Consider the following 111,966-nt stretch of genomic DNA (forward strand, 5'->3'; position numbering starts at 1 on the left):
ATGACGCTCGCGCGCTCGCTCGACGGCGTGATTTCCGGCGAACACGGGATCGGCATCACGAAGCTCGAATTCCTGACCGACGACGAGATCGCCGAATTCCGCGCGTACAAGCAGCGCGTCGACCCGAACGGCCGCTTCAACAAGGGCAAGCTGCTCGACGGCGCCGACCTGCGCAACGCGTACACGCCGAGCTTCGGGCTGATGGGCTACGAATCGCTGATCATGCAGCAGTCCGACATCGGCGCGATCGCCGATTCGGTGAAGGACTGCCTGCGCTGCGGCAAGTGCAAGCCGGTGTGCGCGACCCACGTGCCGCGCGCGAACCTGCTGTACAGCCCGCGCAACAAGATCCTCGCGACGTCGCTCTTAGTCGAGGCGTTCCTGTACGAAGAACAGACGCGCCGCGGCGTGTCGATCAAGCACTGGGACGAGTTCAACGACGTGGCCGACCACTGCACGGTGTGCCACAAGTGCGCGACGCCGTGCCCGGTGAAGATCGATTTCGGCGACGTCACGATGAACATGCGCAACCTGTTGCGCAAGATGGGCAAGAAGAAGTTCAACGCCGGCAACGCGGCGGGCATGTTCTTCCTGAACGCGACCAATCCGCAGACGATCAATGTCGCGCGCGGCGTGATGATGGGCGTCGGCTACAAGGTGCAGCGCTTCGCGAACGACATGCTGAAGAAGGTCGTGACGAAGCAGACGCAGCACCCGCCCGCGACGACCGGCAAGCCGCCGGTGGTCGAGCAGGTGATCCACTTCGTCAACAAGAAGATGCCGGGCAACCTGCCGAAGAAGACGGCGCGCGCGCTGCTGGACATCGAGGACAACAAGATCGTGCCGATCATCCGCAACCCGAAGTCGACGACCGTCGATTCGGAGGCGGTGTTCTACTTCCCGGGCTGCGGCTCCGAGCGCCTGTTCTCGCAGGTCGGGCTGGCCACGCAGGCGATGCTGTGGGAAGCGGGCGTGCAGACGGTGCTGCCGCCGGGCTACCTGTGCTGCGGCTATCCGCAGCGCGGTTCGGGCCAGTACGACAAGGCCGAGAAGATCGTCACGGACAACCGCGTGCTGTTCCACCGCGTCGCGAACACGCTGAACTACCTCGACATCAAGACGGTCGTCGTGTCGTGCGGCACCTGCTACGACCAGCTCGCGGGTTACGAATTCGACAAGATCTTCCCGGGCTGCCGGATCATCGACATCCACGAGTTCCTGCTCGAGAAGGGGATGAAGCTCGACGGCGTGACGGGTACGCGCTACATGTATCACGACCCGTGCCACACGCCGATCAAGACGATCGACCCGGTGAAGCTCGTCAACGAGCTGATGGGCGCCGAGAAGGACGGCTACAAGATCGAGAAGAACGATCGCTGCTGCGGCGAATCGGGCACGCTGGCGGTCACGCGGCCGGACATCTCGACGCAGGTCCGCTTCCGCAAGGAGGAAGAGATCCGCAAGGGCGCCGCGAAGCTGCGCGCGATTCCGGTGGTCGCGGGCGACGCGCCGGCGCCGGCCGCCGCGGCCGCGAACGGCCCGGACGTGAAGATCCTGACGAGCTGCCCGTCGTGCCTGCAGGGCCTGTCGCGCTACAGCGAGGACGCGAACCTCGAAGCCGACTACATCGTGGTCGAAATCGCGCGTCAGGTGCTCGGCGAGAACTGGATGGCCGATTATGTCGCACGCGCGAACCATGGCGGGATCGAGCGCGTGCTGGTCTAATGCGGGCATGACGAGCGCCCGACCGGGCCGGGAATGAGCGGGCGCCGGCGCGGCATGCCGGCGCCCGTCCACATGGGAGCGACGATGGAATGCGTGTTTTGCCGTGAAGACGGCGGCGAGGTGCTCTGGCAGGACGATGCGCTGCGCGTCGTGCTTGCCACCGGCGAGCACGAGTATCCGGGCTTCTGCCGGGTCATCTGGGGCGCGCACGTGGCCGAGTTCTCCGATCTCGGCGAGCCCGAGCGGGCACATTTGATGCGCGTGGTCTACGCGGTCGAGCGGGCCGTGCGCCGCGTGATGCAGCCGAACAAGGTGAATCTCGCGAGCCTCGGCAACATGGTGCCGCACGTGCACTGGCACGTGATTCCGCGCTTTTCCAACGACGCCCATTTTCCGCAGCCCGTGTGGGCGCCGCGCCAGCGCAGCGTGTCCGAGGCGCTGCTGCGTTCGCGCGCGGCGCAGGCCTCGCTGCTGCACAATGCGGTGCGCGAGGAAATTCAACGCATGACCGATTCGAGGCAAGCATGAGCGGTTTGACTTCCACGACGCCGATTCCGTCCGGCGTCGTCGTGCACGCGGTGTCGCGCGTGCTCGAATTGCAGTACCCGAACGGCGAGAGTTACCGGATTCCGTTCGAGCTGATGCGCGTCTATTCGCCGTCGGCCGAGGTGCGCGGCCACGGGCCCGGCCAGGAAACGTTGCAGACCGGCAAGCGCGAAGTGACGATCACCGCGCTCGAGGGTGTCGGCAACTACGCGCTGCAGCCGACGTTCTCCGACGGCCATTCGACCGGGATCTACTCGTGGGACCTGCTGTACGAGCTGGCGACGCAGCAGGACGCGCTGTGGCGTGACTATTTCGACAAACTGAAGGCGGCGGGCGTCGAGCGCGACGCGCCGATGCAGGCGGCCGGCGCGCCGCACGGCCACTGCCACTGAAATCGACGGCGCCCGCTCGGCGCCGTCTTGCCATTTACTGAGGATCAACGCGATGAGCAAAACCCACTTCGGCTTCGAGAGCGTCGAGGAAAACGAAAAAGCGAAGAAAGTGGCGGGCGTGTTTCATTCGGTCGCGAGCAACTACGATCTGATGAACGACCTGATGTCGGCGGGCATGCACCGCGCGTGGAAGGCGTTCACGATCGCGCAGGCGAACGTGCGCCCCGGCTTCAAGGTGCTCGACATCGCGGCCGGCACCGGCGACCTGACGAAGTCGTTCGCGAAGGCGGCCGGGCCGACGGGCGAGGTCTGGCATACCGACATCAACGAATCGATGCTGCGCGTGGGCCGCGACCGGCTGCTCGACAAGGGCGTCGTGACGCCGTCGCTGCTGTGCGACGCCGAGAAAATTCCCTTCCCGGACAACTACTTCGACGTGGTCACGGTCGCGTTCGGGCTGCGCAACATGACGCACAAGGATGCCGCGCTGGCCGAGATGCGCCGCGTGACGAAGCCCGGCGGTCGCGTGATGGTGCTGGAATTCTCGAAAGTCTGGGATCCGCTGAAAAAAGCGTACGATCTGTATTCTTTCAAAGTATTACCGTGGCTTGGCGACAAGTTCGCGAAAGATGCCGAAAGTTATCGGTATCTTGCTGAATCTATCCGGATGCACCCCGATCAGGACACGCTGAAGACGATGATGGAGCAAGCGGGCCTCGACGCCGTCAAATATTACAATTTGTCAGGTGGCGTGGTAGCTTTACACCTAGGGACCAAGTACTAAGGGGTTCTTTCCCTACATTCGTCTTACATTCGGAGAAGCTGATGTCTGAATCGCGTTCGTTGTTCAACCGTAGCAAACCGTCGAAGCCGTGGGCTCGACGGGTCGGCACGCTGCTGATGGTCGGCCTGCTCACGGCCGGCACGTTCGCATCGCTCGACGCTGAAGCCAAGCGCATGGGCGGCGGGCGCAGCATCGGCCGCCAGAATTCCACCGTCACGCAGCGCCAGGCCACGCCGCCTGCGCAACAGCCGATGCAGCAGGCCGCACCGTCGCAGGCGCAGCGCACGAACCCGGCTGCCCCCACGCCGGCCGCGCAGCCCAACCGCTCGCGCTGGCTCGGGCCGATCGCCGGCCTCGCGGCCGGTCTCGGTATCGCGGCGCTGCTGTCGCACTTCGGTCTCGGCGGCGCATTCGCGAGCATGATGGCGAACGTCATCGTGATTGCGTTGCTCGCGATGGTCGGCATCTGGCTGATCCGCAAGTTCATGAACCGCCGTCGCCCGCAGGAGCCGGCGTATTCGGTTGGTGGCGCCGCATCATCGTCGGGCGGCTACTCGCAAAGCCCGTCGTTCCAGCAAGGCAATGCCGGCAGCAACTACGCGGGCAGCGGCAGCAGCTATGCGAACGAAGCGCAGGGCGTGTTCGGCGGCGGTGCGGCGGCCGCCGGCGCGGCTGCGGCGGCAGCGGCGCCCCTGCAGGTGCCGGCCGGCTTCGACACCGAAGCGTTCCTGCGCAGCGCGAAAGTCTATTTCGTGCGCCTGCAGGCCGCGTGGGACCAGGGCAACTTGGCCGACATCCGCGAGTTCACGACGCCCGAAATGTTCGCCGAGATCAAGATCGACCTCGATTCGCGCGGCAACGACGCGAACCAGACCGACGTCGTACAGCTCGACGCGGAACTGGTCGCGATCGAGGATCGCGGCATCGAGCAGTCGGCGAGCGTGCGCTTCCACGGCCTGATCCGCGAATCGGCGAATACGTCGGCGGCGCCGTTCGACGAGGTGTGGAACCTGTCGAAGTCGGGCAGCCAGGGCTGGCTGCTCGCGGGTATCCAGCAGATCAACACGCACTGAGCGTGGCCGGCGGCCCGCGCCGCCGGGCACCCGGGCGACGGCCGCCGCACTGCGACCGCTTGCCGCCCGGGTGTACGGTCAGGCACGGTCCGCCATCGATCCGACGTTACAATAGAAACCCGCGTGGGCGCCCGGCCTGCGCGGGTTTTTTCTTTCCCAGCCCGATGACCTTTGCCGCCAAGCCTTTTGCTGCTGCCGTCAATCACCTGCTCGCGCGCGAATCGTGGGCACGCGACCGCCTGATTCCCTATGCGGGCAAGACCGCCCGGATCGACGTGCCTCCCGTCACGCTCACGCTGCTGGTGCAGCCCGACGGTTATCTGTCGGCCGTCGACGCGCACGATGCGCAACAGGTCGACGTGTCGATCGCGCTTGCCGGCGACACGGTCGCCGCGTTCCTGCAGGGCGGCCAGGCGGCCGTGATGAAGCACGTGAAGATCGAAGGCGACGCGGAATTCGCGACGCAGATCGCGAAGCTGGCCGAGCACCTGCGCTGGGAGCCGGAAGAAGATCTCGCGAAGCTGGTCGGCGACGCGGCGGCGTACCGGATCGCGACGGTCGTGCGCGACGCCGGCGCGCGCGCACGCCGCACCGGCCGCAACGTGCTCGATTCCGTCGCCGAATACTGGCTCGACGAGAACCCGCAAGTCGTCCGGCGCACGTCGCTCGGCGGCTTCGACGCCGAGCTGGCGCGCGCACGCGATGCGCTCGCGCGGGTCGAAAAGCGGGTCGAGCGACTCGAACAAAAAATCGGCGCGCGCACGGGCTCCGGCCCGCGCGGCGCGCACTGAGGGCCGCAGGGCATGCGCATTTTCCGTTTCATCAAGATTGTCTACACCGTCATCCGCTTTGGCCTCGACGAAGTGATGCTGTCCCGGATCGACGACCGGCGGGTGAAGCTGCTGCTGCGGATCACGACGATCGGTCGCCGCTTCTCCGATCCGCCGGCCGTGCGGTTGCGTCACGCGCTCGAAAGCCTGGGCCCGATCTTCGTGAAGTTCGGCCAGGTGCTGTCGACGCGCCGCGACCTGCTGTCGGTCGATTTCGCGAACGAACTCGCGAAGCTGCAGGACCAGGTGCCGCCGTTCGATTCGGCCGTCGCGATCGCGATCATCGAGAAGTCGCTCGGCGCGCCGGTCGACGAGCTGTTCGACGAATTCGAGCGTGAGCCGATCGCGAGCGCGTCGATCGCGCAGGTGCACTTCGCGAAGCTGAAGCAGGGCGTGCACGCGGGCAAGGCCGTCGCCGTCAAGGTGCTGCGGCCGAACATGCTGCCGGTGATCGATTCCGACCTCGCGCTGATGCGCGACATCGCGACGTGGACGGAACGCATGTGGGCCGACGGCCGGCGCCTGAAGCCACGCGAGGTCGTCGCCGAATTCGACAAGTACCTGCACGACGAGCTCGACCTGATGCGCGAGGCCGCCAACGGCAGCCAGCTGCGCCGCAACTTCGCGGGCCTCGACCTGCTGCTCGTGCCCGAGATGTTCTGGGATTTCTCGACGTCGCAGGTGCTCGTGATGGAGCGCATGACCGGCGTGCCGATCAGCCAGGTCGAGACGCTGCGCTCGGCCGGCGTCGACATCAAGAAGCTCGCGCGCGAAGGCGTCGAGATCTTCTTCACGCAGGTGTTCCGCGACGGCTTCTTCCACGCGGACATGCACCCCGGCAACATCCAGGTGAGCCTCGACCCGAACACGTTCGGCCGCTATATCGCGCTCGATTTCGGGATCGTCGGCGCGCTGTCCGATTTCGACAAGAACTACCTCGCGCAGAACTTCCTCGCGTTCTTCAAGCGCGACTACCACCGTGTCGCGACGCTCCACCTCGAATCGGGCTGGGTGCCGCCGGAGACGCGCGTCGAGGAGCTCGAAAGCGCGATCCGCGCGGTGTGCGAGCCGTATTTCGACCGCGCGCTGAAGGACATCTCGCTCGGCCAGGTGCTGATGCGCCTGTTCTCGACGTCGCGCCGCTTCAACGTCGAGATCCAGCCGCAGCTCGTGCTGCTGCAGAAGACGATGCTGAACGTCGAAGGGCTCGGCCGCTCGCTCGATCCCGAACTCGACCTGTGGAAGACCGCGAAGCCGTATCTCGAGCGCTGGATGACCGAGCAGATCGGCCTGCGCGGCTGGTACGAGCGGTTCAAGGTCGAGGCGCCGCAGTGGAGCAAGACGCTGCCGCAACTGCCGCGCCTCATCCACCATGCGCTGGCCGCGCGCCACGATGCGCCGCGCGCCGCGAGCGAGGAACTGATGCGTCAGGTCCTCGTCGAGCAGAAGCGGACGAACCGGCTGCTGCAGGCGTTGCTGATCTTCGGCCTGGCCGTCGGCGTCGGGGCGCTCGTCGCGCGCGTGCTGCTCGCGCTCGCGTACGGCGCTTGATCGAAAGGAGCACGGCGATGTCCGATCCGAAGCAACCGGCCGCACCGTCGGCCACCGATTTCGCGACACGCGACCCGGGCAGCGCGTCGTTCTGGAACGAGCGCTTCGAGCGCGGCGTGACGCCGTGGGAATTCGGCGGCGTGCCGGACGGCTTTCGCGTGTTCGCGCAGCGGCTGGCGCCGCGCGCGGTGCTGATTCCCGGCTGCGGCAGCGCGCAGGAGGCCGGCTGGCTCGCGCAGGCCGGCTGGCCGGTGCGTGCGATCGATTTCGCCGTGCAGGCGGTCGCTGCGGCGAAGGCGCAGCTCGGCGCGCATGCGGACGTCGTCGAGCAGGCCGATTTTTTCCAGTACCGGCCGCCGTTCGACGTGCAGTGGGTGTACGAGCGTGCGTTCCTGTGCGCGTTGCCGCCGAGCCTGCGTGCCGATTATGCGGCGCGGATGGCCGAGCTGCTGCCCGCGGGCGGATTGCTGGCCGGCTATTTCTTCGTGGTGGCGAAACCGAAGGGGCCGCCGTTCGGGATCGAGCGCGCGGAACTCGATGCGCTGCTCGCGCCGCACTTCGAGCTGGTCGAGGATTTGCCCGTGACCGATTCGCTGGCCGTGTTCGACGGGCACGAGCGCTGGCTCACGTGGCGTCGCCGCTGAGGCATGGGCGTCGCGGCCATTGCCGGAGCGCGCCAGGGTTTCGGCTATAATTCAAGGTTTTGCAAGCCGTTTCCAGTTTCTGCGGGAAAAATATCATGCCGATCTACGCCTATCGATGCGAAGCGTGCGGTTTCGCGAAGGACGTGCTCCAGAAGATGAGCGACGCGCCGCTGTCGCAATGCCCTGAATGCGGGAAGGATGCTTTTCGCAAACAGGTGACCGCCGCCGGTTTCCAGCTGAAGGGCTCGGGGTGGTATGTCACCGATTTTCGCGGCGGCTCGGGCGGTACCAGCGCGCCGGCGACGGCGTCGGGCGACGCGGCGCCGGCCGCACCGGCGGCTGAAGCCGCACCCGCCGCGGCCGCGCCGGCTGCGGCGAGCAGTTCGGGCAGTACCTCGACGACGAGCGCCGCGCCGGCTCCGGCCGCAGCGCCCGCCGCCGGTAGTTGACCGTCGCGGCCCGGCCGGGTCGCGACCAACCCGCGCCGCCGGCGCGGTTCATTGACGGCAGATGATGAAAAAGACGACCCTGAAAACGGTGTTCCTGACCGGCCTGCTGGTTCTCGTCCCGCTCGCGATCACGCTGTGGGTGCTCGGCCTCATCATCGGCACGATGGACCAGACGCTGCTCCTGCTGCCCGAATCGTGGCAGCCCGAGCGGATGCTCGGCTTCCATCTGCCGGGGATCGGCGCGGTGCTGACGCTCGCGTTCATCTTCGTCGTCGGGCTGGCCACGCAGAACTTCATCGGCCAGAAGCTCGTCACGTGGTGGAACGCGGTCGTGCGTCACATCCCGGTCGTCGGGCCGATCTACACGAGCGTCAAGCAGGTGTCCGACACGCTGCTGTCGAGCAGCGGCAATGCGTTCCGCAAGGCGCTGCTGATCGAATACCCGCGCCGCGGCTCGTATACGATCGCGTTTCTGACCGGCACGCCCGGCGGCGACGTGGTCAACCATCTGACGGAAGAGTACGTGAGCGTGTACGTGCCCACGACGCCGAACCCGACGTCGGGCTTCTTCCTGATGCTGCCGAAGAGCGAAGTCATCGAACTCGACATGTCGGTCGATGCCGCGCTCAAGTACATCGTCTCGATGGGCGTCGTGGCGCCTTCGGCGCCGGCTCCGGCGCCCGCCCGCCGTCCCGTCGAGCCGCCGCTGTAAGTAAAGAATCATCGCCCGGGCCGCGCGTTGCGGCGCCCGTTGATCAAACCGAACGAAAGCAAACATCATGTCGATGCGTACTGAATACTGCGGTCTCGTGACCGAACACCTGCTGGGCCAAACCGTGTCGCTGTGCGGCTGGGTGCAGCGCCGCCGCGATCACGGCGGTGTGATCTTCATCGACCTGCGCGATCGTGAAGGCCTCGTGCAAGTGGTGTGCGACCCGGATCGCGCCGAGATGTTCGCGACCGCCGAAGGCGTGCGCAACGAGTTCTGCGTGCAGATCAAGGGCCTCGTGCGCAACCGTCCGGAAGGCACGGTCAACGCCGGCCTGAAGAGCGGCAAGATCGAAGTGCTGTGCCACGAACTGAACGTGCTGAACGCGTCGGTCACGCCGCCGTTCCAGCTCGACGACGACAACCTGTCGGAAACGACGCGTCTCACGCACCGCGTGCTCGACCTGCGCCGCCCGCAGATGCAGCACAACCTGCGCCTGCGCTACCGCGTCGCGATCGAGGCGCGCAAGTACCTCGACGAGCAGGGCTTCATCGACATCGAGACGCCGATGCTGACGAAGAGCACGCCGGAAGGCGCGCGCGACTACCTCGTGCCGTCGCGCGTGAACGCGGGCCAGTTCTTCGCGCTGCCGCAGTCGCCGCAGCTGTTCAAGCAGCTGCTGATGGTCGCGAACTTCGACCGTTACTACCAGATCACCAAGTGCTTCCGCGACGAAGACCTCCGCGCGGACCGTCAGCCGGAATTCACGCAGATCGACTGCGAGACGTCGTTCCTCGGCGAGCAGGAAATCCGTGACCTGTTCGAAGACATGATCCGTCACATCTTCAAGACGACGATCGACGTCGAGCTCGACGCGAAATTCCCGGTGATGCCGTACTCGGAAGCGATGGCGCGTTTCGGTTCGGACAAGCCGGACCTGCGCGTGCAGCTCGAATTCACCGAATTGACCGACGCGATGAAGGATGTCGACTTCAAGGTGTTCAGCACGCCGGCCAACGCGAAGGACGGCCGGGTTGCGGCGCTGCGCGTGCCGAAGGGCGGCGAGCTGTCGCGCGGCGACATCGACGGCTACACGGAATTCGTGCGCATCTACGGCGCGAAGGGCCTCGCGTGGATCAAGGTCAACGAGAAGGCGAAGGGCCGCGACGGCCTGCAGAGCCCGATCGTCAAGAACCTGCACGATGCATCGATCGCGGCGATCCTCGAGCGCACCGGCGCCGAAGACGGCGACATCATCTTCTTCGCGGCCGATCGCGCGAAGGTCGTCAACGACAGCCTCGGCGCGCTGCGCCTGAAGATCGGCCATTCGGAATTCGGCAAGGCGAACGGTCTCGTCCAGGCCGGCTGGAAGCCGCTGTGGGTCGTCGACTTCCCGATGTTCGAATACGACGACGAAGATGCGCGCTACGTCGCCGCGCACCATCCGTTCACGAGCCCGAAGGACGAGCACCTCGAGTACCTCGAGACCGACCCGGGCCGCTGCCTCGCGAAGGCGTACGACATGGTGCTGAACGGCTGGGAAATCGGCGGCGGCTCGGTGCGTATCCACCGCGAGGAAGTCCAGAGCAAGGTGTTCCGCGCGCTGAAGATCGGCGCGGAAGAAGCGCAGGCGAAGTTCGGCTTCCTGCTGGACGCGCTGCAGTACGGCGCGCCGCCGCACGGCGGTATCGCGTTCGGTCTCGACCGCATCGTCACGATGATGGCCGGCGCCGATTCGATCCGCGACGTGATCGCGTTCCCGAAGACGCAGCGTGCGCAGGATCTGCTCACGCAGGCGCCGAGCCCGGTCGACGAGCGTCAGCTGCGCGAGCTGCACATCCGTCTGCGTCAGCCGGAGCAGCCGAAGGCGTAACGCGCTTCTCGCCCCGGTCGTGTGCGTGGTCACGCGCACACGACGCCCATGAAAAAGGCGCAGTGATGCGCCTTTTTCATTTTTTGCGGTACAGTCGCAGCACTTGCCGCACGTTCGGGCGCAGGCCCGGCGCCCGGCCCTGTGCCGCATGAAACAAAGATGACGAAGCCGCCGAAAATCCCCGAATCCGTTCTCGTCGTGATCTACACGCCCGACCTCGATGTGCTCGTGATCAAGCGTGCCGACCAGCCCGATTTCTGGCAATCGGTCACCGGCTCGAAGGACGCGCTCGACGAGCCGCTCGCGCTCACCGCCGCGCGCGAGGTGGCCGAGGAAACCGGCATCGCGGTCGGCACGCCGGACGTGCCGGCCAGCGCGCTCGTCGACTGGCACCACCGGATCGAATACACGATCTATCCGCAATACCTGCATCGCTATGCGCCGGGCGTCACGCGCAACGTCGAGCACTGGTTCGGCCTGTGCGTGCCGCATCGCGTCGACGTGACGCTGTCGCCGCGCGAGCATGTCGACCATGCGTGGCTGCCGTTCCGCGAGGCGGCCGCTCGCTGCTTCTCGCCGTCGAACGCCGAGGCGATCCTGCAATTGCCCGCGCGCGTGGCCCTCGCGCGTGCGCCGCACGGCTCGTCCGCATGAATGCGGAGACCCGCAAGCGCTTCGCGCAATTGCGGCAGATGTTCCTGCAGGAGCGCGGCTCCGCGTCGCGGCTCGCGTTTACGGCCGGCAACACGGTGCGGCTGTGCGAAACCGGCGGCGAATTCTTCCACGCGCTGATCGAGCGGATCGACGCCGCCCGCGAGCAGGTGATGCTCGAAACCTACATCTTCTGCGACGACGCGGCCGGCCGCCCGGTGTCGGACGCGCTGATCCGCGCGGCGCAGCGCGGCGTGCGCGTGCGGGTGATCACCGACGGCATCGGCACCGCACGCCTGCCGCTGTTCGACACGTGGGCCGAGTCCGGTGTCGAGCACTGCATCTACAACCGTTTCCTGTTCGGCCGCTTCGGCTTCTCGCGCACGCACCGCAAGCTCGCGGTGATCGATCATGCGGTCGCGTTCTGCGGCGGCATCAACATCGTCGACGACTACACGCAGGGCAGCGCGACGCTGCCGTTCCCACGCTGGGATTTCGCGGTCGAGATGGCCGGGCCCGCGGTGTCCGACGTGCGCGCCGCGTTCGAGCTGCAGTGGCACCGGATCCAGTTCGGCCACAAACCGTACGCGCAGTACGCGGCCGGGCTGCACGGCGGCGAAGCGTTCCCGGACATGTTCCGGCGCTGGATGCGCAGCCACCGGTGGATCAAGGCCGGCGCGCTGCGGGTCGTGACGGAGCCGAGCGTCGCGTTCGTCGCGCGCGACAACGTCGTGAACCGCCGCGCGATCGAGAAGGCCTATCTCGCGGCGATCGGCCAGGCGCGCCAGCGGATCCTGCTCGCGAATCCGTATTTCATGCCGGGCCGCAAGCTGCGTCGCGCGCTGACGGGCGCGGCGCGGCGGGGCGTCGAGGTGCAGGTGCTGATCGGCCGCAAGGAATTCGCGGCGCTCGATACGGCCGTACCGTTCCTCTATCACACGCTGCTGCGCGCGGGCGTGCGCGTCGCCGAATACGACAAGACGATCCTGCACGGCAAGGTCGCCGTGATCGACGACAACTGGGCGACGGTCGGCTCGTCGAATCTGGACGCGCTGAGCCTGATGCTGAACAATGAAGCGAACGTCGTGCTGGTGCGCTACGATGCAGTGACGAACCAGGTGCGCGACGCGATCGCCACCGCGTTCGCAGAAGGCCGGGAGATCGATGCCGCGCACTACGCGGCGCGCCCGCGCGTCGAGCGGCTGCTGAACTGGCTCGCATACACGACCTACCGTGTCGTGATGAAGGCGCTGACGGTCGGCGGTTACGACTGACGCCGACTAAGTATTCGCTTCAAAAAATCTGTCCGCACGTTCGTGCGGAAAAGCCGCTCCGGTCCCGCCGGAATCGCGCAAAATAGCGGCTCGGTTAGACACCGGTTTCTAATAATTTCCTTGTTTCGCGAGCGGCCGCACTCAATAATAGTACGGCCGTTCGATTTTATTCGAACCCCCGAACGGTTACAGAAATAGCTATGCGAAAAGGCGAACAGACGCGTGCCGCGATACTTGAAGCTGCTTTGGACCTCGCCAGCCGTGACGGGCTGGAGGGGCTGACGATCGGCCTGCTGGCCGAGCGCATGCAGATGAGCAAGAGCGGCGTGTTCGCGCACTTCGGATCGCGCGAAGACCTGCAGGTCGAGGTCGTCCGCGAGTACCACCATCGTTTCGAAAACGAGGTGTTCTTTCCGAGCCTGCGCGAGTCGCGCGGTCTGCCGCGTCTTCGGGCGATGCTGGCGCGCTGGATCGAGAAGCGCATCCAGGAGGTGACGACCGGGTGCATCTACATCAGCGGCGCAGTGGAGTACGACGACCGGCCGGACAGCCCCGTGCGCGAGCAGTTGATCGCGAGCGTGACCGCCTGGCGTGCCGCGTTGCTGCGCGCCATTTCGCAGGCGATGGAAGAAGGGCATCTGCGCACGGACACGGATCCGGAACTGATGCTCTTCGAGTTGTACAGCTTCACGCTCGGCCTGCATCACGACGCACGCTTCCTGCATTCGCCGGACGCCGTGCGCCTCACGTGGGCCGCGCTGGAAAAGACGATTGTTTCGTATCAGAGCGAGAGCCGTTAGCGGCGCGTGACCCGCCCGCCAGGAGCTCGAGCCGTTTTGCCCACCTTTGGAGAGAGTCATGGGACAGTACGCCGCGCCGCTGCGCGACATGCAATTCGTGTTGCACGAGCTTCTGAACGTCGAAGCCGAAGTCAAGCAAATGCCCAAGCATGCGGACCTCGACGCCGACACGATCAACCAGGTCCTCGAGGAAGCGGGCAAGTTCTGCTCCGAGGTACTGTTCCCGCTGAACCAGGTCGGTGACCGCGAAGGCTGCACGTATGAAGGCGACGGCGTCGTGAAGACCCCGACCGGCTTCAAGGAAGCGTATCAGCAATACGTCGAGGCCGGCTGGCCGGCGCTCGGCTGCGATCCGGACTACGGCGGCCAGGGCCTGCCCGCGTTCGTGAACAACGCACTCTACGAAATGCTGAACTCGGCGAACCAGGCCTGGACGATGTATCCGGGCCTGTCGCACGGCGCGTACGAATGCCTGCACGCGCACGGCGCGCCGGAACTGCAGCAGCAATATCTGCCGAAGCTCGTGTCGGGCGAATGGACGGGCACGATGTGCCTGACCGAGCCGCACTGCGGCACCGACCTCGGCATCCTGCGCACCAAGGCCGAACCGAACGGCGACGGCTCGTACTCGATCAGCGGCACGAAGATCTTCATCTCGAGCGGCGAGCACGACATGTCGAAGAACATCATCCACCTCGTGCTCGCGCGCCTGCCGGACGCGCCGCAAGGCACGAAGGGGATCTCGCTGTTCATCGTGCCGAAGTTCATTCCGGACGCCGCGGGCGAGCCGGGCGAGCGCAACGGCATCAAGTGCGGCTCGATCGAACACAAGATGGGCATCCACGGCAACTCGACGTGCGTGATGAACCTCGACGGCGCGAAGGGCTGGATGGTCGGCGAGCCGAACAAGGGCTTGAACGCGATGTTCGTGATGATGAACGCCGCGCGCCTCGGCGTCGGCATGCAGGGCCTCGGCCTCACGGAAGTCGCGTACCAGAACTCGCTGACGTACGCGAAGGAGCGCCTGCAGATGCGCTCGCTGACGGGCCCGAAGGCACCGGACAAGCCGGCCGACCCGATCATCGTGCACCCGGACGTGCGCCGCATGCTGCTCACGCAGAAGGCCTACGCGGAAGGCGCGCGCGCATTCACGTACTGGTCCGCGCTGCAGATCGACAAGGAGCTGTCGCACGCCGACGAAGCGGTGCGCAAGGAAGCGGCCGACCTCGTCGCGCTGCTCACGCCGATCATCAAGGCGTTCCTGACCGACAACGCGTTCGAGTCGACCAACCACGCGATGCAGATCTACGGCGGCCACGGCTTCATCTCCGAGTGGGGCATGGAGCAATACGTGCGCGACGCGCGGATCAACATGATCTACGAAGGCACCAACTCGATCCAGTCGCTCGACCTGCTGGGCCGCAAGGTGCTCGGCGACATGGGCGCGAAGCTGAAGAAGTTCGGCAAGCTCGTCACCGAATTCGCGGAAGCCGAAGGCGTGAAGCCGGAGATGGCCGAGTTCATCAACCCGCTCGCCGACATCGGTGAAAAGGTGCAGAAGCTGACGATGGAAATCGGCATGAAGGCGATGCAGAACCCCGACGAAGTCGGCGCGGCCGCCGTGCCGTACCTGCGCACCGTCGGCCACCTGGTGTTCTCGTACTTCTGGGCGCGCATGGCGCGTCTCGCACTCGACAAGGAAGCGTCGGGCGATCCGTTCTACAAGTCGAAGCTCGCCACCGCCCGCTTCTACTTCGCGCGTCTGCTGCCTGAAACGGCATCGACGATCCGCGCCGCGCGCGCCGGTTCGAAGACGCTGATGGAAGTCGACGAATCGCTGTTCTGACGCGATTCAGGGCGGTGCGCGCCGCGCGCCGCCCGGACGCAACGGTTCCTGGTACTCACTTCGCCGTGCAGCCCTCACATTCCGCGCTGCACGACACTATCCGGAGACATCCCGTGAGCAATTTCCTGATTCGCAAGGTCGCCGTGCTGGGCGCCGGCGTGATGGGCGCGCAGATCGCCGCGCATCTCATCAACGCGCGCGTGCCGGTGCTGCTGTTCGACCTGCCGGCCAAGGAAGGCCCGAAAAACGCGATCGCGCTGAAGGCGATCGAGAACCTGAAGAAGCTGTCGCCCGCGCCGTTCGGCGTGAAGGACGATGCGAAGTACCTCGAAGCGGCGAACTACGAAGACGACATCGCGAAGCTGGCCGAATGCGACGTCGTGATCGAGGCGATCGCCGAGCGGATGGACTGGAAGCACGACCTGTACAAGAAGGTCGCGCCGCACATCGCTTCGCACGCGATCTTCGCGACCAACACGTCGGGCCTGTCGATCACGAAGCTGTCCGAAGGTTTCTCGGACGAGCTGAAGTCGCGCTTCTGCGGCGTGCACTTCCGTGCACTTCTTCAACCCGCCGCGCTATATGCACCTCGTCGAGCTGATTCCGACCGCGCATACGCGCCCGGAGATCCTCGACCAGCTCGAAACCTTCCTGACGAGCGTCGTCGGCAAGGGCGTCGTGCGCGCGAAGGACACGCCAAACTTCATCGCGAACCGCGTCGGCATCTTCTCGATCCTCGCGGTGATCACCGAGGCCGCGAAGTTCGGCCTGCGCTTCGACGAAGTCGACGACCTGACGGGCAGCCGCCTCGGCCGCGCGAAGTCGGCGACGTTCCGCACCGCGGACGTGGTCGGCCTCGACACGATGGCGCACGTGATCAAGACGATGCAGGACAACCTCGCCGACGATCCGTTCTTCCCGGTCTACCAGACGCCTGCCGTGCTCGCCGAGCTGGTGAAGCAGGGCGCGCTCGGCCAGAAGACGGGCGGCGGCTTCTACAAGAAGGAAGGCAAGGCGATCAAGGTGCTCGACGCGAAGACGGGCACCTACGTCGATTCGGGCGCGAAGGCGGACGAAACGGTCGGCCGCATCCTGAAGCGTCCGCCGGCGGAACGCCTGAAGCTGCTGCGCGAGACGGATCATCCGCACGCGCAGTTCCTGTGGTCGATCTTCCGCGACGTGTTCCATTACATCGGCGTGCATCTCGAGTCGATCGCCGACAACGCGCGCGACGTCGACCTCGCGATCCGCTGGGGCTTCGGCTGGAACGAAGGTCCGTTCGAAGGCTGGCAGGCCGCCGGCTGGAAGCAGGTCGCCGAGTGGGTGCAGGAAGACATCGCGGCCGGCAAGGCGCTCGCGAACGTGCCGCTGCCGTCGTGGGTGCTCGAAGGCCCGGTCGCCGAGGAGGGCGGCGTGCACACGGCCGAAGGCTCGTGGGCGCCGGCCGCGAAGCGCTTCGTGCCGCGCTCGGACCTCGCGGTCTACGGCAAGCAGGTATTCCGTGCGCCGCTGCTCGGCGAAGCGGGTGCCGATCCGAAGACGTACGGCAAGACGCTGTTCGAGACCGACGCGGTGCGCGCATGGGTCGACGACCGCGCCGGTGAAGACGACGTCGTGATCGTGTCGTTCAAGTCGAAGATGAACACGATCGGACCGAGCGTGATCGACGGCCTCGTGCAGGCGATCGAACTCGCGGAGAAGGACTACAAGGGCGTGGTGATCTGGCAGCCGACGTCGCTGAAGCTCGGCACGCCGGGCGGCCCGTTCTCGGCCGGCGCGAACCTCGAGGAGGCGATGCCCGCGTTCATGATGGGCGGCGCGAAGGGCATCGAGCCGTTCGTGAAGAAGTTCCAGGAAGGCATGCTGCGCGTGAAGTACGCGAACGTGCCGGTCGTCGCGGCCGTGTCGGGCATCGCGCTCGGCGGCGGGTGCGAGCTGATGCTGCACAGCGCGAAGCGCGTCGTGCACGTCGAGAGCTACATCGGTCTCGTCGAAGTGGGCGTCGGCCTCGTGCCGGCGGGCGGCGGCCTGAAGGAAGCGGCGCTGCGCGCGGCGGACGCCGCGACGGCCGCGAACGCGACCACCGACATCCTGAAGTTCGTCACGAAGTCGTTCGAGAACGCGGCGATGGCGAAGGTGTCGGCGTCCGCGCACGACGCCCGTGCGATGGGCTACGTGAAGCCGTCCGACACGATCGTCTTCAACGTGTTCGAACTGCTCGACACCGCGAAGAAGGAAGCGCGTGCGCTGGCCGACACCGGCTACCGCGCACCGCTGCGTGCGAAGGACGTGCCGGTTGCAGGCCGTTCGGCGATCGCGACGATCAAGGCATCGCTCGTCAACATGCGTGACGGCCGCTTCATCAGCGACCACGACTACCTGATCGCGAGCCGCATCGCCGAAGCCGTGTGCGGCGGCGACGTCGAAGCCGGCAGCCTGGTCGACGAAGAATGGCTGCTCGCGCTGGAGCGTCGCGCATTCGTCGAGCTGCTCGGCACGCAGAAGACGCAGGAACGGATCATGGGCATGTTGCAGACCGGCAAGCCGGTGCGTAACTGAGCGAGCGGATAACTTTGTATGGGGCCCGGGCCGGCGCTGAAGCGCCCGCTCGGGTCGACAGGAGTCTGAAATGAGCAAACAACTGCAAGACGCATACATCGTCGCCGCCAGCCGCACGCCGATCGGCAAGGCCCCGCGCGGTGTCTTCAAGAACACGCGGCCGGACGAGCTGCTGGTCCACGCGATCAAGTCGGCGGTCGCGCAGGTGCCCGGCCTCGACACGAAGGTGATCGAGGACGCGATCATCGGCTGCGCGATTCCGGAAGCGGAGCAGGGCCTGAACGTCGCGCGCATGGGCGCGCTGCTCGCCGGCCTGCCGCAGACGGTCGGCGGCGTGACGGTCAACCGCTTCTGCGCGTCGGGCATCACCGCGCTGGCGATGGCGGCCGACCGCATCCGCGTCGGCGAATCGGACGCGATCTTCGCGGGCGGCTGCGAATCGATGAGCATGGTGCCGATGATGGGCAACAAGCCGTCGATGTCGCCGCACATCTTCGATCGCAATGAAGATTTCGGCATTGCATACGGGATGGGCCTGACCGCCGAGCGCGTCGCCGAGCAGTGGAAGGTGAGCCGCGAAGACCAGGACGCGTTCTCGGTCGAGTCGCACCGCAAGGCGCTCGCCGCGCAGCAGGCCGGCGAGTTCAACGACGAGATTGCCGCCTACACGATCAGCGAGCGTTTCCCGAACCTCGCGACGGGCGAAATCGACGTGAAGACGCGCGAGATCAAGCTCGACGAAGGTCCGCGCGCGGATACGTCGCTCGAAGGCCTCGCGAAGCTGCGCACGGTATTCGCGAACAAGGGCTCGGTCACGGCCGGCAACAGTTCGCAGACGTCGGACGGCGCGGGCGCGCTGCTCGTCGTGTCGGAGAAGGTGCTCAAGGAATTCAACCTGACGCCGCTCGCGCGCTTCGTGAGCTTCGCGGTGCGCGGCGTGCCGCCGGAAATCATGGGCATCGGTCCGAAGGAAGCGATTCCGGCCGCGCTGAAGGCCGCCGGCCTGAAGCAGGACGATCTCGACTGGATCGAGCTGAACGAAGCGTTCGCCGCGCAATCGCTGGCGGTGATGCGCGACCTCGGCCTCGATCCGTCGAAGGTCAACCCGATGGGCGGCGCGATCGCGCTGGGCCACCCGCTCGGCGCGACCGGCGCGATCCGCGCGGCGACCGTCGTGCACGGCCTGCGCCGCCGCAACCTGAAGTACGGGATGGTCACGATGTGCGTCGGCACCGGCATGGGTGCGGCGGGCATCATCGAACGCCTGTAAGCGGGACGCGACGACAAGCGATGACGGTGCGCGGGCCACGAGCTCGCGCACCGTTTTTTCATTCCGGTAGAGACAGTCAAAGGAGACGGTTGTGGCCGACATTCAAGTGGAACGCGCCGACGGCGTGATGACGATCACGATCGCGCGCCCGGCGAAGAAGAATGCGCTGACGGCGGCGATGTACCAGACGATGGCCGATGCGCTCGCCGATGCGCAGGAAGACAAGGCGGTTCGCGTGATCCTGCTGCGCGGCAGCGACGGCAATTTCAGCGCGGGGAACGATCTCGAGGATTTCCTGAAGTCGCCGCCGAAGGACGACACCGCGTCGGTCTTCCAGTTCCTGGCGCGGATCAGTAGCGCGAGCAAGCCGGTCGTGGCGGCGGTGCCGGGCATCGCGGTCGGCGTCGGCGTGACGATGCTGCTGCACTGCGATCTGGTCTACGCGGCCGATACCGCGACGTTCTCGCTGCCGTTCGTGCAGCTCGGGCTGTGTCCGGAGGCCGCATCCAGCGCGCTGCTGCCGCGTCTGGCCGGCCATCAGGTCGCGGCCGAGAAGCTGCTGCTGGGCGAGCCGTTCGACGCGCTGGAAGCGCACCGGATCGGCATCGTCAACCGCGTGCTGCCAGCGGCCGAACTCGACGCGTTCGCGGCGAAGCAGGCGGCGAAGCTGGCGGCATTGCCGGCGGCATCGCTGCGTGTGACGAAGGCGCTGCTGAAGGAGACGGGCGGCGTGGCGACGCCCGCGCGGATGGCCGAGGAAGCGCGCCACTTCGGCGCGATGCTGCGCGCGCCGGAAGCGCGCGAGGCGATGACGGCGTTCTTCGAGAAGCGTAAGCCGGATTTCCGTCAGTTCGACTGACGGAGCGGGCCGCGCCGGCGGCGGAGCGCCGGCGCGATCCGTTGATTGCGGTCAGGCCGTGCCGTAGTCGACGTGGCCGGTTTCGCGGCAGAAGCTGACGAGCCGCAGGCCAGCCGCCTTCGCGATCTCGATCGCGAGCGACGACGGCGCGGAGATGGTCGCGACCAGCGGGATGCCGACCCGCGCGGCCTTGCGTACGAGCTCGTAGCTCGCGCGGCTCGACAGGAACACGAAACCGTCGGTGGTATCGGCGCGCGACAACACGAGCGAGCCGATCAGCTTGTCGAGCGCATTGTGGCGGCCGACATCCTCGAATGCCGCGCGGATCGCGCCTGTTGCGTCGCACCACGCGGCCGCGTGCAGGCCGCCGGTCAGTTTCGTGAGCGCCTGATGCGCCGGCAGCGCATGCGCGGCGCGCGCCAGCGCGTCGGGCGCGAGGCGCGCGAGAAAGCCGGTATCGGGCACGCGTTCGGGCGCAAGGTCGAGCAGGTCGATGCTCTCGATGCCGCAGACGCCGCAGCCCGTGCGCCCCGCGAGTGCGCGGCGCCGGTCCTTCAGCGCGGCGAACGCCTGCTGGACCACGTCCAGATGGACTTCCGCATGCGGCAGCGGCGCGTCGGCGTGCAGGATCACCTCGATGTCCTTGATGTCGCTGCCGCGCGCGACGATCCCTTCCGAGATCGCGAAGCCGACCGCGAACGCTTCGAGGTCGCATGGCGTACACATCATCACCGCGTGCGAGATGCCGTTGAAGACGAGTGCGACCGGCCATTCCTGGCCGACGAAGTCGTGCGCGGTGTCGACCGCGCCGCCGCGCGTGCGGCTGACGGGCAGCTCGATCGCGCCGCGCGGTTCGTCGTGAAGTTCGTCTGATTGGGTCGGATTCACGAGCACTCCCGTTGATTCGAAGCACGGCCGGCGACGATCGTGCCGCCGCCCGCGCGCAGAGGTTCTAAAATACCCCAGGCAAGCCGGCCGCGCCGGCATCCGCCACGTCAGGTAACGACCATGGGACTCAGCGACGCTCCGTTGCTCTTCAACTTCGAACACGATTCGTCGGAAAACTTCACGTACATCCCGATGATCGTGCGTTTCAATCTCGACCGCTTCGGCCTGCGGATTTCGCTCGACCAGTGGCAACTGCTGCCGCTCGAGGACCGCAAGCTGCTCGCGCGCTTTCCGGCCGACGACGACACCGCGATCGAGCCCAATTTCGATCATGCGCTGTTCGAAATGCTGCGCACGCACGCCGATCTGGAGCCGTCATGGTTCCAGCCGGACGAGCAGCCGGCCTGGCGTGCGGTCGACACGGTGCCGGAGTCGCTCGTGCAGCAGAGCGCGCTGGCCGGGCTGCCGGCGCCCGCGCTCGCGCAGTGGCAGCGGCTCGCGCCGTTCCAGCGCTACGTGCTGGTCAAGCTGTCGCGCAAGCCGACGCTGAATCACGATTTCCTGCCCGCGATGCGGGAGTTCGGGCTGACGGCCACGCACTGACGGCCATCTGCCGCGCGGCGGCGCGGCGCGTGCCCGTCAGAGCGGCGGCAGTTGCCGCGGCTTGCGGTCCGGGCCGGTCGCGACGTACGTGAGCGTCGCTTCGGTGACCTTCACGACTTCGCCCATCAGGCGCATGCGCTGCGCGTATACCTCGACGTCGACCGTGATCGACGTGTTGCCGGTGCGCATGATGGTGGCGTAGAAGCTCAGCAGATCGCCGACGAATACCGGCTGCTTGAACACGAACGAGTTGACCGCGACCGTCGCGACGCGGCCGTTCGCGCGCTGGCTCGCGGGGATCGAGCCGGCGATGTCGACCTGCGACATGATCCAGCCGCCGAACACGTCGCCGTGGACGTTCGCGTCGTGCGGTTGCGGGACGACGCGCAGCGCGGGCTGCTTCTGCGGAAGTTCGAGGGTCGAATCGGTCATGGCGGGGGCTTTCATCCTGTAATAAATGGACCGCCGCGCGCAGGCGGGCCGGCGAGGGCGCCGGCAGCGGCGCGAAGCGGCTTCTGCGACAATACAACGTTCACAAATTGTACGAGAAAGCGCGCGAGCCGGCCGTCGGAAGACGGATCCGGCACCGCCGCGCAATCCTTCCCCCATGCGCCGATTTCCCGCTTCCGGCGAGCCCGCGCCGGCTTCGACCGGGCCACGCAACGACTGGCAGACCATCCGGTCGCTGCTGCCGTACCTGACCACCTACAAATGGCGCGTCGCGCTGGCGCTCGGCTGCCTGATCGGGGCGAAGGTCGCGAACCTCGGCGTGCCGGTCGTGATGAAGCGCATCGTCGACCACCTGTCCTACGTGCAGCAGCTCACCGCGCTCGGCCGTGCCGAACAGTCGGCCGGCATCGTGCTCGCGGGCGGCGTCGGGCTGCTGGTCGTCGCGTATGCGCTCGTGCGGCTGTCGACGTCGCTGTTCACCGAGCTGCGCGAAATCCTGTTCTCGAAGGTCACCGAGAGCGCGGTGCGCCAGCTCGCGCTGCAGGTGTTCCGGCATCTGCACGGGCTGTCGCTGCGGTTTCATCTCGAACGCCAGACGGGCGGCATGTCGCGCGACATCGAGCGCGGCACGCGCGGCATCCAGCAGCTGATTTCGTATTCGCTGTACAGCATCCTGCCGACGCTCGTCGAGGTCGGGCTCGTGCTCGGCTTCTTCGTCGTCAAGTACGAGGCCTACTACGCGTACGTGACGTTCGCGGCGCTCGTCACGTACATCGTGTTCACCGTGAAGGTCACCAACTGGCGCACGCATTTCCGTCGCACGATGAACGAGCTCGATTCGCGCGCGAACTCGCGGGCGATCGATTCGCTGATCAACTACGAGACGGTCAAGTACTTCGGCAACGAGGAGTGGGAAGCGCAGCGCTACGACGAGAACCTGAAGCGCTACCGGAAGGCCGCGATCCGCTCGCAGAACTCGCTGTCGGTGCTGAACTTCGGCCAGCAGGCGATCATCGGCACGGGGCTGGTGTTCATCCTGTGGCGCGCGACGCAGGGCGTGCTCGCGGGCAAGCTGACGCTCGGCGATCTCGTGCTGATCAACACGTTCATGCTGCAGCTGTACATTCCGCTGAATTTCCTCGGCGTCGTCTATCGCGAGCTGAAGCAGAGCCTGACCGACATGGACCGGATGTTCGGGCTGCTGTCCGCGCCGAAGGAGGTGGCCGACCGGCCCGATGCGCCGCCGCTCGCGGTGACCGGCGCGCAGGTGCGCTTCGAGCACGTGAACTTCGCGTACGAGCCGTCGCGGCCGATCCTGCACGACGTGACGTTTACGATCGAGGCCGGCACGACGACCGCGGTGGTCGGCCACAGCGGGTCGGGGAAATCGACGCTGTCGCGGCTGCTGTTCCGTTTTTACGATCTCGACCGGCAGGCGGGCGGCGCGATCCGGATCGACGGCCAGGACATCCGCGACGTCACGCAGGAATCGCTGCGCGCATCGATCGGGATCGTGCCGCAGGACACCGTGCTGTTCAACGACTCGATCTACTACAACATCGCGTACGGGCGACCGACCGCGACCCGCGACGAGGTGGTCGCGGCCGCGCGCGCCGCGCACATCCACGACTTCATCGAAAGTCTGCCGAAGGGCTATGACACGCCGGTCGGCGAGCGCGGGCTGAAGCTGTCGGGCGGCGAGAAACAGCGCGTCGCGATCGCGCGCACGCTGCTGAAGGACCCGCCGGTGCTGTTGTTCGACGAAGCGACGTCGGCGCTCGATTCGCGCTCGGAACGCGCGATCCAGCACGAACTCGACCAGATCGCGCGGCATCGCACGACGCTCGTGATCGCGCACCGGCTGTCGACGGTCGTGCACGCGCAGCAGATCCTCGTGATGGACCACGGGCGGATCGTCGAACGCGGCACGCACGACGAACTCGTGCGCGCCGACGGGTTGTATGCGCAAATGTGGGCGCTGCAGCAGCAGCGCGCGGCGGCTGGCGGGGAAGAGGCCGAGGCCGCGTGAGCGCGCAGGCGCCGCGCGACACGGCGGGCGGCGGGAATGGATGGTGGGCGTCCGTCCGGTAGCGGGCGGTGTAGCGGCGTCCCGGTCGGGTGACCGGGCGGATGCCCGCGGGCACGTGATCCGGGCTCGGCCGGGCATTCATTGGCCCGTCAGGCCATCGGCGCCGCGCCGGCTACCCGACGACCGGCGCCCGGCCACGAGACGATCAGCCCGCGGCGGCGCGCAGCCGCGCGTCGAGCTCGCCGAGCTGCGCGGGCGTGCCGACGTTCTCCCAGATGCCTTCGTACAGTTCGCCGCTCGCGTGGCCGGCTTCGATCGCCGCGCGATAGTACGGCGTCAGCGCGCGCCGCGTGCCGGGCGCGAGGTCGCGGAACATCCGCGTGTCGTACAGGCCGATGTTGCCGAACGTGAAGCGCGCGGCGCCGTCGAGCGCCAGACGGCCATCGTCGCCGAGCGCGAAGTCGCCGGCCGGGTGGAACGGCGGGTTCGGCACCATCACGAGGTGCATCGCCGGCGTGTCGAGCGCGGCCATCCGGGCCGCGCGCGGCGCGAGCGTCCGGTAGTCGAACGCGCAATACACGTCGCCGCTGACCGCCGCGAACACGGCCGGCTGCCCGTCGCGCTCCAGCAGCGGCAGCGCCTGCGCGATGCCGCCGGCGGTTTCCAGTGCGTCGCCCTCGGCCGAATAGGCGATCCGCACGCCCCAGCGCGAACCGTCGCCGAGCGCGGCCTCGAGCTGCTCGCCGAGCCATGCGTGGTTGATCACGATGGTCTCGATGCCCGCCCGCGCGAGCGCCTCGATCTGCCACACGATCAGCGGCTTGCCGCCGGCTTCGAGCAGCGGCTTCGGGCGGGTGTCGGTCAGCGGGCGCATCCGTTCGCCGCGTCCGGCGGCGAAGATCATCGCCGTGGTCAGGGTAGTGCTCATGTTCGACTGGGTGTGGGGACGGTCAGAATGTATAGCCGACGTCGGCCGGCGCATTGCCCTCGAGCTCGTCGAGCAGCTTCGCGAACGGCACGAGCGGGCGATAGCGCAGCGCGACCTTGCGCGCATAGGTCAGGAAGCGCGGCAGGTCGTTCAGGTAATGCGGCTTGCCGTCGCGATAGTTGATGCGCGCGAACAGGCCGAGGATCTTGATATGGCGCTGCAGCCCCATCCATTCGAGCTGGCGGTAGAACTCGCCGAAATCCGGATCGACCGGCAGGCCGGCCTTTTTCGCCTTTTCCCAGTAGTACGCGAAGCAGTCGAGCTCGAACTCCTCGTCCCAGCTGATGAACGCGTCGCGCAGCAGCGACACGACGTCGTACGTCAGCGGCCCGTACACGGCGTCCTGGAAGTCGAGCACGCCCGGATTCGGCTCGCAGACCATCAGGTTGCGCGGCATGAAGTCGCGCAGCATGAAGCCTTGCGGCTGCGCGTGCGCGCTCGCGACCAGCAGCGCGAAGGTGCGCTCGAGCGTGCCGCGCATCGCGTCGGTGACCGGCTTGCCGAGGTGGCGGCCGACGAACCATTCGGGCAGCAGCTCCATTTCGCGGCGCAGGAACGCTTCGTCGAACGGCGGCAGCACGTCGGGCTTCGACGTGAGCTGGAAGCGGATCAGCGCATCGAGCGCGGCGCGCATCAGCGGACGTGCGGCGGCCGGGTCGGCCGGGTCGAGCACCGAGATGTACGACGTGCGGCCGAGGTCGGTCACGAGCATGAAGCCTGCGTCGAAATCGTGAGCCAGCACGTCGGGCACGTGGTCGCCGGCCGCGGCGAGCAGCTGCGCGACCTGGACGAACTCGCGGCATTTCTCGGGCGGCGGCGCATCGACGGCGATCAGCGTGCCGCCGGCACTGGTGGCCGACGCGACCCGGAAATAGCGGCGGAAACTGGCGTCCGACGACGCGGGCGCGAGGGTCGACAGATCGAGGGCGTAGCGCCCGGCGAGCGGGTGCAGCCACGCGGTGAGCGCTTCGAGGCGGGCGTCGGGCTGGGATGCGGCGGATGGGGGCGTCATGAAACTCGGCGGAGGGGGGAACGTCTTGCCATATAATACCCCACGACTTTTTTGACGCGCCCCCGCGTCAGCTTCCGCCGTGCAGGCCCGCCGCCTGTCGCGCCGTCCGCCCGATCGCCTCCCCGGTTTGCGAAGAGCCGCAGTCGCGGCTCGACGGCGCGGCCCGCCGCGCGCGAAGGTGCCGTGCAGGCGCGGTTGACAAGGGGCGATTCGCCAAACGATAGATGCCGCCCAAACCGCTATTCCCGAATGTTTTCCCCGGTGACGGGGCGCCGCGCAAACGGCGGCTCGCGCTCGCGCTCCTGGCCGTGCCCGGCCTCGTGCCGGCCGTGTCGTACGCGCAGCTGTCGGGCGCGGCTGCGCAGCCGCAGCCGCTCGACTCGCCGTGGGATCTGCGTCTCGCACCCCAGCTCGAGGATCATCCGCTGAAGGACGGCGCGAAGCCGGCCGCCTTCGTGATCGCCGACCACACGAGCGGCACCGCCGAGCAGGATCTCGCCGCGAAGGGCTCCGCCGAGCTGCGGCGCGGCGACGCCGTCGTGAAGGCCGACGCGATCCACTACGATCAGGATACCGACATGGCCGATGCGTACGGCCAGGTCAAGGTGGTCAATGGCGGGATGTCGTTCGCGGGCCCCGAGGCGCACATGAAGATCGAGGCGAGCCAGGGCTTCATGACCGCGCCGAAGTATCACTTCAACGTGACGGGCGGGTCGGGTAGCGCGGAGCGCGTCGACATGGTCGACAACGAGCGCTCGGTGTTCGTCAACGGCACGTATACGGCGTGCCAGTGCTCGACGAACCCCGCGTGGTACATCAAGGGCAGCCGCTTCGACTTCGATACGGGCGCCGACGAGGGCACCGCGCGCAACGGCGTGCTGTTCTTCCAGGGCGTGCCGATCTTCGCGAGCCCGTGGATGACGTTCCCGTTGTCGGGCGAGCGGCGCAGCGGCCTGCTGCCGCCGACGTTCTCGATGAACTCGAACAACGGCTTCGAGCTGTCGCTGCCGTACTACTTCAACATCGCGCCGAACCGCGACCTGACGCTCACGCCGCGCATCATCTCGCGGCGCGGCGTGATGACCGAGGCGACGTTCCGCTACCTGTCGCCGTCGTATTCGGGCACGTTTACGGCCAATTACCTGCCGGATGACCGGCTCGCGCACCGCAACCGCTATGCGATCTACTGGCAGCACCAGCAGAATTTCGGCGGCGGTTTCGGCGGCTACGTCTACTTCAACAAGGTCTCGGACAACACGTATCCGGAAGACCTCGGGTCGACGAACCAGTTCGTCAACGGGACGCAGACGCTGTACCAGCAGGAAGCCGGCCTCACGTACAACAACGGCCCGTGGTCGGTGCTCGCGCGCTACCAGCACTGGCAGACGCTGCCGCCGTCGATCGCGCCGTACAGCCGCGAGCCGCAGTTGAACGTGAAGTACACGAAGTACAACGTCGGCGGTTTCGACTTCGGCGCGGAAGCCGACTATTCGCGGTTCCGCATCACGACCGCCGATGCGACCCAGGGCGACCGGATCGTCTTCAACCCGTACATCTCGTACGGCGTGTACGGCCCCGGCTACTTCGTCGTGCCGAAGGTCCAGTATCACTTCGCGTCGTACGACCTGGGCTACCTGTCGTCGACCACGCCGAACAACCCGAAGCGCTTCACCGAGTCGATCCCGACCGTGAGCGTCGATTCGGGCCTGATCTTCGACCGTTCGGTGCGCCTGTTCGGCCAGGACTTCATCCAGACCCTCGAGCCGCGCCTGTACTACGTGTACACGCCGTATCGCGACCAGTCGAACGCACCGCTGTTCGACACCGCGGAATCGGACTTCGGCCTCGCGGAGATCTACCAGCCGAACACGTTCGTCGGTAACGACCGGATCGCCGATGCGAACCGGATCACGGCCGGCCTGACGTCGCGCTTCATCGATCCGCGCACCGGCGACGAGCGCGCGCGCTTCGTGATCGCGCAGCAGTACTACTTCGCCGATCAGCGCGTCACGCTGACGCCGGGGCAGAGCGCCGTGCTGGCGCGCCACTCGGACCTGATCGTCGGCGCCGCGCTGAAGCTCGGCTCGGGCTTCATGTCGGAAACGGCGTTCCAGTACAACCAGAACAACAACCAGCTCGTGAAGTCGAGCGTCGGTTTCGGCTACAGCCCGGGCGAGCGCCGCGTGATCAACGTCGGCTACCGCTATACGCGCGCGAACACCACGCTCGACAACCAGCCGATCAACCAGTTCCTGGTGTCCGCGCAATGGCCGCTCACGCGCCGCCTGTATGCGATCGGCCGTTTCAACTACGACCTCGCCGGAGATCGCGTGGTCGACGGTCTGGTCGGCTTACAATACGACGCGGACTGCTGGGCGCTCGGGGTCGGGGTCCAGCGATTTGCGAACGGCATCAATACGTCGGGACAGCAGAACTCGTCGACGCGATTCATGATGCAGCTGACGCTCAAGGGCCTGTCGACCGTCGACAACGGCCTCGTGTCCGCGTTCCGCGCCGGGGTGCCGGGCTACACGCCGTTGCCGCCGCCGCCGCCGCCGATGTCCCGCTTCAGCAACTACGAGTAACGCCGGCATGTCTGCACCGGTCAGCACGATTTCAATGGAGTTTCAGTGGCAATGAAGAAAACCCTTCGTTTCGCGGCAGTCGTGTCCAGCCTTGCCGCGTCCGCCGCGCTGCTCGCCGCCGCGCCGGCCGCGGCGCAGGCGCTCGGTTCGCAAGGTGCGCAGCTCGCCGACGAAGTCGTCGCGGTCGTCAACAACGACGTGATCACGGGCCGTGAACTCGACCAGCGTGTCGGCTTGATCGCGCGCCGGCTGCAGCAGCAGAACGCGCCGGTGCCGCCGGCCGACCAGTTGCGCGGGCAGGTGCTGAACCAGATGGTGCTCGAACGTATCCAGGTGCAGAAGGCCAAGGATGACGGGATCCGTGTCGACGACGCGACCGTGCAGGCCACGCTGCAGCGTCTCGCGCAGGCGAACGGGATGACGCTCGACCAGTACCGCGCGCGTCTCGAGGCGCAAGGCGTGCCCTGGAGCATCTTCACGAACGACGCGCGCACCGAGCTGACGCTGTCGAAGCTGCGCGAGCGCGAGGTCGACGGCAAGATCACGGTGTCGGACGCCGAGGTCGCGAACTACATCGCGAGCCAGCGCGGGCCGAACGCGTCGCAGCAGCAGGACCTGCGCTTCCAGCACATCTTCATCAAGGCGCCCACCAACGCGCCGCAGGCCGACATCGAAGCCGCGCAGAAGAAGGCGGAAGCGCTGCTGCAGCAGGCGAAGTCGGGCGCCGATTTCGAGCGGCTCGCGAAGAACAACTCCGAAGCGAACGACGCGAAGAAGGGCGGCGATCTCGGCTTCAAGTCGCCGAGCGCGCTGCCGGCCGACGTCGTCGAGGCCGCGTCGAAGCTGCGCCCGGGCCAGGTCAACCCGACGCTGATCCGCGTGCCGGACGGCTTCGAGATCGTGCGCCTCGTCGATCGCCGCCAGAGCCAGGGCGCGAGCGCCGCGGCGCCGAAGATCGTCCAGACGCACGTGCGCCACATCCTGCTGCGCGTCGGCGAAGGCAAGTCGGAAGGCCAGGCGCGTCAGCAACTCGTTGACATCCGCAACCAGGTCGAGGCCGGCGGCGATTTCGCGAAGTTCGCGCGCACCTACTCGCAGGACGGGTCGGCGTCGCAGGGCGGCGATCTCGGCTGGATCAGCCCGGGCGAGACCGTGCCGGAATTCGAGCGTGCGATGAACAACCTGCAGGACGGCCAGATCAGCCAGCCGATTCGTACCGAGTACGGCTACCACCTGATCCAGGTGCTGAACCGCCGCGAAGCGGAAGGGTCGGTGCAGCAGCAGATGGACATCGCCCGCCAGGCGATCGGCCAGCGCAAGGCCGAACAGGCCTACGCCGACTGGCTGCGCGAGCTGCGCGATTCTTCGTACGTGCAGTACAAGATCGGCGGCGTCGGCCCGGCGAACTGAGCGAGCATCGAATGACCACGCCCGCGCTGCAGATCGCGATCACGACCGGCGAACCCGCGGGAGTCGGCCCGGAGCTGACCGTGCAGGCGCTGCGTGACGCCGCGCAGCGCTGGCCCGACGCGCATTTCACCGTGCTCGGCGATGCGGCGTTGCTCGACGCGCGGGCCGCGGCGGTGGGCATCGACCCGGCCACGCTGGCCGGCGGCGCGCAGGTGTCGGTCGCGCATCGCGCGCTGGCCGTGCCCGCGCAGGCCGGCAAGCTGGACGCGGCGAACGGCCGCTACGTGCTCGGTCTGCTCGACGCGGCGATCGACGGCGCGCTGGCGGGCCGGTACGACGCGATCGTCACCGCGCCGCTGCAGAAAAGCACGATCAACGATGCGGGCGTGCCGTTCACCGGCCATACCGAATACCTGGCCGAGCGCACGCATACGCCGCGCGTCGTGATGATGCTGGCCGGCACCGGCCAGCGGCCGCTACGTGTCGCGCTCGCGACCACCCACTTGCCGCTGAAGGACGTATCGGCCGCGCTGACGATCGACGGGCTCGTCGAGACGCTCGCGATCATCGATCGTGACCTCCGGCGCGACTTCGGTCTCGCCACGCCGCGCATCCTCGTGACGGGCCTGAACCCGCACGCGGGCGAGAACGGTTATCTCGGCCGCGAGGAGATCGACGTGATCTCGCCGGCGCTGGCCCGTGCGCATGCGCAACACATCGATGCGCGCGGCCCGTATCCGGCCGACACGCTGTTCCAGCCGCGCCATCTGGCCGATGCCGATTGCGTGCTGGCGATGTTCCATGACCAGGGCCTGCCCGTGCTGAAGTACGCGACGTTCGGCGAGGGCATCAACGTGACGCTCGGGCTGCCGATCATCCGCACGTCGGTCGATCACGGCACCGCGCTCGATCTGGCCGGCACGGGCCGCGCCGATCCGGGCAGCATGATCGCCGCGCTCGATACGGCCGTTACGATGGCGCGCCATCGCCGCGCAGCCTGACGCTGCCGGTTTACCCCATTCGTCGTATTTTTCGTTTTACTCAGTCGATGTCGAACAGCAGACAGCACCAAGGCCATTTCGCGCGCAAGCGCTTCGGGCAGAACTTCCTCGTCGATCACGGCGTGATCGATTCGATCGTCGCGACGATCGGCCCCGCGCGCGGCCAGCGGATGGTCGAGATCGGGCCCGGGCTCGGCGCGCTGACCGAGCCGCTGATCGAGCGTCTCGCGACGCCCGAGTCGCCGCTGCACGCGGTCGAGCTCGACCGCGACCTGATCGGGCGCCTGCAGCAACGCTTCGGCGCGCTGCTGGAACTGCACGCGGGCGATGCGCTCGCATTCGACTTCCGCTCGCTCGCGGCGCCCGGCGACAAGCCGTCGCTGCGGATCGTCGGCAACCTGCCGTACAACATTTCCAGCCCGCTGCTGTTTCATCTGATGACGTTCGCCGATGCGGTCGTCGACCAGCATTTCATGCTGCAGAACGAAGTCGTCGAGCGGATGGTCGCGGAGCCGGGCACGAAGGCGTTTTCGCGGCTGTCGGTGATGCTGCAGTACCGCTACGTGATGGAAAAGATGCTCGACGTGCCGCCGGAGTCGTTCCAGCCGCCGCCGAAGGTCGATTCGGCGATCGTCCGGATGATTCCGTACGAGCCGCACGAACTGCCGGACGTCGATCCCGTGCTGCTCGGCGAAATCGTCACCGCCGCGTTCTCGCAGCGCCGCAAGATGCTGCGCAATACGCTCGGCGACTACCGCGAGACGATCGATTTCGACGCGCTCGGCTTCGATCTCGCGCGCCGTGCGGAGGACGTGAGCGTGGCGGAGTACGTCGGCGTCGCGCAGGCGCTTGCGGCGGTGCGCAAGGCCGGATGACGCGGGTCGCGCGCGCCCACCGGCTGTATCGAAGAGGCTGCCTGACCGGCGGCCTTTTTTATTGCCCGCGCATCTTGCGTCGGTCGTCACGCCCGCCGGCGCGGCGGCGCGTTGACGAGCGCGATGCCGGTCAGCACGAGCGCGGCCGCGGACATGAAGCGCCAGCCGACCGATTCGCCGAGCAGCAACACGCCGAACGCGACGCCGAACAGCGGCGACAGAAACGTGAACACGGACAGCCGGGACGCGCTGTAGCGTGTCAGCAGCCAGAACCACGACAGGTAGCTGACGAACGCGACGATCACCGACTGGTACGCGAGGCTCGCCAGCGCGACCGGCGTCACGTGCGCGAACGACATCTGGCCGGACAGCGCGGCGAGCGCGACCAGCACGACCGCCGATACCGCGAGCTGGTAGAACAGCGTCTTGCTCGCGCTGGCCCGCGCGAGCGCCGTCGAGCGCACGACGACCGTCGTCGCGGCCCACATCGCGCCGCCGAGGATCCCGAGCGCGTCGCCGGCGAGCCCGGCCAGCACGGACGCGCCGGGCGCGCGCGGCTTCAGGAAGCCGTCCGCGAACGCGAGCGCGATGCCGGCGAAGGCGAGACCGACGCCGGCCCATTGCGTGCGCTGCAGCCGCTCGCCCGGGGCGAACAGGTGCAGGCCGAGCGCGGTGAAGCACGGCGCCGTGTACAGGAAGATCGCCATGTGCGACGCGCTCGTCAGCGTCAGTCCGAAGAACACGCAGATGAATTCGCCGGCGAACAGCGCGCCGGCGGCGAGCCCCGCGCCGAACGTGCCGTCCGCCTGGAACAGCGGCGTGCCGCGCGTGCGGGCCCAGCCCCATAGCAGCACCGCCGCGATCACCGAGCGCAGCCCGGCCTGGAACATCGGTGCGATCGCGGCGTTCGTGCTCTTGATCGCGACCTGCTGGAAGCCCCAGATCGCGCACAGCAGCAGCATCAGGCCGACCGCGCGCGTATCGAGCGCGCGGCGCACGGGGGCGGCGGCAAGCGCGGTCATCGGCGCGCCTCGCGGGTCCGGTATGACGGCGGCGAGGTCAGGCGGGCGGCGCGTCCGGCGCGCTCGAATCGGCGGTTTCGCACGGCAGTGTGGGGTAGGGAAGAGTGGGTGGTCGCGGTCGGGCGGCGGGACGCATGCCCGCTTTTGGTGCGAAGTGGAAGGATGTTACCCGATCGGCGCGGTGGTCGGGCGGGGCGCCTCCAGCTAGGCGCCCCCGGCTAGGCGCCCCCGGCGAAATTCACCCGTCTCCGGTAGAATTTCCGGTTCTGGAAAGTCCCCACAGGAGTACAACACATGCGTTTGCTGCATACGATGCTGCGAGTCGGCGATCTCGACCGCTCGATCAAGTTCTACACCGAATTGCTCGGCATGAAGCTGCTGCGTCGCGAGGATTATCCGGAAGGCAAGTTCACGCTCGCGTTCGTCGGCTACGAAGACGAGAGCACGGGCACCGTGATCGAACTCACCCATAACTGGGAGACGCCGTCCTACGATCTCGGCAACGGCTTCGGCCATCTGGCGGTAGCGGTCGACGATGCGTACGCGGCCTGCGAGAAGATCAAGGCGCAAGGCGGCAAGGTCACGCGCGAGGCAGGCCCGATGAAGCACGGCACGACCGTGATCGCGTTCGTCGAGGATCCGGACGGCTACAAGATCGAGTTCATCCAGAAGAAGTAAGCGCGGGATGAACCGGGCCGCGGCGTGCGATGTGTGCCGCGGCAGCGAAAAAGGGCGATGCGGATTACCCCGCATCGCCCTTTTTCGTTGGAGCCGAAGCCGCGCGCGTCAAAGCGACGGCAGCAACTCGGGCGGATGATGCTTGAGCGTATGCCGCGCTTCGCGGAACTCGGGGAAGATCGATTCGACGGTCTGCCAGAAGGCCGGGCTGTGGTTCATCTCGCGCAGGTGCGACAGCTCGTGCGCGACGACGTAGTCGATGATCGACATCGGGAAATGGATCAGCCGCCAGTTCAGGCGGATCTTGCCGTCGCTCGAGCAACTGCCCCAGCGCGTCGCGGCCGACGACAGCGCATACATCGAATACGTGACGCCGAGCTTTTCCGCGTAGACGACGAGGCGTTCGCCGAAGATGCGTTTCGCTTCGCCCTGCAGCCAGCCCTGCACGCGATCCTTGATCTGCTGCATGTCGGCCTGCACGGGCAGCGGCAGCGACAGCCGCAGCGCATCGGCATCGAACGCGACGGCGCCCGCGCCGAGCGCGATCGTCACCGTCTTGCCGAGATACGGCAGCTGCGCGCCGTCGCGCCAGTCGATTTGCGGCAGCGCGCGCTGCTCGGTGCGCGTCTTCCACTCCGCGAGCTTCGCGAAGATCCAGCGTTGTTTCTCCGCGATCGCCGCTTCGATGTCGGCGAGCGTGACCCAGCGCGGCGCGGTGATCGACAGACCGCTGCCGTCGATCGTGAAGCCGATCGTACGGCGCGCCGAGCGCTTCAGCCGGTATTCGAGCACGCGGCTGTCGAGCGCGAACGTGCGCACGCGCGAGCGATCGGGCGCCGGGCCCGGATCGAGCGGTGCGGCGGGTGCGACTTCAGGCGGCGCCGGCGGGGCGGCGGGCGCCGACGGCGCCGCGGCCGGCCCGTCGAAGAGCGGCAGATCCATCTGGCGATGATCGAGGGCCACGACGGCAGGCCGTGGCCGCGGACGCTGTTTCATCAGTTCGCTTCTTTTTGTCGTACGCAACGGCTGCAATCCGGGGCTTCAGGCGCGCGCGGCATCGCGTGTGCCGGCGTTGCCCGCCTGACGATACGCATCGGGATCGATGCGGCGCATTTCCGCTTCGATCCATGCTTCGACCTGCGAGTTCAATGCATCGGGCGTCAGCCCTTCGCTCGCGATCGGCTTGCCGATCGACACCGTGACGACGCCCGGGAATTTCGTGAACGAGTTACGCGGCCACACCCGCCCTGCATTGTGCGCGATCGGCACGACCGGCGTGCCGGTTTCGATCGCGAAGCGCGCGCCACCCGTCTTGTACTTGCCCTGCTTGCCGACCGGCGTGCGCGTGCCTTCGGGGAACATGATCATCCATGCGCCTTCCGACAGGCGCTTCTTGCCCTGGCGGATCACCGAATTGAACGCGTTCTTGCCTTCCTTGCGGTTGATGTTGACCATGTGCAGCAGCCCGAGCGCCCAGCCGAAGAACGGCACGTACAGCAGCTCGCGCTTGAACACGTAGCAGAGCGGCTTGGGCATCAGCGCCGGGAACGCGAGCGTCTCCCACGCGGACTGGTGCTTCGACAGCAGCACGGCCGGGCCGTCGGGCAGGTTTTCCATCCCTTCGATCCGGTAGCGGATGCCGTTCAGCCAGCGCACGACCCACAGCGTCGACTTGCACCAGCCGGCCGCCATCCAGTAGCGCGCGTCGGGGCGCATGAACGGAAACGCGATGAAGCACGCGGTGGCGTACGGCACCGTGTACAGGATGAAGTAGATCAGCAGCAGCAGGGAGCGGACGAAGCGCATCGGCGTGAGTCTGGCGTTGGGGAGGATGCGCGCGGCAGTCGCATCACTCGTGTTCGTGTGAAAGAAAATCGAGCGCAAACGCGCGCAGGTCGTCGTGGACCTTCGTGCCGGGCGGCAGATTGCCCGCGGCGAGCGTTTTCTTGCCCTTGCCGGTCAGCACGAGGTGCGGCTGGAAGCCGACCGCGACGCCGGCCTGCAGGTCGCGCAGCGAATCGCCGACGACCGGCGTGTGATCGGGATCGATCTCGAAGCGCTCGGCGATCATCTGCATCATGCCGGGTTTCGGCTTGCGGCAGTCGCAATGATCTTCGGCCGTATGCGGGCAGAAGAACACCGCGTCGATGCGCGCGCCGACCGCGGCCGCCGCGCGATGCATTTTCAGGTGCATCTCGTTGAGCGCGGCCATGTCGAACAGCCCGCGACCGATGCCGGACTGGTTGGTCGCGACGACCACGCGGTAGCCCGCGTGGTTGAGCCGGGCGATCGCCTCGAAGCTGCCGGGCAGCGCGATCCATTCGTCGGGCGTCTTGATGAACGCGTCCGAATCGACGTTGATCACGCCGTCCCGGTCGAGGACGACGAGCTTTCGGTTGGGGCTGGTCGGCATCGGGCGGCCCTTATGCGGCGAGCTTCGAGATGTCGGCGACGCAGTTCATCTGCTGGTGCAGCGCGGACAGCAGCGCGAGACGGTTCGCGCGCAGGGCCGGATCTTCCGCGTTGACCATCACGTCGTTGAAGAACGTGTCGACCGGCGCGCGCAGCGCGGCGAGCGCCGACAGCGCGCCCGTGTATGCACGCGCCTCGAGCTGCGACTGCACGTGCGGCGTGACGGCCGCGAGCTGTTCGTGCAGCGCCTTCTCGGCGGCCTCGACGAGCAGCGTCGGCTGCACCGCGCCGTTCGCGCCGCCTTCCGACTTCTTCAGGATGTTCGAGATCCGCTTGTTCGCGGCCGCGAGCGCTTCGGCTTCCGCGAGGCGCGTGAATTCGCGCACCGCGTCGAGACGCGCGACGAGATCGTCGATGCGCGTCGGATTCAGGCTCAGCACCGCGTCGATTTCGCCGGCCGAATAGCCGCGCTCGCGCAGCAGGCCGCGCAGGCGATCCATGAAGAACGCGAAGATCGCGTCGGTCGATTCGGCGACGCCCGGCACGCCGTTAAAGCGTGCATGGGCCGTGCGCAGCAGCGAGACGAGATCGAGCGGCAGCTGCTTTTCGAGCAGCAGGCGCAGCACGCCGAGCGCGTGGCGGCGCAGCGCGAACGGATCCTTCTCGCCGGTCGGCGCGAGGCCGATGCCCCAGATGCCGACGATCGTTTCGAGCTTGTCCGCGAGCGCGACGGCGGTCGACACCGGCGTGGTCGGCAGTGCGTCGCCGGAAAAGCGCGGCTGGTAGTGCTCGGCGCATGCGAGCGCGACGTCGTCGGCTTCGCCGTCGTGGCGCGCGTAGTACGTGCCCATCGTGCCCTGCAGTTCCGGGAACTCGCCGACCATGTCGGTCAGCAGGTCGGCCTTCGCGAGGCGCGCGGCGCGCTTCGCGTGCGCGGTGTCGGCGCCGATCGCAGGGGCGATTTCGCCGGCCAGCGCCTCGAGGCGCTCGACGCGGGCGAGCGCCGAACCGAGCTTGTTGTGATAGACGACGTTCGCGAGTTGCGGCACGCGGTCGGCGAGCGGCTTCTTCTTGTCCTGCTCGAAGAAGAACTTCGCATCGGCGAGGCGCGGGCGCACGACGCGCTCGTTGCCCTCGATGATCTCGCCCGGCGTCTTCGTCTCGATGTTCGACACGATCAGGAAGCGCGAGCGCAGCTTGCCGGCGACGTCGGTCAGCGCGAAATACTTCTGGTTCGTCTGCATCGTGAGGATCAGGCATTCCTGCGGCACCTGCAGGAATTCGTCCTCGAAGCGGCACGGGTAGACGACCGGCCATTCGACCAGCGACGTGACTTCGTCGAGCAGCGATTCGGGCATCACGACCGTGTCGCCGTTCGCATGTTCGTTCAGCTGCGTGCGGATCGTTTCGCGGCGATCGGCGAAGTGCGCGATCACGCGGCCCTTGTCGCGCAGCGTGTCGGCGTACGCGCGGGCGTGCTGGATCGCGACCAGGCCGTCGGACAGGAAGCGGTGGCCGAGCGTCGTGTCGCCGGCGTCGACGCCGAACGCGGTGACGGGCACGATGCGGTCGTCGTGCAGCACCGTCAGGCGATGCACCGGGCGCACGAACTTCACGTCCGAGCCGTCCGGGCGCTGGTACGTCATGAATTTCGGGATCGGCAGCTTCGCGAGCGCCTCGTCGAGCGCGGCCTGCAGGCCGTCGGCGAGCGTGGCGCCGGCCGCCGAGTAATTGATGAAGAACGCTTCGGCCTTGCCGTCCTGCGCGCGCTCGAGATCGGCGATCGACAGGTTCGGGTGGCCGAGCGCCGCGAGCTTCTTCGCGAGCGGGGCCGTCGGCTTGCCTTCGGCGTCGAGCGCGACCGACACGGGCAGGACCTTTTCGCGGACCTGCCGGTCAGGCGCGACGGCGCGCACGTTCTGCACGACGACCGCGAGGCGGCGCGGCGTGGCGTAGCGTTCGAACACGAGTTCGCCTTCGACGAGGTCGCGCGCCGCGAGGCGTTGCGCGAGACCTTCGGCGAATGCGTCGCCGAGGCGCGCGAGGGCCTTCGGCGGCAGCTCTTCGGTCAGCAGTTCGACGAGCAGGGGGGCGGGATGATTGTGCGTCATGGTTGGATTGAATCTCGTCTCGTCAGACCTGATCGATCTTGCGTTCGACCTTGAGCGGCGGCGCCCATGCCGGCTGGGCGGCGTCCTGGGCGTCGGTGGTGAGGCCCGGCACGCCCGGCGGGTTGCCGAGCATCGGGAAGCCGAGCTTCTCGCGCGAGTCGTAGTAAGCCTGCGCGACGAGACGCGACAGTGCGCGGATGCGGCCGATGTACGCGGCCCGCTCGGTCACCGAGATCGCGCCGCGCGCGTCGAGCAGGTTGAACGTGTGGCCGGCCTTCAGCACGAGTTCGTACGCGGGCAGCGCGAGCTGCGCGTCGATCATCTTCTTCGCTTCCGCTTCGTAGCTGTTGAAGAACGTGAACAGCAGGTCGACGTTCGCGTGCTCGAAGTTGTAGGTCGACTGCTCGACCTCGTTTTGGTGGTACACGTCGCCGTACGACAGGCGGCGCAGCTCGGGGCCGTTCGGGCCTTGCTCTTCCCACTCGGTCCACACGAGGTCGTACACGTTCTCGACCTTCTGCAGATACATCGCGAGGCGCTCGAGGCCGTACGTGATCTCGCCGAGCACCGGCTTGCATTCGAGCCCGCCGACTTCCTGGAAATACGTGAACTGCGTGACTTCCATCCCGTTCAGCCACACTTCCCAGCCGAGGCCCCACGCGCCGAGCGTCGGGTTCTCCCAGTCGTCCTCGACGAAGCGCACGTCGTTCTGCTTCAGGTCGAAGCCGAGCGCCTCGAGCGAGCCGAGGTACAGGTCGAGGATGTTTTCCGGCGCCGGCTTGAGCACGACCTGGTACTGGTAGTAGTGCTGCAGGCGGTTCGGGTTTTCGCCATAGCGGCCGTCCTTCGGGCGGCGCGACGGCTGCACGTACGCGGCGCGCCACGGCTCGGGGCCGACCGCGCGCAGGAACGTGTGGACGTGCGACGTGCCCGCGCCGACTTCCATGTCGATGGGCTGGAGCAGGGCGCAACCCTGCTTGTCCCAGTAGGACTGCAGCGTCAGGATGATTTGCTGAAACGTAAGCATGAAGAGCCTTCGTGGCGCTGGCGCTCCGTTGCGGACGGCGCTCCGGGCGGGCCCGGAGGGTCGGCTCGCGCGGCGGCGCGGCTTGTTAGTGTGCTGAAACGCGTAATTTTACCGGATCGGCGACCGGATGCGGCCGGAAGGCCGATGCGGGCATCGCCGCACCGCTCCCGCGGCCTGCGCGCACGCGCGCGGCGCCCCTGCCGCGGCGCGTCGCGCGGGCGGTAAGATGCGCGTATTGCGGCGCGCCACGCGTGCCGCGTCACCGCTTGCCGATGCCGATTGCATGGATGAACCGACCGACATTCTGATTCCGCTCCTTCCGCCGTTCCTCGCGTTGCTCGGCCAGGCCGCCGACGCGCAGGCGCGCGGCGAGCGCGCCGCGCACGAGCTGTGGCTGGCCGCCGCCGCCCATCTGCATGCGGTCGATGCCGACGCGCTCGTGCGGCTCACGACGGCGCTCGTCGCGCGGCAGCGCACGGCCGACGCGCTCGCGCTCGCCGAATGCGCGGTGCGCGCGCAGCCGGGCGCGGCCACACACTTCAACCATGGCTATGCGCTGCAGATGGCCGGCCGTCACGCGGACGCGGTCGCGCCGTACCGCGCGGCGCTCGCGATCGATGCCGGCTGGCCGTCGCTGCGCAACAACCTCGCGATCGCGCTGCGCTTGTCGGGCGCCGATCGCGCGGAAGAGATCGCGTTGCTCGACGCAGCCGTGCAGCACGATCCGCAGGACGTGCAGGCATGGATCAACCTCGTCGTCGCGCGGATCGCGACGCACGACCTGGACGGTGCGCTCGCGTGCGCCGCGCGGCTCGTCGAGCTCGCGCCCGACAACGCGCTCGCGATGAACAACGTCGCGATGGCGATGAAGGAGGCGCAGCGCTGGGACGAGGCCGAGCGCCATGCGGCGCGCGCCTGCGAACTCGCGCCCGACGATGCGTCGTTCCGCTTCAATCTCGCGATCATCCAGCTGGTGCGCGGCAACCACGCGGCCGGTTGGCGTGGCCACGAGGCGCGCTGGGACGGCGCGGGCGAGTTGCGCGGTCGCCGGCCGGCACTGCCGGGCCCGCGCTGGCAGGGCGAGCCGCTCGCCGGCAAGACGCTGCTGGTGTGGGGCGAGCAGGGGCTCGGCGACGTGCTGCAGTTCTGCCGCTTCGTCGTGCCGCTCGCTGAACGCGTGCATCGCGAAGGCGGCCGGCTCGCGTGGAATACGTTTCCGGCGCTCGGCACGCTGATGCAGCGCAGTCTCGGCGCGCACGCGGACGTGTTCGGCGCGGGCGGCGGCATCGACGCGCTGCCGGCATTCGATTACGAAGTGCCGCTGATCGGCCTGCCGCTGATGCTCGGGATGGAGGCGTCGACGCTCGCCGCGTCGGTGCCTTACCTGCGGGCCGAACCACGCGCACGTGATGCATGGCGCGCGCGGCTCGCGGGCGATGGCCGGCTGAAGGTCGGGCTCGTGTGGACGGGCAGCGCGGGCCATCAGCGCAATCCGTTCCGGCGCGTCGGGCTCGAGCGCTATGCCGACGCGTTTCGCGGCATCGACGGCGTCGCGTTCTATTCGCTGCAGCCGGGTGCGGATGCGGATGTCGCCGCCGCGCGCGCGGCGGGCTTTGCGATCGACGACTACACGGCCGAGTTGAAGAGCTTCGACGATACGGCCGCGTTCATCGGCGCGCTCGATCTCGTGATCACCGTGTGCACGTCGGTCGCGCACCTGGCCGGCGCGCTCGGTGCGCGCACCTGGGTGCTGCTCGACGTGAATCCGCACTGGCCGTGGCTGCTCGATCGCGCGGACAGCCCGTGGTATCCGACCGCGACGTTGTACCGGCAGCCGACGTTCGGCGCGTGGGCGCCGGTGATGGAGGAAGTGAGCCGCGATCTGCGCGGCCTTGCCGCGCAGCCGGCGCAACAGGATCGATCGAACTGATCGTCCCGGCCCGCCTGAGCGGCCGGCCGGTTCGTGGTCACGGGCCGCCGCGCGCGGCAGCGGCCCGCTGCATCATGCCGCTTCGTCGCCGCCGGGCTTGCGGCCGTTGCGCCGCCGCAGCCCGGGCCCGAACGTGAAGCCGAACGCGAGCAGCACGAGCGACACCGCAAGCACGATGTTGTTGCCGCTCGTCACGTACGGCGTGAAGCCGCTCGTGCCTTCGATCCGCACGTCGAGCGAGCCGATCGTGAACGGCTTCAACTGGCCGAGCACGCGGCCGTGCGCGTCGATCGCGGCCGTCATCCCGGTGTTGGTCGAGCGCAGCATCGGCCGGCCCGTTTCGAGCGAGCGCATCCGGGCGATCTGCAGGTGCTGGTCGAGCGCGATCGTGTCGCCGAACCACGCGAGGTTCGTCACGTTGACGAGCACGCCCGGCGGCTGCGGGTTGTCGCGGATCGTCGCGGCGATTTCCTCGCCGAACAAGTCCTCGTAGCAGATGTCGGCCATCACCGGCTGGTTGTGCACGAGGAACGGCTTCTGCACGGGCGCGCCGCGCGCGAAGTCGCCGAGCGGCATCTTCATCAGGTCGACGAACCACCGGAAGCCCCACGGAATGAACTCGCCGAAGGGCACGAGGTGGTGCTTGTCGTAGTGATAGATGTCGCGCGAGTTCGGCGTCACGCCGTACAGGCTGTTCGTGTAGTCGACGTAGTGGCCGTCCTCGGTCACCGACGCGCCGACCGCGCCGAACAGCACGGCCGAGCCGGTCGTGTCGCTGAACTTGCGGATCGCGACCGCGAACGGCTCGGGCAGCTCCTGGATCATCACCGCGATCGCGGTCTCGGGCGTGACGATCAGGTCGGCCGGCTTCTCGACGATCATCTGCTGATACATCTTGATCGCTGCGTCGATGCCTTCCTGCTCGAACTTGATGTCCTGCTTCACGTTGCCCTGCAGCAGCCGCACGGTGAGCGGCGCGTTCGCGGGCACGGTCCAGGTGACCTGCGACAGTCCGAGGCCGGCCGCGACGAGCGCGACGGCGATGCCGGCCGGCGCGGCGACGCGCACGCGGACGTTGCCGCCGGATGCACCGGCTCCGTTGTCACGCACCGGCGACGGACGCGCGGCGACGAGCGCCTGCACGACCAGTGCGGCGAACAGCGCGAGCACCCACGCGATCCCGTACACGCCGACCACCGGCGCAAAGCCGGCGAACGGGCCGTCGACCTGCGGGTAGCCGCTGCCGAGCCACGGAAAGCCGGTGAACACGGTGCCGCGCAGCCATTCGCCGAGCGCCCACGCGCTCGCGAACGCAAACGCGCCGTGCCAGGTCGGCGAGAACGGCCGCGGGTCGGGCGCGCGGCGATGCCACGCATGGCCCGCGCAGAACGACCACAGCCCGGCCGAGAACGCCGGGTACAGCGACAGGTACAGCGAGAACAGCACGAGCGCGCCGCCCGCGAGCGGCGCGGCCATCTCGCCGTACACGTGCATGCTGATGTAGAGCCACCAGACGCCGCTGATGAAGTTGCCGAAGCCGAACGCGCCGCCGGTGAGCGCGGCGCCGCGCCAGCTCGACGTGCGCGTCAGCTGTGCGAAAAACCAGACGAATACGACGAGCTGCAGCCAGCCGCCGTGCGGCGTGGGCGCGAAGCTGAGCGTATTGGCGGCGCCGGCGAGCAGCGCGGCCGGATAATGCCAGCGCGGCAGCGCGCGGCCGGGGGCCGGCGCGAGAAGGCCGCCAGCCGGGCGGGACGGGATCGGATCGTCCATGTGAAGCGGAAGTGGGCGAGCGGTTGAAGGAGGCGCGGCTGGCGCGGAACGGTCAGTCTTCGTGCGAGGTTTCGGCGCGACGGCTGGCGAGCGGGTTGCGGCGCACCAGCAGCACATGAACCTGGCGCGCATCGCCGCGCTGGATTTCGAACGCGAGGTTGCCGAGCTGCAGCTTCTCGCCGCGGTGCGGCACGCGTCCGAAATGATGGGTGATCAGCCCGCCGATCGTGTCGACTTCGTCGTCGGGGAAATCGGTGCCGAACACCTCGTTGAATTGTTCGATCTCGGTGAGCGCACGCACGCGGTAGCGGCCGTCCGGCCCCGCGATGATGTTGCCGGCTTCCTCGTCGAAGTCGTATTCGTCCTCGATGTCGCCGACGATCTGTTCGAGCACGTCCTCGATCGTGATCAGGCCCGCGACGCCGCCGTATTCGTCGACGACGATCGCCAGGTGGTTGCGGTTCACGCGGAAGTCGTGCAGCAGCACGTTCAGGCGCTTCGATTCCGGAATGAACACGGCCGGGCGCAGCATCCCGCGCACGTCGAACTCTTCCTCGGCGTAGAAGCGCAGCAGGTCCTTCGCGAGCAGCACGCCGATCACGTTGTCGCGGTTCTCCTCGTACACGGGGTAGCGCGAGTGCGCCTTTTCGAGGACGAACGGGATGAAATCCTCGGGCTTGTCGGCGATGTTGATCGCGTCCATCTGCGCGCGCGGCACCATGATGTCGCGGGCGCACAGATCGGATACCTGGAACACGCCTTCGATCATCGACAGCGAATCGGCGTCGATCAGGTTGCGTTCGTGGGCGTCCTGGAGGATTTCCAGCAGCTCGCCGCGGGATTCGGGCTCGGGCGAGATGAAGTCGGTCAGGCGCTCGAGCAGCGAGCGCTTTTCTTGCGGTTTGTCGGTTGACTTACGACTGGGATACGAATCGTTCATGGTGGTGCGCCCGGGTCATGCCGGGGCGCGCGGTCACGGAGTAGGCAAGGATACACCAAGGGCACGACGCGACCGTGTCACCCCGGCCGCACGGCCAGGATGGGCGGCTCGCGCGGGCCCGCTCGCGGACGGCCGCGCCGGGCGCGACATCGTCCTCGGGTCCATCCTAGCGCAGAAAGAGTCGGCGGGGCGCGGCGGCAAAAAAACGGCGGCGGCAAGGGCGGCGCGGCCCGACGCGGGACATCGGTCGTGAGCGCGGCATTCTGCCGCAGGCGGGCGCCGCCGGCGCGCGGTTCAGAACCGCATGCCGGCCGAGCAGCCGCCGGCGGCCGCGCCGTTGGTCGCGGCGCCGCCGCAGCCGAGGATTCCGCAGCCGGACAGCGCGACGCTCGCGGCGACGAGCAGCGCGGCGATCCTGCCGCGCGACCAGTTTGACGGTTTCATCGGGGATGTCCTCGTTCGGATGCGCGGGCGGCGTGGTGTCGCATCACCGGCATCGCGCCAGCAGCCCTTCCAGCGCGCGGTCGGGGATGCCGCTCGCGCGCAGCGCGTCGACCGTGCGGCTCACGTAGTCGAGCGTCGTGCCGTAGCGGCCGGCCGCGCAACTGAACACTTCCTTCACGACGGGATCGGTCAGCTTGCCCGTATAGGTCGGTGCATCGCGGCGCATCACGAACGCGAGCGCGTTCACGCGTTCGCCGGTCTCGAGCGAGCACGGCAGCCACGCGGGCCGGTACGAGCCCATCGGCATCTCGCGCTTCCACAGCGTCTCGAGATGCGGCTGCGCGGTCGGGCCGGAGAGCCGGAACGCGATGCCCGAGCACGAGCCGCCGCGATCGAGCGCGAGCACGAGGCCCGGCCGTTCGGGGGTGCCGCGGTTCACGCGCGACCACAGGTAGAGCCCGCGGTGATAGCCGTGCACCTTGCCGCGTACGGCGGCGACGGTCGGCAGCCCGGGGTTCCAGATCAGCGAGCCATAGCCGAACAGCCACAGATCCTGCCGGCCGTCCCAGTCGCGCATCGTATGCGCGAGCGACGCCGCGAGCTCGTCTTCCGTCAGCAGACGGCCTTCGCCGATCGACGGCGGGTAGGCGGGCGGCAGCATCGCGGCGTTACGCATCGGGCGGACGGCTTACTGGTACGGGTTCGGGAAACCCAGTTTAGCGAGGATGTCGACTTCGAGCGCTTCCATTTCGGCCGCGTCCTCGTCGCTGGTCTCGTGGTCGTAGCCCTGCGCGTGCAGCGCGCCGTGCACCAGCAGGTGCGCGTAATGGGCCATGAGCGGCTTGCCCTGGTCGTGCGCTTCCTTCTCGACCACCGGGCAACACAGCACCAGGTCGCCGATCACGGTGCCGTCGGGCGCCGCGTCGTACGCGAAGGTCAGCACGTTGGTCGGATAGTCCTTGTGGCGGTAGCCGGCGTTCAGCGTACGGCCTTCGTTCTCGCCGACGAAGCGCACGGTGAGCTGCGCGCTCGCGAACAGCGCCGGCTCGAGCCATTCGGCGATCAGCTTGCGCTTGGGGAGCGTCTTGCGCACGTCGCTCGTGATCTCGTCGCCGTACTGCACCGACAGGTCGAGTTCCAGCGCGCGCGGCTCGTCTTCCGGGTCGTCCTCGCGCGGCGCGAACTCGGCGCCGACGTGCAGCGTCACGCTGTCGTAATGCTCGGGTTGCAGCGCGAGCTTCGCGCGCATCGCCGGATCGTTGTGCTGCGCGACGATCGCGACGGCCGCGTCGCCCGAGCTGCCCGACAGGTCGAACATCAGGCTGCGGCCGTCCGGGAAGTCGATCCGCAGCCCTTGCGCGTTGACGGTGCGGGCTTTGCCCTTCGCGTCGAATAGCGAAAGGCGGGGGGATTCGGACGCGGCGGACTGGGCGCGACCGGACTTGCGGGAACGGGAGGATTTCATGACGCGTGCGGCGATTGGGACGCGTTGAGGATACACCAAACGGCCGATCGCGCCCGAATTCGGCCGGGCTGCGCGCGGGTGAAAAAAAGCCCGGCGCGCCATGACGGCGGGCCGGGCCGGCAGGCCTGGGGCAGCGCACGCGCGCCGCCGCTCAGCCGTCCTGGTGCTGCGCGTGGAATTCGTCGTACGCCTCGACGATGCGCGCGACGAGCGGATGGCGCACCACGTCCGCGCTCGTGAAGCGGGTGAGCGCGATGCCGCGCACGCCGCCGAGCACCTGCTGCGCCTCGACGAGGCCGCTCTTGTGGCCGCGCGGCAGGTCGACCTGGCTCGTGTCGCCCGTCACGACGGCCTTCGAGCCGAAGCCGATCCGCGTGAGGAACATCTTCATCTGCTCGGGCGTCGTGTTCTGCGCCTCGTCGAGGATGATGAACGCGTGGTTCAGCGTGCGGCCGCGCATGTACGCGAGCGGCGCGATCTCGATCATCTGGCGCTCGAACATCTTGGCCGTCTTGTCGAAGCCGAGCAGGTCGTACAGCGCGTCGTACAGCGGACGCAGGTACGGGTCGACCTTCTGCGCGAGATCGCCGGGCAGGAAGCCGAGCCGCTCGCCGGCCTCGACGGCCGGGCGCGTCAGCACGATCCGCTTGACCTGGTCGCGCTCGAGCGCGTCGACCGCGCACGCGACCGCGAGGTAGGTCTTGCCGGTGCCGGCCGGCCCGATGCCGAACGTCACGTCGTGCGACAGGATCTGCTTCAGGTATTCGCGCTGGGCGGGCGTGCGGCCGCGCAGGTCGGCGCGCCGCGTGTAGAGCTTCGGCGCCGGCTCTTCGTCCGGCTCGTCCGCGTCGAGCTGCACGACCGGTTCGTCGAACGGATGATCGGGGTCGCCGCGAAAGCGCACGTCGAGCGTGTCCTGGCGGCCGTTGCCGGCCGTGTGGCGCACCTCGACCAGCGCGAGCTGGATGTCGTCGACCGACAGCGGATCGCGCGCGCGGTTGTAGAAGTTTTCGAGCGCGGCGAGCGCGAGCTTGGCGCCGCGCCCGCGGATCGTGATCCGGTGGCCGCGCCGCGCGAGCGTGACGTCGAGCGCCTGTTCGATCTGCCGCAGGTTCTCGTCGAGCGGGCCGCAGAGGTTGGCGAGGCGCGCGTTGTCGTCGCGCGGGGCGGTGAATTCCAGTGCTTGGACGGTCTTCAAAGTAGCGTCGGGCTCCTGTCGGGCGTCAATCAGTGGGTGGCCGCGCTCGCGTCGTCGCTGACGATCACGAGCTCGCCGCGCAGCGAGTGCGGGTACGCATGGTTGATCTTCACGTCGATCATCTGGCCGATCAGGCGCGGGTGCGACGCGAGCGGCGCCGGGAAATTCACGACCCGGTTGTTCTCGGTGCGGCCCGCGAGTTCGTTCGGGTCCTTGCGCGACGGGCCCTCGACGAGGATCCGCTCGACCTTCCCGACCATCGACTGGCTGATGCGCGCGACGTTCTCCTCGATCGTCGCCTGCAGATGTTGCAGGCGTTTGAGCTTCACGTCGCGCGGCGTGTCGTCGGCGAGGTTCGCGGCCGGCGTGCCGGGGCGCGGGCTGTAGATGAACGAGAAGCTGGTGTCGTAGCTCATCTCGTGCACGAGCGCCATCATCTTGTCGAAATCGTCCTCGGTCTCGCCGGGGAAGCCGACGATCATGTCGGTCGACAGCGACAGGTCGGGGCGGATCGCGCGCAGCTTGCGGATCACCGACTTGTATTCGAGCACCGTGTAGCCGCGCTTCATCGCCATCAGGATGCGGTCGGAACCGTGCTGGACCGGCAGGTGCAGGTGGTTCACGAGCTTCGGCACCTTCGCGTAGGTGTCGATCAGGCGCTGCGTGAATTCCTTCGGATGCGACGTCGTGTAGCGGATCCGCTCGATGCCGGGGATGTCGGCGACGTATTCGATCAGCGTCGCGAAATCGGCGATCTCGGACGAGCCGGCCGCCAGCGCGCCGCGGTAGGCGTTCACGTTCTGGCCGAGCAGCGTGACTTCGCGCACGCCCTGGTCGGCGAGGCCGGCCACTTCGGTCAGCACGTCGTCGAGCGGGCGCGACACTTCATCGCCGCGCGTGTACGGCACCACGCAGTAGCTGCAGTACTTCGAGCAGCCTTCCATGATCGACACGAACGCGCTCGGCCCCTCGACGCGCGCGGGCGGCAGGTGGTCGAACTTCTCGATTTCGGGGAACGTGATGTCGACCTGCGCGCGGCCGCTCGCGCGGCGCGCGTCGATCATCTGCGGCAGGCGGTGCAGGGTCTGCGGGCCGAACACGAGGTCGACGTACGGCGCGCGCGACACGATCGACGCGCCTTCCTGGCTCGCGACGCAGCCGCCGACGCCGATCAGCAGGCCGGGCTTCGCTTCCTTCAGCTCGCGCACGCGGCCGAGATCGGAGAACACCTTTTCCTGCGCCTTTTCACGCACCGAGCACGTGTTGAACAGGATGATGTCCGCGTCTTCCGGCGTGTCGGTCTTTTCGAGGCCTTCGGCCGCGTTGAGCACGTCCACCATCTTGTCCGAGTCGTACTCGTTCATCTGGCAGCCGAAGGTCTTTACGTAAACTTTCTTGGTCATGGGGATTCGCCGTTCGCAGTGGTTGACCTGGGGGCGTCGTCAAGGGTGAGTCGGGACGGCCGTGCGCGGCACACGAATCGCGCGCACGGACAGGAAAGGCCGTCGGGAAAGCCTTCCATTATAGCTTTTCATGCCAAGACGGACGGGCGGCCGGTTGCGGGCGCGCGACGCCGGTTTTCGCGTTCCGACCCCGGAGTGGTGGCGACCCGGCCGTCAGCGACACGCGTTCAGCAGGTCGTCGAGCGCGGCTTCCTCGCGCGCGAAGCGTTCGGCGAGAAAGTCGAGCAGCACGCGCACGCGCGGCGCCATGTAGCGCTTGCTGTGATAGATCGCGTGCAGCGGCGCGTCCTGGTGCCGCCACTCGGGCAGCAGCACGCGCAGCCGGCCCGCGCGGACGTCGTCGGCGATGTCCCACAGCGACTTCAGCGCAATGCCGTGGCCGCGCAGCGTCCATTCGCGCGTGAGCCCGCCGTCGTTGGTCTCGAACGCCGTCGACACGGGCACCGTGTGGATCTGCACTTCGTCGCCGCGCGTGAAGTGCCAGGTGTTCATCGGGCCGGACGCGATCGTGATCACGTTGCACGGAAAACGGGCCAGATCGTGCGGATCGGCCGGCACGCCATGGCGCTCGACGAACGACGGCGCCGCGCACAGCACGCGCCGGTTGGTCGCGAGCCGGCGGGCGATCAGCGCGCCGTCGGGCGGCGCGGCGAAGCGGATCGCGAGGTCGATCTCGTCCTGCCACAGGTTCGACGACGAATCGGACGCCGTCAGCGAGAACGTGACGCCCGGATGCAGCGTCGTGAATTCGTGGAGCCAGTCGAGCAGCTGATGGCGGCCGAAATCGGACGTCGACGACAGCCGCACCTTGCCGCTCACGACATTGCGGCCTTCCTGCAGCATCGCGTCCGCGTCGTCGAGCGCCTGCAGCGCCTGGCGGCAGCAGTTCAGGTACAGCTTGCCTTCGTCGGTGAGCCGCAATTGCCGCGTCGAGCGTTCGAACAGCCGCGTCGCGATCTTCGCCTCGAGCTTCGCGAGCCGCGCGCTCGCGGCGGCCGGCGTGAGGTTCAGCTTGCGCCCGGCGGCGGACAGGCTGCCCAGCTCCGCCGCCTCGACGAACAGCCGGATGTCGCCCAGTCGGTCCATGCGATTTTCCAGAAATATTTGAAAATGGTTCAAATGCCACGCCAATTATCAAATATAGACGTCTTCGGGACAATGCGCGCACATCCCGCTTTTTTGTGCGGTGCGGCACCGATCGGGCGCCGCGGCCGCCGCCTTCCGGAGAACGTCATGCCCATTCCGTTACTGGCGCTCGCGATCAGCGCCTTCGCCATCGGCACCACCGAATTCATCATCATGGGCTTGCTGCCCGAAGTTGCGCACGACCTGGCCGTGTCGCTGCCGTCGGCCGGCCTGCTCGTCACCGGCTACGCGCTCGGCGTCGCGGTCGGCGCGCCGCTGCTCGCGGTGCTGACGAGCCGCATGCCGCGCAAGGCCGCGCTGCAGTTGCTGATGGCGATCTTCATCGTCGGCAACGTGCTGTGCGCGACCGCGTCCGGCTACGCGATGCTGATGGTCGCGCGCGTCGTCACGTCGTTCGCGCACGGTTCGTTCTTCGGCATCGGTGCGGTGGTCGCCGCGTCGCTCGTGCCGGCCGACAAGCGCGCGAGCGCGATCGCGCTGATGTTTACCGGACTTACGCTGTCGAACGTGCTCGGCGTGCCGTTCGGCACGTTCGTCGGCCAGTTGCTCGGCTGGCGCGCGTCGTTCTGGATCGTCGCCGCGCTCGGCGTGCTGGCGCTCGGCGGCGTGGCCGCGCTGGTGCCGAACCGCCACGACAGCGGGCCGGTCGGCCTCGGCCACGAAGTGCGCGTGCTGAAGGAGCCGCAGGTGTGGCTCGCGCTGCTGATGACCGTGCTCGGCTTCGGCGGCGTGTTCGTGGTGTTCACGTACATCGCGCCGATTCTCGAGACCGTGTCGGGCTACTCGCCGCGCGCGGTCGCGCTGATCCTCGTGCTGTTCGGCGCGGGGCTGACGATCGGCAATACGATCGGCGGCAAGCTCGCCGACCGCGCGCTGATGCCGTCGCTGATCGCGATCCTCGTCGCGCTGATGGCCGTGATGGCCGTGTTCGCGAAGACGAGCCACCTGCCGGTCGCGGCGGCCGTCACCGTATTCGTCTGGGGGATCGCCGCGTTCGCGACGGTGCCGCCGCTGCAGGCGCGCGTGGTCGAGAAGGCCGCGAGCGCGCCGCATCTCGCGTCGACGCTGAACATCGGCGCGTTCAACGTCGGCAATGCGGGCGGTGCGTGGCTCGGCGGCCTCGCGCTGGAACACGGCTTCGCGCTCGATGCGCTGCCGTGGGTCGCGGTCGCGGTGACGTTCGCGGCGCTGATCGTCACGTGGCTCGCGATGCGGCTCGACGCGCGCGGCCCGGCCCGCGGCGCCGCGCCGGCGGCCCAGTGAGCGTCGGCCCCGGCGCGCCGACGGCGACGCCATAGCGGCAGGAAAAGGTTCGCGAGAAACGCATTCCTCCGCGATGCTGATAACGGTGTGAAGATAACTTCGTTTGCCCGTGCCAGGCCGGGTGATAGCGTCTCGATACGCGCCAATGACCGGCGCAACCCGATTCCGATTCCGGCTTACCCCCTACGCAGGGCCGCGCGGCGGCCCGGAGGCAATGCTATGTCTTCATCCCTGGCGCTCGTGCGCGACGTGTCTTCCTTCGAGTCCGGCCATGCCGCCGACCTGCGCGCGTCCGCGTCGCTCGACGTGCTCGAGCAGGTCGTCGGCGTGAACCTCGCGCGCTTGCGCGCCGAGCGGCAACTGTCGCTCGATGCGCTCGCGCGGCTGTCCGGCGTGTCGCGCGCGATGCTCGCGCAGATCGAATCGGCGCGCAGCGTGCCGTCGATCAAGGTGCTCTGCAAGATCGCCGCGGCGCTGAAGGTGTCGGTCGCCGCGTTCCTGCGGCGCCACGCGGTGAACGGTTTCGAGCACCTGGCGGCCGAGCGCGCGTCGCGCGTCGTCAGCTCGAACGGCCGTTTCTCGGCGCGTGCGCTGTATCCGGAAGGCGAGCCGGCCGCGGCCGAATTCCACGAGCTGCGCATCGCGCCGCTGCATACGGAGCCCGGCGCGCGTAGCGCCCCCGGCACGACGGTCAACCTCGTCGTCAGCGAAGGCACGCTCGAAGTCAGCGTGCACGATCGCCGCCAGTTGCTCGCAACCGGCGACGCGATCGTGTTCGATGCCGACCAGCCGTACAGCCTGCGCAACCCGGGCGACAGCGAAGCGCGGGCGTTTCGCGTGACGGTGAGCCCCGAGGTGCCGCCGCGCTGGCTTGTGCCCGACGCGGCGCACACGGCGGCCGCCAACTGATCGCGCGGGCCGCGCGGCGCGACTGCGCTCCCGGATCCTCGCGGGATCGCGGGCGGGTGCGTCGGCCGTTCGGACGATGCCGTTAGACAGGGTCGTCAGTAAGGTTTTACCGGTAGTGGGCTGCGCGTCGCGCGCGGCTGTTGTATGCTTGGCCCGCCGGTGACGGGGCGTTCCCGTCCGGCAATCAGTGCGTCTTCAGGGCGGGGCGAAATTCCCCACCGGCGGTAGGCTGGCGTAAGCCGGCGAGCCCGCGAGCGCCCGCGCATCCGCGCGGGGTCAGCAGATCTGGTCGAATGCCAGAGCCGACGGTCACAGTCCGGATGAGAGAAGATGTGCAGATAGTCATGTCCGTCAGGGCCGCTTCGCGCTGCGTGCGAAGCGGGTTGTCGTTCTGTCTGTTTGCAATGCCCTGAAACGTTTTTCGCCCAAATCGTATTTGCGAGGAGCGTTTCACATGTCCTTGATGTCCGTTTCGTCGGCGCCTGCCGACGCCTTTGCCGATCTCCCGTTGCTGGATTCCGAACCGGTGCCGCCGCGCATCGCCGCTGCGCTCGACGCGATGCGCGCAGGCCGCGCGGTCGTGCTGCAGGACGACCACGACCGCGAGAACGAAGCCGACCTGATCGTCGCCGCCGAGCGCATCACGCCCGAGACGATGGCGCTGTTGATCCGCGAGTGCAGCGGCATCGTCTGCCTGTGCCTGACCGACGACACGGTGCGCGCGCTCGAGCTGCCGCCGATGGTGCAGACCAACGAAAGCCGCAACGGCACCGCGTTCACCGTGTCGATCGAGGCGCGCGAAGGCGTGCATACCGGGGTGTCGGCCGCCGATCGCGTGACGACGATCCGCGCGGCGATCGCCGACGGCGCGAAGCCGCACGACATCGTGCGCCCCGGCCACGTGTTTCCGTTGCGTGCGCAACCGGGCGGCGTGCTGGCGCGCCGCGGTCATACCGAAGGCACGGTCGACCTGTCGATCCTCGCGGGCCTGAAGCCGGCCGGCGTACTGTGCGAGCTGATGAATCCGGACGGCACGATGACGCGCGGCGACGATGTCGAGCGCTTCGCGCAGCGGCACGGGCTGCCGATGCTGACGATCGCGGAACTCGTCGAGTTCCGCGAGGCGCTGGCCGCGGCGCGCGAACGCTGCTGCGAGCCGGCCTGAGCGAAGGAAGGCGGGCGCGTACGCGCGCCCGCGGCATGGCCGGATCGACCCGGTCCGGCCCGAATGACGATCAGGACTGCACGTCGCCGAATTCGCCGCGCATGCCGGCTTCGACGAGCGCCGGCAGTTCGTCCATCCGGCGCATGATCCGCGTGATGCCCATCGCGCGCAGCGCGTCCGCGTAGTTGTCGGGGATGTGGCTCGCGCCGACGAACGCGATCGTCTTCATCCCGGCCGCCCGCGCGGCATTCAGCCCCGAGATGCTGTCCTCGACGACGACGCAGCGCGCCGGCTCGACGCCGAGCGTGTGCGCCGCATGCAGGTAGACGTCGGGGTAGGGCTTCGGCCGCGCGACCTGTTCGGAACTGAACACGCGCTCGCCGAAGATCTCGGTGAGCGACGCGCGCTTCAGCGAATTGCGCACGCGCACGAGCCGGCTGTTCGACACGACGGCGGCCGGCAGCGTGACCTTCAGCAATGCGTCGCGCACGCCGCTGATCGGTGCGAGCGATTGCGCGAGCGCGATTTCGATGTTGTGCTCGATGGTTTCGATGAAGTTGGCGGGCATCTCGATGCCGAAGCGGGATTCGATGCCGGTGAGGAAGCGCGACGTCTGCTGGCCGAATGCCGACTTCGCGGCGGCTTCGAAATCGAGGTTGGGGAACGTGGCGGACAGCGTGTCGAGCAGCACGCGGTCGGCGATGACTTCGCTGTCGACGAGCACGCCGTCGCAGTCGCAGATGAGGTGATCGAGCATGGTGATGAAAACGCGGGATATCGGCGACGCCGATCGATTCGCCATCATACGTGCTTTCATGCGCCTGCCGCGCGACGTGGCGGCAAATTTGCCCGATGCGGCCGTGCTACTGCGGCAACGCGTGCCCAGGTGCCGCCGGTCGTGCGGCTGCGGCGACCCGGTTGCGCGGGCCGCCGCCGTTCACGGCGTCACAGCGCGATCACGCGCCCCGTTTTCCACGACGTCATCGCGGCTTCGGCCAGCTCGAGCGCGGCGAGCCCGTCGTCGATCGTCGTCCGGACCGGCGTGCCGTCGCGCAGCGCGTCGACGAAGTGCGCGATCTCGGCCGCGTACGCGTGCCGGTAGCGTTCGAGGAAGAACGGCTCCGGCACGTCCGTCGCGATGCCGCCCGCGAGCCAGGCGCTCACCTCGGTCGGCCGCACGTTGCCGGCCTGCAGCATCCCGTGGCTGCCGAGCAGCTCGAAGCGCTGGTCGTAACCGTAGGCCGCGCGCCGCGACGTGTTGATCTGGCACAGCAACCCGCGCCGCGTGCGGATCGTCACGGCGGTCGAATCGATGTCGCCCGCGTCGTGCACGGCCGGATCGGTCAGGCAACTGCCCGTCGCGTGCAGCGTCTGCGCTTCGTCGCCGAGGATCCAGCGGAACACGTCGAAGTCGTGGATCAGCATGTCCTTGAAAATGCCGCCCGAGCTGCGAATGTAGTCGGCGGGCGGCGCGCCCGGATCGCGGCTCGTGACGACCAGCATTTCCGGCGCGCCGATCTCGCCGCGCTCGACGCGCGCCTTCAGCGCCGCGAAGGTCGGGTCGAAGCGGCGCTGAAAGCCGATCATGCAGGTCACGCCGGCGCGCCGCACGACGTCCGCGCATGCACGCGAGCGTTCGACGGTGAGGTCGACCGGTTTCTCGCAGAACACCGCCTTGCCCGCGTTCGCGGCGGCGACGATGAGATCCGCGTGCGTGTCGGTGCTCGACGCGATCACGACAGCCTGCACCGACGCGTCGCCGAGCGCGCGCTCGACGTCGGCGACCTGCGCGCCGTGCATGCGGGCGAGCGCTTCCGCCGACGGCGCGTGCCGGTCGATCACGTATGTCAGTTTCGCGCCCGGCTGGCGCGCGAGATTCGCCGCGTGGATCTTGCCGATGCGGCCCGCGCCGAACAAAGCGAATTCGATCATTCCGTTCTCCTGTGGATTGCGTTGTCTTGCCGATGCGCTCAGCGATCCGCCAGTGCGCCGCGCACGTAGTCGATGCTCGCCCGCAGCCGGTCTTCGATGTCGTCGGCTTCGGCGATCTCGCTCGCGAACGGCTCGAACGACAGCGCGCCGCGGTAGCCGCGCGCGAGCAGTTCGCGCAGTTGCCGGATGTTGCCGAGCCGGTCGGCGCCGCCGACCAGCACGCGGTGGCCATCGCGCATCCGCTCGATCGGCAGGTCGGCTTCCTCGACGCCCGAGATGTGCACGAGGCCCGTCAGGTTCGGGAAGAAGATGTCCTCGCCGGCGAGATGATGGTGGAACGTGTCGTGCACGAGCCGGAACACCGGCTCGCCCGCCGCCGCGTAGATGCCCTTTACCGCGTCCGACTTGCGGCGCAGCGCGCATTCCTCGAAACCGAGCGGCTCGATGAAGCCGAGCAGGCCGCGGGCCGCGAGGATCGGTTTCAGCGCCTGCAGCGCCGTCACGAGATCCGCGTGGCGGGCGTCCGCGCTGCGCGTGTCGGCGCGGCTGTTGGTCGGGCACAGCACCAGCGCACGCGCGCCGCATTGCGCCGCGTAATCGGCCAGCGCGGTCGCCTCGTCCGCGCGCCCGGCGTTCCACTGCTCGAAGCGCTGCAGCGCGTTGATCGTCAGGATCGTCACGCCGCCGGCCTCGGCCGTTGCGCGCACGGCGGCGGCCGGCGTGCCGTCGGCGAGCTCGACGCCGTCGAGATCGTTGCGGATCTCGATCGTGTCGACACCGAGGCGACGGCACAGCGCGACGTAGCGGTCGAACGGCAAGCGCGGCGCGCTCATCCGGTTCAGCGAAAAGTGGCAGGCTTGCGTCATCGTTCTGTCCTTGGAGCTTGAGTGGGGCGTGGGGGGCGAATCAGGTGCCGGCATGCGCGGCGAATGCTTGCCACGTGTCGCGCAGCCATTGCGCGCACGCGACGTTGTTGTCGAAGATCGAATAGCGTGCGCCGCCGTAGTCGGGAAACGGGATGAACTCGCAGCTGATCTGCTCGAGTCGTGCCGGCTGCGCGGGAGCGGGAGCGTGAACCTCGGCCTGCGCTTGCGCGTGCAGCAACTGGCGCAGCGCGGCTTTCCACGGATCGAGCGACGCCGCACGCCATTCGCCGTGATAGGCGCCCGGCGCGGGTTCGACGAACGGGTACTGGATACCGCGCCCGGGCCGGCCGTCCGCGCGGCGCATCCAGCGGTTGGCGGGATTGTTCGGCGTCACGCTGCGCGCATGCGCATGCCGGACCCAGCCGCGCGCGATCCAGTCGGTGTAGATCGCGGCGGGCGACGCCGGGTCGAGCATCGCGCAGCCGCCGTCGGCCGATTCGCGCAGCCCCGACGCGTCGAGCTCGGCGCGGTTGCCGATCTTGAACAGCAGGTGCGAATGATCGAGCGTGATCCGGAACGGCGCGCCGGCCTCCTCGACCAGCCGCGCGACGCGCGCCACGCGGGCGACATCCTCGCTCCACATGTCGACGTGCACTTCGAGGCTCGGCAGGCAGCCGACCGGCTCGCCCGATGCGTAGGCGCGCAGGTAGAAATCGGCGACTTCGCGGTCCGACAGCGGATGGCCGTCCGCGTGATGCGCGAACAGCTGGCAGTTGAGCACCGTGCTGCCGAAGCGCGCGCCCGCGGCGACGATCTCGGCGACATGCGCTTCGTCGCGGCCGGCGCACCAGATGCCGCCGATCACGCGAATCGGCAGCGCGTGGCGGTCGACCAGCGCGAAATACGGCGACAGGTCCTCGCCGCGTACCGGGTTCTGTTCGACGTAGTCGAACACGCCGGCGCCGGCGATCATCCGAAAGCGTTCGGCGGGCGTTGGCGCCGGCAGCCCGTCGTGTTCGAGCACGCCGTCGAGGTTCACGCCGATGAGGATCGGTTCAGCCATCGTCTCCTGTCCGTTGTCGGTTATCGATGGCTGACCAATGTACGGAGGCGCGGCGCGACCCGCATGACAAACGTTGGCGAAAAATCGCCAACGCGACGGTCGATTTTTTCGCCGCGAGCACGCGGCCCGCCGCGCGGCGCGATTCACGGCTGCAGGTACGCGCTCGTCCTCACGTTCGCCGGACAGAACACGCGGAATTCGACCGGATCGTCCGGCGGCGGCTGTTCGACGATGCCGCATGCATGCAGCACGTGCTGCAGAGCGGAAATCGCCTGGCCGTCCGGATCCTGGTCGATCGCGAGATCCATCGCGCCGGCTTCGATGAAGGCGCGATGCTGGTCGATCATCTCGTGGCCGATCCACACGACGCGCCCGATCGCGCCGGCCTTGCGCAGCGCCGCTTCGATGCCGGCCGAACCGGCGCCGCTGTTGTAGATCGCGACCACGTCGTCGTGCGCCTGCAGCGCCTTCGACACCGCGCGGTAGCAGCGGTCGTCCTGGTCGAGCGTCTCGACCGGCGCGTCGTCGCAGCGCACGGCGGCGAACGCGTCGGCGAGCTGGTCGCGGCAGCCGGCCATCCGGTCGACGTGCGCGCGGTAGCCCATGCGCCCGCCGAGCAGCAGCACGCGGCCGGGGCGCGCCGCGAGGCGGCCGATGTAGTAGCCGGCCGTGCGCCCGGCGCGATAGTTGTCGATGCCGGCGAAGTGCGTGCGGTCGATGCCGCCGATGTCGGTGACCATCGTGACGACGGTCTCGCCCCGCGCGATCGCGCCGGCCAGCGCGTCGCGCACGCGGGCCGTGTCGTGCGCGGTGACGATCAGCGCCGCGCGCCGGTACGCGGGCCGTTCGATCAGCGTCGCGGCGCGCACGTCGTCCGCGGCGGGCAGGATCGTCCGGTGCACGACCACGCGCCGGTCGAGCATCTGCAGCGAGCGCTGCAGCGCCTGCTGCAAGCGTCGGAAGAATGGCGCGTCGGTGTCCGGCAGCAGCACGTCAACGTGGATCAGCCCGTGCCGCGTGTCGGGCAGCTGCCGCGGCACGCCGAGCTGCCGCGCGGCCGCCACCACGCGTTCGCGCGCCTGCGCGGAGACGCTGCCGCGCTCGTTCAGCACGCGGTCGACGGTGGTCGTGCTGACGCCGGCGAGCGCCGCGATCTCGTCGAAGCGCGCGGTACGCTTGCGCCAGCGCGGCCCGGATTCACCTGCCATGGTCGTCTCCATCGTGAGGGTCGCCATCGATCGCGTGGCGTTGTCGGGAACGCTAAAGCGGTGGCGAAATTTCGTCAACGTTTCGATTGAGGCGGGGCGGCCGCTCGCCTAATTTCGTTCCTATGGCGAAGCGCTTGCCGCGCTTCCCCCGCACAAGAACCCCAGGAGACAGACGTGGCCCAACCCGACGACCCGGCAGGCGAACCCACGGCGGCGCGCCGTCAGGCATACCGAATGATTGGCGGCGCCGGCGAGCGCGCGCACGCGGCCGGGCTTGTCAACGCCGCGTGGTACCGCTGCGCGGTGCCGCGGCCGCTGATGAAGCAGCTGATGCAGCGCGGCGATGCGCGTGCGATTCGCGACACGCTGATCTGGTACGCGGCGATTGCAATCAGCGGCGCGCTCGCGTGGCTGGCGTGGCGCGCGCACTCGGCGTGGGCGATCCCCGCATTCTTCGTGTACGGCACGCTGTACTGCAGCCCGGCCGATTCGCGCTGGCACGAATGCGGGCACGGCACCGCGTTCCGCACGCGCTGGATGAACGACGCGCTGTACCAGGTCGCGTCGTTCCAGGTGTTCCGCCGCGCGACTGCATGGCGCTGGAGCCATGCGCGCCATCACACCGATACGCTGATCGTCGGGCGCGATCCGGAAATCGCCGCGCCGAAGCCGACCGACTGGCTCACGCTCGCGCTGAACGTCGTCGCGCTGAAGCACGTGGCCGGCGAACTGCGCAAGATGATCGCGGTGTCGTTCACCGGCCGGCTCGACGACGAGGAACGCACCTACGTACCTGCATCGGAATGGCCGAAGGTCGTGCGCGAGTCGCGCATCCATCTCGCGATCTACGCACTCGTGACGGGCGCGGCGCTCTACTGGCACACGATCCTGCCGCTGCTCTACATCGGGCTGCCGAGCCTCTACGGCGCGTGGCTGTACCTGTATTTCGGCCTCACGCAGCACGCGGGCATGCCGGAGAACGTGCTCGATCACCGGCGCAATTGCCGGACCGTGATGATGAATCCGGTGTTCCGCTTCCTGTACTGGAACATGAACTATCACGTCGAGCACCACATGTTCCCGATGGTGCCGTTCCATGCGTTGCCGAAGCTGCATGAAGCCGTGAAGGCCGACATGCCGCCGCCGTACCGCAGCACGCTGGCCGCGTACGCGGAGATCGTGCCGGCGCTGGTCCGGCAGACGCGCGACCCGTCCGCTTGCGTCGTGCGGCCGGTGCCCGATGCCGCGCGCGCCTAGCCGTTATCCAATATCCCGACGAAGGAGACACACACCATGACGCAATGGATCGACACCGGCGCGCTCGACGATATCGACGATGAAGACGTCGCACGCTTCGACCACGGCGGCCGCACGTACGCGATCTACCGGATCGACGGCCACGTGTATGCGAGCGATGGCCTGTGCACGCACGAGCAGGTGCATCTCGCGGACGGGCTCGTGATGGATCACGTGATCGAATGCCCGAAGCACAACGGCCGCTTCGACGTGCGCGACGGCCGGCCGCTGTCGGCGCCCGCGTGCGAGAAGCTGCGCACGTACCGCGCGAAGATCGAAGACGGCCGCATCCTGATCGAGGTATGACGCAATGAACAGCGACCGGGTGATGGCGATCGTCGGTGCGGGCCATGCGGGCGGCCGCGCGGCGCAGGAGCTGCGCGCGTGCGGCTGGCGCGGGCGCATCGTGCTGATCGGCGCGGAGCCGCATCCGCCGTACGAGCGGCCGCCGTTGTCGAAGGGCGTGCTGACGGGCGAGCGCAGCGCGGCGCAATGCCGGTTGCGCGATGCGCAAGCCTGGGCGGCCGATCGCATCGAACGGATCGTCGCGACCGTCGAGCGCATCGAACCGCACGCACGCGAAGTGCGGGTGTCCGGCGGGCACGTGTTCGGCTACGACGCGCTGCTGCTGGCCACGGGCGGCCGTGCGCGTCGCCTGGCCATCCCGGGCGCGGCGCTCGACGGGGTATTCGCATTGCGCACGCTCGACGATGCGGCGGTGCTCGGCGCGCGGCTCGTGCCCGACGCGCGGATCGTGCTGATCGGCGGCGGCTTCATCGGTCTCGAAGTCGCGGCGTCGGCGCGGCAGCGCGGCTGCCGCGTGACCGTGCTCGATGCGGCGCCGCGGCTGCTCGGCCGCGCCGTGCCGGCCACCATCGCGACGCGCGTGCATGCGCTGCACGACGCGCGGGGCGTGGCGATTCGCCTGAACCGAAAGCCGGTGGCGATCGAGCGGACCGCGGGCGGGGCGCTGGCCGTCGTGCTCGACGACGGCGACACGCTGATCGCCGACACGGTCGTGGCCGGCATCGGCATCGAACCGGCCGACGAGCTGGCGCGCGACGCGGGCCTTGCGGTCGAGCGCGGGATCGTCGTGAATGCGCAGCTCGAGACGTCGGCGCGCGGCATCTACGCGGCCGGCGACGTCGCGGTGTTTCCGAGCGCGCTATCGGGCCAGCCGGTTCGGCAGGAGACGTGGCACGGCGCGGAGACGCAGGCGCACGTCGCCGCCCGCAACATGCTCGGCGCGGGCGAGCCGTATCGCGATACGCCGTGGTTCTGGTCCGATCAATATGATGCGCAGTTGCAGGTGGCCGGGGAGCCGGCGCTCGGCACGCGGTCGGTCGCGCGCGTGCTCGGCGACGATGCGGAAATCCATTTCCATTTCGACGCGCGCGCGCGGCTCGTCGCGGCGAGCGGCTTCGGCCGTGCAGCGGGATTCGTGAAGGACATGCGCGTGGCGAGAATGCTGGTCGAGCGCGGGGCCGACGTGACGCCGGCGGCGGTCGCGGACGTCGACGTGAAGCTGAAATCGCTGGTGACGGCCGTGAATGACCGGTAGAACGACGCAGGGGCGTGAAGCGCGCGGCAGTGCAGGCCGCGCGCTCGTTCAAACCGCGATCAGATCGTGGTGTGCAGGTGCAGATACAGGCCGGCCGCCGCGGCGCCGCCCAGCAGCGGGCCGACGACCGGCACCCATGCATAGCGCCAGTCGCTGTCGCGCTTGCCGGGAATCGGCAGCAGCGCATGCATGATGCGCGGCGACAGGTCGCGCGCGGGGCTCATCGCATAGCCGGTCGGGCCGCCGAGCGAGATGCCGATGCCGAGCACCAGCAGGCCGACGGGCAGCGCGTCGAGTGCGCCGAGGCCGACCTGCGGCGACGCGAGATACAGCACGCCGAGGATCAGCACGAACGTGCAGATCGCTTCGGTCAGCACGTTGTGCGTGACGCTGCGGATCGCCGGCGCCGTGCAGAACACCGCGAGCTTCAGGTCCGCATCGGCTTCCTTCGCGAAGTGCTGGCGATACGCGAGCCACACGAGCAACGCGCCGGCCATCCCGCCGAGCATCTGCGCGAGGACGTAGCCGCCGACTTTCGACCACGCGAACTTGCCCGCGAGCGCGAGGCTGATCGTGACGATCGGGTTCAGGTGCGCGCCGCTGAACGACGCGGTCACGTAGACCGCGACGAATACCGCCATCGCCCAGCCCATCACGATCACGATCAGGTCCGCGCCTTTGCCCTTGGTCTTTGCAAGCAGCACGTTTGCGACCGCGCCGTTGCCGAGCAGCACGAGGATCGCCGTGCCGATGAATTCTGCAATGTAAGGTGACATGATTGTCTCTCGTATGTCACGGCGGACTCGCGCGTCGCGCGGTCCGCCGGTGTTGTTGTATGTCGTCCGGACTGATTCGGATTACTGGGCGTCGTCGGCCCATGCCTTCGCGGCGCGCACCGCCCGCTGCCAGCCGGCCATGCGCTGCTCGACCTGCTCCTTCGGCATCGACGGTGCGAAGCGGCGATCGAGCTGCCACTGGTCGCGCACTTCGTCGAGGTTCTTCCAGTAGCCGATCGCGAGGCCCGCGAGGTAGGCCGCGCCGAGCGCGGTCGTCTCGGTGATCTGCGGGCGCACCGCGTCGACGCCGAGCAGGTCGGCCTGGAACTGCATCAGCAGGTCGTTCGCGCTCGCGCCGCCGTCCACCCGCAGCTCGCCGATGCTGATGCCCGAATCGGCTTCCATCGCGGCCAGCACGTCGAGCGACTGGTACGCGATCGCATCGAGCGCCGCGCGCGCCAGATGCGCGGCGCTCGTGCCGCGCGTGACGCCGAACACCGAGCCGCGCGCCCGCGCGTTCCAGTGCGGCGCGCCGAGGCCGGCGAAGGCCGGCACGAGATACACGCCGTCGGTATGCGGCACGCTGGCGGCGAGCGCCTCGATTTCCGCGGCCGTCTTGATGAGGCCGACGCCGTCGCGCAGCCACTGCACGACCGCGCCCGCGATGAAGATGCTGCCTTCGAGCGCGTACTGTACGTCGTCGCCGATCTGCCAGGCGATCGTCGTGACGAGGTTGTTCTTCGATTCGATCGGCTTGTCGCCGGTGTTCATCATCAGGAAGCAGCCGGTGCCGTAGGTGTTCTTCACCATGCCCGACGTCGTGCACATCTGGCCGAACAGCGCCGCATGCTGGTCGCCGGCGATGCCCGCGAGCGGGATCTTCGATGCGAACACGGTGGTCTTCGTGTGGCCGTAGATTTCCGATGACGCCTTCACTTCGGGCAGCATGCTGCGCGGGATGTCGAGCAGTTCGAGCAGCTCGCTGTCCCACTCGCGCGTATGGATGTTGAACAGCATCGTGCGCGACGCGTTGGTCACGTCGGTCACGTGCAGCTCATGCTTCGTGAAGTTCCACACGAGCCAGCTGTCGACGGTGCCGAACGCGAGCTTGCCCTGGCGCGCCTTGTCGCGCGCGCCCGGCACGTTGTCGAGGATCCAGCGGATCTTCGTCGCGGAGAAGTACGAGTCGATCGGCAAGCCGGTCTTCGCGCGCACCTTCGCTTCGAGGCCCTGCTTCTTCAGCGAGTCGCAGAAGTCGGCCGTGCGGCGATCCTGCCAGACGATCGCGTTGTAGACGGGCTGGCCCGTCTCGCGATCCCAGACGATCGTGGTTTCGCGCTGGTTCGTGATGCCGATCGCGGCGATCGACGTGCCGTTCAGGCCCGTGCGCGTGACGGCTTCCGCGGCGACGCCGGCTTGCGTCGACCAGATTTCCTGCGGGTCGTGCTCGACCCAGCCGGGTTGCGGGTAGATCTGTTCGAATTCCTTCTGGGCGATCGATACGATATTGCCCTGGCGATCGAACAGCATCGCGCGGGAACTCGTGGTGCCCTGGTCAAGCGCGAGGATGTACTGGTCCTGCATGTCTCTCATCTCCATCCGTGGATTGGCTTAGTTGTGATGCGCGCCGCATGTGAGCGGCGCGTCGGTGAGTCAACGTCGGTCAGGCAACTGCAACTGCATTCGGATCAGGCGTGCGGCGCATGCGCGGCGGCGAACCATGCGTCGACCGCGGCGGTCACGGCGTCGAGCGTGCCGGGCGCGACGTGCAGCCCGAGCTTCGAGCGGCGCCACAGCACGTCCTGCGCGCAGGTCGCCCATTCGGCGTCGCGCAGGTAGCGCAGTTCGGCATCGTGGATGCCCGGCGCGATTTCGGCGCCGAGATCGGCGAGCGACTTCGCGTCCGCCACCACGCGCTCCGCACGCGTGCCGTACGCCCGTGCATAGCGGCGCGCGAGCGCGGCGGGCAGCCACGGATGGCGTTTCGCGAACGCGCTGGCGAACCCGTCGAACTTCGCGTCCGCGATGTCGCCGCCCGGCAGCGCGACGCCGGCCGTCCAGGTCTTCGCGTCGCGGCCGAGCGCGCGGCACAGCATGTCGCCGGCTTCTTCCGCGAGCTTGCGGAACGTCGTGATCTTGCCGCCGAACACCGACAGCAGCGGCGCGCCCGCGCCGTCGTCGAGTTCAAGGCGATAGTCGCGCGTGACGGCCGATGCGTTCGCCGCGTTCTCGTCTTCCAGCAGCGGGCGCACGCCCGAATAGGTCCAGTGCACGTCGGCCGGCGAGATCTTGCGCTTGAAATAGCGGTTGATCGAATCGCACAGGTACTGCGTCTCGTCGCGATCGATCGCGACCTTCGCCGGATCGCTCGTGTATTCGACGTCGGTCGTGCCGATCAGCGTGAAGTCGTGCTCGTACGGAATCGCGAAGATGATCCGCTTGTCCGGGTTCTGGAAGATGTACGCGTGATCGTGATCGAACAGGCGGCGCGTGATGATGTGGCTGCCCTTCACGAGCCGCACGCTGTGATGCGCGCCGCGGCCGAGCGCGCCGTGCAGCACGTCGCCGACCCACGGGCCGGCCGCGTTCGCGATCGCGCGCGCCTGCACGACGCGGATCGAACCGTCGGCCTGCTGCAGCCGCGCTTCCCATTCGTCGCCGCGGCGTTCGGCGGACAGGAGCTTCGTGCGCGTCAGGATCTCGGCGCCGCGCTCCTTCGCGTCCATCGCGTTCAGCACGACGAGGCGGGCGTCGTCGACCCAGCCGTCGGAATACACGAAGCCGCGCTTGATCGAGTCGATCAGCGGCGCGCCGGCCGCGTGGCGGCGCATGTCGATGCCGCGCGAGCCGGGCAGCAGCTCGCGTTTCGCGAGGTGATCGTAGAGGAACAGGCCGATGCGGATCAGCCAGGCCGGGCGCAGGTTCGGCATGTGCGGCATCACGAAGCGCAGCGGCCACATGATGTGCGGCGCCGCGCGCAGCAGCGTTTCGCGCTCCTGCAGCGCCTTGCGCACCAGTCCGAACTCGTTGTACTCGAGGTAACGCAGGCCGCCGTGAATCAGCTTCGTGCTGGACGACGACGTATGCGACGCGAGGTCGTCCTGCTCGCAGAGCATGACCGACAGGCCGCGGCCGGCCGCATCGCGCGCGATCCCCGCGCCGTTGATGCCGCCGCCGACGACGAGCAGATCGTAGCGATTCGGTTGGGTCACCTGCTGTCCTTATCGTCTGTTGAAATGGGGCGAACATGAAATGTTCGAATTCGAAATTTAACGAACGGAATCGAAAAAGTAAAGTTCGAAAAAGCGGGGCCAGTAGCGCGCGACACGATCCCGGACGATACTGGCGGAATCGACCGTTTCGCGAGGTGAATCATGCGTATTGGGATGTGGGTCGGCGTGTGCGCCGTCCTTCTGGCGGGGTGCGGCGCGGGTATGCCGCCGCTCGCCGGCAACTGGCGGGCGCCGTCGTTCGTCGACCTGCAGACGTCGTGCGGCGGCGCGGCGCGCGACTGGGGCGCGGACGCGCAGCCGGTCTACTCGACGCTGTACGACGCGTACGTGGCGAAACGGTATCGCGGGCTGACCGAAGCGAACTATTGTGCGTTCGTAAACGAACTTTCGGCCCACTATGTGGCGCCTGACGCGGCGGCACGCGCCGGCTGGATCGCGTATTTCAACGGCGCGCGTGCGCAGGCCATCAGCTGGCGGGCGGCGGTCGATCCGACGCTGCGCGGCGGTTGAGGCCGACGGCGACGAACGGGCAGGCGGGAGGCAGGAACGACCGCGCGGCCGATTCCGGCCGCGCGAGCAGGTTCAGGTCAGGGAGCGGCGGAGCTTACGAATAGCGGTATTTGATGGATCGCAGCGCGGCGTCGCCGGTCTCGGTCACGCAGTATTTGCGCCCCGAGCCGAGCCCTTCCAGGCGGACGAGCTGTTGTTCGAGCAGGATGTCCAGTTCATCCCGATCCATGTCGCGCTGATCAGGCGCGTCCTTCACAAGCAATAGCGTGGCGAATTCATGCGGACTCAGCATCGTTTCTCTCCATGGCAATCGGACTGCCCGCGCGGCCGGCGCACCGCCGACGCGCGATACCCCGCGGGGTATGGCTTGGGGGGAAAGCTGTCTTCGCCGGCCCTGCGATTCGCACCGCCCTGGCACAGGCGGATCGGCGAACGGGCCGGGGAACTGGAGTCTAGTCGAGCGCGCAGGCAACGACAAATCGTGCCCCGTTAATTTTCCGTTTGACAGAAGGGCCCGCCACAAGCGGTTTGCGCGCGGCGCCAACTTCTTGATTTCACTTGAAGTTTCAGGTGCGGTGCAGCATCGCAACGGTCATTCCGCGACGTACACCTGGGTGCCGGCGGCCGCCACCGTATCGGCCATTTCGGGCGGCAGCGGCTTGTCGGTGAAGAGCGCATGCACCTGGCTCAGATGGCCCTGGCGCACCAGCGCCGGGCGGCCGACCTTTGAATGGTCGGTCACGAGGTAGACCGTGCGCGCATGCTGCATGATCGCCTCGGCGACGCGCACCTCGCGCGTGTCGAAATCGCGCAGCGTGCCGTCGGCCTCGATCGCCGACGTGCCGATGATCGCGTAGTCGACCTTGAACTGGCGGATGAAGTCGATCGCGAGCTCGCCGACGATGCCCTTGTCCCACGGCCGCACGATGCCGCCCGTGATCAGCACCTCGCAGTCGGGGTAGCCGCTCATCATCGACGCGACGTTCAGGTTGTTCGTGATCACGTGCAGCCCGTGATGGCGGTTCAGTGCGCGCGCGACTTCCTCGGTCGTCGTGCCGAGGTTGATGAACAGCGACGCCTGGTCGGGGATGTGCGACGCCGCGAGCGCCGCGATGCGCCGCTTCTCGTCGTGGAACATCCGCTGGCGCGCGGTGTACGACACGTTCTCCGAGCTGGTCGGCAGGCTCGCGCCGCCGTGGTAGCGGCGCAGCAGGTTCAGGTCGGCGAGCCAGTTCACGTCGCGGCGGATCGTCTGCGGCGTCACCGCGAAGTGCGCGGCGAGATCGTCGACGGTCACGAAGCCGTCGCGCTGCACCCATTCGAGCAATTCCTGCTGGCGCGCGTTGAGGGTGAGGCGGGGATCTCGGGTCATGGCTCGATGGTCGTGTCGTGAGACGGAGCGGGTATTGTAAGGGCGGCAACGGCGTTCGGCCGGCCTGCGGAACATCGCCGCGCGCGATTCATGTAGAAAACGCATGGATTCATTTGACAAATGAATTTGTGCGATCGCGCGGATCGCGCTGCAATGGCGGATTGCCCGTTCACGCGGGGCACGTTCATTCAGCTTTCGACGAGGTGGTATCGATGAGTGGCTTCAACTGGCACAACCCGTATCCGACGACCCGCATTCCGGTGTTCGCGCGCAACGTCGTGTCGACGTCGCACCCGCTGGCCGCGCAGGCCGGGTTGCGGATGCTGTGGAAGGGCGGCAACGCGGTGGACGCGGCGCTGGCCGCCGCCGCCGCGATCACGGTCGTCGAGCCCGTGTCGTGCGGGCTCGGCGGCGATGCATTCGCGCTCGTGTGGGACGGCGAGCGGCTGTCCGGGCTGAACGCATCGGGCGTGGCGCCGGCCGCCTGGAACGTCGACTACTTTCGCAAGCGCCACGGCGAGGACGCGCACGGCATCGCGAACAAGCCGACGCGCGGCTGGGACACCGTCACGGTGCCGGGCGTGATCGCGGGCTGGGAAGCGCTGCACGCGAAGTTCGGTTCGCTGCCGTTCGCGGACCTGCTCGAGCCGGCGATCGAGATCGCGGAGCGCGGCTATTCGGTGCCGCCGATCGTCGCGCACAAGTGGGCGGCGGCCGTTCCCGAGCTGCAGGGCCTGCCGGGCTTCGCGGACACCTTCATGCCGCGCGGCCGCGCACCGCTCGTCGGCGAACGCGTGTGCCTGCCCGGTCATGCGCAGACGCTGCGCACGCTCGCGAAGGACGGCGCCCGTGCGTTCTACGAAGGGGCGCTCGCCGAGCGTATCGCCGCGTTCGCGCGCGAAGGCGGCGGCGCGCTGACGGAAGCCGACCTGCGCGCGTACCGGCCGGAATGGGTCGAGCCGATCGGCAAGCGCTTCGGCCGCCACACGATTCACGAGATTCCGCCGAACGGGCAGGGTATCGCCGCGCTGATCGCGCTCGGCATCGCCGAGCATGCGGGCGTGACCGAATGGCCGGTCGACTCGGTCGATTCGCAGCATCTGCAGATCGAGGCGATGAAGCTTGCGTTCGCGGACGTCTATCGCTACGTCGCCGATCCGCGCGCGATGGAGGTCACGCCCGAACAGATGCTCGACGATGCGTATCTCGCCGAACGCGCGAAGCTGATCGATCGCGCGCGGGCGACGCACTTCGCCGCCGGCCGTCCGCATTCGGGCGGCACGATCTACCTGTCGGCGGCCGACGAGCGCGGGATGATGGTGAGCTTCATCCAGTCGAACTACATGGGCTTCGGTTCGGGGCTCGTCGTCCCCGGCACGGGCATTGCGCTGCAGAACCGCGGGCACGGCTTCTCGATGGACCCGGCTTCGCCGAACGTCGTCGCGGGCGGCAAGCGGCCGTTCCACACGATCATCCCGGCGTTCGTCACCGAGGAAGCCAATGGCCGCACCGAGGCGGTGATGAGCTTCGGCGTGATGGGCGGCGACATGCAGCCGCAAGGCCATCTGCAGACCATCGTGCGGATGCTCGGCTATGGCCAGCAACCGCAGGCCGCGTGTTGCGCGCCGCGCTGGAAGGTCAACCGCGACTTCACGCTCGACGTCGAGGCCACGATGAACCGCGCGACCGTCGACGGGCTGGCCGCGCGCGGCCATACGATCAAGTCGATCGACGATCCTTACATGGATTTCGGCTCGGGGCAGTTCGTCTGGCGCCTCGATCCCGACGATCCGGAGCGCGGCTACGTGGCCGCGAGCGACAGCCGGCGCGACGGGCTGGCGGCCGGTTTCTGACGGATCGCTTCCAGCCTGCTTGGCAGTGTCCCGGCATGACGGGCGGCCCGACGGCCGCCCGTTTTCATTTGGCGCGGCGCCTGCCATCGAGCACGCGCAAGCGGTTTGAAGGACTCGTCTAACGCACGGCAACAGGCGCCGTGGAACTGCGCTCGTCGGGTATGGTCAGTGCTCTGGAGCACGAACATCAAAGTCCGGCTAAGATGCCAAGATGGTTCGGCCGGACCGATTCACTATAAACGCAAGTAAAACGCCGCCTGCGGATCGGCTGGCGCCTGTGCCCCAGGCATGGGCCGGCCTCCGCGCGACGACTGGGAGCGCACTACCATGGACACCAAAACGACGCATGTGATGCCGTGGCGTATCGAGGACATCGACCTGAACCGGATCGATCGTCAGCGTGCCGCCGCGAACGAGGATCTGCTGCTGCTGCTGTGCGCGTCGTCGTTCATCGAGAGCGGCTCGGATCTCTATACGAGCAATCTGAGCGAATTCTTCAATGACGATCCGGAAGTCTCCGCATGGCTCAACAATGCATGGGAGCACGAAGAATTGCAGCACGGCCGCGCGCTGAAGGCGTACATCGCGCACGTGTGGCCCGAGTTCGACTGGGATACCGCGTTCGCGAATTTCTTTGCCGAGTATTCGAAGACCTGCTCGGTCGAGGCGTTCGAAAAAACCCGCGCGCTCGAAATGGTCGCACGCTGCGTCGTCGAGACGGGCACGGCCACGCTCTATCGCGCGATCAACGAATGCTCGGACGAGCCGGTGCTGAAGGAAATCACCGACAACATCCGCACGGACGAAGTGCGTCACTACAAGCACTTCTTCAAGTTCTTCAAGAAGTACAACCAGGTCGAAGGCAACGGCCGGCTCGCGGTGCTCGGCGCCCTCGCGCGCCGCGTGATGGAAATCAAGAACGAGGACTCCGAGATCGCGCTGCGCCACGTGTTCGCGATCCGCTATCCGGATCGCGTCGGCGACAGCCAGTACAACCGCGAGCGCGCCGCGCGCATCAATTCGCTCGTCCGGCGCAACCTGTCGGCCGACATGTGCGTGAAGATGCTGCTCAAGCCGCTCGACCTGCCCGCGAAGATCCAGCCGGGCGTCCACTATCCACTCACGAAGATCACGCGGCACGTTTTCCTGCGCTGATCGCCGCGGCACGGCCCGTCGCGCGTATGCTGGCGCATCCTCATCCGATCCGCACCGGGGCCACGCCATCATGACCGATACCCATCGCCACGCGCTCGAACAATGGACGTTCGACGCGTGGCCGCCCACCGTTGTGTCGCGGTTCGACGGCACCGCACTCGAGCGTCATGCCGACATGGCCGCATCGCTGATCGTCGCGACCGACGACGGCCAGTTGCGCACGACGCTGCTCGGCGTCGGCGAGATCTATGCACGCGATGCGCGCACGCTGCTGATCGCGCTCTGGCCGCAGTCGCGGGCGGCGCGCGCGATCGCGCAGCGGCGCACGGCCGCGTTGACGCTCGTCGCGGACGGTGCGTTCTTTCAGGCGCAACTGGAGATGGCGCCGCTCGAAGGAGACTTCGGCGGACTGGCCGGATTCGCTGCGACGATCGCGCACGGCGATGCGCAGCGGGTCGGCTATGCGCGTCTCGCGACAGGCGTCACGTTCACGCTCGAAGGGGAGCGCGCCGCGGTGCTCGCACGCTGGCAACGCCAGGTCGAGCACCTGCGGCGCGCGGCCGCGCGGCTTCAGTGACCGCGCTGGCCGCTGCGCGACGAACGGTTGCGGTTCGCGTGCGCGGCGTTGCCGTTCGCCGGGCGGGCGCCGTTGCCACCGCCCGCCGGACGTCCGCCGCCGTTACCACCGGCGCCGGCACCGCCTTGCGTGCGCGGCTTCGCGGCCTTCGGTTGCGCGTGGCCGTCGCGTTTTGCGGCCGGCTGGCCTGAGCCGCCGGCACGCGGCTGGCGATTGCCGCCGCCGCCACCGCCACGCGGTTGCTGCTGCCCGCGGCGCTGCTGGATCGGCTCCGGCTTCGCGTTCGGATCGGGTTCGAAGCCCGCGATCACTTCCTGCGGGATCTCGCGCTTGATCAGCCGCTCGATGTCGCGCAGCAACTGCTTCTCGTCGACGCACACGAGCGACACGGCTTCGCCGGTCGCCCCCGCGCGGCCCGTGCGGCCGATCCGGTGCACGTAATCCTCGGGCACGTTCGGCAGGTCGAAGTTGACGACGTGCGGCAACTGGTCGATGTCGATCCCGCGCGCGGCGATATCGGTCGCGACGAGCACCTGCAGCGTGCTGTTCTTGAACTCGGCCAGCGCGCGCGTGCGGGCCGACTGGCTCTTGTTGCCGTGGATCGCCATCGCGCTGATGCCGTCCTTCGTCAGCTGCTCGGCAAGCCGGTTCGCGCCGTGCTTGGTGCGCGTGAACACGAGCACCTGGAACCAGTTGTGTTCGCGGATCAGGTGCGTGAGCAGCTCGCGCTTGCGGTCGCGATCGACCGGGTGGATCTTCTGCGCGACGCTCTCGGCGGTCGTGTTGCGGCGCGCGACTTCGATCAGGGCGGGCGAGTCGAGCAGGCTGTCGGCGAGCGCCTTGATTTCATCGGAGAAGGTGGCCGAGAACAGCAGGTTCTGACGCTGCGGCGGCAGCTTCGCGAGCACGCGCTTGATGTCGTGGATGAAGCCCATGTCGAGCATCCGGTCGGCTTCGTCGAGCACGAGGATGTCGAGATCCGACAAGTCGATGGTCTTCTGCTGCATGTGATCGAGCAGGCGGCCCGGCGTCGCGACGACGATGTCGACGCCGCGCTTGAGCGCATCGATCTGCGGATTGATGCTGACGCCGCCGAACATCACGGTCGAGCGCAGCTTCAGGTACTTGCTGTACGCACGGACGCTTTCCTCGACCTGGGCGGCGAGTTCGCGCGTCGGCGTGAGGATCAGCGCGCGCACCGCGCGCTTCGCGCCACGGTGCTCGGCGTAGAACGTGTGCAGGCGTTGCAGGATCGGCAGCGTGAAGCCGGCGGTCTTGCCGGTGCCGGTCTGTGCGCCGGCGAGCAGGTCGCCGCCGCCGAGGACGGCCGGGATCGCCTGCTGCTGGATCGGGGTCGGCGACGTGTAGCCGAGCTCGTTGACCGCCTTGACCAGCGGTTCGGCCAGGCCGAGAGATTCGAAAGACATAGATACCACTCTTGAGTTTTATGATCGGCGATGCGTCGCGCGGCCCGCGCGGCAAACCTGCATCGCAAAACAGCCAAAAAGCAAAAGGGCGCGGCCGCGGTTTCCCGCAGCCGCGCCCCGTTTGTGTGAGCCGCTTCTTAGTCGAGCGGCGCGGAACGCAGGTCGCTCACCTGTTGCGGCGAGATCGGCGTACCGTTGTTACCCCAAGACATCCGGATATACGTGACGACCGCCGCGACTTCCTGGTTCGACAGCGACTGTGCGAACGGCGGCATCCCGTACGGACGCGGATTCTTGAACGTGCTCGGCGGATAGCCGCCATTCAGCACCATGCGGATCGGGTTGACGGCCGATTCCATCATGATCGAGTGGTTGCCCGCGAGCGGCGGATAGGCCGGCGGCTTGCCGGCGCCGGTTTCGGCGTGGCAGGTCGCGCAGTTGTCCGCGTAGATCTTCTTGCCCTGGTCGAACAGCGCGTTGCCGAACTGCTTCGACGGCTCGTACTGCATGTTCTTCGGCGCTTCAGCCTTCTGCGGGATCGACTTCAGGTACGTCGACATCGCGCGCGTATCTTCGTCGGTCATGTACTGCAGGCTGTTGTGGACCACGTCCGCCATCGGGCCGAATACCGCACCCTTCTGCGACACGCCGGCCTGCAGCAGGTCGGACAGCTCCTGCACGTGCCAGTCGCCGAGGCCGAGTTCCTTGTCGTTCGTCAGCGACGGCGCATACCAGTTCTGCAGCGGGATCAGGCCGCCGGCGAACGCCGACGAGCTCACCGGGCCGCCCATCATGTTGATCGACGTGTGGCACATCGAGCAATGGCCGAGGCCTTCGACGAGATACGCGCCGCGGTTCCATTCGACCGACTTCGTCGGGTCCGGCTTGTATTCGCCTTCCTTGAAGAACAGCGTGCGCCAGCCGATCAGCAGGTTGCGGTTGTTGAACGGGAACTTCAGTTCGTGCGGACGGCTCGGCACCGACACCGGCGGGACCGAACGCAGGTACGCGTAGATCGCGTCCGAATCGGCGCGCGTGACCTTCGTGTAGCTCGCGAACGGGAAGCCCGGGTACAGCAGGCTGCCGTCCTTCGAGCGGCCCGTGTGCATCGCGCGGTAGAAGTCGTCCGACGTCCACTTGCCGATACCGTTCTGGTCGTCCGGCGTGATGTTCGGCGTGTACATCGTGCCGAATGGCGTCGCCATCGGCAGGCCGCCCGCGAACGACTTGCCGCCGCGCACGGTGTGGCACGCGATACAGTCGCCGACGCGCGCGAGGTATTCGCCTTTCTTGATCAGCGCGGCCTGGTCGGCCGGCGTGGCCGCGACGGCGGCAGCGCCGTGCAGCGTGTCGTTGCCCGGCCACAGGACCGGCACGAGGGCGGCAGCCGCGACGATCGCGACGGCCGAGAGTGCAAACAGGGACTTGCGTTTCATTGTGTCTGTCTCCCTTGCCTTATTGCGGTTCGCTGCCGCAGGCGAGCGGAGTCTTCATCGAACGCGCCGGGGCCGGCACGGGGTTGGCGGGCGCCGGTTGCGCGGCGAGCCATGCGGTCACGGCCGTCACGTCTTCGTCGGAGAGCTTCGCGGCGATGTCGTGCATGCAATCGGGTGCCTTCGCGTGGCGGTTGCCCGAGCGCCATGCGCCGAGCTGCGCGCTCAGGTAATCGGCGTGCAGGCCGACGAGGCCCGGGATCGCCGGCTGCATGCCGGTCAGCCCTGCGCCGTGGCAGGCTACGCAAGCCGGCAGCTTGCGGGACGGGTCGCCCTGCGTGACGAGCTGCTTGCCGCGTGCGAGCGTCGCGGCCGGCAGCGTCGGCTTCGCCGGCGTCGGGTACGGCGGACGTTCGGCCGAGAAATGCTCGGCGATTTCGCGCAGGTAGTCGTCGCTCAGGTACGTCAGCAGGTAGTTCATCGGCGGGTACTTGCGCCGGCCGTCACGGAAGTTGACGAGCTGGTTGTACAGGTACTCGGCCGGCTTGCCGGCAAGACGCGGGAAATAGTCGTTGTCCGTGCCCTGGCCGTGGACGCCGTGGCATGCGGTACAGCCGCGCACGCGCTCGGCCATGGTATCGGGTGCCTTGAGCGGCGCCTGCTGGGCGTGCGCTTGCTCCGTGGGCTTGGTCTGCGCTTGGGCAGCGCTCATAAGGCCCGCGCCGCCGATCATCAGAACGGCGAGCAGCGGACGGAAGAGGCGTCTTGAAGACACACGAGACTCCATGTTTATTCGTCGGGGACCTTGTCCGGGCTACGATCGGCTCGGCGCATGGACGGCAGGACAGCCGGGCTGCTGCGACGCGGCATTCTATCATCGATGGGTAATGACGGCTATTTGACGAAAGGACATCGGTTCCTGTCTGTTTGCGACTTGCGACAATTTGACGCGCATTGCGGTGGGGCCGTGTGAACCGGCGTGCGTTTTCACCATCGAAGACCGTACACTCGCGGGTCGCGCGGCGCCTGCGCCGCAGGTCCAGTCATTTCTCCCGTTTCCGGATTCATCGATGACGTTTTTTACCGTGCCGTTGCCTGCCTCACGCTGTCCGTCCCGTTGCCGCCGCATTGCCGGCCTGCCGCTTGCGGGAGGGTGCGTGCGATGAAGTTCGACAGCTTGTGGATCGGCCAGGTCGCGCTCGCGGCGCTGATGGATGCGGCGTTCGCGATGGCGGTCGGCTCGGCGCTGCTCAAGGCGTGGCTCGGCAAGGACGGCGCGCGGCCGGTCGTCGCGCCGTCGCACCCCGCATGGCTGCGCGCGCAACATTCGCTCGTCGCGGCGGCGCTGGCGCTGGTGCTCGCCGATCTCGGCTGGCTCGTCTACGAGGCCGCGACGATGAGCGGCGCGGGGCTCGGCGGCGCGTTCGCCGCGATCCCCGTCATGCTGATGCAGACGCACACGGGCTTCGCGTGGAGCGTGGCGTTCGCCGGCGCGGTGGTGCTCGCGATCGTCGCGCTCGCGAAGCCGGATGGCCCGCTCGCGCATGCGGTGCTGTGGCTCGCGGTGATCGTGGTCGCGGCCGGCAAGGCGTCGCTCGGCCATGCGGCCGACAGCGGCGTGCTGTCCGCGGCGGTCGGCGTGCAGACGCTGCACCTGCTGGCCACCGCCGTCTGGGGCGGCCTCGTGCTCGCGGGCGGGCTCGCGGTGCTGCCGGCGCTCGGGTCGTCGGTCGCGCGCGGCGCGCTGATCCGCATCGGCCAGCACCTGTCGCGCACGTCGATCGTCGCGGTGGTCTTCGTGCTCGGGACGGGCGTGCTCAACGCGATCCGCGGGCTCGGCGGCTCGCTCGCGCCGCTCGACGGCAGCACGTGGGGACGCGTGTTGCTGCTGAAGCTGCTGCTCGTCGCGCTCGCGCTGGTGCTCGGCGGGCTCAACCGCTTCTCGGCGCTGCCGCGTCTGCGCCGCACCGCGTCGACCGAGGACGCACACACGTTCCGCAACATCCTGCATCTCGAAGGGATGACGATGATCGGCGTGTTCGTCGCGGCGGCCGTGCTGTCGTTCAGCGTGCCGGGGTTCGCGGCGCTCGGCTGACGACCGAACGGGCTGACGACCGAACGGCGCGACCCGACGCGAGATGCCGGCGCGCGGCGGGCGTGGCGCGGATGCAAGAACGGCCGCCTGGTCGGGGCGGCCGTGTCGAACGTGTGGCGCGGCGCGCGTGCCGCGCCACCCGGCTTCGTCATCTCACGCGTTCATCACCATTCGGCGACGCTGCCGTCCGCGTGGCGCCACACCGGGTTGCGCCAGCGATGGCCGGTCTTCGCCATCTCGCGCACCTTCTCCTCGTTCACGTCGATGCCGAGCCCCGGGCCCTGCGGGATCGCGACGAAGCCGTCCTCGTAGCGGAACACTTCGGGGTTGCGCAGGTAGTCGAGCAGGTCGTTGCCCTGGTTGTAGTGGATGCCGAGGCTCTGTTCCTGGATGAACGCGTTGTAGCTGACCGCGTCGAGCTGCAGGCACGCGGCGAGCGCGATCGGCCCGAGCGGGCAGTGCAGCGCGAGCGCGACGTCGTAGCTTTCCGCGAACGTCGCGATCTTGCGGCACTCGGTGATGCCGCCCGCGTGCGACGCGTCCGGCTGGATGATGTCGACGTAGCCGCCCGCGAGGATGTGCTTGAAGTCCCAGCGCGAGTACAGCCGTTCGCCGAGCGCGATCGGCGTGTTGGTCTGGTTGACGATGTCGCGCAGCGCTTCGGCGTTCTCCGACAGCACCGGCTCCTCGATGAACATCAGCTTGTACGGGTCGAGTTCCTTCGCGAGCACCTTCGCCATCGGCTTGTGCACGCGGCCGTGGAAGTCGACGCCGATCCCGACGTGCGGGCCGACCGCGTCGCGCACCGCCGCGACGTTCGCGATCACCTGCTCGACCTTGTCGTAGGTGTCGACGATCTGCAGCTCTTCTGAGCCGTTCATCTTCACGGCCTTGAAGCCGCGCTCGACGACCGCGCGCGCATTGTTCGCGACGTCGCTCGGGCGGTCGCCGCCGATCCACGAATACACCTTGATGCGGTCGCGCACCTGGCCGCCCAGCAGCGCGTGCACGGGCACGCCGTGATGCTTGCCCTTGATGTCCCACAGCGCCTGGTCGACGCCCGCGATCGCGCTCATCATGATCGGGCCGCCGCGGTAGAAGCCCGCGCGGTACATCACCTGCCAGTGATCCTCGATCAACAGCGGGTCGCGGCCGACGAGGTAGTCGGCCAGTTCCTGCACGGCGGCCTCGACGGTGTGCGCGCGGCCTTCGACGACCGGCTCGCCCCAGCCGATGATGCCCTCGTCGGTTTCGATCTTGAGGAACAGCCAGCGGGGCGGAACGACGAAAGTTTCAAGGCGGGTGATTTTCATGACGCGAGTCTCCATGATTGACCGGCGCGGCCGGGGCGCACGATCCGTGCTTTCGCGGTTATCCTAGCGTAGTCGAATAAAAAATAGTATTAATAGCATTAATGTGCAGATAGTGGGCAGCCCGCCCGACGGAGAACGATCATTCAACGCGACCTGCATGGACAGACGGCCTTCCGGCTCGCGACGGCGATCCTGCGCGGCGACTATCCGCCCGAATCGCTGCTGCCGAGGGAACCCGACCTGATGGAGATGTACGGCGTGAGCCGCACGGTGATGCGCGAGGCGCTGCGCACGTTGACGTCGAAGGGGCTGGTCGAATCGCGGCCGAAGGTCGGCACGCGCGTGCGGCCGCGTCGTGCGTGGAACCTGCTCGATGCCGACCTGCTCGACTGGTATGCGCGCGTCGCGCCGCCGCTCGCGTTCGCGCTGAAGCTGCAGGAGATGCGCGAGATGATCGAGCCGCACGCGGCCGCGCTGGCCGCGCGCACCCATACGCCCGAAGCGTTCGACGCGATCGACGACGCGGTGCGGGCGATGGCCGCCGCGCGCAACGTCGACGAATGGGTGCGCGCCGACCTGCGCTTTCATCTGAGCGTGCTGGAGGCCGGCGGCAACGAGCTGCTGGTGCCGCTCGGCGCGCTGATCGATCGCACGCTCGAGGCGCAACTGCAGCTGAACGCGCGCCGGGCCGAGGTGTACAACGCGTCGCTTGCCGAGCACACGGCCGTCAGCGACGCGATCCGCGTGCGCGACGAGGACGGTGCGCGCCACGCGATGGCGATGCTGCTCGCGGTGACGCGCGCGCGGATCGAGATGTCGTGACGGACGCGAGGCGGGCGGCGCCGGCGGCGTGCCGTCAGGCGTTCGCGCAACCGCCCGGCTTGTGGATGCGTTCCGTCGACGGCGGGTACTTCGCGAGCAGGCTCGCCGGCCGCCGCGGGCGGGCGACCAGGTCGCCGCCGCAGTTCGGGCAGCGGCCCTTCAGCACGTCGTCCGCGCAGGTCGCGCAAAACGTACATTCGAATGTGCAAATGCGCGCTTCCGCCGAATCGGGCGGCAGGTCCTTGTCGCAGCATTCGCAGCCGGGGCGCAGTTCGAGCATGACGGTCTCCTGGGTCGGTGAGGGATGGGCGCCGCCCGGACATTGCGTGCGGCGCATGCGAGCGCTACTGTACGCGCTTGGATCGGCCCGGCCAACGGTGTCCCGCCCGGGCGCCGGCGATGCGCACGGGCTGCACCGGGAGACGACCATGCTTTATCGCGGAAGCTGTCATTGCGGAGACGTGACGTTCGAGGCGGAAGGTGACCTGCAGGGCGTGATGGCGTGCAACTGCTCGATCTGCCAGCGCAAGGGCGCGCTGATGTGGTTCGTGCCGCGCGATCACATGAAGCTGCTGACGCCCGACGAGCATCTCGCGACCTACATGTTCAACAAGCACGTGATCCAGCATCGCTTCTGCAAGCGCTGCGGGATTCATGCGTTCGGCGAAGGCGTCCATCCGGACGGCACCGCGATGGCCGCGATCAACGTGCGCTGCCTGGAAGGCGTCGACCTCGACGCGCTGCCCGTCACGCACTACGACGGCCGCTCGCTCTGAGCGGCGCATCGGCGCGGGCGCCTGCGGGCCGCGATCGCGTCACGACGGTTGCACGGCCGCCGCGTTCGGCGCGGGCGTTTCCGCTTGCGGCGCCGGTCCGGCGGTGCGCGTGCCGGCGCTGGCCGGGCGTTCGATCAGCGGCGCGAGCGCCGGCGCCATCGACTTCAGCAACTGCACGGCCATCGCGCTCGTGAAGTCGTAGCGCGCCGCATACGGCTCATGCGCGGTCGCCGTCAGCACGCCGAAGAACCGGTCGCCGAGTGCGAACACGAAGGTGCCGCTGCGATTGACCTTGCGCGACTCGATCAGCCGCGCGCCGCGCGCATAGACGTTGAAGCGCTGGTCGCCCGTCCCCGTCTTGCCGTACACGTCGAGCGTCTTGCCGTCCGGCAGCGTGAGCCCGCCTGCGAGGCGGCGCGCGGTGCCGTTGAGCACGACGTCGCGCAGCAGCGTGTGCGTCACGTTGACGATCTCCGGCGCCAGCATCGGCTGCGGCTGCGCGGCCGCGCGCACGAAGCGCGTTTCGTACGGCGTGCCCTTCGCGAAATCGAGCCGCGTGATCGTTTCGGTCGGCGCCTTCTGGCCGCCGTTGGCGATCAGGCCGATCAGTTTCGCGAGCGCGTCGGGCTGGTCGCCCGATGCGCCGATCGCGGCTGCATACGACGGCGTCACTTCCGCGAACGGATAGCCGAGCGCGCGCCACGACTTCGTGATCTCCGCGTACGCACGCAGCTCGACCATGCGGCGGATGCGCCGGTCCTGCGTCGCGTGGTAGCGGGTCTTGTACAGCCACGAATACGTGTAGAAACGCGCATCGCGGCTGTCGCGCTGAACCTCGGCGAGCGATGCGCCCGGATGCGCGCGCAGGTAGTTGAGTGTCCACAGCGCGAGCGGATGGACGCTCGCGATATAGCCGCGATCGTTGAGATTGAAGCGGTCGATCGCGTATTTCGCGTAGAGCGCGGCGAGATCGTCGTCGGACAGCGTCGCGGCCGGCGTGCCCTTCAGTTGCGCACGCATCTGCGCATTGAACCATGCGGGCGATTCGTTCGGCGCGACGCTGCGCAGCACCGTCGCGAGCTTCGGCGGCGACTTGCGGACGTCGCGCAGCATCAGCGCGAGTGCGTCGTCGGGCGCCTTGCCCGCATAGCGCGTGTAGTAGCGCTTCACGTAGACCTGGCTTTCGCCGTCGACGAATTGCTGCAGGTAGTGCTGGCGCTGCGCGGGATCGTTGAGCCACGACGACGACGGCCCGGCCGCCTGCAGCGTCTCGTAGTGGACGATGTCGCGCATCAGCCGCACGAACACCAGGTTCACCGAATGCTCGAATGCCGCGTGCAGCGTCATGATGCGGCCGTTGTCCGACTTCTCGAAGTTGGAGAACACCTGCGCGCCGCCGCCCGTGTAGAACACGTCCGGGCTCGCCGAATACTTGCGTTCGACGGAGGCGTCGAGCATCGCCTGCAGCGAGCGGTCGCGCGTATGCGACAGATAGTCGAGCGCCCAGCGCGACAGCCCGTCGATCGGATCGGGCTTCACGCGTGCGAGCTCCGCGTTCGACAGGTTCGCGTAGCGCGCATGCAGGTCGGAGACGATCTGCAGGTACGTGATCAGCGTGCGCAGCTTCGCGGTCGAGCCGAGATTGATGCGGCCGCCGCGATTCACGTCGAACGGCTGGTTCACGCTGTCGGTCTGCACGCGCAGCAGGTTCGCGCCGTTGCGGTGTTCGTAGAGCGTGAAGCTGTACGTGAGGTGCGACGGGTCGTCCTTCGGCGCGAGCATTTCGAAACCGTACAGGCCGGCGGCCTGTGCGCCTTCACGCGTCGACGCTTGCGCGAGCCGCGCGGCGACCGCCTGCTGCACGCCGTTGTCGAGCGTGCTGGTCGCCTGGAGATCGAGCTGGTCGAGCTGGTACAGGTCGCTGATGCCGAGCGCCGACAGCAGCGACGCGCGCGCGGACGTGACGGCCTTGCGCGACACGAACGACTGCACGCGCGCGGCGGCCGGCGGCGCGCTGCGTTCGATCTGCGCGGCGAGCGCGGCATCGCGCAGCGCGGGCGAGATCACGCCGCCGTTCGACAGCAGCCGCAGGTAGCTGTCGGTCAGCTTCTGCAATGCCGGATAGCCGCGGTTCAGGAAGTACGACGGCGCGCGCTGCGCGATCAGCAGCGACAACACCTCGCGGAACGTCTTGCCCTGCTGATCGACGTTGTCGCCGGTCGTCGGCGCGGACAGTACGCGATTCACGTCGTTGAAGTCGCGGCCGTACCACGCGGCGAGACCGTCGCCGATGCCGGTGATTTCGCCCACGTGCGGCCGCGCGGCGAGCGGCACCGAGTTCAGGTAGCGCACGACGATCGTGCGGCGCGCGAGCATCGTCTGCGGACCGTTCAGGTAGGCGCGCACCGACGCGGAGGCGATCTGCCGCAGCTTTTCGGGCGGCGTCGCGGTGCGGCCCTCGGGCGAATGGCGGAACTTCTCGATCTGCGTCGCGAGCGTGCTGCCGCCCGGGCGCGCCTGGTGGCGGTTGACGACGTGCAGCGCCTGGTCGGCGAGCGCGCGGCTGAAGCGTCCCCAGTCGATCGCCGGGTTGCGGTTCGGCTCGTTCGCATCGAGCAGGTAGCGATCCTCGATGAACAGCAGCGAATCGGTGATCACGCGCGGCACCGTGTCGAAATCGGCATAGACGCGCTGCGGAAACACGGTCGCGAACAGCGGCGAGCCGGTCGAATCGAACAGCATCAGGCCCGTCTGGTCTTTCTCTTCGTAAGGGAGGAACAGCCCGCGCTCGCCGAGCGACAGCATCCGCTGCGAATCGCGCGCCTGCTCGCTGACGACGAAGCCGCGTGCGAGCAGCCGCTGCTGGAACGCGGGAATCATCGCGTAGCCGAAGCGCTGGTCGTACGGGCCGTTTGCCGGGAAGCGGATGTGATCGCTCGGCCCCGCCTCGACCGTGTAGCCGACGTCGCGGGTGAGCTCGGACAGGTAGTGCGCCTGCAACCGGGACGTTTCGATCTCGGTCTGCACGAGCCGTGCGACGATCGCGACCGTGATCAACAGTGCGGCGAGCAAGGACCACTTGACCCACGTCCACACCGAGGCGGGACCGGTCACGCGCGGCAGGATACGATTCAGCGGCCGATTCATGGCGGCGTCTCCCTGAGGGCGCGGTTATCCGGCCGCACCCCATTAAGGATTAGTGTAGTCCTCCGCGGCGGGCTGCCAAGGGCGGTTGACTACCGAGATGCGCCGGCGCAACAGGCGTGCCCACGCGAGCCGCGCGGCGGCTCGCGGGCCGTCGGGGCGCCTGCCGGCGCGCCGCCGCGACCAGGCGAGGGCCGCGCGGGCGGCGGCGAATCGGTGTGAAAAATGGTGTGCGATGCCACCCTTCATTCAACCGACGAAATGGTCGATCAGGTGATCGACGAAAAGCCGGGCCTTGCGCGGAAAGTGACGGCGGCTCGGGTATGCGACGTTCATCTCGAGCGTCTCGAGCCGATAGCCGGGCAGCAGCGCGAGCAGTTGGCCGGCGTCGAGATCCGACTGGACGAGGAAGTCCGGCAGGACCGCGATGCCCATGCCGGACAGCGCCCAGTTGCGGATCAGCCCGACGTTGTTCGACGACGCGGACTTGTTCGGGCGCACGGTGATGCGCGTCTGGTCGTGATCGAACGACAGGTATTCGCCCATGAAGTCGGCATGGAACGACAGGCACGCGTGCGACGCGAGGTCGTGCGGATGCGCGGGCGCGCCATGCCGGTCGACATAGTGCGGTGCGGCGCAGACGATCTGCTTGAGCCGCGTGAGCGGGCGCTTCACCAGCGTGTTGTTGCTGATGTGCTGGGACAGCAGTAGCCCGACGTCGAAGCCCTCCGACACGAGGTCGACGTGACGATCCACGATCGTGACCTCCGGCACGATGGCCGGGTGGCGCATCTTGAACGCGTCGATGGCCGGCGCGAGCACGTGCATGCCGAACATGACCGGCGCGGCGATTTTCAGCGATCCGATCGGTTCGTGATGCATCGACGCGATGGTTTCCTCGACCCGGTCGATTTCGTCGATCACGTGACGGATCTGCGCCAGATAGAGGTGGCCTGCGTCGGTCAGCGACAGGCTGCGGGTGGTGCGATTCAGCAGGCGGGCGCCAAGCCGGTCCTCGATGCTCATGACGAGGCGGGTGGCCGATGAATTGGAGATGTTCAGTTCCGTGGCGGCGCGCGCGAAACTACGAAGTTCGGCGACCTTGACGAATAGTCGCATCGGTAGGAGTTCGTCCATTTTCTTATCGATAAACAGAAGGCATTGATTGAATTCTATCTATCGGTTTGCTGAATTTTAACGCCCCGTTTTAATGAATGTTTATTATGGAATAGCGTGTTTATCGGGTGTGCGAACGGTCAGAGAATGGTAGGTTTTGAGGTGGGAAGGGCGTCGAATGAATGATTCGAATCGGCTTGCTATTAAGCCTTTTTGATGTATTTGTATTTAGTACTTGTACGAAAATATAGGCTATTTTTTTCATTAAAGCATCAGCATTATCGATGCAATGCGATGTCGAACCGGCTGTGTCCTGATCGCCATGACGACTTCATGCGATCGTGCCGGCGCACGGCTCCGATGGAACAGGGGAACGGGTCGTCGCAGGCAGGCGGGTTCGACGCGTCATGGTGTGTGAGCACACCGCGACGCCGAATAGCCGTGTGCGGCGAAGGCGTGTTGTGACGGCCGCCCGATGCGGAGGGCCTGCGTCGCGGCCGTGGCGAGCGGTGATATGCTCGCGGGACGCCCGCGACCGACCGGCAGTATCACGATACCCGTGCGCGGTTGCGTTGCGCGGCGTTTCCGAGGGAAGAACCGACATCATGAGCCGCAAATTCATTCTGAAGGGCGACACGACCGATCATGGCGGCGTCGTGCTCGAAGGGATCGCCAATTCGTCGTTCGACGGGCGCGAACTCGCGTATCTCGGCGCAGCCGTGTTCTGCGCGGCGTGCAAGTCGCCGGGCGTGATCGTGTCGGACGGCGGCGAGCGCACGATGACCGTGATGGGCAAGGTCGTCGCCCTCGAGCACGACCTGTGTCAGTGCCAGTGCACGCCGCTGCCGAAACTGATCGCATCGCAGGCAACCGGCACGATCTCGGGGTAACGCCCACCGCGCGGCGTCGAGCCTCCGAGGCTCGCCGTCAGACGCTGCCTTCGGTCTCGATCACCAGGATGCGCGCGACGCCGAGCGGATGCGCGACGTGTTCGGTGCCGACCGTCGCGTGGAAGACGTCGCCCGTCTCCAACACCGTCGCATGCTCGACGCCTGCCTCGCGGTAGCGCATCTCGACGCGGCCGTCGAGCACCGCGAATACCTTCTCGCCGTCGTTCACGTGCCAGCGATACGGCTGGTCGGTCCAGTGCAGCCGGACCGTGATGCCGTTCAGGTTCGCGATGTCGAGGGCGCCCCACGCGCGGTCCGCGGTGAACGCGGCGCTCCGGATGATGTTCATCGAGATGGTCTCCCGCACGCGTGCGCGCCGCTTTCCCATGATTGTTCCGACATCCGCATTCAGCGCGGCGTCGCGCGCAGCGCGTGCTCGACGATCTGCTTGCGTTTCGCGAAGCCGGCGGCCGAACGTTCGGTGACGCGCTTCACGACCGCGGCCGGCGCGGTGTCGGGCGAGCCGGCGTCGAACGGCGGCGCCGGCGCATATTCGAGTTGCAGCTGGATCGCCTGCGCTTCTTCTTCGCCGACCAGCTCCGCGGCGATCGTCAGCGCGAAGTCGATGCCGGCCGTCACGCCGCCGCCCGTGACCAGGTTGCCGTCGCGCACGACGCGCTCGCGCACGGGTATCGCACCGAGCGGTTCGAGCAGCGCATGGAAGGCCCAGTGCGTCGTCGCGCGCCGCCCGCGCAGCAGGCCGGCCACGCCGAGCAACAGCGAACCCGTGCAGACCGACGTCACGTAGCGCGCGGTGGCCGCGCGCTGCTGCACGAACGCGATCGTTTCGGCATCGAGCAGCAGCTCGTTGATGCCGATGCCGCCCGGGATGCAGATCACGTCGAGCGGCGGGCAGTCGTCGAACGTGCAGGTCGGTGCGAGCGCGAGGCCGCTGCTCGACGCGACCGCGTCGCGCGACTTCCACACCAGATGGACGGCCGCGTCGGGCAGCGATGCAAGCACGTCGTGCGGGCCGGTGAGGTCGAGTTGCTGGACGCCCGGAAAGACGAGAAGGCCGATATGCAGGGTCATGCGAAGACTCCGAGAGGAAGGGAACGCGCGCCGTTCGGCACGGGATGGACAGATCGATTCTAGGCGCGTAGTGTTTGGCGAAATTGCCATATCCCCCACGTTTTCAGCCAATCGCCATGCCTGCCGCCGCCCCGCGTTCGATCCTGGTCCTCGCGTTTCCCCGTGCGCAACTGCTCGATGTGACGGGCCCGCTGCAGGTATTCGCGTCCGTCAACGAGCTCGCGCTGGAGCGCGGGCAGCCGGCGCCGTATGCGCCGCGCGTCGTGGCCGTCGAAGCGGGGCCGGTCGAGACGTCGTCGGGCCTCGTCGTGATGGCCGAGTCGCTGCGCGCGGCCGCGCGCCATCCCGATACGCTGATCGTCGCCGGCGGCAAGGGCGTGCATGCGGCGTCGAAGGACGCGCGGATGGTGCGCTGGGTGCGGCAGCAGGCCGGGCGCGCGCGGCGCGTGGCGTCGGTCTGCACCGGTGCGTTCCTGCTCGCCGAAGCCGGCCTGCTCGACGGGCGGCGCGCGGTCACGCACTGGGCGCGCTGCGACGAATTCGCGGCGCGCTATCCGAACGTGCGCGTCGAGCCGGACCCGATCTTCATCCGCGAAGGCGCGCTGTGGACGTCGGCCGGTGTGACGGCCGGCATCGATCTCGCGCTCGCGCTGGTCGAGGAGGATCTCGGGCGGGCGACCGCGCTCGACGTCGCGCGCGAACTCGTCGTGTTCCTGAAGCGTCCGGGCGGGCAGGCGCAGTTCAGCACGATGCTGTCGATGCAGCGCACCGCCGACCGGTTCGGCGAGCTGCACGCATGGATGGCCGAGCACCTGACGGCCGACCTGTCGGTGCCCGCGCTCGCCGAACGCGTGAGCATGAGCGAGCGCAGTTTCGTGCGCCACTATCGCGCGGCAACCGGCCGCACGCCCGCGCGCGCGGTCGAGCAGATCCGTGTCGAGGCCGCGCAACGCCTGCTCGGCGAAACGGCGTGGCCCGTCAAGCGGATCGCCGGGCGTTGCGGCTTCGGTTCCGAGGAGACGCTGCGGCGCAGTTTCGTGCGCGTGCTGGGCGTGTCGCCGCAGGGATATCGCGAGCGGTTCGTGCGGTAACGCACGACGGATGAGCGGGCTCGCCCGGAACTGCACGGAAACGACTCGATTTCCAGTCCGAAGCGTCGAAACTATTCGGCATTGGAGAACAATAGACGGGGGCTTGTGCCGCGCTTGCCGCGCGCTCTATTCTGTTCCGTTGGCGATTCGAAGGGGGAAGCAGCATGGACCGAATCCAGGCAATGGAAGTTTTTACCCGCGTGGTCGACGCGAACAGCTTCACGCGGGCGGCCGACACGCTCGCGATGCCGCGCGCGTCGGTGACGACCATCATCCAGAATCTCGAGGCGCTGCTCGGCGTGCGCCTGATGCACCGGACGACGCGCCGGCTGTCGCTGACGCCGGAGGGCGCCGCGTACTACGAGCATTGCATGAAGATCATCGCGGAGATCGCCGAGGCCGACGCGAGTTTCCAGACCGGCAACCGCAAGCCGAGCGGCGTGCTGCGCGTCCACATGCCGAGTTCGCTCGGGCGGCGCATCGTGCTGCCGTCGCTGTCGATCTTCCGGCAGCGCTATCCGGACATCACGCTCGAGCTGGGATTGTCCGACCGTTACGTCGATCCGGTCGAGGAAGGCATCGACTGCATGATCCGGGTCGGCCCGCTCGAGGATTCGTCGATGGTCGCGCGGCGCATCGGGATGCTCAAGCGCGTGACGTGCGCGTCGCCCGATTACCTCGCCCGTCACGGCGAGCCGAACGAGATTGCCGATCTCGTCGAACATCATGCGGTGAATTTCCGGTCGAGCCATGGCGCGCGGGCGATTCCGTGGGTGTTCATGATCGACGGCAAGCCGTTCGAGGTGCGGATGAACGGCAGCGTGACGGTCAACGACTCGGATGCGTACGTGACGTGCGGGCTCGAAGGCTTCGGGATGATTCAGCCGACGCTGTTCATGGTGCTGCCGAACCTGCTCGACGGCTCGCTGGTCGAGGTGCTGCCGGACTGCAATCCGAAGCCGAAACCGATCTCGATCGTCTATCCGCACAACCGGCATCTGTCGCAGAAGGTGCGCGTGTTCGCCGACTGGATCGCGGAGGTGTTCGAGTCGACGCCGGCGCTGGAGGGCGGGGAGAACTGGCGGGGGAAGCTGCGGGCGCAGACGCCGGATGCGCAGCGCGGCGCGGTGGTGGCGTAGTCGCGGCGCAGCGCGCGGCCTGAAGGCGGGCAGCGCGCGACACCGCGTGCGCCGGATGAGGCAATGAAAAAAGCCGCTGTTTCTTTCGAAACAGCGGCTTTTCGCATTTGGTGGCGAATCAGGGATACGCAGGGTGCGATCGTAAATCCTTGATCCAGCTCGCTTTTATATCGGATGGTAAATCGTGTCGCAGGTTGGAGATGCGCCAGCGGTACCACCTCACGATAAGGCTGAGGCGGAGGTTACCACGGTTTCAGGGGCCGAAACGTGTAACATCGCGGATTCCAGCCTTTCGGCCTACCGGAGACCGTTTTTGACTACAAAAGCAGAAATCGACAGGGACGCCTTCAACCCCAATCCTGATCTGCCGTTCTCGCTTCGAATCAGCGACTTTGAGCACGCGATGCAGGACATCTATGATTTTTTCTACGATGTGAACACGCTGCTGTCCGCAAAGGGGCTGCATCGGTTGGACGACATGATGCGACCGGCGGCGATGTCGGGTTTGATCTCCGACATGATCACCGCATCCTTGGCGAAGTTTTCACGTTCCCTGGTCGAAAACAAGCATTTCAACGGACATCCAGATTTGATCCTCCGGGCGCGCTACGCAAACGATGCAGTTGCGTCGGGCACTGAGGGGGTTGAGATCAAGAGCACGCGGAAGGCGGGAGGGGCCGTAGATACCCACGGTGCACGCGCGCAGTGGATGTGTGTGTTTGTCTACGAGGTGGATTCCACCACCGAGCCTGCGTCTGAGCGGCGGCCGATGCGTTTCACAGAGGTCTATCTGGCCCAGGTGGTCGAGTCTGATTTCCGTAGCAACTCGCGCGGGGCATTGGGCACCAGAACCGCGACACTGGACAAGCACGGTGTCCAGAAGTTGCGGGCCGGGTGGGTCTACAAAGTAGCGCAGTAGACGGCTAGAACAGGTCCGGCTGCGCGTTCTTTGCGGGAAGTGCTGCGAGTTTCGGTACAGCTTCGGTCGCTAGGTCGAAGAACTGTTGATCCAGTTCGACACCGCAACTGTCGTAGCCGACCGCGTTGGCGGCAGCCAGCGTTGATCCGGCCCCCATAAATGGATCCAGAACAGTGCCCTCACCGAGCGGCAGCACTGCGCGGACCACCTGGCGCATGAACGCTTGCGGTTTCAGTGAAGGGTGCGGCGCGATTTTTTTCTCGCTGGCAGGCGTTGGATGTGACTTTATCAAGTCACCAAAAGGCCGTTCTGCTGTCGGGCGGCGGAATCCTCCTGTCCCCCATTGGCGGAGATTGTCCTGGACGCGGCCGTCAAGGGGCGCGCGCAGTACCACCCAAGGCTCCCATTGCGACCGGGGCATGACAGAGACGCTGTCGAACTCGACGTGCGCGTTCTTGGGGCGATCGCCGCCTCGCATGGTCATCACTTGGCGGGCGATGTAGCCGCGTAGCTCCAGCCCGGCCTGCCCCATCGCTTCGGCCACAATGTGGGCGAGCAACGGGTTCGACGCGATGACGACATTGGCCCCAGGCACCACGACCTTTGCGATCAGGGTGCCAAAACGCTTGAAGAAGGCGTGAAGCGCTTGCCTGTCTGCTTCGTTCAATACCGTGAAGCGGGGGAGAGGCGCGCGCTGGTGGCCATCAAACGACGGAGGAATACGCCAGATTCCCCCCTTGTTGCCGGCTCGTAGTTTTGCAGTTTCTTTGGCCGTGTATTCAACCAAGCCATAGGGGGGGTCTGTTACGACCGCCTGAATGGACCGGGGTTTTTGGCTTGCGAGCCAGTCAAAGCAGTCGTCCTGGTAGAGCTTCGCCTTACCGATGGTCAGGGCCTTCCCTTCGGCTTTGGTGTGGTGTTCAAGGAGTGTTGAGCTCTGCAAGCGGTAACGTCCACGACCTACACGCTCAAACGTCTCGGGCGTATTGAGGCTGAGGTATGACCTGACCGATGAGGTCGGCACGGTTCCAACCGTTCTGGTTACCGCCGCAATAATCTCGCTTGTTGATGCGTCCCCCCCGACCATTGCGAGGTAGTCAACGATGGAATCACGGATTACGCCTGGTGCCAACGACATGAGATTTTGGTGGTGTGCGGTGTATGGCCGAGGAGCGTAGCATTTTGACGTCTAGACGTCAAACGAAGTGAGCACCTTACCCGCAGTTGGATGGCGAGGCGAAACAGCCCGCAGGGCTGCGTCTCTGGAGGAAGGGATTCCCGGTCGGCATGGCAGGCTCTGGCGGTAGGTGATGCTTTCAACCTGCAACGCCAGGGGCTGCCGTCAAATCCCGGCCTGACGGCAGTGGTGCATCGGCTATTCTGCGCCGTCCTGGAGGATCGCCGCCAGTTCGGTAGCGGTCCGTACCACCAGCGCCCGCTGCCGAACCGGCAGGCGCGCGATGGCGGCGGTCAGACTGGCGGCCTGGTCCTGCGGTCGGTCGGACACGTCGCGCAGCAGGTCCAGCAACGACACGTCCAGGGCTTCCGCCAACGTGGACAGTCGCCCCAGCGATGGCGACACGAACCCGGTTTCTAGCCGGGACACGCTTTCCTTTTCGATCCCAAGCCGTTCGGCCAGTTGGTCTTGGGTGAGGCGCAGGGCCTTCCGTCGAGCGGCCAGACGTGCGCCGACCTGCCGCGCCAGTTCCCGGTCTCGCTGCTTGGCCTGATCTTCCACCATGACACCCCACATCATTCGATGACACGAAGTGTTGTTGTCTTTCCGTCCCTATTGAATGATCCAACTTGCAACTATTGATTTATAGTGAAACTTTCAACGTGGTTTTACATCTGGGAGATCGTGAAGATGGCGCAGGCTTTGTATGACGTCGAGCAGATCGACAATGGAGCGAAACGGTTCACGGTGCGGCCGTTGCCGCTCAACGGGGCATGGGAAAAGATCCAGTTGGCCATCGCGGCCGTCATCTTGGCCGGTCTGTTCATCGGCCTGGCGAGCGCGAACGTCGTGCTGGCCGTGGTGCTGGTCGGCGGTACCGCGTTGCTTTGCGTCTCGCTGCGCAGCATGAAACTGAAAGGGGCGAATCGCGGCCGACGCCTGACGCAGTTCACGGCAGGCCCGGCGGGGATCACGCTGGACAACGGCACTGCCCTGGCGCGCGCGGACCTCGAACGCATCTATATCACGGCCCCTGCTGCCGGTGAGACCGTGGTTTATTCCGGGATCGGCTCGGGCGGCACTTACACGGGCGTCAGCAGCACCGGCGGTGTCGGGAAGGGCATCGCGGCCCGGTCGTGGCAGGTCGTAGTGCAGGCGCGGGGCGTCGAGCATTGGCTCGGCGGTGGCCTGACCCAGCCTATGGCCAGTTCCTTGTCGGTACAAGTGGAACGCGCACTGAACGGCCAGTGAGCGGTCCCGCTCATCAAGACCAACAAGCCGTATAACAAACAAGGTGTTGCCATGAACAACAAAAAACGAATTTTGATGCTCGGGACGCTGGCCGCCGCTGCCGCAGTGCTCGCCGGATGCAGCAGCGGGCCGTCGAAAGGGGACCTGAAAGACGGACTGGCGCAGTTCTTCAAGGACAAACCACAGACGGTCTGCTGGAACATCGAGAACAGCGCGGCGGTGCAGTGGCCGATCCAGATCCCGTCGGAGGGCATGACGAAAGAACAGGTCGGCATCCTGGACGGGCTGAACCGTGAGGGCATTGCGACCGTACAACTCGGACTGGTCCAGCAAGGCTTCATGAACGTCTCGGCGTTCACCATCAACCTCACGGACAAAGGGCGATCCGCTGGCGCATGGGACCCGCAGAAGGGCTTCTGCGTCGGGACGAAGACCGTCGATGAGGTGACCGAGTTCACGGTCCCGAACAAGGACAACGCCGGCATGTCCGATGTGAAGTTCACCTGGAAGATCGACGACGTACCGTCCTGGGTCGAGCGCGACAAGTTCCCGAAGTTGCCGGGGATGACCGCATCCGTGAACGATGAAGCGATGATGGCAAAAACGAACAACGGCTGGCGCGTGCAGTGATGAACCTGACCCGCCGCCGGTCGGCATGGGTGGGCAGCGCTCTGGCTCTGCCCACCCATGTCCGAGCGTGCGGGGCCGGTTCAGCGCGTCAAGGACAGGCCCCTGCGGGGTCGCTGCGCGCTCCTTGACCCGCTGCCCCGTCCGGGCGGGGTCTACCGCTTCCAGGGCAGTTTTGGCCCGCGTGGTGGCGTCAGCCCGGGCGTTGGGAGCCGGCGCGCTAGCGCTCCGAGGTTTGGAACCCGCGGGGCGGTCGCCTGGGCGGCCGTCGCGCGGGCAGCCTCGCGCACGTCGGCCTTCTGCTGGAACGTAACGGGCACGCTCCGCACCGCGCGCTCCGCCCGCGCCCCGAAGCGGCGACCGCCACGGGCGTGCGCAGCGCGCCCGTAACTCATGAGGCTGCGCGTGCTCGTGTGCCCCATGAACGTTGCCGCTCCGGCTGCCGTCTCCGGCTTGCGGATGGCTTCCCGTTTCAGTTCGCTGGCGACCGCGTGGCGAAACGAGTAGATCGACAGGCCCGAGGGCTTCAGCGCGCGGTTCAGGCTCCGGTGATCGGCGTCGGTCATCGACACCATAGCCTTGCCGCCGCGCTCACGAACGACCGCCGCAAGCCCGTTTGCGGCGGTGTTATCGACCGGTACCACCAGCGTGCGCCAGGCTTGGCCGCGTTCGGCGTTGACCTTCACGCCCTTGACCCGCGCGGCGAGGAACGGGCGGCCGCTCTGCGGATCGGCCGCCAGGGACAGTTCGATGCCGCGCTTCAGTTCGGCGGGCCGGACGCCGAACAGCGCCAGCACGGCGACCCGCTCGGCGTGGCGCTCAGCAACCTTCACGCCGTGATGCCCTGCCGTCAGCAGGGCCGCGACCGCCAGCGACGGGGCCGGGGCGATCGTGTCGCGCTTCGACTTCGACACGATCGGATCCCCGGCTTTTCGCATGGCGTCCGCCTTGTCCTTCCACGTTTTCCGGTCCGGCTGGCGAAACTGTACGTCCATCTCCACCGCCAGTTTCCAGGCTTCCAGCGTCAGGCGTTGCGCCTGTTCCAGGTGGCCGGCGCGGCGCGCGCGCTCCGATGCAGCCCGGAGCGCGCGCACGTCGGTTTCCATGCAGTAGTGCGACGCGGTCCGCAGCAGGTCGTAGTGCTGTCGTGTCCGCGCTCTGTCCAGTGCGGTGATGCCTTCGGCGCGCAGCCGTTCGTATTCGCGGCGATACTTCGCTGCGGTGGTCGATGAGACCTTGCGCTGTTCCTCGTCGCGCAGTATGTTGCGCGTCTGCTGGTCGGCGTGCAGGGTCCAGGGCTTCGTATCGCGTTCTGCAGCTTGTCGTGCGCTGGCTTCTCGATCACGCAGAACGTGCGTGATCGAGTGTCCCCAGATGGTCGCTTGGGCGTCAATCCGGGGACCGCACAGCCGGCTCTCGCCGTCTGTGCTCGGATCGCTGCTCTCGCATCGATCCGGCGCGTGTTTGCTCCCGCAACCACGCGCGCGGTCTTCGCTGACGCTACGACCTGTGAAACCGGGAAGCTTCCTTCCCGATTTCACCTCATTGTTGGACGGTTCAAACCCGTCCAACAATGAGAACGGCGTGGGTTTTGCGCTGCGGGGCATGTTTCGGGCCTGCTGATCGGCGTGGCTACCTCTCCAGGATGGCAGGTCCGCGCGATTCCACAACCCGGCCCCGTTCCGGGGCCGCCCGTGGCGGGCTGGTCGGTGGGCTGGTTTTACGGCGCGTGCGTTACTGATTGACCGTCAACCCCCATCGCTCGATGGCGACCCGTACCGCCTGGTCCGCGATCATTCCGGCCGAGATTGGCTCGACCCGGTGCAAGGCGGCAATGTAGGCCCGAAACCATAGGTCCAGAAGATCCGGGAAGGTGGTACCGCTGGGCGCGTCGGTGGTCGGCATGGCTGGCTCCGGTGGTGGTCCAGCCATCCAAGCAGTCGGCAAAGAAAAAGCAAGGCCCCCTGTTTGACAGGGGGCCGTGGTCTGCTACCGTGGGGCTGCGGTTCCGCGATGTTGGAAGCATCGGGAACTGGATTGAGTAGTGACAGCGACGAAACTACGCACCCAAACTTCGGCCCCGCAGCACCATCCTAGCGAACCCGAAGCCCAGGTCAAGTTCTGCCACTCAACCATCCAGCCCCGACCGCCCGACAGCGCAGAACCGCCGGAGATCGTGCAAGGACGCCGGGTAACCAATCCCGGGCTTGTCGAGTGGTACCGGCCTCGCCCATCATTGGATCAGCGACACCCGGAGACTGGCATCTTGAACCGCACATCATGCGTGCGATCCGGCCCAGCAATGCTTCGTCCCACTGGGGCGCGGGGAGTGCTCAATCTGGCCCCGCTCGTGTGTCCCTGACGGCTCGGCGTTGCAACGGGTAAGGCGTGATGAGCGGGGAAGTGCCCGGCGACGGCCGGGCCACGGTGCACAACGCCAACAGAGAGGCGCCACCTTCGCGGTGGTGGACAGACCTGGCACCGGCGATGATCGAATCGTGAACTGTCCGTAGTTGGGGAGCGCATCTATCCCAGCCCCGGTAAATGGCACCGTTCAGCAGCATCGAACGGGACGGCCTAAGCGGGTAAGCCCTTCCATGCATGTCGCATATCTTGCGGCGCGCAGGGGAGAGGCTTTCCCGGCTTAGGCCGGGGCGCAGCCCCGGGCTTTGCCGGGACCAGGGGAGCGAAGCAAGGCAAAACCGTACCAATCCCTCGCATGGGCCACCATCAGAGGGCACAGGCGAATGCAACCCGAAGGGTTACAGGCCGAAGGCTCCCCGAAGGGGCACGCGGCCACCATGCCAAGGCACGTCCCCCCCGAAGCACTCCCCGCAGGCGCGCGACAGCGCGCGGCAGAACCCAGAACGGAAAAACGGGCGCGCGGTCGGTTATCCGGCCACGTTCGACGGCCTCATGTGATATTGCAATCGATGCCGAAGCGGTGTAGAAAGTGAGGTGGAACGGCCCACCTGCTGTCACAGGCGGGCCGTTCACCGGTCAGAAGACCGGTGGCGACCACGCCAACATGGCGATCACGGTGATGATCATCACGAGGACGCGGACGCACTGGGACAGCTTCTTGGTCGGAGCCATTGGCTGGACCCTCCACCTCAACGGGTGCTTACCCCGCTGGGCGGATGCTTCGCAGGAAGCACCCGACCCCATTGTACCGAACGCCCTCCTTGGAGGGCGTTTGTTTTAGGGGCTTATGAAAAACGGGCGCGTGCCGCTCAACCGCGTGCGGGACGCGGTTTCCGCGTGGTCTGCAGCGCAATCGTCAGAAACTTGGAGAGCCGTTCCGACAGATCGGCGGACAAGGCTTCGGGATTCACCTCGTCGAACTGCAACAGGTCAAGCGTCTGCTTCGCCAGGAACTCGTCCCCGAACTGACCGGCGTAGTCGCGGTCATGAACATCGCGCGGGGCATGGCCGACCAGTTCCATGCGGGCATCCTTGGCAACGCCAGCTCCCTTCAAGCGCCGGATCAACGTGGTTCGGAACGACGGGAAGGCGTGCCGTCGGCTGTCCTTGATCCCCAACGTCGTCAGGTAGTCCCCAAAGCGCCGCGACGGGTTCTTGGTGTGTTTGCCTTTGGCATCGCGCGGCAGGTGCGGGAAGAGCCGTACCGCGCCACGGTCGCCCAGTTCCAGGGCGTAGGCGATCAGGCCCAACCGGATCAGATCGGGATGGATCGGGGCGGACCGGATGCTGCTGATCGTCTTCACCCGCGTTTCCGTCTCGTCGTCCCCGGTGTGGTCCGGCTGGATGTCGAGGAACCAGCGCCCGGCATCGCCCTGGCGGATGTCCTGCACGCGGGCCTGGGCCAGTTCGTTCATGCGTGCCCCGGTGTAGAGGCCCAGCAGCGGCAGGAAGAAGTCCTCCGGGTTCTGGGCGAAGGCGAGGAACCGGGCGGGCTCGAAGATTTGCCGAAGCGCATCCGGCGGGAACGGCAGGTAGCCTCGCCCGGCGTTGCTTTTGAGGCGTTGGGTTTTCGACATCTTGACCTGGCCGACCGTGGGGTTCTCGCCCTTGAACTGCCGGGCCTCAATCGCCCAGGTGAAAAACCCGCTCAGGATCAGCCGCTGTTGCCGCCGGGTTTGGTCGCTGATGACGTCTGACGGACGCTCGTTCCGGGCCTGGGCCTTGGCGACGAAATGACGGGCTTCCTGGCCTTGAAAATCCCTGTCCCGGCGCTTCTCGTAGTTCTTCGGCAGCCATTGCAGGAACTCGAAGTAGCCCCGCATGAAGTCCCAGGTGCACATGCCGATCGGGGTCTCGTCGCCGGCCCAACGGAGGAACGTTGCCAGTCCGTTCGTGTAGTCCTTCATGCTCGCGGGCGAGATCTCCCCCTGCTTGCTGTCGAGGTACAGCCGCACGCATTCGGACAGGCGCTTGGTCTTGGTGGCCGCGCGCATGGCGGCCAACTCGTCCAGGTCCGCTAGTTCCTTGTCCGTGGGTTCGGCGGGCGGGAGGGTGAACGGGGCAATCAGGTCTTTCAAGACGGCCTGATCGCGCTGCAAGGTCTCCGGCGTCGTGTCGTCCAGTTCGATCCGTTCCGCCCGGAACTGCCCTTGCGTGACTTGCAGCCCGTGGATCGTCAGTTGTTGGATGTCGTCGGGTGAGAGGGCCAGCAGATCGGCCAGGGCGGGTTTCTTGAGCATCGCAAAGCGGGCGTTGAGCAGGTAGGCCAGCAGTTTAGCGCGCTCGGGATCGCGGGTGCGCAGGGACCGCCAGACCTCTTTCTTGCCGGCAACGGCGGCGAGGTGCGGGGGCAGGACGATGCGGAAGTGGAAGACGCCGTAGGCGGTACGGCGCAGATGCGACGGCAGGAAGGGCGTCAGCATGGTGGCGAACTCTCGATGGAGACGCACCCCGAGATGTTTTGCCACACGCCAGAATGAGAAAAGGCCTTGCAAAGCAAGGCCTTTTCGTATTTGGTGGCGAATCAGGGATTCGAACCCCGGACCTGCGGATTATGATTCCGTCGCTCTAACCGACTGAGCTAATTCGCCGTGAAGACTTGAATTATGTCGATCGGCCGGTCAGCTGTCAATACCTTTTTCCATCTTTCCCGAAAAAAGTTGCCGGCGGCTCGTGCCGGCCTCCGTCGCGGGCGGGAGCCGGGCGCCGGAAGGCGATCCTCCGCCGGCCGTCCCCCGCCGCGGACCCGGCATCAATCCTGCGCGTAGATGTCCGAGTCCTTCGTCTCCTTGACGAACAGCAGGCCGATCACGAACGTGGCCAGCGCGATCACGATCGGATACCAGAGCCCCGAGTAGATGTTGCCCTTCGCCGCGACGATCGCGAACGCGGTCGCCGGCAGGAAGCCGCCGAACCAGCCGTTGCCGATGTGATAGGGCAGCGACATCGACGTGTAGCGGATCCGCGTCGGGAACATCTCGACCAGCATCGCGGCGATCGGGCCGTAGACCATCGTCACGAAGATCACGAGGATGGTCAGAATCACGATCGTCATCGGCCAGTTGAGCTGCGCCGGGTCGGCCTTCGCCGGATAGCCGGCCCCCTTCAGCGTCGACGCGAGCGTCTTGTCGAACGCCGCACCCTGCGTCTTCGCGTCGGCCGCCTTGCCGTCGTAGGTCTGGATCACCGTGTCGCCGACCTTGATTTCGGCCAGCGTCCCGGCCGGGGCCGCGACGTTCTCGTAGTTCAGGCCGGCCTTCGCGAGCGCGCTTTTCGCGATGTCGCACGAGCTGGTGAACTTCGACGTGCCGACCGGGTTGAACTGGAACGAGCAGGTAGCCGGATCGGCGACGACCGTGATCGGCGCCTTCTGCGTCGCGAGTTCGAGCTGCGGGTTCGCGTAGTGCGTGAGCGCCTTGAACAGCGGGAAGTAGGTCAGCGCGGCGATCAGGCAGCCGGCAAGGATGATCGGCTTGCGGCCGATCTTGTCCGACAGCGAACCGAAGAACAGGAAGAACGGCGTGCCGATCAGGAGCGCGATCGCGATCAGGATGTTCGCGCTGGCGCCGTCGACCTTCAGCGTCTGCGTGAGGAAGAACAGCGCGTAGAACTGGCCCGTGTACCACACGACCGCCTGGCCGGCCGTCAGGCCGATCAGCGCGAGGATCACGATCTTCAGGTTCTTCCACTGGCCGAACGCTTCGGTCAGCGGCGCCTTCGACGTCTTGCCTTCCGCCTTGATGCGCAGGAACACTGGCGATTCGTTCAGCTGCAGCCGGATCCACACCGACACCCCGAGCAGCAGGATCGACGCGACGAACGGCACGCGCCAGCCCCAATTGCCGAACGCTTCCTCGCCGATGAACGTGCGCACGCCGAGGATCACGAGCAGCGACAGGAACAGGCCGAGCGTGGCCGTCGTCTGGATCCACGCGGTGTAGAAGCCGCGACGGTTGGCGGGCGCATGCTCGGCGACGTAGGTCGCCGCGCCGCCGTATTCGCCGCCGAGCGCGAGGCCTTGCAGCAGCCGCATCGCGATGAAGATCACGGGAGCGGCGATGCCGATCGACGCGTAGCCGGGCAGGAAGCCGACCACGAACGTCGAGACGCCCATGATCACGATCGTCACGAGGAACGTGTGCTTGCGGCCGACGAGGTCGCCGAGCCGGCCGAACACGATCGCGCCGAACGGCCGCACCGCGAAACCGGCCGCGAAGCCGAGCAGCGTGAAGATGAACGCGGCGGTCGGATTGACGCCGGAGAAGAAGCTCTTGCTGATGTAGGCCGCGAGCGAGCCGGCCAGGTAAAAGTCGTACCACTCGAACACGGTGCCGAGCGACGACGCGAAGATCACCTTCTTCTCTTCGCCCGTCATCGGCGAGTGCGAAATTTGCCCGCCTAACGTTGCCATGAATCGTCTCCAAGTCCCTTGATATAGATGTGCGGCCGCCTTGGGAGGGGCGGGCCTGTCGACGATTATTGGCACGGAAACTTACGGCGCACTGACTCGCGCGCACAAAACGACTGCGCGTTAACCCGTGTCGAATCGGCGGCTTCGCGCGCGGATCGTGACGCGAACGTCCGGTAAAGCGCCGGTTTCGACGTATCCGCGGCCGAGCCGCGGCGGCGTACGTCAGGGTTAATCCGGGGCGGTGTCGGTCAGCGGCAGGCTGATGCGCACGAGCGTGCCGGCGAGACGCGGCGCATGCTGGTAGACGTGATCGTCGAGCGTCAGCGTGCCGCCGTGCTGCGTGGCGATCTCGCGCACGATCGCGAGCCCGAGGCCGCTGCCGTCGCCTTCGCGGCCGAGGATCCGGTAGAAGCGCTCGACGACGCGCTCGCGCTCGCCGGCCGGGATGCCGGGGCCGGTATCCTCGACTTCGAGATGGACGCGCCGCGCCGCGCGCTCGGCCCGCACGCGTACCGTGATGCGCCCGCCTTCCGGCGTGTAGCGGATCGCGTTGTCGATCAGGTTGCCGAGCATCTCGCGCAGCATCACCGGGTTGCCGTCGACGTCGAGCGGCGCGTCGTCGTCCGGGCCTTCGTAGCCAAGGTCCATGCGTTTCGCGAGCGCGGCCTGCACCCAGTCGCGCACCGCGCGCCGCGCGAGCGCGGCGATCTCGACCGGCTCGAACGTCAATCCGCTCGCACGGTTCTCGGCGCGCGCGAGCGCAAGCAGTTGCGTGACGAGCCGCGCGGCCTGCTCGGAACTCGTCGCGATCTGCTCGAGCGAGCGCTGCACGTCGGGCGGGACCGGGTGGCGCATCGCGAACTCGGCCTGCGTGCGCAGGCCCGCGAGCGGCGTCTTCATCTGGTGCGCGGCGTCGGCGATGAAGCGTTTCTGCAGCGCCATGTTCTGTTCGAGGCGTGCGAGCAGGTCGTTGAACGACGTGACGAGCGGTTCGATCTCGGGCGGCGCGCGCTGCGCCTCGACGGGCGACAGGTCGTCGGGCCGGCGCGCGCGGATGTGCGCCTGCAGCGCGTTGAGCGGCGCGAGCCCGCGCGACAGCCCGAACCAGACGAGCAGGATCGCGAGCGGCAGGATCACGAATTGCGGCAGGATCACGCCCTTGATGATGTCGTTCGCGAGCGCGTTGCGCTTGTCGAGCGTCTCGCCGACCTGCACCAGCACGGGCTGCGCGCCGCTCGTCTGCGGCAGCGCGACGGTCGTATACGCGACCCGCACGTCGTTGCCGCGCAGCAGGTCGTCGCGGAACACGACGACGCCCGGCGGCGGGCGGTCCTCGTCGCGCGGCAGCGGCATGTCGGCTTCGCCCGCGACCAGCTCGCCGCGCGTGCCGAGCACCTGGAAGTAGACGCTGTCGATGTTGTCCGCGCGCAGGAAGTCGCGCGTCTGCTCCGGCAGCGTCAGCTCGGCGACGCCGTTGACCGGATGGATCTGGCGCGCGAGCACGTACGCGTTGGTCTCGAGCGCGCGGTCGAACGGGCTGTTCGCGATCGTTTTCGCGACGAGATAGGTGACGGCGATGCTCATCGGCCACAGCAGCAGCAGCGGCGCGAGCATCCAGTCGAGGATTTCGCCGAACAGCGAGCGCGGGCGCGGCGTTTCGGGCGATTCGGTTTCGTCGGGCGGCGCGAACGGGTTCTCGTAGCGCGCGTCGCGTGCCTCGTCGGCGGCCGACGACGGCGCGCCGGTCGGGTGGCGGGAGTGGGCCGGCGTGGCCATCGCGGCGACGCCCGGCGTCAGCGCAGCGGCGTGCCGGCCGCCGCGGGCTGGGGCGCCGCCGTGTCGGCCGGCGTCGCGGGCGCGACCTTCTCGAGGCAATAGCCGAGGCCGCGCACGGTCGAGATCCGCACGCCGCTCGGTTCGATCTTCTTGCGCAGCCGGTGCACGTAGACTTCGATCGCGTTGTTGCTGACTTCCTCGCCCCATTCGCACAGGTGATCGACGAGCTGTTCCTTCGACACGAGCCGGCCGATCCGCTGCAGCAGCACCTCGAGCAGGCCCAGTTCGCGCGCGGAGAGATCGAGCACGTGATCGTTCGCATACGCGATGCGGCCGACCTGGTCGAACGCGAGCGAGCCGTGGCGCACGACGGTCGGGCCGCCGCCGGCGCCGCGCCGGGTCAGCGCGCGCACGCGCGCCTCGAGCTCGTTGAGCGCGAACGGCTTGGCCATGTAGTCGTCGGCGCCGAGGTCGAGTCCCTTCACGCGTTCGTCGACGCTGTCGGCGGCGGTCAGGATCAGCACGGGAAGATTGGAATTGCGCGCGCGCAGGCGCTTGAGCACGTCGAGCCCGGACATTTTCGGCAGCCCGAGATCGAGGATCAGCAGGTCGAAAGTCTGCATCGACAGCGCGGTGTCGGCGTCGACGCCGCTCTTCACGTGATCGACGGCATAGCCCGATTGGCGGAGTGACCGGGTGAGGCCGTCCGCGAGTATGCTGTCGTCTTCGGCGATGAGAATTCGCATGTTGCTGACCGATGCCGGCAGGGCGTTCGCGCCGGCGCGGCTGTCTCCGAAGTTATTCGTGCACAACGCGCTGCATTGTGGGCTTGCACAAAACACTGTTTTTTTATACAGTGTCTGCATTCGTGGGCAGCGCTTGAAAGGGGCGCGCCTCCAACAGACGCTGCTCATCATAGCAAAGGACGATTCATGGAAGATAGCAAGAAGGGCTCCGGGATGACCGCCGAGAAGAGCAAGGCGCTGGCGGCCGCGCTCGCGCAGATCGAAAAGCAGTTCGGCAAGGGCTCGATCATGCGGATGGGCGACGGCGAAGCGGCCGAGGATATCCAGGTCGTCTCCACGGGGTCGCTGGGTCTCGACATCGCGCTGGGCGTCGGCGGCTTGCCGCGCGGCCGGGTGGTCGAGATCTACGGTCCGGAATCGTCCGGTAAGACCACGCTCACGCTGCAGGTCATCGCCGAGCTGCAGAAGCTGGGCGGCACCGCGGCGTTCATCGACGCCGAGCACGCGCTCGACGTTCAATATGCCGCGAAGCTCGGCGTGAACGTGCCGGAGCTGCTGATCTCGCAGCCGGACACCGGCGAGCAGGCCCTCGAAATCACCGATGCGCTGGTGCGCTCGGGCTCGATCGACATGATCGTCATCGACTCGGTCGCGGCGCTCGTGCCGAAGGCCGAAATCGAAGGCGAGATGGGCGATTCGCTGCCGGGTCTGCAGGCCCGCCTGATGTCGCAGGCGCTGCGCAAGCTGACCGGTACGATCAAGCGCACGAACTGCCTCGTGATCTTCATCAACCAGATCCGGATGAAGATCGGCGTGATGTTCGGCAACCCGGAAACCACGACGGGCGGTAACGCACTGAAGTTCTACTCGTCGGTGCGTCTCGATATCCGCCGGATTGGCTCGATCAAGAAGAACGACGAGGTGATCGGCAACGAAACCCGCGTGAAGGTCGTCAAGAACAAGGTGTCGCCGCCGTTCCGCGAAGCGATCTTCGACATCCTGTACGGCGAAGGCATTTCGCGTCAGGGCGAGATCATCGATCTCGGCGTGCAGGCGAAGATCGTCGACAAGGCGGGCGCCTGGTACAGCTACAACGGCGAGAAGATCGGCCAGGGCAAGGACAACGCGCGCGAATTCCTGCGCGAAAATCCGGAAATCGCGCGCGAGATCGAGAACCGCATCCGCGAATCGCTCGGCGTCGTCGCAATGCCCGATGGCGCAGGCAACGAAGCCGAGGCGATGGACGAAGAAGAGTGATGGTTGCGCGCCGAGGTCAGGCCGGCGAGCCGGAGGAGCACGACACGCCCGAAACGGCGGGTCGCTCAGGCCGGCGAGGCGGATCCTCGGGCGCCGACCGGCGGAGCGCAGGCGGCAACGCCGCGAACCGCACCGCGACGAGGGCATCCGACGATGCCCTCGTTTCGTTTGAGATTGCCGCACCGGACGATCCGTTCGACGACGATGAGTCGTTCGACGCGCACGATCGGTCCCGCCGTCGCGTGTCCGGTGTCCGCTTCCCGGCCGATCGCACAGCCGATGCGCCGGCGACGGAAGATGTCTATACGCGCAGCAGCCAGCATCCGCGCCGCGCACGCCGTGCAGCCGGCGCGTCTTCCGGCGATGCCTCGAGTGACGCGCCGGGCGCCCGCGAGCGCAAGTCGTCGAAGCCGCCGCGGTCGTTGAAGGGCCGCGCGCTCGGCTATCTGTCGAGGCGCGAATACAGCCGCGCGGAGCTCGCGCGCAAGCTCGCACCCTACGTCGGCGAGGACGAATCCGTCGAGCCGGTGCTCGATGCGCTGGAAAAGGAAGGCTGGTTGTCCGACGCCCGTTTCGCCGAGAGCCTCGTGCATCGCCGCGCGTCGCGTGTCGGCGTCGCGCGCATCGTCGGCGAGCTGAAGCGCCACGCGGTCGGCGACAGTCTCGTCGAAGCGGTGAATGCACAATTGTGCGAGACCGAGTTGACGCGCGCGCAGGCCGTTTGGCGCAAGAAATTCGGTGCACTGCCGCAAACGCCCGCCGAGCGCGCGAAGCAGGCGCGCTTCCTGGCCGCGCGCGGCTTCTCGAGCGCGACCATCGTGAAGTTGCTGAAGGTCGGCGACGATTTCCCGATCGACGACTGACGGGCCCGGTCGCGCGCGTGGCGCGCGATTTTGCTGCATTGCAACCGCTTCCGGACAGGCGGGAATACCCGCCGTCGCGGCAAACTGTCTCAAATACCCAATATGCTAAAATCCACGGGTTTTCCTCTTCGGCCTCAACCTCCAGCATGCCGCTATCCGAGCCCGTGCCCCGTCAGTTGCGACATCGACGCGCAATCCGAGCGGAAGCCTACGAGCGCGGCGACGGCTTGTGGGACATCGAAGCCTGCCTGACCGACCACAAGCCGCGCGATGTCGCGCTTGCGTCGGGCATCCGGCCCCAGGGCCTGCCGATCCACGAACTCTGGCTGCGCGTGACCATCGATCGTGACCTCAATGTCGTCGACGCCGAAGCGTCTTCGGAATGGGTGCCCTATCCCGGTCACTGTCAGTCCGCCCCGCCTGCCTATCGGGCCCTCATCGGGCTCAATCTCTTCCGCAATTTCCGCCGCAACGCGAACCGGCTGCTCGCCGGCGTCGCAGGCTGCTCCCATCTCACCGAACTGTGCGCCGTGCTGCCGACGGCCGCGATCCAGGCGTTCGCCGGTGATGTGTGGAACGTGCGCGAGGAGGGCGGCGAGGGGCCGGATCATGACGACGCGCAGGCCGAACCGCCTTTCCAGCTCGGCCGCTGCCGGGCGCTGCGATTCGACGGCGAGGTCGTGCGGCAGTACTACCCGAAGTGGTATGGCCCGCTTCGGCCGGATTTGCCCGGTGAAGGCAGCACGAAGGAATGAACGGAAATCATTCGAAGAAGCGTCTTAAGCGACTTTTCATCCAACTCTCAGACTGAAGGGAATCACGCATGAAGATTCACGAGTACCAGGGTAAGGAAATCCTGCGGAAATTCGGAGTCGCGGTACCGCGCGGCAAGCCGGCGTTCTCGGTTGACGAGGCCGTCAAGGTGGCGGAAGAGCTCGGCGGCCCGGTATGGGTCGTGAAGGCTCAGATTCACGCGGGTGGCCGTGGCAAGGGCGGCGGCGTGAAGGTGGCGAAGTCGATCGAGCAGGTCCGCGAATACGCGAACCAGATCCTCGGCATGCAACTCGTCACGCACCAGACCGGTCCGGAAGGCCAGAAGGTCAACCGTCTGATGATCGAAGAAGGCGCCGACATCAAGCAGGAACTGTACGTCAGCCTCGTCGTCGATCGCGTGTCGCAAAAGATCGTTCTGATGGGTTCGAGCGAAGGCGGCATGGACATCGAAGAAGTCGCCGAAAAGCACCCGGAACTGATCCACAAGGTCATCGTCGAGCCGTCGACGGGCCTGCTGGACGCGCAGGCCGACGACCTCGCCGCGAAGATCGGCGTGCCGGCTGCTTCGATCCCGCAAGCGCGCGCGATCCTGCAAGGCCTGTACAAGGCATTCTGGGAAACCGACGCATCGCTGGCTGAAATCAACCCGCTGAACGTCTCCGGCGACGGCAAGGTCACCGCACTCGACGCGAAGTTCAACTTCGACTCGAACGCGCTGTTCCGCCACCCGGAAATCGTCGCGTACCGCGATCTGGACGAAGAAGATCCGGCTGAAATCGAAGCGTCGAAGTTCGACCTCGCGTACATCTCGCTCGACGGCAACATCGGCTGCCTCGTGAACGGCGCGGGCCTCGCGATGGCGACGATGGACACCATCAAGCTGTTCGGCGGCGAACCGGCGAACTTCCTGGACGTCGGCGGTGGCGCGACGACCGAGAAGGTCACGGAAGCGTTCAAGCTGATGCTGAAGAACCCGGGCCTGAAGGCGATCCTCGTGAACATCTTCGGCGGCATCATGCGCTGCGACGTGATCGCGGAAGGCGTGATCGCCGGTTCGAAGGCCGTGAACCTGAACGTGCCGCTCGTCGTGCGCATGAAGGGCACGAACGAGGACCTCGGCAAGAAGATGCTGGCCGATTCGGGCCTGCCGATCATCTCGGCGGACAGCATGGAAGAGGCTGCGCAGAAGGTCGTCGCGGCTGCCGCAGGCAAGTAACGCTATCGAATACGCATGGCGGCGCGGTTTGCACGCGACGCCCATCGAACAGAGGTCAAAATACATGTCGATTCTGATCAACAAGGACACGAAGGTCATCACGCAGGGCATTACCGGCAAAACCGGTCAGTTCCATACGCGCGCCTGCCGTGAATACGCAAACGGCCGCGAAGCATTCGTCGCGGGCGTGAACCCGAAGAAGGCCGGCGAAGACTTCGAAGGCATTCCGATCTACGCGAGCGTCAAGGAAGCGAAGGCGGAAACCGGCGCGACCGTGTCGGTCATCTACGTTCCGCCGGCAGGCGCGGCGGCTGCGATCTGGGAAGCGGTCGAAGCCGACCTGGATCTCGCGATCTGCATCACGGAAGGCATTCCCGTCCGTGACATGATCGAAGTGAAGGACCGCATGCGTCGCGAAGGCCGCAAGACGCTGCTGCTCGGGCCGAACTGCCCGGGCACCATCACGCCGGACGAGCTGAAGATCGGCATCATGCCGGGTCACATCCACCGCAAGGGCCGCATCGGCGTCGTGTCGCGTTCGGGCACGCTGACGTATGAAGCCGTTGCGCAGCTGACGGCACTGGGCCTCGGCCAGTCGTCGGCAGTCGGTATCGGCGGCGACCCGATCAACGGTCTGAAGCACATCGACGTGATGAAGATGTTCAACGACGATCCGGATACGGACGCGGTCGTGATGATCGGCGAAATCGGCGGTCCGGACGAAGCCAACGCGGCCGAGTGGATCAAGGACAACATGAAGAAGCCGGTCGTCGGCTTCATCGCGGGCGTCACGGCGCCTCCGGGCAAGCGCATGGGCCACGCCGGCGCGCTGATCTCGGGCGGTGCGGATACGGCCGAAGCGAAGCTGGAAATCATGGAAGCGTGCGGCATCACCGTCACGCGCAACCCGTCGGAAATGGGCCGTCTGCTGAAGAAGGCGCTGTAATCATTTCCCCCGGGCTCGTCCTGCAGAAAACGCCGGCTTTGCCGGCGTTTTTTGTTATGCTGCCGCAATGAATTCGTAAGCACCGGGCATGCGTCCTGCATGTGCCGGCGATGAACCGGGTCGCCCTCGGAGCGGCCGCTGTCCTTTCCTCACCGCCATGCTCGAATTCCTGACCTCGCTGCACTGGGGCGCGATTCTCCAGATCGTCATCATCGATATCCTGCTCGGCGGCGACAACGCGGTCGTGATCGCGCTGGCCTGCCGCAACCTGCCGGCGAACCAGCGGCTGCGCGGCGTCGTCTGGGGCACCGCCGGGGCGATCCTGTTGCGTGTCGCATTGATCACGTTCGCGGTCGCGCTGCTCGACGTGCCATTCCTGAAGTTCGGCGGCGGGCTGCTGCTGCTGTGGATCGGCATCAAGCTGATGGCGCCGGCCGCCGACGCGCACGACAACATCAAGCCGGCCGACCGGCTGTGGGACGCCGTGAAGACGATCGTGATCGCCGATGCGGTCATGAGCCTCGACAACGTGATCGCGATCGCCGGCGCGGCCGAGCAGGCCGACCCGTCGCACCGGATCGCGCTCGTGATCTTCGGGCTGGTCGTCAGCGTGCCGATCATCGTGTGGGGCAGCACGCTGGTGCTGAAGCTGCTCGACCGTTTCCCGGTCGTCGTCGCGTTCGGCGCCGGGCTGCTCGGCTGGATCGCGGGCGGGCTGATCGTGAACGACCCGGTCGGCGATCGCTGGCCGGTGCTCGATACGCCGCCGGTGGTCTACGGCGCGAGCATCGCCGGCGCGCTGTTCGTCGTGGCGATCGGTTACGCACTCAGAAAACGCCGCAGCGCGCCGCACGCGCACTGACTAGGCCATCCGGCCGACTGCCGGCTTCGCCGCCCGCTGGCTACGATCGAGACGCCTGCCTGTATCGGCAGGCGTTTTTCGTTTCCGGAGCCTGTTCATGTTCGAAGCCTTTTCCGTTTCCCTGTTCCGTCGCGTGGCCGCCGACCTGCGGCGCGCGAACCGGCCATCGCCGCGCTGGCGGCCGGCCGGCTTCACGCTGATCGAACTGATGATCGTGCTCGCGATCGTCGGCGTCGTCGCGGCCTATGCGATTCCCGCGTACCAGGATTACCTCGCGCGGTCGCGCGTCGGCGAGGGGCTGGCGCTCGCATCGTCGGCGCGGCTCGCGGTCGCCGACAACGCGGCCAGTGGCACGAGCCTCGATGGCGGCTACAGTCCGCCTGCCGCGACCCGCAACGTCGAGTCAGTGGCGATCGACGGCGCGACCGGTCAGATCACGGTCGCGTTCACCACCCGCGTCGCCGCCGCCGGCACGAATACGCTGGTGCTCGTGCCGTCCGCGCCCGACAAGGCCGATACGCCCACCGCGCGCGTGCCGCTCAAAAAGGGCACGATACAAGCCGGCACGATCGCGTGGGAATGCTTCGCCGCCGGCAAGGATGCGTCGTCGCTGCCGGCACCGGGAGCCGGGCCGTTGCCGAGTAACGCCGCGACGTTGCCCGCGAAATATGCGCCTGCGGAGTGCCGCGCATAGGTCCGGCGCGGAACGAGGGCGCCGGGGCATGCGGCCTGCCGTCCGCCGCTTCGGCCGGCGGGGCGCCGGCCCCGCGCCGGCTCGCGGAGCGACAGCCCCGCACAGAGCAGGGAAAGTTTTGTATAGTGCGCCGGTTGCTGACATCCGGTTCGCTCATGCCTTCTACTTTTTCCCGTTCGTTGTCGCTCGTTGCGCTGGCTGTCGCCCTGATCGTGCCGTACGCGATCACGAATCACACGTATCCGATCCCGACCTTCTATTCCGAGTTTTCCGCGCTGGTGCTGTATCTGCTGGTGGGCGTGTCCGTCGTGCTGCTCGCGCGCACCGGCCGTCCGGCCGAGCCGTTTGCCGCGCCGGCCGCGTTCGCGGTGCCGCTCGGCTTTGCGGTGGTGCTGCTCGCGCAGGTTGCGCTGATCCCGCTCAAGGTGCCGTCGATGAACTGGCTCGCGCTCGGGTATCTGGCCGCTGCGCTGGTCGCGATGCAGGCCGGCTATGCACTGGCGCGCGACGGGATGGCGGAAACGGTGTGGCCGATGATGGCCGGTGCGCTGCTCGTCGGCGGCGTGTTCGCGGTCGGTACCCAGATCGTGCAGCTGTTCCACCTCGAGTCGGCCGTCTCGCCGTTCGTCGTGGTGTACAACATCGCGGTCGACCGCCGTCCATACGGCAACATGGCGCAGGCGAACCATCTGGCCAGCTACATCGCCTTCGCGCTCGCGGGCGCGCTGTATCTGGTGCAAACGCGCCGGCTCGCGGTGTGGGCATGGCTTGCGCTGTCGCTCGTGCTGTCGGTCGGTCTCGCGCTCACCGTGTCGCGCGGGCCGTGGCTGCAGGTCGCGGTGATGGTCGTCGCGGGCTTCTGGATGGCGTGGGTCGAATCGCGCCGCACGCCGGGCAATGCACGCGCGTGGCTGATCCCGGTCGTGCTCGCGGCCGCCTTCATCGCGGTGAACGTCGCGGTGCGCTGGGCCAACGTGCACTATCACCTGAATCTCGCGGAGTCGGCCGCCGACCGGATGCGCGACGCCGGGCAGATCGCGCCGCGCCTCGCGCTGTGGAAGTACGGGCTCGCGATGTTCCGCGAGCATCCGCTGCTCGGGGTCGGCTGGGGCGAATTCCCGTCGCACCAGTTTGCGCTGGTGCGCACGCTCGGCGGCGTCGAGATCGCGAACAACTCGCACGACATCTTCATCGACCTGCTCGCGAAGTCCGGGCTCGTCGGGCTCGGTGTGCTCGCCGTCACGCTCGTCGCGTGGTTCGTGCGCGCGGTGCGTGCGCCGCAGTCGAGCATGCGCGTGTTCGGCTTCGCGCTGATCGGCATCCTGCTGATGCATGCGCTGGTCGAGTATCCGCAGCAGTACATGTTCTTCCTGCTGCCGGCGATGTTCGTGATCGGGCTGCTCGACGTGAAGCCGCTGCGCATCCTGCCGGGGCGGGCGGCCTTCGGGCTGTTCGCGGTGCTGTCGTTCGGCGGCGTGCTGGCGGCGGTGCCCGTGCTGCGCGACTACCAGCGCGCGGAAGTGCTCTATTACGGCAGCAGCCCGGCCGCGCAGTACCGCGATGCGCCGTCGCTGCTGTTCGGCGCGTGGGGCGATTACGGTGCGGCGACGCTGCTGCCGATTTCGCCGGACGATCTGCCGGCCAAGCTCGCCGCGCACGAGCGCGCGATCGCGCTGTTGCCCGGCGAGACGGTGCTGCGTCGCTACGCGGTGCTGCAGGCGCTGGCCGGCCGCGAAGCCGACGCGCTCGATACCGTCGCACGCCTGCATGTGTTCGCGAAGGAACTGAAGGACTGGCCGCAACAGCTGGCCGCGTTGTACAAGCTGTGCGACCAGGAGCCCGCGCTGAAGACGTTCAGGGCGGCCGTCGTCGCGAAATACGGGGAAGCGCCGGCCGACGAGGGCGACGACTCGGACGACGACGATTCGGATTGACGCCTGTCGTGCGCGCCGGAACGGGGAATTCCGGCGTCGATCGCGGCGGGCTTGAGGCGGCTGACGTCGGAGCCACACGACGTGGCCTGTCGTGCGGCAATCCGTCGGATCTCGATTACCTCGCGGATCGCGCGGATTCCGGCCGAACGAGCAGCGATTCGCGTCAACCATTGTCAAATTGACGCCGCTGACCTGGCGGCGCGTGCACAATGCGCGAAAGCGTTTGCGTGCCCGCAGGCGCCGGCCATCGCCGGTGCGAATACGGCAGATTTCCCGGCTATCCGGGCATTGCGCCGAGCAGGATCGCGGCCGAGCATCGCTCGGTCGTGCGGCCGTAACGGGGCGCCGGTCCGATGGCCGCGGCGCAGTGCGACACATGCGATGCGGCCGGGGAAGGCTGCCGGCCTGCGGTGCGTGTGCCCAGAACAGTGCTGAAGAACGATATTCGACCATGGCCATTCGCTCGACCTACCTGATCCTGCCTGCCGCCGCGATGCTGTTTTCCGGCTGCGCGATGTTGTCGTCATCGCAGGAAAGCAAGCTGACCTGCCACATTCCGCGGGCCGTCTATCCGGATACCGCGAAGCCGCTCACGCGTCCGGCGACGGTGCTCGTGCGCGCGCTGATGACGACGTCCGGCGAAGCGCAGAACGTCACCGTGACGACGAGCAGCCGCAATGCCGCGGCCGATCGCGCGGCCGTCGAAGCGATGACGCACGCGACCTGCGTGCAGACCGGCGCGAGCGCGAATCCTTTCTTGCTGACCCAACCGTTCGTGTTCGAGCCGCAGCGCGGGCAGTGACGCGGGGGCGGGCGCCGCGCCGTGGCGCGGTCCAGATTCAGTTCCGGGGTATCGGGTTCGTGCCGCGACAGTCCGGCGGGGCACGAATGGCGCGAACCCGTCGCGCGTCCGTCGATCAACGCATCGCGACGGTGTTTTCCCGCGCTTGCCCGTCAGGGCCGGTTCACATGGGAACGGATAGCTGCCGGCACGGTGGCGCACCGGGGCACGCATACGGCAGCGGCGCAACGCATTTCACCGAATCGCTCCCCATCGGCGACGTGGTTTCCTGATGGTCTGTCGTCCGACCGGGAAATCACGATAACCATCGATTCTCCACGAGCTGCGCGCGAGTGCGTCGCGGCGGGCGCTCAACCGGCGACGTCTTCCGCCTTCCAGTCCCCCGACTTCCCACCGCGCTTCTCCCGCACGCTCACGTCGGTGATCACCATCCCGCGATCGACCGCCTTGCACATGTCGTAGACGGTCAGCAGCCCGACCTGGACGGCCGTCAGCGCTTCCATCTCGACGCCGGTCCGGCCGAACGTCTCGACCTGCACGACGCAGTGGACGCCCGGCAGCGCGTCGTCGAGTTCGAAGTCGACGGCCACGCGCGTCAGCGCGAGCGGATGGCACAGCGGAATGAGATCGGCCGTGCGTTTCGCGCCCTGGATCGCCGCGATGCGCGCGACGCCGAGCACGTCGCCTTTCTTCGCCTTGCCGTCGCGGATCAGCGCGAACGTGGCCGGCAGCATCCGGATCGTGCCGCGCGCGATCGCGATGCGTTGCGTTTCCTGCTTGCCGCCGACGTCGACCATGTGGGCGTGGCCGGCGGCATCGAAATGGGTGAGTCCTGACATGTCTTCCTCTGGTGGAACGGAGTGCGCGTGCACGTGCGTCGATCCTGCTTCGCGATCGGCAGGCCACCGGATGCCATACCGGCGCGACGAACCGATCCAACCGCTCAACGGGCGCCTATCATAGCAGCGGCGTTCGCGTTGCCGGAGGCGCAGATGACGCACGCGCGGTACGGGACAGTCATCGCGGCGCCGGTACAATGACCCGAATATTCAGACCAAACGCCGCGATGCGCGCCGCTCGCGCGGGACGGCGTCGTTTTCATCCTGCCATGCGTGTCAAACAGTTGCTTGCCGTGTCGCTGTCGGCGGCGCTCGCGCTACCGCCGGGCGGCCATGCGCAGAGCGCCTCCGCGCCGCCGCTCGAGCCGGCGGCCGGCGGCGCGACGTCGATTTCCACCGTGCCGTCCGGCATCGCGACCGGCGTGTTCGGCACGTACGGCGGCGCGGAGAGCCGGTTCTCGGGCGCGGGCGGTGCGTCGGCGCCGGTCGCGAGCCTGCGCGCGCCGCTGCGGGCACTGGAGCTGCCCGATCTAGGCGACGGCTCCGGCGGCGCGCTGACGCCGCGGGCCGAGCGCCGGCTCGGCGAGCGCGTGATGCGCGAAGTGCGGCGCGATCCCGACTATCTCGACGACTGGCTCGTGCGCGACTACCTGAACGCGATGGCGGCGCGGCTCGCGGCCGCGGCGGCGGCGCGCTACATCGGCGGCTACGCGCCGGACTTCGACCTGTTCCCGGTGCGCGATCCGCAGATCAACGCGTTCTCGATGCCGGGCGGCTTCATCGGAATCAACAGCGGGCTGGTGGTCACGACGCAGACGGAGTCGGAGCTCGCGTCGGTGGTCGGCCACGAGATGGGCCACGTGCTGCAGCGGCACATCGCGCGGATGATCGGCGCGAGCGAGAAGACCGGCTACACGGCGCTTGCGACGATGCTGCTCGGCGTGCTGGCCGGCGTGCTCGCGCGCAGCGGCGATCTCGGCAGCGCGATCGCGATGGGCGGACAGGCGTACGCGGTCGACAACCAGCTGCGCTTCTCGCGGTCGGCCGAGCGCGAGGCCGATCGCGTCGGCTTCCAGTTGCTCGCGGGAGCCGGCTACGACCCGTACGGCATGCCCGGCTTCTTCGAGCGGCTGGACCGCGCGTCGATGGGCGATGCGGGCGTGCCGGCCTATGCGCGCACGCACCCGCTGACCGGCGAGCGGATCGCCGACATGGAAGATCGTGCCCGTCGCGCGCCATACCGGCAGCCACGCCAGTCGGCCGAATACGGGTTCGTGCGTGCGCGGCTGCGCGTCCTGCAGAACCGGGCGCCGACCGACATCTCGGCCGAGGCGCGGCGGATGCAGCTGGAGATCGACGATCGCACGGCGCCGAACGTCGCGGCGAACTGGTACGGCATCGCGCTCGCGAACACGCTGCTCGGCCAGTACGATGCGGCGGACAAGGCGCTCGCGTCGGCGCGCAGCGCGTTCGATGCGCGCGAGCGGCGCGACGACGATCCGGCGACCAGCTCGCCGAGCCTCGACGTGCTGGCCGCGGACCTCGCCCGCCGCGCGGGCCGGACCGACGACGCGGTACGGCTGTCGGCGCTCGCGCAGCGGCGCTGGCCGGCGTCGCACGCGGCGATCGTCGCGCACCTGCAGGCGCTGATCGCCGCGCGCCGCTTCGCCGAAGCGCAGACGCTCGCACGGGCGCAGGCGAAGGCCGACCCCGAACAGCCGGACTGGTGGGATTACCTCGCGAAGTCGAGCGACGGCAAGGGCGACGTGCTCGCGCGGCGTCGCGCGCTGGCGGAGAAGCTGGCGCTCGACGGCGCGTGGCCGTCGGCGATCCGGCAACTGAAGGAAGCGCGCGACGCGAAGGATGTGTCGTTTTACGAGCAGTCGATCATCGGCGCACGGCTGCTGGAATTCGAGGCGCGCTACAAGGAAGAGCGCGACGACGAGAAGAACGGCCGCGGGTAGCGGCCGTCGCGCAGCGAACGCGGAAGGCGCCGCGGCGGGTCAGTTGCCGCTGTCGGCGGCATCGCGTGCGTGGCGCGCCGGGCTGGGAATGTAGCCGAACCGCGCAGGCACGTCGGCGCACG

The 111,966-nt window shown here is 67.5% G+C and carries 101 protein-coding genes, 1 tRNA gene, 1 pseudogene and 1 riboswitch (2 of these 104 only partly in view); of the genes and pseudogenes, 55 read left to right on the forward strand and 48 right to left on the reverse strand.

All coding sequences use genetic code 11. The features are described 5' to 3' along the window. The 18 genes and pseudogenes from DFS13_RS20340 to DFS13_RS20425 form a co-directional block, all read left to right on the forward strand. Positions 1-1,725: the 3' end of a DUF3683 domain-containing protein gene (locus tag DFS13_RS20340; protein WP_006487887.1), read on the forward strand. Its footprint begins 2,301 nt before the window's first position; the window shows 1,725 of its 4,026 coding nt (coding positions 2,302-4,026); its start codon lies off the left edge, out of view; it ends in the stop codon at positions 1,723-1,725. Between the two features lie 84 nt (positions 1,726-1,809). Then, entirely contained in the window at positions 1,810-2,253 is a 444-nt protein-coding gene (locus tag DFS13_RS20345) for an HIT family protein (RefSeq protein ID WP_006497388.1), read from the forward strand. Continuing rightward, entirely contained in the window at positions 2,250-2,663 is a 414-nt protein-coding gene (locus tag DFS13_RS20350) for a gamma-butyrobetaine hydroxylase-like domain-containing protein (RefSeq protein ID WP_006487879.1), read from the forward strand. Before DFS13_RS20345 ends, DFS13_RS20350 begins: the two co-directional genes overlap by 4 nt. Positions 2,664-2,715: 52 nt before the next feature. Then, complete coding sequence (gene ubiE, locus DFS13_RS20355) at positions 2,716-3,447, forward strand: bifunctional demethylmenaquinone methyltransferase/2-methoxy-6-polyprenyl-1,4-benzoquinol methylase UbiE (protein ID WP_006477837.1); 732 nt, start codon at positions 2,716-2,718, stop codon at positions 3,445-3,447. A gap of 41 nt (positions 3,448-3,488) precedes the next feature. Beyond that, positions 3,489-4,520, forward strand: coding sequence for a Tim44 domain-containing protein (locus tag DFS13_RS20360; RefSeq protein ID WP_006487901.1), 1,032 nt, complete (start codon positions 3,489-3,491; stop codon positions 4,518-4,520). Between the two features lie 164 nt (positions 4,521-4,684). Continuing rightward, positions 4,685-5,311 carry an SCP2 domain-containing protein gene (locus DFS13_RS20365; protein WP_034201379.1) on the forward strand — a complete coding sequence of 209 codons (627 nt, stop codon included), beginning with the start codon at positions 4,685-4,687 and terminating at the stop codon, positions 5,309-5,311. A gap of 12 nt (positions 5,312-5,323) precedes the next feature. Then, entirely contained in the window at positions 5,324-6,901 is a 1,578-nt protein-coding gene (gene ubiB, locus DFS13_RS20370) for a ubiquinone biosynthesis regulatory protein kinase UbiB (protein WP_006487907.1), read from the forward strand. A gap of 17 nt (positions 6,902-6,918) precedes the next feature. Further along, positions 6,919-7,545 carry an SAM-dependent methyltransferase gene (locus DFS13_RS20375; protein WP_111442050.1) on the forward strand — a complete coding sequence of 209 codons (627 nt, stop codon included), beginning with the start codon at positions 6,919-6,921 and terminating at the stop codon, positions 7,543-7,545. A gap of 95 nt (positions 7,546-7,640) precedes the next feature. Further along, positions 7,641-7,994, forward strand: a complete 354-nt coding sequence (locus DFS13_RS20380; protein WP_006497387.1) for an FmdB family zinc ribbon protein — start codon at positions 7,641-7,643, stop codon at positions 7,992-7,994. 61 nt (positions 7,995-8,055) lie between these two features. Further along, positions 8,056-8,706 (forward strand): DUF502 domain-containing protein, encoded by a 651-nt coding sequence (locus DFS13_RS20385; RefSeq protein ID WP_006477842.1) that lies wholly within the window; start codon positions 8,056-8,058, stop codon positions 8,704-8,706. Positions 8,707-8,773: 67 nt separating this feature from the next. Next, positions 8,774-10,576 (forward strand): aspartate--tRNA ligase, encoded by a 1,803-nt coding sequence (gene aspS / locus DFS13_RS20390; protein WP_006485737.1) that lies wholly within the window; start codon positions 8,774-8,776, stop codon positions 10,574-10,576. A 159-nt stretch (positions 10,577-10,735) separates the two neighbouring features. Further along, a complete protein-coding gene (gene nudB, locus DFS13_RS20395; RefSeq protein ID WP_006485748.1) occupies positions 10,736-11,230 on the forward strand; it encodes a dihydroneopterin triphosphate diphosphatase in 495 nt (164 codons plus the stop codon). Beyond that, positions 11,227-12,501, forward strand: coding sequence for a cardiolipin synthase ClsB (clsB, locus tag DFS13_RS20400; RefSeq protein ID WP_111442051.1), 1,275 nt, complete (start codon positions 11,227-11,229; stop codon positions 12,499-12,501). Before nudB ends, clsB begins: the two co-directional genes overlap by 4 nt. Before the next feature lie 200 nt (positions 12,502-12,701). After that, entirely contained in the window at positions 12,702-13,301 is a 600-nt protein-coding gene (locus tag DFS13_RS20405) for a TetR/AcrR family transcriptional regulator (RefSeq protein WP_006485742.1), read from the forward strand. Positions 13,302-13,359: 58 nt separating this feature from the next. After that, positions 13,360-15,147, forward strand: a complete 1,788-nt coding sequence (locus DFS13_RS20410) for an acyl-CoA dehydrogenase C-terminal domain-containing protein (RefSeq protein WP_006485746.1) — start codon at positions 13,360-13,362, stop codon at positions 15,145-15,147. 113 nt (positions 15,148-15,260) lie between these two features. Next, positions 15,261-17,706: pseudogene (locus DFS13_RS20415) on the forward strand (3-hydroxyacyl-CoA dehydrogenase/enoyl-CoA hydratase family protein). A gap of 70 nt (positions 17,707-17,776) precedes the next feature. Next, positions 17,777-18,976, forward strand: coding sequence for an acetyl-CoA C-acyltransferase (locus DFS13_RS20420; RefSeq protein ID WP_006485733.1), 1,200 nt, complete (start codon positions 17,777-17,779; stop codon positions 18,974-18,976). A gap of 91 nt (positions 18,977-19,067) precedes the next feature. Further along, complete coding sequence (locus DFS13_RS20425; RefSeq protein WP_006497385.1) at positions 19,068-19,835, forward strand: enoyl-CoA hydratase; 768 nt, start codon at positions 19,068-19,070, stop codon at positions 19,833-19,835. Positions 19,836-19,886: 51 nt separating this feature from the next. On the opposite strand, the gene fdhD is transcribed toward DFS13_RS20425, so the two are convergent. Next, positions 19,887-20,729: a formate dehydrogenase accessory sulfurtransferase FdhD gene (fdhD, locus tag DFS13_RS20430; protein WP_373863193.1), complete on the reverse strand. Its 843-nt coding sequence runs from the start codon at positions 20,727-20,729 to the stop codon at positions 19,887-19,889. Between the two features lie 114 nt (positions 20,730-20,843). On the opposite strand from fdhD, the gene DFS13_RS20435 reads away from it, so the two are divergent. Next, positions 20,844-21,326, forward strand: coding sequence for a nitrate reductase associated protein (locus DFS13_RS20435; protein WP_012492415.1), 483 nt, complete (start codon positions 20,844-20,846; stop codon positions 21,324-21,326). Between the two features lie 36 nt (positions 21,327-21,362). Here the strand turns inward: DFS13_RS20435 and DFS13_RS20440 are convergent, their stop codons facing one another. Further along, positions 21,363-21,758 carry an acyl-CoA thioesterase gene (locus tag DFS13_RS20440; protein ID WP_006485741.1) on the reverse strand — a complete coding sequence of 132 codons (396 nt, stop codon included), beginning with the start codon at positions 21,756-21,758 and terminating at the stop codon, positions 21,363-21,365. A 175-nt stretch (positions 21,759-21,933) separates the two neighbouring features. Here DFS13_RS20440 and DFS13_RS20450 point away from each other — a divergent pair, with 175 nt between their 5' ends. Beyond that, a complete protein-coding gene (locus DFS13_RS20450) occupies positions 21,934-23,805 on the forward strand; it encodes an ABC transporter ATP-binding protein/permease (protein ID WP_006497382.1) in 1,872 nt (623 codons plus the stop codon). Between the two features lie 205 nt (positions 23,806-24,010). Here DFS13_RS20450 and murU read toward each other — a convergent pair whose 3' ends face one another. Both murU and DFS13_RS20460 read right to left on the reverse strand, forming a co-directional pair. Further along, positions 24,011-24,733: an N-acetylmuramate alpha-1-phosphate uridylyltransferase MurU gene (murU, locus tag DFS13_RS20455; RefSeq protein ID WP_012492416.1), complete on the reverse strand. Its 723-nt coding sequence runs from the start codon at positions 24,731-24,733 to the stop codon at positions 24,011-24,013. 22 nt (positions 24,734-24,755) lie between these two features. Continuing rightward, a complete protein-coding gene (locus DFS13_RS20460; protein ID WP_034201384.1) occupies positions 24,756-25,805 on the reverse strand; it encodes an aminoglycoside phosphotransferase family protein in 1,050 nt (349 codons plus the stop codon). A gap of 224 nt (positions 25,806-26,029) precedes the next feature. Here DFS13_RS20460 and DFS13_RS20465 point away from each other — a divergent pair, with 224 nt between their 5' ends. From DFS13_RS20465 to rsmA, 4 genes are read left to right on the forward strand one after another with little or no spacing between them, the layout of a single operon-like run. Continuing rightward, complete coding sequence (locus DFS13_RS20465) at positions 26,030-28,390, forward strand: LPS-assembly protein LptD (protein WP_006485743.1); 2,361 nt, start codon at positions 26,030-26,032, stop codon at positions 28,388-28,390. A gap of 51 nt (positions 28,391-28,441) precedes the next feature. After that, a complete protein-coding gene (locus DFS13_RS20470; RefSeq protein ID WP_034178516.1) occupies positions 28,442-29,800 on the forward strand; it encodes a peptidylprolyl isomerase in 1,359 nt (452 codons plus the stop codon). Between the two features lie 11 nt (positions 29,801-29,811). After that, positions 29,812-30,801 carry a 4-hydroxythreonine-4-phosphate dehydrogenase PdxA gene (gene pdxA, locus DFS13_RS20475; protein WP_006491615.1) on the forward strand — a complete coding sequence of 330 codons (990 nt, stop codon included), beginning with the start codon at positions 29,812-29,814 and terminating at the stop codon, positions 30,799-30,801. Positions 30,802-30,848: 47 nt separating this feature from the next. Beyond that, positions 30,849-31,676, forward strand: a complete 828-nt coding sequence (gene rsmA, locus DFS13_RS20480; RefSeq protein ID WP_058901797.1) for a 16S rRNA (adenine(1518)-N(6)/adenine(1519)-N(6))-dimethyltransferase RsmA — start codon at positions 30,849-30,851, stop codon at positions 31,674-31,676. Between the two features lie 86 nt (positions 31,677-31,762). Here the strand turns inward: rsmA and DFS13_RS20485 are convergent, their stop codons facing one another. After that, positions 31,763-32,698: a DMT family transporter gene (locus DFS13_RS20485; RefSeq protein ID WP_006491616.1), complete on the reverse strand. Its 936-nt coding sequence runs from the start codon at positions 32,696-32,698 to the stop codon at positions 31,763-31,765. A 294-nt stretch (positions 32,699-32,992) separates the two neighbouring features. Here DFS13_RS20485 and gloA point away from each other — a divergent pair, with 294 nt between their 5' ends. Next, the gene (gene gloA / locus DFS13_RS20490) at positions 32,993-33,376 is read left to right on the forward strand and encodes a lactoylglutathione lyase (RefSeq protein WP_006477863.1); all 384 of its coding nucleotides are present in this window, start codon (positions 32,993-32,995) and stop codon (positions 33,374-33,376) included. Between the two features lie 108 nt (positions 33,377-33,484). Here the strand turns inward: gloA and DFS13_RS20495 are convergent, their stop codons facing one another. The 5 genes from DFS13_RS20495 to glyQ are packed head-to-tail and all read right to left on the reverse strand — an operon-like array spanning position 33,485 to position 38,926. Beyond that, positions 33,485-34,372, reverse strand: a complete 888-nt coding sequence (locus DFS13_RS20495) for a M48 family metallopeptidase (RefSeq protein ID WP_034201389.1) — start codon at positions 34,370-34,372, stop codon at positions 33,485-33,487. A gap of 45 nt (positions 34,373-34,417) precedes the next feature. Then, positions 34,418-35,182, reverse strand: a complete 765-nt coding sequence (locus tag DFS13_RS20500) for a 1-acyl-sn-glycerol-3-phosphate acyltransferase (RefSeq protein ID WP_006488592.1) — start codon at positions 35,180-35,182, stop codon at positions 34,418-34,420. Positions 35,183-35,225: 43 nt separating this feature from the next. Continuing rightward, a complete protein-coding gene (gene gmhB, locus DFS13_RS20505; protein ID WP_006488591.1) occupies positions 35,226-35,789 on the reverse strand; it encodes a D-glycero-beta-D-manno-heptose 1,7-bisphosphate 7-phosphatase in 564 nt (187 codons plus the stop codon). Positions 35,790-35,799: 10 nt separating this feature from the next. Next, complete coding sequence (gene glyS, locus DFS13_RS20510) at positions 35,800-37,899, reverse strand: glycine--tRNA ligase subunit beta (protein ID WP_006488597.1); 2,100 nt, start codon at positions 37,897-37,899, stop codon at positions 35,800-35,802. 22 nt (positions 37,900-37,921) lie between these two features. Then, positions 37,922-38,926: a glycine--tRNA ligase subunit alpha gene (gene glyQ / locus DFS13_RS20515; RefSeq protein WP_006488593.1), complete on the reverse strand. Its 1,005-nt coding sequence runs from the start codon at positions 38,924-38,926 to the stop codon at positions 37,922-37,924. Between the two features lie 283 nt (positions 38,927-39,209). Here glyQ and DFS13_RS20520 point away from each other — a divergent pair, with 283 nt between their 5' ends. Continuing rightward, the gene (locus DFS13_RS20520; protein ID WP_111442052.1) at positions 39,210-40,856 is read left to right on the forward strand and encodes a hypothetical protein; all 1,647 of its coding nucleotides are present in this window, start codon (positions 39,210-39,212) and stop codon (positions 40,854-40,856) included. 72 nt (positions 40,857-40,928) lie between these two features. Here the strand turns inward: DFS13_RS20520 and lnt are convergent, their stop codons facing one another. The 8 genes from lnt to DFS13_RS20555 all read right to left on the reverse strand — a co-directional run bounded on the left by lnt (position 40,929) and on the right by DFS13_RS20555 (position 49,225). Further along, complete coding sequence (gene lnt / locus DFS13_RS20525) at positions 40,929-42,629, reverse strand: apolipoprotein N-acyltransferase (protein ID WP_111442053.1); 1,701 nt, start codon at positions 42,627-42,629, stop codon at positions 40,929-40,931. Positions 42,630-42,681: 52 nt separating this feature from the next. Further along, positions 42,682-43,569, reverse strand: a complete 888-nt coding sequence (locus DFS13_RS20530) for an HlyC/CorC family transporter (protein WP_006487531.1) — start codon at positions 43,567-43,569, stop codon at positions 42,682-42,684. A gap of 294 nt (positions 43,570-43,863) precedes the next feature. Further along, on the reverse strand, positions 43,864-44,013 hold the full coding sequence (locus tag DFS13_RS40350; RefSeq protein ID WP_006497373.1) for a hypothetical protein: 150 nt from the start codon (positions 44,011-44,013) through the stop codon (positions 43,864-43,866). A gap of 43 nt (positions 44,014-44,056) precedes the next feature. Then, the gene (locus DFS13_RS20535; RefSeq protein ID WP_006486595.1) at positions 44,057-44,689 is read right to left on the reverse strand and encodes a gamma-glutamylcyclotransferase; all 633 of its coding nucleotides are present in this window, start codon (positions 44,687-44,689) and stop codon (positions 44,057-44,059) included. Positions 44,690-44,701: 12 nt separating this feature from the next. Further along, positions 44,702-45,478 (reverse strand): rRNA maturation RNase YbeY, encoded by a 777-nt coding sequence (gene ybeY / locus DFS13_RS20540; protein ID WP_006497372.1) that lies wholly within the window; start codon positions 45,476-45,478, stop codon positions 44,702-44,704. Between the two features lie 151 nt (positions 45,479-45,629). Next, positions 45,630-46,676: a PhoH family protein gene (locus DFS13_RS20545; RefSeq protein ID WP_006486600.1), complete on the reverse strand. Its 1,047-nt coding sequence runs from the start codon at positions 46,674-46,676 to the stop codon at positions 45,630-45,632. 29 nt (positions 46,677-46,705) lie between these two features. Continuing rightward, on the reverse strand, positions 46,706-48,079 hold the full coding sequence (gene miaB, locus DFS13_RS20550; RefSeq protein ID WP_006497371.1) for a tRNA (N6-isopentenyl adenosine(37)-C2)-methylthiotransferase MiaB: 1,374 nt from the start codon (positions 48,077-48,079) through the stop codon (positions 46,706-46,708). A 213-nt stretch (positions 48,080-48,292) separates the two neighbouring features. After that, positions 48,293-49,225 carry a LysR family transcriptional regulator gene (locus tag DFS13_RS20555; protein WP_006486591.1) on the reverse strand — a complete coding sequence of 311 codons (933 nt, stop codon included), beginning with the start codon at positions 49,223-49,225 and terminating at the stop codon, positions 48,293-48,295. 147 nt (positions 49,226-49,372) lie between these two features. Here DFS13_RS20555 and DFS13_RS20560 point away from each other — a divergent pair, with 147 nt between their 5' ends. The 3 genes from DFS13_RS20560 (at position 49,373) to ribB (ending at position 52,622) form a co-directional block, all read left to right on the forward strand. Beyond that, a complete protein-coding gene (locus DFS13_RS20560; RefSeq protein ID WP_006497370.1) occupies positions 49,373-50,548 on the forward strand; it encodes an MFS transporter in 1,176 nt (391 codons plus the stop codon). A 219-nt stretch (positions 50,549-50,767) separates the two neighbouring features. Next, positions 50,768-51,457, forward strand: a complete 690-nt coding sequence (locus DFS13_RS20565) for a helix-turn-helix domain-containing protein (RefSeq protein WP_111442054.1) — start codon at positions 50,768-50,770, stop codon at positions 51,455-51,457. A gap of 187 nt (positions 51,458-51,644) precedes the next feature. After that, positions 51,645-51,793, forward strand: a riboswitch (FMN riboswitch). Between the two features lie 118 nt (positions 51,794-51,911). Next, positions 51,912-52,622 carry a 3,4-dihydroxy-2-butanone-4-phosphate synthase gene (gene ribB / locus DFS13_RS20570; protein ID WP_006489272.1) on the forward strand — a complete coding sequence of 237 codons (711 nt, stop codon included), beginning with the start codon at positions 51,912-51,914 and terminating at the stop codon, positions 52,620-52,622. 70 nt (positions 52,623-52,692) lie between these two features. Here ribB and DFS13_RS20575 read toward each other — a convergent pair whose 3' ends face one another. The 5 genes from DFS13_RS20575 to DFS13_RS20595 form a co-directional block, all read right to left on the reverse strand. Next, positions 52,693-53,379, reverse strand: a complete 687-nt coding sequence (locus DFS13_RS20575) for an HAD family phosphatase (protein ID WP_034178337.1) — start codon at positions 53,377-53,379, stop codon at positions 52,693-52,695. Between the two features lie 188 nt (positions 53,380-53,567). Further along, positions 53,568-54,554, reverse strand: coding sequence for an inositol 2-dehydrogenase (gene iolG, locus DFS13_RS20580; protein WP_111442055.1), 987 nt, complete (start codon positions 54,552-54,554; stop codon positions 53,568-53,570). Positions 54,555-54,592: 38 nt separating this feature from the next. Beyond that, positions 54,593-55,420 (reverse strand): TIM barrel protein, encoded by an 828-nt coding sequence (locus DFS13_RS20585; RefSeq protein ID WP_111442056.1) that lies wholly within the window; start codon positions 55,418-55,420, stop codon positions 54,593-54,595. Between the two features lie 40 nt (positions 55,421-55,460). Next, positions 55,461-56,483: a xylose isomerase gene (locus DFS13_RS20590; RefSeq protein WP_111442057.1), complete on the reverse strand. Its 1,023-nt coding sequence runs from the start codon at positions 56,481-56,483 to the stop codon at positions 55,461-55,463. Between the two features lie 143 nt (positions 56,484-56,626). Then, positions 56,627-57,691, reverse strand: a complete 1,065-nt coding sequence (locus tag DFS13_RS20595; protein WP_006497363.1) for a LacI family DNA-binding transcriptional regulator — start codon at positions 57,689-57,691, stop codon at positions 56,627-56,629. Between the two features lie 174 nt (positions 57,692-57,865). Between DFS13_RS20595 and DFS13_RS20600 the strand changes: the two genes are divergently transcribed. The 3 genes from DFS13_RS20600 to DFS13_RS20610 are packed head-to-tail and all read left to right on the forward strand — an operon-like array spanning position 57,866 to position 60,548. Next, positions 57,866-58,948, forward strand: a complete 1,083-nt coding sequence (locus DFS13_RS20600; protein ID WP_006497362.1) for a fatty acid desaturase family protein — start codon at positions 57,866-57,868, stop codon at positions 58,946-58,948. A gap of 36 nt (positions 58,949-58,984) precedes the next feature. Further along, complete coding sequence (locus DFS13_RS20605; RefSeq protein WP_006491266.1) at positions 58,985-59,293, forward strand: non-heme iron oxygenase ferredoxin subunit; 309 nt, start codon at positions 58,985-58,987, stop codon at positions 59,291-59,293. A 4-nt stretch (positions 59,294-59,297) separates the two neighbouring features. Beyond that, positions 59,298-60,548, forward strand: coding sequence for an NAD(P)/FAD-dependent oxidoreductase (locus DFS13_RS20610; protein ID WP_111442058.1), 1,251 nt, complete (start codon positions 59,298-59,300; stop codon positions 60,546-60,548). A gap of 59 nt (positions 60,549-60,607) precedes the next feature. Here the strand turns inward: DFS13_RS20610 and DFS13_RS20615 are convergent, their stop codons facing one another. The 3 genes from DFS13_RS20615 to glpD all read right to left on the reverse strand — a co-directional run bounded on the left by DFS13_RS20615 (position 60,608) and on the right by glpD (position 64,536). Beyond that, the gene (locus DFS13_RS20615; RefSeq protein WP_006484467.1) at positions 60,608-61,324 is read right to left on the reverse strand and encodes an MIP/aquaporin family protein; all 717 of its coding nucleotides are present in this window, start codon (positions 61,322-61,324) and stop codon (positions 60,608-60,610) included. Positions 61,325-61,405: 81 nt separating this feature from the next. Further along, a complete protein-coding gene (gene glpK / locus DFS13_RS20620; RefSeq protein ID WP_006497360.1) occupies positions 61,406-62,908 on the reverse strand; it encodes a glycerol kinase GlpK in 1,503 nt (500 codons plus the stop codon). Positions 62,909-63,012: 104 nt separating this feature from the next. Then, positions 63,013-64,536 carry a glycerol-3-phosphate dehydrogenase gene (glpD, locus tag DFS13_RS20625; RefSeq protein ID WP_006484470.1) on the reverse strand — a complete coding sequence of 508 codons (1,524 nt, stop codon included), beginning with the start codon at positions 64,534-64,536 and terminating at the stop codon, positions 63,013-63,015. Positions 64,537-64,698: 162 nt separating this feature from the next. Here glpD and DFS13_RS20630 point away from each other — a divergent pair, with 162 nt between their 5' ends. Continuing rightward, positions 64,699-65,067, forward strand: coding sequence for a hypothetical protein (locus DFS13_RS20630; RefSeq protein WP_060210848.1), 369 nt, complete (start codon positions 64,699-64,701; stop codon positions 65,065-65,067). Between the two features lie 94 nt (positions 65,068-65,161). Here the strand turns inward: DFS13_RS20630 and DFS13_RS20635 are convergent, their stop codons facing one another. Together DFS13_RS20635 and DFS13_RS20640 are read right to left on the reverse strand one after the other, a co-directional pair. Further along, on the reverse strand, positions 65,162-65,359 hold the full coding sequence (locus tag DFS13_RS20635; protein WP_006477892.1) for a hypothetical protein: 198 nt from the start codon (positions 65,357-65,359) through the stop codon (positions 65,162-65,164). A gap of 300 nt (positions 65,360-65,659) precedes the next feature. Then, positions 65,660-66,439, reverse strand: coding sequence for a DeoR/GlpR family DNA-binding transcription regulator (locus DFS13_RS20640; protein ID WP_006493999.1), 780 nt, complete (start codon positions 66,437-66,439; stop codon positions 65,660-65,662). A 212-nt stretch (positions 66,440-66,651) separates the two neighbouring features. Here DFS13_RS20640 and DFS13_RS20645 point away from each other — a divergent pair, with 212 nt between their 5' ends. From DFS13_RS20645 to DFS13_RS20655, 3 genes are all read left to right on the forward strand, one after another. After that, positions 66,652-68,292, forward strand: a complete 1,641-nt coding sequence (locus tag DFS13_RS20645; protein WP_059720713.1) for a gamma-glutamyltransferase family protein — start codon at positions 66,652-66,654, stop codon at positions 68,290-68,292. Between the two features lie 327 nt (positions 68,293-68,619). Beyond that, positions 68,620-69,447, forward strand: a complete 828-nt coding sequence (locus DFS13_RS20650; RefSeq protein WP_006484464.1) for a ferritin-like domain-containing protein — start codon at positions 68,620-68,622, stop codon at positions 69,445-69,447. Between the two features lie 70 nt (positions 69,448-69,517). After that, the gene (locus DFS13_RS20655; protein ID WP_006484466.1) at positions 69,518-70,024 is read left to right on the forward strand and encodes a hypothetical protein; all 507 of its coding nucleotides are present in this window, start codon (positions 69,518-69,520) and stop codon (positions 70,022-70,024) included. Here DFS13_RS20655 and DFS13_RS20660 read toward each other — a convergent pair. The 3 genes from DFS13_RS20660 to DFS13_RS20670 form a co-directional block, all read right to left on the reverse strand. After that, complete coding sequence (locus tag DFS13_RS20660; protein ID WP_006497357.1) at positions 70,018-71,451, reverse strand: DEAD/DEAH box helicase; 1,434 nt, start codon at positions 71,449-71,451, stop codon at positions 70,018-70,020. The two genes, DFS13_RS20655 and DFS13_RS20660, sit on opposite strands and share 7 nt — an antisense overlap. A gap of 137 nt (positions 71,452-71,588) precedes the next feature. Continuing rightward, positions 71,589-72,887, reverse strand: a complete 1,299-nt coding sequence (locus DFS13_RS20665) for a cytochrome c (protein WP_006477897.1) — start codon at positions 72,885-72,887, stop codon at positions 71,589-71,591. A gap of 19 nt (positions 72,888-72,906) precedes the next feature. Beyond that, positions 72,907-73,671, reverse strand: a complete 765-nt coding sequence (locus DFS13_RS20670) for a c-type cytochrome (RefSeq protein WP_006483254.1) — start codon at positions 73,669-73,671, stop codon at positions 72,907-72,909. A 375-nt stretch (positions 73,672-74,046) separates the two neighbouring features. On the opposite strand from DFS13_RS20670, the gene DFS13_RS20675 reads away from it, so the two are divergent. Beyond that, entirely contained in the window at positions 74,047-74,979 is a 933-nt protein-coding gene (locus DFS13_RS20675; protein WP_006483260.1) for a CopD family protein, read from the forward strand. 164 nt (positions 74,980-75,143) lie between these two features. On the opposite strand, the gene dgoD is transcribed toward DFS13_RS20675, so the two are convergent. Beyond that, the gene (dgoD, locus tag DFS13_RS20680) at positions 75,144-76,292 is read right to left on the reverse strand and encodes a galactonate dehydratase (RefSeq protein WP_111442059.1); all 1,149 of its coding nucleotides are present in this window, start codon (positions 76,290-76,292) and stop codon (positions 75,144-75,146) included. Between the two features lie 138 nt (positions 76,293-76,430). Here dgoD and DFS13_RS20685 point away from each other — a divergent pair, with 138 nt between their 5' ends. Next, positions 76,431-77,114, forward strand: coding sequence for a FadR/GntR family transcriptional regulator (locus DFS13_RS20685; protein WP_034178258.1), 684 nt, complete (start codon positions 76,431-76,433; stop codon positions 77,112-77,114). A 34-nt stretch (positions 77,115-77,148) separates the two neighbouring features. Here DFS13_RS20685 and DFS13_RS20690 read toward each other — a convergent pair whose 3' ends face one another. Next, on the reverse strand, positions 77,149-77,394 hold the full coding sequence (locus tag DFS13_RS20690; protein ID WP_006483256.1) for a DUF1272 domain-containing protein: 246 nt from the start codon (positions 77,392-77,394) through the stop codon (positions 77,149-77,151). 148 nt (positions 77,395-77,542) lie between these two features. Between DFS13_RS20690 and DFS13_RS20695 the strand changes: the two genes are divergently transcribed. Beyond that, on the forward strand, positions 77,543-77,890 hold the full coding sequence (locus tag DFS13_RS20695) for a GFA family protein (RefSeq protein ID WP_043205698.1): 348 nt from the start codon (positions 77,543-77,545) through the stop codon (positions 77,888-77,890). A 39-nt stretch (positions 77,891-77,929) separates the two neighbouring features. On the opposite strand, the gene DFS13_RS20700 is transcribed toward DFS13_RS20695, so the two are convergent. Both DFS13_RS20700 and DFS13_RS20705 read right to left on the reverse strand, forming a co-directional pair. Beyond that, a complete protein-coding gene (locus DFS13_RS20700) occupies positions 77,930-81,037 on the reverse strand; it encodes a transglycosylase domain-containing protein (RefSeq protein ID WP_111442060.1) in 3,108 nt (1,035 codons plus the stop codon). 246 nt (positions 81,038-81,283) lie between these two features. Further along, a complete protein-coding gene (locus tag DFS13_RS20705; RefSeq protein ID WP_111442061.1) occupies positions 81,284-82,171 on the reverse strand; it encodes a LysR family transcriptional regulator in 888 nt (295 codons plus the stop codon). Positions 82,172-82,755: 584 nt separating this feature from the next. On the opposite strand from DFS13_RS20705, the gene DFS13_RS20710 reads away from it, so the two are divergent. Continuing rightward, positions 82,756-83,040 carry a PAAR domain-containing protein gene (locus DFS13_RS20710; RefSeq protein ID WP_006483555.1) on the forward strand — a complete coding sequence of 95 codons (285 nt, stop codon included), beginning with the start codon at positions 82,756-82,758 and terminating at the stop codon, positions 83,038-83,040. 37 nt (positions 83,041-83,077) lie between these two features. Here DFS13_RS20710 and DFS13_RS20715 read toward each other — a convergent pair whose 3' ends face one another. Together DFS13_RS20715 and DFS13_RS20720 are read right to left on the reverse strand one after the other, a co-directional pair. Further along, positions 83,078-83,389 (reverse strand): cupin, encoded by a 312-nt coding sequence (locus DFS13_RS20715; protein ID WP_111442081.1) that lies wholly within the window; start codon positions 83,387-83,389, stop codon positions 83,078-83,080. Positions 83,390-83,448: 59 nt separating this feature from the next. After that, complete coding sequence (locus DFS13_RS20720; RefSeq protein ID WP_006483566.1) at positions 83,449-84,132, reverse strand: DJ-1/PfpI family protein; 684 nt, start codon at positions 84,130-84,132, stop codon at positions 83,449-83,451. A 116-nt stretch (positions 84,133-84,248) separates the two neighbouring features. Between DFS13_RS20720 and DFS13_RS20725 the strand changes: the two genes are divergently transcribed. The 3 genes from DFS13_RS20725 (at position 84,249) to DFS13_RS20735 (ending at position 87,281) form a co-directional block, all read left to right on the forward strand. Next, the gene (locus tag DFS13_RS20725) at positions 84,249-85,223 is read left to right on the forward strand and encodes a GlxA family transcriptional regulator (protein WP_048989299.1); all 975 of its coding nucleotides are present in this window, start codon (positions 84,249-84,251) and stop codon (positions 85,221-85,223) included. A gap of 164 nt (positions 85,224-85,387) precedes the next feature. After that, the gene (locus DFS13_RS20730; protein ID WP_006483560.1) at positions 85,388-86,362 is read left to right on the forward strand and encodes a LysR family transcriptional regulator; all 975 of its coding nucleotides are present in this window, start codon (positions 85,388-85,390) and stop codon (positions 86,360-86,362) included. Between the two features lie 313 nt (positions 86,363-86,675). After that, positions 86,676-87,281 carry a hypothetical protein gene (locus DFS13_RS20735; RefSeq protein WP_039571081.1) on the forward strand — a complete coding sequence of 202 codons (606 nt, stop codon included), beginning with the start codon at positions 86,676-86,678 and terminating at the stop codon, positions 87,279-87,281. A 4-nt stretch (positions 87,282-87,285) separates the two neighbouring features. On the opposite strand, the gene DFS13_RS20740 is transcribed toward DFS13_RS20735, so the two are convergent. Then, complete coding sequence (locus DFS13_RS20740; protein ID WP_175926769.1) at positions 87,286-88,419, reverse strand: DNA methyltransferase; 1,134 nt, start codon at positions 88,417-88,419, stop codon at positions 87,286-87,288. Between the two features lie 237 nt (positions 88,420-88,656). After that, positions 88,657-89,022: a helix-turn-helix domain-containing protein gene (locus tag DFS13_RS20745; RefSeq protein WP_039571161.1), complete on the reverse strand. Its 366-nt coding sequence runs from the start codon at positions 89,020-89,022 to the stop codon at positions 88,657-88,659. Between the two features lie 84 nt (positions 89,023-89,106). On the opposite strand from DFS13_RS20745, the gene DFS13_RS20750 reads away from it, so the two are divergent. Continuing rightward, positions 89,107-89,709 (forward strand): hypothetical protein, encoded by a 603-nt coding sequence (locus DFS13_RS20750; RefSeq protein WP_111442062.1) that lies wholly within the window; start codon positions 89,107-89,109, stop codon positions 89,707-89,709. Positions 89,710-89,760: 51 nt separating this feature from the next. Beyond that, positions 89,761-90,339: a hypothetical protein gene (locus DFS13_RS20755; protein ID WP_111966237.1), complete on the forward strand. Its 579-nt coding sequence runs from the start codon at positions 89,761-89,763 to the stop codon at positions 90,337-90,339. 152 nt (positions 90,340-90,491) lie between these two features. On the opposite strand, the gene DFS13_RS20760 is transcribed toward DFS13_RS20755, so the two are convergent. The 7 genes from DFS13_RS20760 to DFS13_RS20785 all read right to left on the reverse strand — a co-directional run bounded on the left by DFS13_RS20760 (position 90,492) and on the right by DFS13_RS20785 (position 99,693). After that, positions 90,492-91,943, reverse strand: coding sequence for a hypothetical protein (locus DFS13_RS20760; protein ID WP_134163158.1), 1,452 nt, complete (start codon positions 91,941-91,943; stop codon positions 90,492-90,494). A 127-nt stretch (positions 91,944-92,070) separates the two neighbouring features. After that, the gene (locus DFS13_RS40355) at positions 92,071-92,241 is read right to left on the reverse strand and encodes a hypothetical protein (protein WP_166677920.1); all 171 of its coding nucleotides are present in this window, start codon (positions 92,239-92,241) and stop codon (positions 92,071-92,073) included. 1,328 nt (positions 92,242-93,569) lie between these two features. Continuing rightward, positions 93,570-95,183, reverse strand: coding sequence for a site-specific integrase (locus DFS13_RS20765; RefSeq protein WP_111442065.1), 1,614 nt, complete (start codon positions 95,181-95,183; stop codon positions 93,570-93,572). Between the two features lie 91 nt (positions 95,184-95,274). Next, positions 95,275-95,351, reverse strand: a tRNA-Met gene (locus DFS13_RS20770). A gap of 161 nt (positions 95,352-95,512) precedes the next feature. Continuing rightward, positions 95,513-97,171, reverse strand: coding sequence for an MFS transporter (locus tag DFS13_RS20775; RefSeq protein ID WP_006483562.1), 1,659 nt, complete (start codon positions 97,169-97,171; stop codon positions 95,513-95,515). A gap of 228 nt (positions 97,172-97,399) precedes the next feature. Beyond that, positions 97,400-98,947: a sensor histidine kinase gene (locus tag DFS13_RS20780; RefSeq protein ID WP_048987137.1), complete on the reverse strand. Its 1,548-nt coding sequence runs from the start codon at positions 98,945-98,947 to the stop codon at positions 97,400-97,402. Between the two features lie 17 nt (positions 98,948-98,964). After that, positions 98,965-99,693, reverse strand: coding sequence for a response regulator transcription factor (locus tag DFS13_RS20785; protein WP_006497347.1), 729 nt, complete (start codon positions 99,691-99,693; stop codon positions 98,965-98,967). Between the two features lie 186 nt (positions 99,694-99,879). Here DFS13_RS20785 and recA point away from each other — a divergent pair, with 186 nt between their 5' ends. From recA to DFS13_RS20835, 9 genes are all read left to right on the forward strand, one after another. Next, entirely contained in the window at positions 99,880-100,950 is a 1,071-nt protein-coding gene (recA, locus tag DFS13_RS20790) for a recombinase RecA (RefSeq protein WP_006486701.1), read from the forward strand. Beyond that, on the forward strand, positions 100,950-101,813 hold the full coding sequence (recX, locus tag DFS13_RS20795) for a recombination regulator RecX (RefSeq protein ID WP_111442066.1): 864 nt from the start codon (positions 100,950-100,952) through the stop codon (positions 101,811-101,813). Before recA ends, recX begins: the two co-directional genes overlap by 1 nt. 146 nt (positions 101,814-101,959) lie before the next feature. Further along, positions 101,960-102,568, forward strand: coding sequence for a DUF2889 domain-containing protein (locus DFS13_RS20800; RefSeq protein ID WP_111442067.1), 609 nt, complete (start codon positions 101,960-101,962; stop codon positions 102,566-102,568). A gap of 68 nt (positions 102,569-102,636) precedes the next feature. Then, positions 102,637-103,803, forward strand: a complete 1,167-nt coding sequence (sucC, locus tag DFS13_RS20805) for an ADP-forming succinate--CoA ligase subunit beta (protein WP_006491644.1) — start codon at positions 102,637-102,639, stop codon at positions 103,801-103,803. Positions 103,804-103,867: 64 nt separating this feature from the next. Then, entirely contained in the window at positions 103,868-104,749 is an 882-nt protein-coding gene (gene sucD, locus DFS13_RS20810; protein ID WP_006477916.1) for a succinate--CoA ligase subunit alpha, read from the forward strand. A 157-nt stretch (positions 104,750-104,906) separates the two neighbouring features. After that, the gene (locus DFS13_RS20815) at positions 104,907-105,611 is read left to right on the forward strand and encodes a TerC family protein (protein WP_006486690.1); all 705 of its coding nucleotides are present in this window, start codon (positions 104,907-104,909) and stop codon (positions 105,609-105,611) included. 97 nt (positions 105,612-105,708) lie between these two features. Next, positions 105,709-106,305 (forward strand): pilin, encoded by a 597-nt coding sequence (locus tag DFS13_RS20820; protein WP_109341621.1) that lies wholly within the window; start codon positions 105,709-105,711, stop codon positions 106,303-106,305. 155 nt (positions 106,306-106,460) lie between these two features. Then, the gene (locus DFS13_RS20825) at positions 106,461-108,239 is read left to right on the forward strand and encodes a Wzy polymerase domain-containing protein (RefSeq protein WP_034201903.1); all 1,779 of its coding nucleotides are present in this window, start codon (positions 106,461-106,463) and stop codon (positions 108,237-108,239) included. A gap of 451 nt (positions 108,240-108,690) precedes the next feature. Then, positions 108,691-109,041, forward strand: a complete 351-nt coding sequence (locus DFS13_RS20835) for a TonB family protein (protein ID WP_059720708.1) — start codon at positions 108,691-108,693, stop codon at positions 109,039-109,041. Positions 109,042-109,391: 350 nt separating this feature from the next. On the opposite strand, the gene moaC is transcribed toward DFS13_RS20835, so the two are convergent. Beyond that, positions 109,392-109,880, reverse strand: coding sequence for a cyclic pyranopterin monophosphate synthase MoaC (gene moaC / locus DFS13_RS20840; RefSeq protein WP_006482362.1), 489 nt, complete (start codon positions 109,878-109,880; stop codon positions 109,392-109,394). 269 nt (positions 109,881-110,149) lie between these two features. Between moaC and DFS13_RS20845 the strand changes: the two genes are divergently transcribed. Beyond that, on the forward strand, positions 110,150-111,844 hold the full coding sequence (locus DFS13_RS20845) for a M48 family metalloprotease (RefSeq protein ID WP_060210828.1): 1,695 nt from the start codon (positions 110,150-110,152) through the stop codon (positions 111,842-111,844). A gap of 39 nt (positions 111,845-111,883) precedes the next feature. On the opposite strand, the gene DFS13_RS20850 is transcribed toward DFS13_RS20845, so the two are convergent. After that, positions 111,884-111,966, reverse strand: partial view of a DUF2946 family protein gene (locus tag DFS13_RS20850; RefSeq protein ID WP_006497341.1) — the final stretch only. Its footprint extends 505 nt past the window's final position; 83 of the gene's 588 nt are visible here — the last part of the coding sequence; its start codon lies off the right edge, out of view; its stop codon occupies positions 111,884-111,886.

The sequence above is a fragment of the Burkholderia sp. 28_3 genome (assembly GCF_003253915.1).
Lineage (GTDB): Bacteria > Pseudomonadota > Gammaproteobacteria > Burkholderiales > Burkholderiaceae > Burkholderia > Burkholderia cenocepacia.

What these genes read in the sequence shown, in the direction of transcription:
- DFS13_RS20595 (WP_006497363.1), bottom strand. Translation starts at nt 57,691, where the DNA reads ATGGCAGGTGAATCCGGGCCGCGCTGGCGCAAGCGTACCGCGCGCTTC.
- DFS13_RS20725 (WP_048989299.1), top strand. Translation starts at nt 84,249, where the DNA reads ATGCCTGCCGCCGCCCCGCGTTCGATCCTGGTCCTCGCGTTTCCCCGT.
- DFS13_RS20420 (WP_006485733.1), top strand. Translation starts at nt 17,777, where the DNA reads ATGAGCAAACAACTGCAAGACGCATACATCGTCGCCGCCAGCCGCACG.
- DFS13_RS20745 (WP_039571161.1), bottom strand. Translation starts at nt 89,022, where the DNA reads ATGGTGGAAGATCAGGCCAAGCAGCGAGACCGGGAACTGGCGCGGCAG.
- DFS13_RS20380 (WP_006497387.1), top strand. Translation starts at nt 7,641, where the DNA reads ATGCCGATCTACGCCTATCGATGCGAAGCGTGCGGTTTCGCGAAGGAC.
- DFS13_RS20530 (WP_006487531.1), bottom strand. Translation starts at nt 43,569, where the DNA reads ATGAACGATTCGTATCCCAGTCGTAAGTCAACCGACAAACCGCAAGAA.
- DFS13_RS20575 (WP_034178337.1), bottom strand. Translation starts at nt 53,379, where the DNA reads ATGCTCGATCACCTCATCTGCGACTGCGACGGCGTGCTCGTCGACAGC.
- DFS13_RS40355 (WP_166677920.1), bottom strand. Translation starts at nt 92,241, where the DNA reads ATGCCGACCACCGACGCGCCCAGCGGTACCACCTTCCCGGATCTTCTG.
- gmhB (WP_006488591.1), bottom strand. Translation starts at nt 35,789, where the DNA reads ATGCCGACCAGCCCCAACCGAAAGCTCGTCGTCCTCGACCGGGACGGC.
- lnt (WP_111442053.1), bottom strand. Translation starts at nt 42,629, where the DNA reads ATGGACGATCCGATCCCGTCCCGCCCGGCTGGCGGCCTTCTCGCGCCG.
- DFS13_RS20375 (WP_111442050.1), top strand. Translation starts at nt 6,919, where the DNA reads ATGTCCGATCCGAAGCAACCGGCCGCACCGTCGGCCACCGATTTCGCG.
- DFS13_RS20800 (WP_111442067.1), top strand. Translation starts at nt 101,960, where the DNA reads ATGCCGCTATCCGAGCCCGTGCCCCGTCAGTTGCGACATCGACGCGCA.
- DFS13_RS20705 (WP_111442061.1), bottom strand. Translation starts at nt 82,171, where the DNA reads ATGGACGAACTCCTACCGATGCGACTATTCGTCAAGGTCGCCGAACTT.
- DFS13_RS20535 (WP_006486595.1), bottom strand. Translation starts at nt 44,689, where the DNA reads ATGCGTAACGCCGCGATGCTGCCGCCCGCCTACCCGCCGTCGATCGGC.
- glpK (WP_006497360.1), bottom strand. Translation starts at nt 62,908, where the DNA reads ATGCAGGACCAGTACATCCTCGCGCTTGACCAGGGCACCACGAGTTCC.
- DFS13_RS20555 (WP_006486591.1), bottom strand. Translation starts at nt 49,225, where the DNA reads ATGGACCGACTGGGCGACATCCGGCTGTTCGTCGAGGCGGCGGAGCTG.
- rsmA (WP_058901797.1), top strand. Translation starts at nt 30,849, where the DNA reads ATGTCGAACAGCAGACAGCACCAAGGCCATTTCGCGCGCAAGCGCTTC.
- murU (WP_012492416.1), bottom strand. Translation starts at nt 24,733, where the DNA reads ATGAGCACTACCCTGACCACGGCGATGATCTTCGCCGCCGGACGCGGC.
- DFS13_RS20765 (WP_111442065.1), bottom strand. Translation starts at nt 95,183, where the DNA reads ATGCTGACGCCCTTCCTGCCGTCGCATCTGCGCCGTACCGCCTACGGC.
- DFS13_RS20345 (WP_006497388.1), top strand. Translation starts at nt 1,810, where the DNA reads ATGGAATGCGTGTTTTGCCGTGAAGACGGCGGCGAGGTGCTCTGGCAG.
- DFS13_RS20845 (WP_060210828.1), top strand. Translation starts at nt 110,150, where the DNA reads ATGCGTGTCAAACAGTTGCTTGCCGTGTCGCTGTCGGCGGCGCTCGCG.
- DFS13_RS20780 (WP_048987137.1), bottom strand. Translation starts at nt 98,947, where the DNA reads ATGGCCACGCCGGCCCACTCCCGCCACCCGACCGGCGCGCCGTCGTCG.
- pdxA (WP_006491615.1), top strand. Translation starts at nt 29,812, where the DNA reads ATGACCACGCCCGCGCTGCAGATCGCGATCACGACCGGCGAACCCGCG.
- DFS13_RS20630 (WP_060210848.1), top strand. Translation starts at nt 64,699, where the DNA reads ATGCGTATTGGGATGTGGGTCGGCGTGTGCGCCGTCCTTCTGGCGGGG.
- DFS13_RS20720 (WP_006483566.1), bottom strand. Translation starts at nt 84,132, where the DNA reads ATGACCCTGCATATCGGCCTTCTCGTCTTTCCGGGCGTCCAGCAACTC.
- DFS13_RS20605 (WP_006491266.1), top strand. Translation starts at nt 58,985, where the DNA reads ATGACGCAATGGATCGACACCGGCGCGCTCGACGATATCGACGATGAA.
- DFS13_RS20715 (WP_111442081.1), bottom strand. Translation starts at nt 83,389, where the DNA reads ATGAACATCATCCGGAGCGCCGCGTTCACCGCGGACCGCGCGTGGGGC.
- DFS13_RS20495 (WP_034201389.1), bottom strand. Translation starts at nt 34,372, where the DNA reads ATGAAACAGCGTCCGCGGCCACGGCCTGCCGTCGTGGCCCTCGATCAT.
- glyS (WP_006488597.1), bottom strand. Translation starts at nt 37,899, where the DNA reads ATGACGCACAATCATCCCGCCCCCCTGCTCGTCGAACTGCTGACCGAA.
- DFS13_RS20665 (WP_006477897.1), bottom strand. Translation starts at nt 72,887, where the DNA reads ATGAAACGCAAGTCCCTGTTTGCACTCTCGGCCGTCGCGATCGTCGCG.
- DFS13_RS20450 (WP_006497382.1), top strand. Translation starts at nt 21,934, where the DNA reads ATGCGCCGATTTCCCGCTTCCGGCGAGCCCGCGCCGGCTTCGACCGGG.
- recA (WP_006486701.1), top strand. Translation starts at nt 99,880, where the DNA reads ATGGAAGATAGCAAGAAGGGCTCCGGGATGACCGCCGAGAAGAGCAAG.
- DFS13_RS20640 (WP_006493999.1), bottom strand. Translation starts at nt 66,439, where the DNA reads ATGACCCGAGATCCCCGCCTCACCCTCAACGCGCGCCAGCAGGAATTG.
- DFS13_RS20590 (WP_111442057.1), bottom strand. Translation starts at nt 56,483, where the DNA reads ATGGCTGAACCGATCCTCATCGGCGTGAACCTCGACGGCGTGCTCGAA.
- ybeY (WP_006497372.1), bottom strand. Translation starts at nt 45,478, where the DNA reads ATGAAATCCTCCCGTTCCCGCAAGTCCGGTCGCGCCCAGTCCGCCGCG.
- DFS13_RS20465 (WP_006485743.1), top strand. Translation starts at nt 26,030, where the DNA reads ATGCCGCCCAAACCGCTATTCCCGAATGTTTTCCCCGGTGACGGGGCG.
- DFS13_RS20485 (WP_006491616.1), bottom strand. Translation starts at nt 32,698, where the DNA reads ATGACCGCGCTTGCCGCCGCCCCCGTGCGCCGCGCGCTCGATACGCGC.
- DFS13_RS20700 (WP_111442060.1), bottom strand. Translation starts at nt 81,037, where the DNA reads ATGAATCGGCCGCTGAATCGTATCCTGCCGCGCGTGACCGGTCCCGCC.
- recX (WP_111442066.1), top strand. Translation starts at nt 100,950, where the DNA reads ATGGTTGCGCGCCGAGGTCAGGCCGGCGAGCCGGAGGAGCACGACACG.
- DFS13_RS20825 (WP_034201903.1), top strand. Translation starts at nt 106,461, where the DNA reads ATGCCTTCTACTTTTTCCCGTTCGTTGTCGCTCGTTGCGCTGGCTGTC.
- moaC (WP_006482362.1), bottom strand. Translation starts at nt 109,880, where the DNA reads ATGTCAGGACTCACCCATTTCGATGCCGCCGGCCACGCCCACATGGTC.
- gloA (WP_006477863.1), top strand. Translation starts at nt 32,993, where the DNA reads ATGCGTTTGCTGCATACGATGCTGCGAGTCGGCGATCTCGACCGCTCG.
- DFS13_RS20500 (WP_006488592.1), bottom strand. Translation starts at nt 35,182, where the DNA reads ATGCGCTTCGTCCGCTCCCTGCTGCTGCTGATCTACTTCATCCTGTAC.
- DFS13_RS20645 (WP_059720713.1), top strand. Translation starts at nt 66,652, where the DNA reads ATGAGTGGCTTCAACTGGCACAACCCGTATCCGACGACCCGCATTCCG.
- miaB (WP_006497371.1), bottom strand. Translation starts at nt 48,079, where the DNA reads ATGACCAAGAAAGTTTACGTAAAGACCTTCGGCTGCCAGATGAACGAG.
- DFS13_RS20650 (WP_006484464.1), top strand. Translation starts at nt 68,620, where the DNA reads ATGGACACCAAAACGACGCATGTGATGCCGTGGCGTATCGAGGACATC.
- DFS13_RS20785 (WP_006497347.1), bottom strand. Translation starts at nt 99,693, where the DNA reads ATGCGAATTCTCATCGCCGAAGACGACAGCATACTCGCGGACGGCCTC.
- DFS13_RS20460 (WP_034201384.1), bottom strand. Translation starts at nt 25,805, where the DNA reads ATGACGCCCCCATCCGCCGCATCCCAGCCCGACGCCCGCCTCGAAGCG.
- DFS13_RS20470 (WP_034178516.1), top strand. Translation starts at nt 28,442, where the DNA reads ATGAAGAAAACCCTTCGTTTCGCGGCAGTCGTGTCCAGCCTTGCCGCG.
- aspS (WP_006485737.1), top strand. Translation starts at nt 8,774, where the DNA reads ATGTCGATGCGTACTGAATACTGCGGTCTCGTGACCGAACACCTGCTG.
- DFS13_RS20520 (WP_111442052.1), top strand. Translation starts at nt 39,210, where the DNA reads ATGGATGAACCGACCGACATTCTGATTCCGCTCCTTCCGCCGTTCCTC.
- iolG (WP_111442055.1), bottom strand. Translation starts at nt 54,554, where the DNA reads ATGATCGAATTCGCTTTGTTCGGCGCGGGCCGCATCGGCAAGATCCAC.
- DFS13_RS20695 (WP_043205698.1), top strand. Translation starts at nt 77,543, where the DNA reads ATGCTTTATCGCGGAAGCTGTCATTGCGGAGACGTGACGTTCGAGGCG.
- DFS13_RS20775 (WP_006483562.1), bottom strand. Translation starts at nt 97,171, where the DNA reads ATGGCAACGTTAGGCGGGCAAATTTCGCACTCGCCGATGACGGGCGAA.
- DFS13_RS20560 (WP_006497370.1), top strand. Translation starts at nt 49,373, where the DNA reads ATGCCCATTCCGTTACTGGCGCTCGCGATCAGCGCCTTCGCCATCGGC.
- DFS13_RS20365 (WP_034201379.1), top strand. Translation starts at nt 4,685, where the DNA reads ATGACCTTTGCCGCCAAGCCTTTTGCTGCTGCCGTCAATCACCTGCTC.
- DFS13_RS20730 (WP_006483560.1), top strand. Translation starts at nt 85,388, where the DNA reads ATGGACCGAATCCAGGCAATGGAAGTTTTTACCCGCGTGGTCGACGCG.
- ubiE (WP_006477837.1), top strand. Translation starts at nt 2,716, where the DNA reads ATGAGCAAAACCCACTTCGGCTTCGAGAGCGTCGAGGAAAACGAAAAA.
- clsB (WP_111442051.1), top strand. Translation starts at nt 11,227, where the DNA reads ATGAATGCGGAGACCCGCAAGCGCTTCGCGCAATTGCGGCAGATGTTC.
- DFS13_RS20755 (WP_111966237.1), top strand. Translation starts at nt 89,761, where the DNA reads ATGAACAACAAAAAACGAATTTTGATGCTCGGGACGCTGGCCGCCGCT.
- nudB (WP_006485748.1), top strand. Translation starts at nt 10,736, where the DNA reads ATGACGAAGCCGCCGAAAATCCCCGAATCCGTTCTCGTCGTGATCTAC.
- DFS13_RS20660 (WP_006497357.1), bottom strand. Translation starts at nt 71,451, where the DNA reads ATGTCTTTCGAATCTCTCGGCCTGGCCGAACCGCTGGTCAAGGCGGTC.
- DFS13_RS20710 (WP_006483555.1), top strand. Translation starts at nt 82,756, where the DNA reads ATGAGCCGCAAATTCATTCTGAAGGGCGACACGACCGATCATGGCGGC.
- DFS13_RS20655 (WP_006484466.1), top strand. Translation starts at nt 69,518, where the DNA reads ATGACCGATACCCATCGCCACGCGCTCGAACAATGGACGTTCGACGCG.
- DFS13_RS20815 (WP_006486690.1), top strand. Translation starts at nt 104,907, where the DNA reads ATGCTCGAATTCCTGACCTCGCTGCACTGGGGCGCGATTCTCCAGATC.
- DFS13_RS20835 (WP_059720708.1), top strand. Translation starts at nt 108,691, where the DNA reads ATGGCCATTCGCTCGACCTACCTGATCCTGCCTGCCGCCGCGATGCTG.
- sucC (WP_006491644.1), top strand. Translation starts at nt 102,637, where the DNA reads ATGAAGATTCACGAGTACCAGGGTAAGGAAATCCTGCGGAAATTCGGA.
- DFS13_RS20690 (WP_006483256.1), bottom strand. Translation starts at nt 77,394, where the DNA reads ATGCTCGAACTGCGCCCCGGCTGCGAATGCTGCGACAAGGACCTGCCG.
- DFS13_RS20670 (WP_006483254.1), bottom strand. Translation starts at nt 73,671, where the DNA reads ATGGAGTCTCGTGTGTCTTCAAGACGCCTCTTCCGTCCGCTGCTCGCC.
- DFS13_RS20675 (WP_006483260.1), top strand. Translation starts at nt 74,047, where the DNA reads ATGAAGTTCGACAGCTTGTGGATCGGCCAGGTCGCGCTCGCGGCGCTG.
- DFS13_RS20585 (WP_111442056.1), bottom strand. Translation starts at nt 55,420, where the DNA reads ATGACGCAAGCCTGCCACTTTTCGCTGAACCGGATGAGCGCGCCGCGC.
- DFS13_RS20635 (WP_006477892.1), bottom strand. Translation starts at nt 65,359, where the DNA reads ATGCTGAGTCCGCATGAATTCGCCACGCTATTGCTTGTGAAGGACGCG.
- DFS13_RS20435 (WP_012492415.1), top strand. Translation starts at nt 20,844, where the DNA reads ATGGGACTCAGCGACGCTCCGTTGCTCTTCAACTTCGAACACGATTCG.
- ribB (WP_006489272.1), top strand. Translation starts at nt 51,912, where the DNA reads ATGTCCTTGATGTCCGTTTCGTCGGCGCCTGCCGACGCCTTTGCCGAT.
- DFS13_RS40350 (WP_006497373.1), bottom strand. Translation starts at nt 44,013, where the DNA reads ATGAAACCGTCAAACTGGTCGCGCGGCAGGATCGCCGCGCTGCTCGTC.
- DFS13_RS20615 (WP_006484467.1), bottom strand. Translation starts at nt 61,324, where the DNA reads ATGTCACCTTACATTGCAGAATTCATCGGCACGGCGATCCTCGTGCTG.
- DFS13_RS20440 (WP_006485741.1), bottom strand. Translation starts at nt 21,758, where the DNA reads ATGACCGATTCGACCCTCGAACTTCCGCAGAAGCAGCCCGCGCTGCGC.
- DFS13_RS20760 (WP_134163158.1), bottom strand. Translation starts at nt 91,943, where the DNA reads ATGCCCCGCAGCGCAAAACCCACGCCGTTCTCATTGTTGGACGGGTTT.
- DFS13_RS20820 (WP_109341621.1), top strand. Translation starts at nt 105,709, where the DNA reads ATGTTCGAAGCCTTTTCCGTTTCCCTGTTCCGTCGCGTGGCCGCCGAC.
- DFS13_RS20405 (WP_006485742.1), top strand. Translation starts at nt 12,702, where the DNA reads ATGCGAAAAGGCGAACAGACGCGTGCCGCGATACTTGAAGCTGCTTTG.
- sucD (WP_006477916.1), top strand. Translation starts at nt 103,868, where the DNA reads ATGTCGATTCTGATCAACAAGGACACGAAGGTCATCACGCAGGGCATT.
- DFS13_RS20740 (WP_175926769.1), bottom strand. Translation starts at nt 88,419, where the DNA reads ATGTCGTTGGCACCAGGCGTAATCCGTGATTCCATCGTTGACTACCTC.
- DFS13_RS20385 (WP_006477842.1), top strand. Translation starts at nt 8,056, where the DNA reads ATGATGAAAAAGACGACCCTGAAAACGGTGTTCCTGACCGGCCTGCTG.
- ubiB (WP_006487907.1), top strand. Translation starts at nt 5,324, where the DNA reads ATGCGCATTTTCCGTTTCATCAAGATTGTCTACACCGTCATCCGCTTT.
- DFS13_RS20360 (WP_006487901.1), top strand. Translation starts at nt 3,489, where the DNA reads ATGTCTGAATCGCGTTCGTTGTTCAACCGTAGCAAACCGTCGAAGCCG.
- dgoD (WP_111442059.1), bottom strand. Translation starts at nt 76,292, where the DNA reads ATGAAAATCACCCGCCTTGAAACTTTCGTCGTTCCGCCCCGCTGGCTG.
- glyQ (WP_006488593.1), bottom strand. Translation starts at nt 38,926, where the DNA reads ATGCTTACGTTTCAGCAAATCATCCTGACGCTGCAGTCCTACTGGGAC.
- DFS13_RS20565 (WP_111442054.1), top strand. Translation starts at nt 50,768, where the DNA reads ATGTCTTCATCCCTGGCGCTCGTGCGCGACGTGTCTTCCTTCGAGTCC.
- DFS13_RS20410 (WP_006485746.1), top strand. Translation starts at nt 13,360, where the DNA reads ATGGGACAGTACGCCGCGCCGCTGCGCGACATGCAATTCGTGTTGCAC.
- DFS13_RS20610 (WP_111442058.1), top strand. Translation starts at nt 59,298, where the DNA reads ATGAACAGCGACCGGGTGATGGCGATCGTCGGTGCGGGCCATGCGGGC.
- DFS13_RS20350 (WP_006487879.1), top strand. Translation starts at nt 2,250, where the DNA reads ATGAGCGGTTTGACTTCCACGACGCCGATTCCGTCCGGCGTCGTCGTG.